The 115,343-nt window shown below is 54.1% G+C and carries 85 protein-coding genes (2 of these 85 running past the window's edge); 76 read left to right on the top strand and 9 right to left on the bottom strand.

The features are described 5' to 3' along the window. From KJZ99_03240 to KJZ99_03200, 9 genes are all read right to left on the bottom strand, one after another. Positions 1–5: the 5' end (the start) of an adenylosuccinate synthase gene (locus tag KJZ99_03240; protein MCL4304903.1), read on the bottom strand. 1,273 nt of this gene lie to the left of the window's left edge; 5 of the gene's 1,278 nt are visible here — the first part of the coding sequence; the start codon lies at positions 3–5; the stop codon falls past the left edge of the window. Positions 6–69: 64 nt separating this feature from the next. Continuing rightward, positions 70–978, bottom strand: coding sequence for a protein translocase subunit SecF (secF, locus tag KJZ99_03235; GenBank protein MCL4304902.1), 909 nt, complete (start codon positions 976–978; stop codon positions 70–72). Continuing rightward, a complete protein-coding gene (secD, locus tag KJZ99_03230; GenBank protein ID MCL4304901.1) occupies positions 978–3,029 on the bottom strand; it encodes a protein translocase subunit SecD in 2,052 nt (683 codons plus the stop codon). Before secD ends, secF begins: the two co-directional genes overlap by 1 nt. Before the next feature lie 66 nt (positions 3,030–3,095). Continuing rightward, positions 3,096–4,091: an RluA family pseudouridine synthase gene (locus KJZ99_03225; protein ID MCL4304900.1), complete on the bottom strand. Its 996-nt coding sequence runs from the start codon at positions 4,089–4,091 to the stop codon at positions 3,096–3,098. Then, on the bottom strand, positions 3,982–4,605 hold the full coding sequence (gene lspA / locus KJZ99_03220; protein MCL4304899.1) for a signal peptidase II: 624 nt from the start codon (positions 4,603–4,605) through the stop codon (positions 3,982–3,984). The genes KJZ99_03225 and lspA overlap by 110 nt, the downstream gene beginning before the upstream one ends. Continuing rightward, a complete protein-coding gene (locus KJZ99_03215) occupies positions 4,602–5,078 on the bottom strand; it encodes a TraR/DksA family transcriptional regulator (GenBank protein MCL4304898.1) in 477 nt (158 codons plus the stop codon). The genes lspA and KJZ99_03215 overlap by 4 nt, the downstream gene beginning before the upstream one ends. A 12-nt stretch (positions 5,079–5,090) precedes the next feature. Beyond that, positions 5,091–8,372: an isoleucine--tRNA ligase gene (locus tag KJZ99_03210; protein ID MCL4304897.1), complete on the bottom strand. Its 3,282-nt coding sequence runs from the start codon at positions 8,370–8,372 to the stop codon at positions 5,091–5,093. Positions 8,373–8,377: 5 nt separating this feature from the next. Then, positions 8,378–9,199 (bottom strand): purine-nucleoside phosphorylase, encoded by an 822-nt coding sequence (locus tag KJZ99_03205; GenBank protein MCL4304896.1) that lies wholly within the window; start codon positions 9,197–9,199, stop codon positions 8,378–8,380. 141 nt (positions 9,200–9,340) lie between these two features. After that, a complete protein-coding gene (locus KJZ99_03200) occupies positions 9,341–10,045 on the bottom strand; it encodes a YggS family pyridoxal phosphate-dependent enzyme (protein ID MCL4304895.1) in 705 nt (234 codons plus the stop codon). A gap of 340 nt (positions 10,046–10,385) precedes the next feature. On the opposite strand from KJZ99_03200, the gene KJZ99_03195 reads away from it, so the two are divergent. From KJZ99_03195 to KJZ99_02820, 76 genes are all read left to right on the top strand, one after another. After that, entirely contained in the window at positions 10,386–12,284 is a 1,899-nt protein-coding gene (locus KJZ99_03195) for a LysM peptidoglycan-binding domain-containing protein (protein ID MCL4304894.1), read from the top strand. 51 nt (positions 12,285–12,335) lie between these two features. Then, on the top strand, positions 12,336–12,626 hold the full coding sequence (locus tag KJZ99_03190) for an HU family DNA-binding protein (protein ID MCL4304893.1): 291 nt from the start codon (positions 12,336–12,338) through the stop codon (positions 12,624–12,626). A 309-nt stretch (positions 12,627–12,935) separates the two neighbouring features. Beyond that, positions 12,936–14,186: an exodeoxyribonuclease VII large subunit gene (gene xseA, locus KJZ99_03185; GenBank protein MCL4304892.1), complete on the top strand. Its 1,251-nt coding sequence runs from the start codon at positions 12,936–12,938 to the stop codon at positions 14,184–14,186. Then, positions 14,176–14,436 (top strand): exodeoxyribonuclease VII small subunit, encoded by a 261-nt coding sequence (xseB, locus tag KJZ99_03180; GenBank protein ID MCL4304891.1) that lies wholly within the window; start codon positions 14,176–14,178, stop codon positions 14,434–14,436. The genes xseA and xseB overlap by 11 nt, the downstream gene beginning before the upstream one ends. After that, a complete protein-coding gene (locus KJZ99_03175) occupies positions 14,390–15,322 on the top strand; it encodes an NAD(+)/NADH kinase (GenBank protein MCL4304890.1) in 933 nt (310 codons plus the stop codon). The genes xseB and KJZ99_03175 overlap by 47 nt, the downstream gene beginning before the upstream one ends. Before the next feature lie 9 nt (positions 15,323–15,331). Next, on the top strand, positions 15,332–16,261 hold the full coding sequence (gene ftsY / locus KJZ99_03170) for a signal recognition particle-docking protein FtsY (GenBank protein ID MCL4304889.1): 930 nt from the start codon (positions 15,332–15,334) through the stop codon (positions 16,259–16,261). Continuing rightward, positions 16,258–16,734: a 6,7-dimethyl-8-ribityllumazine synthase gene (ribH, locus tag KJZ99_03165; GenBank protein MCL4304888.1), complete on the top strand. Its 477-nt coding sequence runs from the start codon at positions 16,258–16,260 to the stop codon at positions 16,732–16,734. The genes ftsY and ribH overlap by 4 nt, the downstream gene beginning before the upstream one ends. 37 nt (positions 16,735–16,771) lie before the next feature. After that, positions 16,772–19,114, top strand: coding sequence for a hypothetical protein (locus KJZ99_03160; protein MCL4304887.1), 2,343 nt, complete (start codon positions 16,772–16,774; stop codon positions 19,112–19,114). 2 nt (positions 19,115–19,116) lie between these two features. Beyond that, positions 19,117–20,817 (top strand): DNA repair protein RecN, encoded by a 1,701-nt coding sequence (gene recN, locus KJZ99_03155; protein MCL4304886.1) that lies wholly within the window; start codon positions 19,117–19,119, stop codon positions 20,815–20,817. 1 nt (position 20,818) lies between these two features. Next, entirely contained in the window at positions 20,819–22,081 is a 1,263-nt protein-coding gene (murA, locus tag KJZ99_03150; protein ID MCL4304885.1) for a UDP-N-acetylglucosamine 1-carboxyvinyltransferase, read from the top strand. Then, complete coding sequence (locus KJZ99_03145; protein MCL4304884.1) at positions 22,078–25,515, top strand: DNA polymerase III subunit alpha; 3,438 nt, start codon at positions 22,078–22,080, stop codon at positions 25,513–25,515. The genes murA and KJZ99_03145 overlap by 4 nt, the downstream gene beginning before the upstream one ends. A 71-nt stretch (positions 25,516–25,586) precedes the next feature. After that, complete coding sequence (rimO, locus tag KJZ99_03140; GenBank protein ID MCL4304883.1) at positions 25,587–26,891, top strand: 30S ribosomal protein S12 methylthiotransferase RimO; 1,305 nt, start codon at positions 25,587–25,589, stop codon at positions 26,889–26,891. After that, on the top strand, positions 26,855–28,096 hold the full coding sequence (locus KJZ99_03135) for a GWxTD domain-containing protein (protein ID MCL4304882.1): 1,242 nt from the start codon (positions 26,855–26,857) through the stop codon (positions 28,094–28,096). Before rimO ends, KJZ99_03135 begins: the two co-directional genes overlap by 37 nt. 6 nt (positions 28,097–28,102) lie before the next feature. Next, the gene (locus KJZ99_03130) at positions 28,103–29,041 is read left to right on the top strand and encodes an LD-carboxypeptidase (protein MCL4304881.1); all 939 of its coding nucleotides are present in this window, start codon (positions 28,103–28,105) and stop codon (positions 29,039–29,041) included. Between the two features lie 3 nt (positions 29,042–29,044). Then, positions 29,045–29,662 carry a phosphoribosylglycinamide formyltransferase gene (locus KJZ99_03125; GenBank protein MCL4304880.1) on the top strand — a complete coding sequence of 206 codons (618 nt, stop codon included), beginning with the start codon at positions 29,045–29,047 and terminating at the stop codon, positions 29,660–29,662. Between the two features lie 6 nt (positions 29,663–29,668). Next, positions 29,669–31,207, top strand: a complete 1,539-nt coding sequence (purH, locus tag KJZ99_03120; protein MCL4304879.1) for a bifunctional phosphoribosylaminoimidazolecarboxamide formyltransferase/IMP cyclohydrolase — start codon at positions 29,669–29,671, stop codon at positions 31,205–31,207. 11 nt (positions 31,208–31,218) lie between these two features. Next, on the top strand, positions 31,219–31,560 hold the full coding sequence (locus KJZ99_03115) for a hypothetical protein (GenBank protein MCL4304878.1): 342 nt from the start codon (positions 31,219–31,221) through the stop codon (positions 31,558–31,560). 29 nt (positions 31,561–31,589) lie between these two features. Continuing rightward, positions 31,590–32,612: a rod shape-determining protein gene (locus tag KJZ99_03110; GenBank protein MCL4304877.1), complete on the top strand. Its 1,023-nt coding sequence runs from the start codon at positions 31,590–31,592 to the stop codon at positions 32,610–32,612. A gap of 6 nt (positions 32,613–32,618) precedes the next feature. Beyond that, the gene (mreC, locus tag KJZ99_03105) at positions 32,619–33,458 is read left to right on the top strand and encodes a rod shape-determining protein MreC (protein MCL4304876.1); all 840 of its coding nucleotides are present in this window, start codon (positions 32,619–32,621) and stop codon (positions 33,456–33,458) included. Beyond that, positions 33,455–33,934: a rod shape-determining protein MreD gene (mreD, locus tag KJZ99_03100; GenBank protein MCL4304875.1), complete on the top strand. Its 480-nt coding sequence runs from the start codon at positions 33,455–33,457 to the stop codon at positions 33,932–33,934. The genes mreC and mreD overlap by 4 nt, the downstream gene beginning before the upstream one ends. Then, positions 33,931–35,760 carry a penicillin-binding protein 2 gene (gene mrdA, locus KJZ99_03095; GenBank protein MCL4304874.1) on the top strand — a complete coding sequence of 610 codons (1,830 nt, stop codon included), beginning with the start codon at positions 33,931–33,933 and terminating at the stop codon, positions 35,758–35,760. The genes mreD and mrdA overlap by 4 nt, the downstream gene beginning before the upstream one ends. Then, entirely contained in the window at positions 35,757–36,971 is a 1,215-nt protein-coding gene (gene rodA, locus KJZ99_03090) for a rod shape-determining protein RodA (protein ID MCL4304873.1), read from the top strand. The genes mrdA and rodA overlap by 4 nt, the downstream gene beginning before the upstream one ends. After that, positions 36,956–38,488 carry a M23 family metallopeptidase gene (locus KJZ99_03085; protein MCL4304872.1) on the top strand — a complete coding sequence of 511 codons (1,533 nt, stop codon included), beginning with the start codon at positions 36,956–36,958 and terminating at the stop codon, positions 38,486–38,488. Before rodA ends, KJZ99_03085 begins: the two co-directional genes overlap by 16 nt. Beyond that, on the top strand, positions 38,485–39,183 hold the full coding sequence (locus tag KJZ99_03080) for a rhomboid family intramembrane serine protease (protein MCL4304871.1): 699 nt from the start codon (positions 38,485–38,487) through the stop codon (positions 39,181–39,183). The genes KJZ99_03085 and KJZ99_03080 overlap by 4 nt, the downstream gene beginning before the upstream one ends. Positions 39,184–39,234: 51 nt before the next feature. Then, positions 39,235–41,928, top strand: a complete 2,694-nt coding sequence (locus KJZ99_03075) for a valine--tRNA ligase (protein MCL4304870.1) — start codon at positions 39,235–39,237, stop codon at positions 41,926–41,928. Positions 41,929–41,997: 69 nt separating this feature from the next. Continuing rightward, positions 41,998–43,332, top strand: a complete 1,335-nt coding sequence (locus tag KJZ99_03070; GenBank protein MCL4304869.1) for a DUF4139 domain-containing protein — start codon at positions 41,998–42,000, stop codon at positions 43,330–43,332. Positions 43,333–43,340: 8 nt separating this feature from the next. Next, positions 43,341–45,437, top strand: coding sequence for an ATP-dependent DNA helicase RecG (recG, locus tag KJZ99_03065; GenBank protein MCL4304868.1), 2,097 nt, complete (start codon positions 43,341–43,343; stop codon positions 45,435–45,437). A 47-nt stretch (positions 45,438–45,484) separates the two neighbouring features. Then, positions 45,485–46,276 (top strand): ParA family protein, encoded by a 792-nt coding sequence (locus tag KJZ99_03060; protein MCL4304867.1) that lies wholly within the window; start codon positions 45,485–45,487, stop codon positions 46,274–46,276. Then, positions 46,273–47,145 (top strand): ParB/RepB/Spo0J family partition protein, encoded by an 873-nt coding sequence (locus KJZ99_03055; protein MCL4304866.1) that lies wholly within the window; start codon positions 46,273–46,275, stop codon positions 47,143–47,145. Before KJZ99_03060 ends, KJZ99_03055 begins: the two co-directional genes overlap by 4 nt. 68 nt (positions 47,146–47,213) lie before the next feature. Then, positions 47,214–48,029 carry a 23S rRNA (guanosine(2251)-2'-O)-methyltransferase RlmB gene (gene rlmB / locus KJZ99_03050; GenBank protein MCL4304865.1) on the top strand — a complete coding sequence of 272 codons (816 nt, stop codon included), beginning with the start codon at positions 47,214–47,216 and terminating at the stop codon, positions 48,027–48,029. Between the two features lie 104 nt (positions 48,030–48,133). Further along, entirely contained in the window at positions 48,134–48,970 is an 837-nt protein-coding gene (locus tag KJZ99_03045; protein MCL4304864.1) for a M23 family metallopeptidase, read from the top strand. A gap of 56 nt (positions 48,971–49,026) precedes the next feature. Beyond that, complete coding sequence (locus KJZ99_03040) at positions 49,027–49,488, top strand: polymer-forming cytoskeletal protein (GenBank protein ID MCL4304863.1); 462 nt, start codon at positions 49,027–49,029, stop codon at positions 49,486–49,488. Further along, positions 49,481–49,705 carry an AtpZ/AtpI family protein gene (locus tag KJZ99_03035; GenBank protein MCL4304862.1) on the top strand — a complete coding sequence of 75 codons (225 nt, stop codon included), beginning with the start codon at positions 49,481–49,483 and terminating at the stop codon, positions 49,703–49,705. Before KJZ99_03040 ends, KJZ99_03035 begins: the two co-directional genes overlap by 8 nt. A 51-nt stretch (positions 49,706–49,756) precedes the next feature. Continuing rightward, positions 49,757–50,029 (top strand): hypothetical protein, encoded by a 273-nt coding sequence (locus KJZ99_03030; GenBank protein ID MCL4304861.1) that lies wholly within the window; start codon positions 49,757–49,759, stop codon positions 50,027–50,029. After that, positions 50,026–50,949: a F0F1 ATP synthase subunit A gene (gene atpB, locus KJZ99_03025; GenBank protein ID MCL4304860.1), complete on the top strand. Its 924-nt coding sequence runs from the start codon at positions 50,026–50,028 to the stop codon at positions 50,947–50,949. Before KJZ99_03030 ends, atpB begins: the two co-directional genes overlap by 4 nt. A 103-nt stretch (positions 50,950–51,052) precedes the next feature. Beyond that, complete coding sequence (locus tag KJZ99_03020) at positions 51,053–51,283, top strand: ATP synthase F0 subunit C (protein MCL4304859.1); 231 nt, start codon at positions 51,053–51,055, stop codon at positions 51,281–51,283. A gap of 150 nt (positions 51,284–51,433) precedes the next feature. Then, a complete protein-coding gene (gene atpF / locus KJZ99_03015) occupies positions 51,434–51,928 on the top strand; it encodes a F0F1 ATP synthase subunit B (GenBank protein MCL4304858.1) in 495 nt (164 codons plus the stop codon). Continuing rightward, positions 51,925–52,476, top strand: a complete 552-nt coding sequence (gene atpH / locus KJZ99_03010; GenBank protein ID MCL4304857.1) for an ATP synthase F1 subunit delta — start codon at positions 51,925–51,927, stop codon at positions 52,474–52,476. Before atpF ends, atpH begins: the two co-directional genes overlap by 4 nt. 129 nt (positions 52,477–52,605) lie before the next feature. Then, positions 52,606–54,132: a F0F1 ATP synthase subunit alpha gene (gene atpA / locus KJZ99_03005; protein ID MCL4304856.1), complete on the top strand. Its 1,527-nt coding sequence runs from the start codon at positions 52,606–52,608 to the stop codon at positions 54,130–54,132. A gap of 13 nt (positions 54,133–54,145) precedes the next feature. Further along, positions 54,146–55,393, top strand: a complete 1,248-nt coding sequence (locus tag KJZ99_03000) for a DUF2029 domain-containing protein (GenBank protein ID MCL4304855.1) — start codon at positions 54,146–54,148, stop codon at positions 55,391–55,393. Between the two features lie 33 nt (positions 55,394–55,426). After that, positions 55,427–56,281 (top strand): ATP synthase F1 subunit gamma, encoded by an 855-nt coding sequence (gene atpG, locus KJZ99_02995; protein ID MCL4304854.1) that lies wholly within the window; start codon positions 55,427–55,429, stop codon positions 56,279–56,281. A 40-nt stretch (positions 56,282–56,321) separates the two neighbouring features. Further along, positions 56,322–56,969, top strand: a complete 648-nt coding sequence (locus KJZ99_02990) for a hypothetical protein (GenBank protein ID MCL4304853.1) — start codon at positions 56,322–56,324, stop codon at positions 56,967–56,969. 8 nt (positions 56,970–56,977) lie between these two features. Beyond that, positions 56,978–57,559 (top strand): NYN domain-containing protein, encoded by a 582-nt coding sequence (locus tag KJZ99_02985; GenBank protein MCL4304852.1) that lies wholly within the window; start codon positions 56,978–56,980, stop codon positions 57,557–57,559. A gap of 3 nt (positions 57,560–57,562) precedes the next feature. Continuing rightward, positions 57,563–58,333 (top strand): HEAT repeat domain-containing protein, encoded by a 771-nt coding sequence (locus tag KJZ99_02980; GenBank protein ID MCL4304851.1) that lies wholly within the window; start codon positions 57,563–57,565, stop codon positions 58,331–58,333. Between the two features lie 60 nt (positions 58,334–58,393). Then, positions 58,394–59,854 carry a F0F1 ATP synthase subunit beta gene (gene atpD / locus KJZ99_02975; protein ID MCL4304850.1) on the top strand — a complete coding sequence of 487 codons (1,461 nt, stop codon included), beginning with the start codon at positions 58,394–58,396 and terminating at the stop codon, positions 59,852–59,854. 3 nt (positions 59,855–59,857) lie between these two features. Further along, positions 59,858–60,271 (top strand): F0F1 ATP synthase subunit epsilon, encoded by a 414-nt coding sequence (locus KJZ99_02970; protein MCL4304849.1) that lies wholly within the window; start codon positions 59,858–59,860, stop codon positions 60,269–60,271. 172 nt (positions 60,272–60,443) lie between these two features. After that, positions 60,444–62,447: a hypothetical protein gene (locus KJZ99_02965; GenBank protein MCL4304848.1), complete on the top strand. Its 2,004-nt coding sequence runs from the start codon at positions 60,444–60,446 to the stop codon at positions 62,445–62,447. A gap of 282 nt (positions 62,448–62,729) precedes the next feature. After that, on the top strand, positions 62,730–64,514 hold the full coding sequence (gene aspS, locus KJZ99_02960) for an aspartate--tRNA ligase (GenBank protein ID MCL4304847.1): 1,785 nt from the start codon (positions 62,730–62,732) through the stop codon (positions 64,512–64,514). 387 nt (positions 64,515–64,901) lie between these two features. After that, positions 64,902–65,918 (top strand): PhoH family protein, encoded by a 1,017-nt coding sequence (locus KJZ99_02955; GenBank protein MCL4304846.1) that lies wholly within the window; start codon positions 64,902–64,904, stop codon positions 65,916–65,918. Continuing rightward, positions 65,911–66,369 carry an rRNA maturation RNase YbeY gene (ybeY, locus tag KJZ99_02950; protein MCL4304845.1) on the top strand — a complete coding sequence of 153 codons (459 nt, stop codon included), beginning with the start codon at positions 65,911–65,913 and terminating at the stop codon, positions 66,367–66,369. Before KJZ99_02955 ends, ybeY begins: the two co-directional genes overlap by 8 nt. Continuing rightward, on the top strand, positions 66,366–67,664 hold the full coding sequence (locus tag KJZ99_02945) for a hemolysin family protein (GenBank protein MCL4304844.1): 1,299 nt from the start codon (positions 66,366–66,368) through the stop codon (positions 67,662–67,664). Before ybeY ends, KJZ99_02945 begins: the two co-directional genes overlap by 4 nt. Continuing rightward, on the top strand, positions 67,661–68,182 hold the full coding sequence (locus KJZ99_02940; protein MCL4304843.1) for a hypothetical protein: 522 nt from the start codon (positions 67,661–67,663) through the stop codon (positions 68,180–68,182). Before KJZ99_02945 ends, KJZ99_02940 begins: the two co-directional genes overlap by 4 nt. Before the next feature lie 84 nt (positions 68,183–68,266). After that, positions 68,267–69,013 (top strand): nucleoside triphosphate pyrophosphohydrolase, encoded by a 747-nt coding sequence (gene mazG / locus KJZ99_02935; GenBank protein MCL4304842.1) that lies wholly within the window; start codon positions 68,267–68,269, stop codon positions 69,011–69,013. Next, positions 69,010–70,395 carry a GTPase HflX gene (gene hflX, locus KJZ99_02930; protein MCL4304841.1) on the top strand — a complete coding sequence of 462 codons (1,386 nt, stop codon included), beginning with the start codon at positions 69,010–69,012 and terminating at the stop codon, positions 70,393–70,395. Before mazG ends, hflX begins: the two co-directional genes overlap by 4 nt. A 275-nt stretch (positions 70,396–70,670) precedes the next feature. Then, positions 70,671–71,222: a helix-turn-helix domain-containing protein gene (locus KJZ99_02925; protein ID MCL4304840.1), complete on the top strand. Its 552-nt coding sequence runs from the start codon at positions 70,671–70,673 to the stop codon at positions 71,220–71,222. Positions 71,223–71,272: 50 nt separating this feature from the next. Continuing rightward, complete coding sequence (gene speD, locus KJZ99_02920) at positions 71,273–71,683, top strand: adenosylmethionine decarboxylase (GenBank protein ID MCL4304839.1); 411 nt, start codon at positions 71,273–71,275, stop codon at positions 71,681–71,683. Beyond that, complete coding sequence (locus tag KJZ99_02915) at positions 71,684–72,151, top strand: arginine decarboxylase, pyruvoyl-dependent (protein MCL4304838.1); 468 nt, start codon at positions 71,684–71,686, stop codon at positions 72,149–72,151. Positions 72,152–72,302: 151 nt separating this feature from the next. Beyond that, positions 72,303–73,145, top strand: a complete 843-nt coding sequence (gene speE, locus KJZ99_02910; GenBank protein MCL4304837.1) for a polyamine aminopropyltransferase — start codon at positions 72,303–72,305, stop codon at positions 73,143–73,145. Positions 73,146–73,210: 65 nt separating this feature from the next. Then, positions 73,211–74,035, top strand: coding sequence for an agmatinase (speB, locus tag KJZ99_02905; protein MCL4304836.1), 825 nt, complete (start codon positions 73,211–73,213; stop codon positions 74,033–74,035). A gap of 579 nt (positions 74,036–74,614) precedes the next feature. Then, positions 74,615–96,904: a proprotein convertase P-domain-containing protein gene (locus KJZ99_02900; GenBank protein ID MCL4304835.1), complete on the top strand. Its 22,290-nt coding sequence runs from the start codon at positions 74,615–74,617 to the stop codon at positions 96,902–96,904. A gap of 109 nt (positions 96,905–97,013) precedes the next feature. After that, positions 97,014–98,459: an OmpA family protein gene (locus KJZ99_02895; protein MCL4304834.1), complete on the top strand. Its 1,446-nt coding sequence runs from the start codon at positions 97,014–97,016 to the stop codon at positions 98,457–98,459. A 97-nt stretch (positions 98,460–98,556) separates the two neighbouring features. After that, positions 98,557–99,909: an integrin alpha gene (locus KJZ99_02890; protein MCL4304833.1), complete on the top strand. Its 1,353-nt coding sequence runs from the start codon at positions 98,557–98,559 to the stop codon at positions 99,907–99,909. Positions 99,910–100,071: 162 nt separating this feature from the next. After that, the gene (locus KJZ99_02885; protein MCL4304832.1) at positions 100,072–101,379 is read left to right on the top strand and encodes a nucleotide sugar dehydrogenase; all 1,308 of its coding nucleotides are present in this window, start codon (positions 100,072–100,074) and stop codon (positions 101,377–101,379) included. After that, a complete protein-coding gene (locus tag KJZ99_02880) occupies positions 101,324–102,295 on the top strand; it encodes a decaprenyl-phosphate phosphoribosyltransferase (protein ID MCL4304831.1) in 972 nt (323 codons plus the stop codon). Before KJZ99_02885 ends, KJZ99_02880 begins: the two co-directional genes overlap by 56 nt. A gap of 1 nt (position 102,296) precedes the next feature. After that, positions 102,297–103,796, top strand: coding sequence for a hypothetical protein (locus tag KJZ99_02875; GenBank protein MCL4304830.1), 1,500 nt, complete (start codon positions 102,297–102,299; stop codon positions 103,794–103,796). 3 nt (positions 103,797–103,799) lie between these two features. Beyond that, the gene (locus KJZ99_02870; GenBank protein MCL4304829.1) at positions 103,800–105,206 is read left to right on the top strand and encodes a hypothetical protein; all 1,407 of its coding nucleotides are present in this window, start codon (positions 103,800–103,802) and stop codon (positions 105,204–105,206) included. 1 nt (position 105,207) lies between these two features. Further along, positions 105,208–106,155 (top strand): SDR family oxidoreductase, encoded by a 948-nt coding sequence (locus tag KJZ99_02865; GenBank protein MCL4304828.1) that lies wholly within the window; start codon positions 105,208–105,210, stop codon positions 106,153–106,155. Then, positions 106,152–107,264 carry a DegT/DnrJ/EryC1/StrS family aminotransferase gene (locus KJZ99_02860; protein MCL4304827.1) on the top strand — a complete coding sequence of 371 codons (1,113 nt, stop codon included), beginning with the start codon at positions 106,152–106,154 and terminating at the stop codon, positions 107,262–107,264. Before KJZ99_02865 ends, KJZ99_02860 begins: the two co-directional genes overlap by 4 nt. Positions 107,265–107,305: 41 nt before the next feature. Further along, positions 107,306–108,736 carry a sugar transferase gene (locus KJZ99_02855; protein MCL4304826.1) on the top strand — a complete coding sequence of 477 codons (1,431 nt, stop codon included), beginning with the start codon at positions 107,306–107,308 and terminating at the stop codon, positions 108,734–108,736. 15 nt (positions 108,737–108,751) lie between these two features. Continuing rightward, positions 108,752–109,882 (top strand): SDR family NAD(P)-dependent oxidoreductase, encoded by a 1,131-nt coding sequence (locus tag KJZ99_02850; protein MCL4304825.1) that lies wholly within the window; start codon positions 108,752–108,754, stop codon positions 109,880–109,882. Beyond that, positions 109,879–110,823: an NAD-dependent epimerase/dehydratase family protein gene (locus KJZ99_02845; GenBank protein ID MCL4304824.1), complete on the top strand. Its 945-nt coding sequence runs from the start codon at positions 109,879–109,881 to the stop codon at positions 110,821–110,823. The genes KJZ99_02850 and KJZ99_02845 overlap by 4 nt, the downstream gene beginning before the upstream one ends. Then, on the top strand, positions 110,820–111,518 hold the full coding sequence (locus KJZ99_02840; GenBank protein MCL4304823.1) for a nucleotidyltransferase family protein: 699 nt from the start codon (positions 110,820–110,822) through the stop codon (positions 111,516–111,518). The genes KJZ99_02845 and KJZ99_02840 overlap by 4 nt, the downstream gene beginning before the upstream one ends. A 1-nt stretch (position 111,519) precedes the next feature. After that, the gene (locus KJZ99_02835; GenBank protein MCL4304822.1) at positions 111,520–112,509 is read left to right on the top strand and encodes a GHMP kinase; all 990 of its coding nucleotides are present in this window, start codon (positions 111,520–111,522) and stop codon (positions 112,507–112,509) included. Further along, positions 112,509–113,090 (top strand): SIS domain-containing protein, encoded by a 582-nt coding sequence (locus KJZ99_02830; protein ID MCL4304821.1) that lies wholly within the window; start codon positions 112,509–112,511, stop codon positions 113,088–113,090. Before KJZ99_02835 ends, KJZ99_02830 begins: the two co-directional genes overlap by 1 nt. Before the next feature lie 32 nt (positions 113,091–113,122). Beyond that, the gene (locus KJZ99_02825) at positions 113,123–114,430 is read left to right on the top strand and encodes a UDP-glucose/GDP-mannose dehydrogenase family protein (protein MCL4304820.1); all 1,308 of its coding nucleotides are present in this window, start codon (positions 113,123–113,125) and stop codon (positions 114,428–114,430) included. Further along, positions 114,366–115,343: the 5' portion of an Ig-like domain-containing protein gene (locus tag KJZ99_02820; protein ID MCL4304819.1), read on the top strand. The gene runs 699 nt beyond the window's last position; the window shows 978 of its 1,677 coding nt (coding positions 1–978); it begins with the start codon at positions 114,366–114,368; its stop codon lies beyond the right edge, outside the window. Before KJZ99_02825 ends, KJZ99_02820 begins: the two co-directional genes overlap by 65 nt.

Raw genomic sequence — 115,343 nt, 5'->3', positions numbered from 1 at the left:
ACCACGACTCGTTCCCTTCACAAAAACAAAGCCCCGCTCTCGCGGGGCTCGCGAGATATGTCGAGCAGGTTACTTTTTCTTGCCCTGAAGTGCTTTGCGCTCTGCCCACTCCAACACCGCAGGCGCCGCAACGTATATTGATGAGTATGTTCCTGTCACGACTCCGACCAGCATAGCAAAGCTGAATCCTCTCAATACCGGTCCGCCGAAAATGAACAGCACGAGGATAGTCAAGAACACTGTGAGCGAGGTAATAATTGTGCGCGACAGCGTCTCGTTGATGCTCTGATCCATGATTTCCGACAGTTTTGTTTGCCGGAGCTTCTTCAAGTTTTCGCGAATCCGGTCAAAGATTACGACCGTGTCATTCAGGGAGAATCCGATCAAAGTCAGAAATGCTGCAAGGACCGAGAGGCTGATTTCATAGCCGAAAAACATGAAGAATGCCCATGTGACCAGCACGTCGTGCAGCGTCGCGATGATCGCTCCTACTGCATAGGCGAACTCGAAGCGCCAGCTAATATAGATGAGCAAAAGCACAAGCGCAACTGCCGCGGACAACATGGCCTGCTGACGCAATTCCTTGCCAACTTTAGGGCCGACGACCTCTATGCCGCGCACTTCCCAGGCATTGCCCGGAAACGCCGAAGTCAAACGCTTGCCAATGGTATCTTGAAGCGCCTGTACAGACTCGGTGTCCTTCATGCGAATCAAGATGTCGTCCCGCTCGCCAAGACTGGATACGGTCTTCACTTCTCCCACGTCGAGCCCTGACAAGGCCGAACGCACTTGACCGTCGGTCACGGCCTGCGCAAATCGAACCTGAACGTCCAAACCGCCACGGAAGTCAATTGACCAGTTTGGACCCTTCACCACCGTCATGACCAAACCCGCCACTATTATCGCGATGGATACCGATATCGCTTTCCAGCGGTGCTTGACGAATTTGTAATTGCTGTCCTTGAAAAACTGGATCATTAGATGCTTAAGGTTTGAACTTGACGGCGGCCAATCCACAGGTCATAGACCAAACGGGTAAAGAAGATCGCCGCAAAGAGATTGATGAGAATACCAATGGTCAATGTCAACGCAAAGCCCTTAATCGGACCCGTGCCGTAAATCAACAGCACGACACCCGCGATAGCCGTCGTTACGTTGGCGTCAATGATCGTGACAATCGCGCGCTCGAAACCGGCGTCAACTGCCGCCCGCACCGTCTTGCCCAGCCTGAGTTCTTCTCGAATGCGCTCGAAGATCAACACGTTTGCATCCACCGCCATACCAATCGTGAGGATAATACCCGCTATCCCCGGCATGGTCAAAGTGAACTGGAATAGCGCGAGCGCGGCCAGCAGCAAGAAGATGTTCAGAATCATAGCAATGTCGGCAATTCCGCCGGACATCCGGTAGTAGAACAACATGAACAATGTTACCGCGAGGAACGAGAGCATCAAGCTGAGCTTGCCCGCCTGAACCGAGTCCGAACCTAATGACGGGCCTACTGTGCGCTCTTCCACCACGTTGACCGATGCGGGAAGCGCACCGGCACGAAGAACAATAGCGATATCGCGAGCTTCCTCCACATCATCCAAACCGGTGATGACTGCCGAACCTCCCGAAATCTTCTCTCGAAGGTTTGGTGCCATGTAAATCTTGTCGTCGAGCACAATGGCCAAACGGCGACCCACATTGGCACCGGTTACGCGCGAAAAGACTCTGCCGCCTTCGCGGGTGAATTCAATCTGCACAATCGGCTTGCCCGCTTGATCCGGATCATAGCCGCTGCCCATCGTAGAGCGCGAGTCTGCAAGCTTGTCGCCCGTCATTTCGGCGCGCGACTTGACCAGATACAAACGCCAGTAGTCCTTGGCGTCCGTGCCGACTTTTTCCGGCCGCGCAGACCACACGAACTTCAAGTCGCGGGGAATGTATCGTTGATTTTCAATCGCGTTGATGTATCGCGTGACCTGTCCGCGATTCTCTGCTGGAACCAGAATGTCCCCGGTTCCGCCGACGAGTAACGACAGGAATGGGTTCTCTTTGTTCAGGGCCGTGTCGCCCGTTTGAGCCTCGGTCTCTGCGAACAAATCTTCAGCGGAACGCGACGTGTCGGAGGAAGCAGTATCCTTCGCCAAGGTGTCGGTCGATGCAACATCAGCAAGGCTGGTGTCCACGGATGTCGTATCCACAAAACTCGTGTCGCCGCGCATCCGACGGGCGATCGCATCGTCCAGCGCCGTTAAAACTTGTTGCGTGCGATCCGTCTCGGCAAGCAGATTGAACTCCAACAACGCAGTACGGCCGACAAGCTGCCGTGCACGCAGGGGGTCCTTGACGCCCGGCAATTCCAGCGCGATACGCTGTGAGCCGAGTTTGCTGATGGACGGCTCGGACACGCCAAACTGGTCCACACGATTTCGCAGAATCTCGAGAGAGCGGTCAATGGCATCGCTGGCAGTGGAGCGAATCTGCGACAACACGTCGTTGTCTGACTGCCCCGGCTCACCCCAATAGCGGCTGAGCGAAATGTTCATGCTGCGCGCCGTCTTCTCGAGCGCATCGAACACTTCAACATCCGGGTCTTTGGATGATGCCCGAACTTGTCGCATTAGCGCCTCGTATTGGTCGTCCTTGCCTTTGGCGCTGTTGTCCAAGAGCTCAGCGAGGTCCACCTCGAGAACGAGATACATACCCCCCTGCAAGTCCAAGCCACGCTTGATGGCAAGACTGCGGTTGGCTTGCAAAGCACTGGCAAAATCGCCGCGCAAGTAATTCACTTGCTCGATGGCCGACGCTTTGTCTGCTTCCGGAAGGTCAGATTGCTGAATCTCTCCAATGAGGTCCACCTCATCACGATAGATGTCCAGCGCAAGTCGTGACACAGGGATGCCAGACGTTGATGCGAGCTGCATCAGCAACTCGTCTTCTTGCTCGCTCAACTGCTCATATCGCATTGTCGGATACAACATGTATCCGGCCAACACAATGAGAGCAAGTATAACGATGATTCTAAACCGATACTGCTTCATAACTTATAAGGGGCAAACCGAAAGGGGGTTAAGTTTGCAAAGAACATTAATATACAACGTTCTGTCCTATTTGTCAAGCTCCAGCATTGCATCTTTTCTTAATAAATCCAATATCTTAGAAAACAATTCCGGCGGTTCCACGGCAAAAGTAAGAGCAGTGCCAGTGATAGGGTGGACGAATCCAAGTGTCCGCGCATGCAGCATAAAGTGTTCTGAACCCTCCAGAATGTCCATGTAATACTTCTTCCGAGTCCCCCCAAAGTTCCCCATTCTCTTCAATCGTCCCCCATAGGACGAATCACCGAACACAGGATGGCCCGCGTGCTCAAGATGGACACGGATTTGATGCGTTCGGCCTGTTCCCAGTCTGAGACTGAGATATGAGGTATCCGCAAACGATTCGAGCACCCGGAAGGTCGTTATAGCCTCTTTGCCGCCGCGCTTGACCACAGCAAATCGTTTGCGGTCGCCCGGATGTCTGGCAAGTTGAGTTTCAATCCTGCCCTCGTTCTCACGAAATCTTCCCCAGACGATGGAGCGATACTCGCGTTCTACGGTCCGTTTGCTGAACTGCTCGGTCAGCTTGCGGTGCACGCGTTCCTCCTTTGCGACCACCAGTAGCCCTGATGTCCCCTTATCCAACCGGTGCACAATCCCGGGCCGCAGATTCTCGGCTTCAGACGCGATGCCGAGATGGTGCATCAGTGCATTCACCAGTGTGCCGCTGAAGTTGCCGTGCGCAGGGTGCGTGACCATTCCCGCCGGTTTATTCACAACGAGCAGATGCTCGTCTTCAAAGTGAATGTCGAGCTGAATCGCCTCCGGCAGGATGTCGCTCGGCTCCTGAGGCCGAAATAGCACCTCCACCGTGTCTCCTCCCACTACACGCCATGACTTGCGAACTTGTTGTCCGTTGACAAAGACCAGCCCGGAGTCGATCAGGTTGTGAACCTTATTTCGGGAGATTGACGGAAGAGCCTGCGTCAGAAAGCGGTCCAGCCGGAGGGGCTTCTGACCCGCTGCTGCTTGCAGCCGAAAGGGAGGATGAGTCGAGTCGGTCACCAATAGGGAGGGGGGGAAGGGGTGTTGAATGTCTGACAAACAGAGACTGCCAGAGGAGAATGGCAATGCCGATCGTCACGCAGGAGTCCGCGACGTTAAACACCGGCCAGCGATGCATAATTAAATCGGGAAAATCCGAATCAACAAAATCAGTCACCGAACCCAGCAGGGCGCGATCGATGGAGTTGCCAATGGCGCCACAGAGAAACAGGAAGACCGGCCAGCGCAGCGAATCATGTTCGCGGATCAATCGGATCAAGTAATAGATAAGAGCGAGAGTGGCCAGAGTTCCGAAAAGTAAGAGCACTTTGGGAGGCATAAGCTCCAAACCGAAAGCCACCCCGGGATTCTGCACGTAAGTCAGCCGCAGAAGGTCCCCGATCAGAGAAATCGATTCTCCTAATTCAAAATTGGCACGGACCAGAATCTTCGTGACCTGATCCAACCCGACAACCAACGCAACCGCAAGAAACCACGGCCATAGACGCGGGCGCGCCTGCATAGATTCGGTCATTCGACGTTGTTCTTTGCTTCTTCCAATCTGCGCTTCGCTTCAATGCACAGCTTAGCGTGGGGGATCGCCTCGAGCCTGCGGAATTCGATCGGTTGACCCGTGTCCATGCAGTAGCCGTAGGTTCCTTCCTCAATGCGATCCATGGCTTGCTCAAGCAACGTCAACATCTTGCCTTCACGGCTCGCGAACAAGAACGCCTTCTCACGCTCCTGGGCGTCTGTGCCTTGATCGGCCATGTGATAGCTGTATGTTGAAGAATCACCGGAATAGGTTTCCGTCGTATGCTCAAGCGAACTCTCGCGAAGGTAGCCCAGCTCGCGCAGAATCTCCTTCCGCTGCTCAATAATCAGGTGCCGGAAATACTCCTTCCACTCGGGCGAATAATGCGTCGGTTTCGGGCCGTCCGGCCACGGATTCTGTGGCGCTGCGGGAGATGTGTTATTCGTGGACTTCTTGTTCTTTTCGTTTGCCATGTCGGGTGATCCTCAAGCCTGTGTCTCAACTGCTGTATGGGCCGCCTTGCGGCTAACCGCCACTCCAAATTCGTACTCGCCAGCCCGCTGGTCGCCGTGACCGGCAATGATCGTCAGCTCCAATGCAAGGGTCTCGCGACAGATGTACTCAGCAAACTGGTTAACGGCATCTTCAAGCTCTACTGAAAGTGTAGCCAGTTCAATGGAAATTCTATCGGTTATCTCAAAGCCTGCGTCTTTGCGTGCTGTCTGAATAGAATGTACAATCTCGCGCGCCAAGCCTTCGGCTGTTAGTTCCTGCGTCAGGTGCGTATCGAGAGCGATCGTCATGTGTCCATTAGACTTCACGGCAAAACCCTCCAGTTCGTCCCGTCGCACCAGCACGTCCTCCGGCGTCAAGAGAACGTCGGAAAGGGTGATGTTGTTCCCGCTCTCAAGTTTGGCAATCTCCTCGGCAGGAAGCTGCTCAATCAACGCAGCGATTTCCTTCATGCGCGGTCCGACCTTCTTCCCCAAGACTTTGAAGTTCGCCTTGGCTGACAGCGTCACCAGCCCCTCATCACTGGAGTGAATCTCAATCTGCTTGACGTTAATCTCTTCTGCGACCAGAGCAAGATAAGGTTGCAACTCACGGTCCGCGTTCGCGTCCGGCACGACCCATGTCATGCGTGCCAGCGGCTGCCGCACCTTAATCTTGCGTTCTTCGCGAAGTGCACGTGCCAGCGAAACTGCCTCCTGCACCCGCGACATCTGCCGCTCGAGAGTTCTATCCCGCATGGATTCATCCGCAATCGGATAGTTCGTCAAATGCACGCTTTCAACGGCATTGTGACTTAATCCACGCACGAGATTCTGGTAAATGTGTTCAGTAATGAATGGCAAGAAAGGTGCCAAGAGTCTAACTAACCCTTCCAAAACATCATAAAGCGTTGCATATGCAGACTGTTTGTCCGCGTCACTCTCTGACTTCCAGAATCTCCGACGCGACCGGCGAATGTACCAATTGGTCAGTTCATCGAGAAAAGACAGCACCGCCTGCGAAGCACGTCCGACATCGTATTGCTCAAGGTTAGTGGTTACGTCTCCAATCAAGCGATTGTATTCTGAAAGTATCCAGCGGTCGAGCTCTGTCCGTTCGACAGGTTCGCCGCCCGGCTTCCAGCCGTCAATCACGGCATAAGTCACAAAGAAGCTGTAACTGTTCCACAAGGGCAGGATCACGGCACGTACCGCTTCACGAATTTCCTCTTCGCCAAAGCGCTTGGCCAGCCACGGATTTGTCGCAAAGAAAATCCAACGCACCGGGTCCGCGCCAAACTTGTCAAACAACTGCATCGGATCAACCACATTTCCCAGAGATTTCGACATCTTCTGGCCCTTCGGATCGAGCACGAGTTCCGTACAAATGACGTTCTTATAGCTCGACCAATTTACCGGATTGTTCCAGAATTTCTGCTCCGGCTCATTGCCACTCTGCTTTGCACTCTCCTGCTTGGCTTTCGCAACCAGACAAGAGCAGGCCAATAGCGTGTAGAACCAACCCCGCGTCTGATCCTGACCTTCACTGATGAAGTCGGCCGGATACTGCGACATGAAGAGCTTCTCAGAATCTGGTTCGGCGGGATAGCCCCACTGTCCCCAAGGCATCAGCCCCGCATTAAACCAACTGTCCAGCACAAAATTTTCGCGCCGCATTTCACGTCCATCCTTGGCGCGCAGAACGATTTTATCAATCGCCGGCTTGTGCGGATCAAAGTCGGCAGGCAAATCGCTGCCTGACTCCAATACCAGCTCGCGCAACTCGGCAAGACTTTCCACGCATACCGCCTCGCTGCCGTCCTCCGTCATCCATACGGGCAGGGGAGACCCCCAATAACGTTCGCGTGTGACATTCCAGTCCTGCACGTTCTCCAGCCAATTGCCAAAGCGTCCGTCGCGCACGTGATCGGGCTTCCAGCCGATGTGCCGGTTTGCTTCGAGCATCATCTCTTTGAGTTCAGTCGTCCGGATGAACCACGCCGGACGCGGGAAATACATCAACGGCGTCTTTGTCCGGTAGTCGAACGGATACGCGTGTGTGTATTTCTCTTTCCCAAGCAACAACCCTTTCGCCTGCAAATACTTCAAGATGTCGACGTCGAGGCCCTCTTCGCGAAACTCACGCCCGGCAAAGGGCTTGGCATGTTCACCGACAATTCCGTTGGAATCCACTGTCAACACGACCGGAATCTCCATCTTACGCAGAATACGGAAATCGTCCTCGCCATAGTTTGCCAAATGCACGAGTCCCGTGCCGTCCGAAGTCGTGACATAGTCGTCGCATACGACAGAGCACGCGCGCGTTCCTTCAATATTCAGCCAATCGAAGAGAGGCTCGTATTGCATGCCCTCAAGCTCCCGCCCGCGCCTTGTGCCCAAAACCTTATATTCGCCGATGACCGGTTTCAAAGCTTCAAGTCGTTCCGAAGCGATGATCAGGTGCTTGCCGCTGTATTCCCGTTCGATGACGGAATACTCGATGTCTGGACCTACCGCCACCGCCAAGTTGGACAGCAGCGTCCACGGAGTGGTTGTCCATGCCGTCAGGTAAAGGTTTGCTTCGCCGAGAACTTTGAACTTGATGTACAGCGTCAAGTCCGTGACTTCTTCATAGCCCTGCGCAACCTCGAAGTTTGAAAGGGTTGTCCCCGTGCGCGGGCTGTAAGCCATGACGCGATAGTCTTTGTAGAGGTAACGCGGCATTTGACCAAGCCTGAGCGCGCGCTCGCGTGACTCGCCCGTCAGCTCAAGATTCCACGCCTGCTTAAGTGTCCACCAATCGGACTGAATGTAATACGGCTCATAGGTCGCATAAGCGTTTTCCAAGTCGAGGAATCGCCCGATGCGCTTGATGGCGAGTTCCCACTCTCGCTTGAAGCGAAACACGGTATTCCGGCAGTAATCAACGTATTCTGCCTCGCCATATTTCGCCACATCGAGTTTTGATGTGAACCCGAGTTCCTTGTCGGCCGTCAGCTCGATTGGCAGGCCGTGCGTGTCCCAGCCCGCCTTGCGCAGCACGCGATGACCTTGCATCGTCTTGAAGCGTGGCCACAGGTCCTTCAATGCAGACTGCATCATGTGGCCAATGTGCGGCAGACCGTTGGTTCCGGGAGGCCCGTCGAAAAACACATAGTCCGGCTTGCCCTCGCGTTCCGAAATGGTGCGCTCGAAGACCTTCCGTTCTTCCCAGAACTTCATGATCTCATGGTCAACGGCCGGCAGGTGCAGTTTCTCGGATACAGGTTTCAGCATATGAATCAGAGGCGCTCAATAAGCCCTGTCATGATCTTGGTCATTTTCGGTTCAGCTTCGGCGGCATTTCTCAAAATGTGCTCGATGACCGCAGGTTTCAGGCAGTCGGCGAAGCCTTCGTCGGTGATAATGGACATGCCGAATACCTCCATGCCGCAGTGATTGGCAACGATAACTTCAGGTACCGTGCTCATGCCTACCACATCCGCTCCCATTGTACGCAGCATTCGATACTCGGCGCGTGTTTCCAGATTCGGGCCTGCCACCGCGACATACGTACCGCGCTGCACCTTAATTCCAAGGTCCATCGCGACCGCTTCCGCGATCCCAATCAAACGCCGAGAGTACGGCTCACTCATATCCGGAAAGCGCGGCCCAAGCTTGTCCTCGTTCGGTCCAATTAGCGGATTATCGCCGAGCAGATTGATGTGATCATCCATAATCATCAGATCGCCCGCCTTGTAAAGCGGATTTACGCATCCACAGGCATTTGAGACCAGCATGGCACGACAGCCGAGTGCTTTCATCACGCGCACAGGGTAGGTTATCTCCTGCATTGTATAGCCTTCATAGTAATGAAAGCGCCCCTGCATGGCTATCACCTGTTTACCGCCCAACGTGCCAAAGTGCAACTTGCCGTGGTGAGTCTCCACTGTGGACTGAACAAAGTGCGGCACGTCTTGATAATCCACAGTCACGGCAATTTCGATCTCTTTGGCCAAGCCGCCAAGCCCGGTTCCCAGGATGATGCCGACTTCCGGGATGTGATCCAGTTTCGACTTCAAAGCCGACAAAGTATCATCAAGTTGCTGGAGAATTTCACTCATGTAAGTGTGCACACAGTTCGGTTTCTTGTGTTCCTTGCGTGGCCAGGATTAGTTGAAAACTGAAAGACTCATTGCGACGTACTTCCCCGTTTTCTGCTCCCGGAAAAGAGGCTGGCAACTAGGACCGGAATCTGCACTTTGCTATGACAAGCGGGGACCCCAGAGGACAGTACCAAGCCGGATTTCCGTCGCGCCCTCCTCGATGGCCCATTCAAAGTCACCACTCATGCCCATGGACAGTTCGGTAGCCTCTTTCAGTTCGGGTTCCAACAAGGCCAAGTCCCTGATTTGTCTCAGTCTGCGAAAACTTGCACGGATAGCCTGTTCATCTCCCTCCAGAGGCCCAATCGTCATAAATCCACGTAAATTTATATTTGACAATTGTTTAATAGCATGCGCAAGAGGTATCGCTTGATCCGGCGTGCAGCCTGACTTCTGAGCTTCGCCCGAAGTGTTGACCTGTATGAGGATTCGCAATCGTTTGCTAATTTCGGATGCACACTGATTCAGGTGCTCTGCCGTGGCGATCGAATCCACAGTGTCTATGCTGTCGAATAACTGCACGGCTTTGCGCACCTTATTCGTCTGCAGATGGCCTATGAGATGCAGCGTAGGTCGTGATGGACTACAAAGAAACTCCGTATTTCCATATTTTTCAATAGCTTCCTGTACGCGATTTTCGCCAAGATGTTCGAGGCCGAGGGCACGCGCTTTGCTGACAATTTCTGCCGAGTGGCCCTTTGTAACTCCCACAATAATAACTTCGGCAGGGTCGCGGCCCACTCGGAGGCTTGCCTCCTTAATCCTGTCAAATATTGTAATTAGGGACTTTGTCGCAGCGCTCATCCGTCATCCCCGCAGGGGTGAAAGTAGAGCCCTAAATATAGCGAGTCACTCTTGAACCTGCAAGTAAATGTGGCTCACTAATCCGAATTCTGCCACGAGTGCAAAGTTGGCCTTCGAGAGCGCGAAAAAGCGTAAAATAAGAATTGTCGAATATTTGAGGGTGAGAGAGTTGATTTTCCGAGCGAGAATACATAAATTCTTAAGCTCAAAATGGGTCACTGTCGCACGGCGAGCGACGTTAGCCCCTTGGAAAACGCGCGGAGTGGGAGAACTGCGGCTTCCCTCCAACTGGCGAAACCCTAAAACACTGGATTTGCGCATGACGAGTGGACGACGTTTCTTGCTGATAGCACTTCTTCTGACCCTTGGGTCCCTGATTGGCTGCACCGCCAGCACCCAATCCGGTGTTCGACCACGCAGCGCCGAGTTCCGCGAAAAGCTGGACAAAATTTCGCAGCCCACAAACCGCGAAAAGTGGAGCCTTGCTCGTAAGGCTTACACCTATGCGTTGCAGGCGCAGAAGCAGAATCAAAGCGAAGAGGCTGCATATTTCTACGAAGCATCGCTCGCTCTGCTTGGTGAAATTGACCTCGCTTCGATAGACGTCGAGATGCATCGTGTTGCAAGCTTCAATCGGACCGTGCTTGAGAGCTACGATCTGTTCATCGCCGACTTGAAGAGCCTGCCCGCAGCGAGCGGCTTGGTTGCGGTGATCGAGGCCGGACGCGTTCAACATTCCGGCGAAGAAGATGAAGATGATGCTCCCGATGAAATCGAAGTCTATCGTCCATCCGAAGTCACAATTGCCCGACCTGAACTTGACATAAAGCCCTCCAAGCCGATGCTCCCGCCTGTGCCGGTCGAGATCAACGGACAGGTGCGGAATCAGATTCACTTCTTCCAAACCAAGGGCAACAAGGTCATGCAGCGCTGGATGGAGCGGTCTGCGACGCTCTTTCCGCGAATGCGACCGATCCTCAGGGAAGAAGGCATTCCAGACGAATTGCTCTATCTTTCGATGATAGAGTCCGGTTTGAATCTGAATGCCTATTCATACGCGCATGCCGCCGGACTTTGGCAGTTCATTCCCGGAACGGGAAGAATCTACGGACTGCACATCGATCGTTCCTATGACGAGCGCCGTCATGTCGAGCTCGCGACCCGTGCCGCTTGCGCATATCTGCGCAAGCTTTACGAAGAATTTGGTGACTGGTATCTTGCAATGGCCGCCTACAATTGCGGCGAAGGTCGGGTAGCGCGTGACATCAAGCGTTGCAATACGCGAGACTACTGGAAGATGCATCGGTTGCCCGCTCAGACTCGAGGCTACGTTCCGACATATCTGGCTGCGCGCTTGATCTGTGAAAACCCCGGTAAGTACGGATTCCCGCCTTTGCCGCCCGAACGTCAGTTCGAATGTGAACAGATTTTCGTCAGCGGTGGCTATAAGCTGGAAGATGTGGCACGAGCGGCCGGACATGATCCACAAACTGTAAGAGATTTGAATCCCGAATACCTTAAAGGAATCGTCCCGGATCGCGGACAACCCATGATGGTGCGATTGCCGGGCGCGGCGCAGGAGTCGTTTGATCAAGATTTGGCATCGATGCCGAAGACGATTATCGCGCCGACATCGTCGCACCGCGTACGCAAGGGGGATACGCTTGGCAAAATCGCGTCCAAATATGGCACCTCCGTTAAGGCAATCATGGCCATGCCGGAGAACAAACGACTCAAGCCGCACTCGCTTCGAGTCGGACAAGAGATTGTGATTCCGGTCGCAGAAGTGCGCTACGCCGAAGCGAAGGCCCCGTCAGTCAAAGAGGCTGCCAAAGCCAAGGAAACAAAGTCCACTGAAGTTACGCAGACTACTGACCGCATTACGTATACCGTTCACAAGGGCGAATCGCTCGGAGCAATTTCACGCAGGCTTGGGGTTTCTGTTGATCAGATTTGCCGCGAGAATGGTATCAGCAACCCCAACAAGATTCAGCCCGGACAGAAACTGAAGATCACAGTCAAAGGCGAAGCGCCTCGCTATGCGGATTCTCCGAAGTCATCCAGTCAATCCGCTCAGGCGTCCAAACAAGTGAAACGCTATTACACTGTGCAAAGTGGAGACACAGTTTGGAGCATTGCTCAAGCTCATGGCGTCGACACTCAAACTATCATCAATCTTAATCGCTTGTCCCGCAAAGCAGCAATCTACCCGGGTCAAAGGCTAATCGTCAGTAACTGATGTTGCGCATGAAAGAAAGTGTGGTTCATTAATGTCAAGGGAGGTAGGTTCGTGGGCCGCACTGTAACCAAACAAGAACTGGTGGACCGCCTCGCCGATGGCGTCGGTCTTACCAGAGTCGAAACTCAAGCCGTCGTCGACGGCTTTTTGGCCCTTGTTATGGAGGCCGTTTCGGAGGGCGATCGAGTCGAGTTGCGCCGCTTTGGGATTTGGAAACCAGTTAAGCGAAAGGGCCGCAGCGTTCGGACGCCTGATGGAAAGCACGAAGTCAAGATACCCGATCGTGTTGCCGCCGTCTTCACTCCTGCAGATGAGTTCCGTGAACGGATGCGCCAAGCGTAACGGCGCCCAGACGTTCAATCGTTTTCAATATCTTTCTTTTTTCGTTCATATATTCATTCAACACCCTCCGGTATCACATGTGCCGGAAGAAACGGAGATTCACCCTTGCCCTGTGGAAAGAAGCGCAAACGCCATAAGATGGCCACGCATAAGCGCAAGAAAAGACTGCGTAAGAATCGACATAAAAAGAAACTGCGCTAAGCTGTGCGGAGTGTCCCTCCGCACGGCTCTGCCGTCTTTCGTCTTCGAGTGCGGGCCTTCTCTAAGAGGCCCCGCCGTATTTTGTAGCTTGCCCTTCCCCTGACCGTCTTGCGAAAAAAACCTGATTCTCAAAGTTCTGATTCCACGCGTAGCCTGTCAGTCAGCGAAGTAACGCGTGAAATCAAACGCATGTTTCGGGACGCCTTTGAGCCGCTCTGGATCGAAGGGGAGCTCTCGGGCTACAAGCAGCACGGCTCCGGACATCACTACTTTACGCTGAAGGATTCAGGCGCGCAGCTCTCGTGTGCCATGTGGCGCATGTATACGCCAGGACTGCGCTTCGTTCCGCGCGACGGGATGCTTGTGCAGGCGTACGGACAACTTGAGGTCTACGAACCTCAAGGCAAGTACCAGCTCATCGTCCGTGAACTTCGCGTGTCCGGTGAAGGAGATTTGCAGAAGGCGTTTGACGAACTCAAACGCAAGCTTGAACGTGAAGGGTTGTTTGACTCTGCCCTGAAGCGGCCGCTTCCTGTCTTCCCGGAACGCGTAGGGATTGTCACGTCTCCAACCGGTGCTGCGCTGCAGGATATGCTTACGGTCGCGGCGCGTCGCTGGCCTTTGACAAAGTTTACTCTCAAGCCTGCGCGCGTTCAAGGACAAGGTGCCGCTGAAGAGATTGCGAGAGCCGTGCGCGAGTTTTCCAGTGAAGGATCGGTCGAGATCGTTATCGTGGGTCGCGGAGGCGGATCGCTTGAAGATCTGTGGTGTTTCAACGAAGAAGTCGTTGCTCGCGCAATTTTCGAATGTAAGGTTCCAGTCGTATCTGCGGTCGGTCATGAAATCGATTTCACGATTGCTGACTTCGTGGCCGATCTGCGAGCTCCTACTCCGTCGGCAGCGATCGAGATCATCCTCCCCGACGGCCGCCAAATCGCTCAAAATCTGATCTCACTCGAACGCAGACTGGCACGATTGACACTTGACAGAATTGCCCTGCTCAAGCAGCAGGTGAGAGCGCTGGGTTCGCACTGGGCACTGCGGCAGCCGCTCGATCTGGTTAACGCGGCGAGTCAAAGGCTTGATGACTTAGTCGAACGTCTGCAGGATGGAGCAACAGCGATTCAGCAAAGCGCTGCGGAGCGGCTTCAGCACGCATCAGAACTGTTGAGCGCGGTGAGCCCACATCGAATCCTGAATCGCGGTTATGCTATCGTCCGTGCGCAGGATGGAAGAGTGCTGCGTTCACCGCTTCAGACCAAAACAGGCGACTTGCTCGCAATTCAACTTGCCGAAGGAAGTCTTAAAGCACGAACGACTACTACGGAACCTTTACCTGATCCTTCTGATGACCGCTAAAGCCAAGAAGACCGAATCATCCGTTTTTGTCGAGCCAAAGAACTTTGAAGAAGCATTAGAGCGTCTGCAAAGTTTGGTCGAGGAGCTCGAAGCTGGTGACGTGTCACTCGAACAATCCGTGCAGGCCTTTGAAGAGGGTCAGAAACTGGTTGTTTACTGCCAGAATAAGCTTAAGGCCGCCGAGACGTCACTGAAAGAGCTGGTTGAGCAGTCCACATCTGATTCCGAATCTCCAGACGATGAAGAGTAGTTATTCACGTCCGACGAGTTCGCCGCTGGTGCTCGGGCTGATGGGCAATCCGGCAAAACCGAAATTCCGGCCAGTCGTCTCGGAGTTCGTGGCGTTGTTGCGCGAGCGAAAGATCAAGTTTCTCTTTGATGCAGACAACAAGGCGTGGGTGAACGTCGGACCTGAAGAACTTGCGTCGCACGACATGCTCGCGCAGAATACTGACATTGTCCTCAGTTTCGGCGGTGACGGAACCCTCCTGCACACGGCGACGGCCGTGGCACCGCACGCCAAACCGATTCTCGGAGTGAACCTCGGACCGGGCTTGGGATATTTGACTGATCTCACGCACGACCTGTTGCATGAAAAGCTCGATGATATTCTGAATCACAAATTCGAAGTCGAAGAGCGCATGATGCTTAAAGCAAACGTGGACGGCGATGCCCGGGTTTTTCGAGCTCTGAATGATTTTGTTATCGGACAGCCCGAAGTTTCACGCACACAAGCCTTCGAACTCTTCATTGATAACCTGCCCGCTTCCACGTATCGTGCCGACGGGATGATTGTTGCTTCGCCAACCGGGTCCACGGCGTATTCGCTTTCCGCAGGCGGACCGATAATTGAGCCGACGCTGCATGCGATGATTGTGACACCTGTCTGCCCACACGCTTTGACGATGCGGCCGATGGTGATATCGGAACGACGTACAGTTACGATGCGGTCATTGGGGCCTGCAAGGATGACTGCCGATGGCGAGCAGGTGTATTCACTGGAGTACGGACAGGCCGTGCATGTCAGCAGAGCTCCGATCACCGCACTGTTAGTTAATATCACTGGCCGCGACTTCTATCATGTTCTGCGGGATAAGCTCGATTGGGGCGCTGTTTCCGGAACTCCGAATCACTGATAAGGCGACATGGGACTGTTCAATAAACTCAAGCAAGCGCTAACAAAAACTCGCGAAGCGATTTCCGACAAGTTGGCGGCCGTTTTCAAGCCGGGCCGCAAGCTCGACAAGTCGCTGCTGCAAGAGCTTGAGGATGTCCTGCTCTCGGCGGATGTCGGACTTGAGACTACCGAGCATCTCATTGCGCGATTGCAGGAAGCCGGTCGCAAAGCCGGTCCGGATGCGGATGCGGATACGCTCCTGAGACAGGAAGTGGTCGCTCTACTGAGAGAGGCTGAGGGCCGTGAGCCTGCAGCAGGATGCCCGCATGTTGTGCTGGTCGTCGGAGTTAACGGTACGGGGAAGACAACGAGTGTCGGAAAACTGGGGAAACACGCGGCAAATCAGGGTAAATCGGTGATGTTTGCAGCGGCAGATACTTTTCGTGCAGCGGCAATCGAGCAGTTGAAAATTTGGGGTGAACGAAGCGGGATTCATGTCATTGCCGGACCGCAGAATGGCGACAGCGCCGCCGTCGCGGTGGATGCTTTGCAAGCTGCGGTAAGTCGCGGCACTGAGGTGCTGATTGTGGATACCGCGGGACGTTTGCACAATAAAGTCAACCTGATGCAGGAACTGGAAAAGGTTTCGCGCGTGCTTAACAAAAGGCACGATGGTGCGCCGCATGAAGTGTTGCTTGTGCTCGATGCGACGACTGGGCAGAACGGATTGAACCAAGCCCGCGAGTTTACCCGAACAGCAGGGGTTACAGGTTTGATTCTGACGAAAATCGACGGCACTGCAAAAGGTGGAGTCGCATTGGCCATCGCTCACACCATGAAAATTCCGATTCGCTATGTGGGATATGGGGAATCACTGGACGATTTTGACTTGTTTGACGCCGAGAAGTTTGCGGAGAGTTTGTTGGGTGAACGGACTGAAGCCGCCGCGAACCGATGAACACTGATATCTCAATACTGCCCACTGGGCGAGTGGTAGTTCTATGCTCCCAGTATCATCAGAACATCACGAGGGAATTGCTCGTTGGTGCAAAGCAGGAGCTTGCAAAGGCTGGCGTACCTGAATCCCGCATCGACGTGATTTCCGTTCCCGGCGCCTACGAGCTTCCTGCAGCTGCGTCCATCGTAGCAAAACGTATGAACGTTGAAGTAGTTATCTGTCTCGGTTGCGTTGTTCGCGGTGAAACACCGCATTTTGACTTCATCTGTCAAACCTGCGCTCAAGGAATATCTCGTGTTGCAGAAGCAACGTGTAAGCCCGTCACGTTTGGGGTGATCACGGCCAATTCAGTCGAGCAGGCGTTCGAACGGGCTGGTGGGCGAGTGGGAAACAAAGGACAGGAAGCGACGCGTGCGGCACTGGAACTTTACTCAGCGCTCAAACATTGGGAGAGACAGCAGGCAGCTGGTTGAGACGACTTTCTTGCTTCTATTCATGATGAGAGCCCCCATGTCGTTTTTTCTTGCGCTGCTCGTGCTGACCACCACCCTTTTCGCGAATCCCTTTCGCTGGACAACCTTTACATCGGGAACGAACGTTCGGGATCTGCTCATCATGGATTCCAGACTCTGGCTGGGGACCACAGGTGGACTCGTGTCCTTCGATCTTGAGACCGGAGGTTTCGATGTCTATACTAACACCAGTGGCTTGTCCATGAATGCGACTGTGGGTTTAGGGGTCGATGCGCGCGGCTGGATATGGGTCGTTGCTCCTGATGGCAGAATTACGAGACTGAACCCGGAAACGGGTCAAACAAAAGTCATCTCCGATCTGCGCGAAGAAATCTTCGAAGTTTCCGCTATCGTCGCAAACGGCGACGAAATGTTCCTTGCTGCTAATAACGGCATCTATCGTTTTGCATTTTTTCAAGTCGTAGATAACTACCGCGTTAGTGAACGGGTTCGAGTGCTTGGGAGTTTTCCAACGAGCATCGCAGTGAGCGATATGGCTGTCGTCGGGGACTATCTGTATGCGTCGACGATCGCGGGACTCGCTCGTGCTCCCCTCGCGACGCAACAGTTTTCAGCACCGGCAGCTTGGGAGAATTTTACGATTGCGCAGGGATTGCCAAGAAATAACATTTCTGCATTGGGTGTCGATCGGCTGCAAAACCTTTGGATTGCCTCAGGCAACCTGACGACAATTTTTGACGGCGCCGTGTTCTCATCCCCGGATACGTGCAGTGAGAACTTGCAGGTCCTTCAGCCCTTTGAAGACACAATGTATGCGGCGGGAACAGGTTCTCTTTTCTATTTTGACGGAAGCACCTGGATCTCGACTGGCACCGGACAGCCGGGAATGGCGTCCATGGTTGAAGCTGAAGTTATGGGCGATAACGTTCTGATTGTCGGCGTTGCCGATCGGCACAATCGTGAAGGTGGGGTGCGCTTCTTCGATGGAGAGACGTTAACTCCTGCTATTGCACCTCGTGGCCTGGGCGGGAACTACGTTGCGGCGGTTGAGTATGACGCCCTCGGGAATTTGTGGGCTGCTTCAGGTGACATTCGGCCCGGCGTCTCTAAGTTCGCAAACGAAAGCTGGACCGCTTATACGCGAAGCGACTCGATAGACGGGCATTTTTGGGCGCAGGGCGGTGGAGTATCCGCGGTTGCGGACAATCTTGGTGGAATCTGGTTTGCCGGGAATGGTGGCGGGGTTCTCTATCACAGAGATGGGACATTCTATCGTTACAACCCGGTGGAAACATCAGGTTACGATGAAAACGGGCGGCGCTTGGCAGGCATCGCGAGCGATCCCAGTTATTGCGAGTGCCGAGTTGGCCGAATGCCGTCTGGCGAGATCTTGATCACCAACTTGGGAAGCGCCGCAGGTCGCCCGATTGCGCTGGTGACGAATGATTGGCTGGCGCGCGGCGATAGTCCTGATCCGTGGCTGTATTTTCTTCCCCGGAACATCCCGGGTTTCGCCAATCCTGAACAGGTCGACGAAATTTTTGGAGATCCGTTTGGTCGATTCTTCGTCGGGGCGAGTCGCAACGGCAGCTACACGTTTGCTTGCAATACGCGCGGTACAGTCGCGGACACGTCGGATGACGTGTGGAATGCATACCGACCGGTTGATCTGCAAGATGCCACTACCTGTTTCAATGACATTGCGGCGGAAGTTCTCACTTTCGCCGTAGACCAGCAGAATTATCTCTGGGTCGGTGCGCCGTCTGGAGCATACTATTCACAGGGAGGTTTGAGTGGAAACCTCTCAACTTTGAGATTCATTTGTCTATATGACCTTCCGATTGGTCGGCGCGTCAATGATATTCACGTCGATGCGCAGGACAACAAATGGTTTGCGACTGATCAGGGTGTCGCTGTCCTTGATCCCTCATTCACTTGGGTACATGTCTTCCAGACATCAAGCAGTATTGATTTTGCTTCTGATTTAGCGTCGAACAATGTCCTTTCGATAACGTCAAGCGCAAAGACGGGAGAAGTCTGGATCGGCACGGCGGATGGCCTGTCCAGACTTCAGACTCCCTACCTGTCGCGTGCGCCAAAACTTGACAAGGTCTTTCCGTATCCCAATCCCTTTCGTGCCGACGGAACACAGCGGCTCTTTCTCGATGCAAACGAGCTGGGAGGCAGATTTGACGAACTTCGCGTATTTACGTTGAACGGGCGGCTGGTGCGCGAACTTGCATGGAGTCAAGCTATCAGCGCAGGCTGGGATGGCCGCAATCAGGACGGCGAGCTGATTGCAGGTGGAGTATACCTGATTGTGGCGACGACAAAAGATGGGCATTCGGCAACCGGCAAAGTTGCGGTGATCGGGAAATAGTCATGCTCACGCGACTCCAGATTCGCGATTTCCTGCTGGTTAAGGACATCAGCCTTGACTTTCAGCGTGGCTTCACCGCAATCACTGGCGAGACTGGAGCAGGGAAGAGTATGATACTCGGAGCCTTGCGGGTGCTGTTTGGTGCGACATTGACCGAGCAAATGATCCGTGACGGAGCAGAGCGTGCTATCATTGAAGCGGATTTTCAGCTCGCGGCCGCCACAGATGTACGGGAATTGCTGGGCGACGATTACTGCGACGACGAAACAACGATGATTTCTGTGCGTCGGGAATTGATGCGGGGCGGTCGGGCCCGCGGGTTCCTGCAGGACAGGCCCGCAACCATAGACTTCTTGCGGGCAGTGGGAGAGAGAGTCATGGATTTTCATGGTCAGCGCGACAGTCTTTCACTCTTTAGAGCCTCGAGGCAGCTCGACTTTCTGGATGCATTTGCCGGGACGTCAGAGCTCTGCGAAAGAGTTTCACGCCAGCATCGTATGCGAGCTGATATGCTGCTCAAGCGAAATGAATTGCAAAGTGAAGTGCAAACTCGGCGCAAAGAGCAGGCGCTTCTTGCCTATCAACTCGAGGAGATCGAACGGCTTGGCTTGAAGGAGGGGGAGGAAGAGGACATAGCCTCGCGACTTAAGAAACTTGAGCACGCTGAGAGACTCTCTCTGCTTGCTGGTCAAATCGCCGGATTGCTGGAGCAGGATGATACGTGCGCCATTTCACTGGTAGGTCAAGCCAGACAGCTTGCTGATGATGCCAAAAGGTTTGATGAACACTTCGCACCAATCGCTTCAGAACTTGAGGATCTCGCCATTCGGCTTCGCGACTTAAGCTCAGAAGTCGCACACTTTGCGGAGCAAATAGTCGCCGATCCTGAGGAACTTGAGTTGCTGCGTCAACGAGCCGGAACACTCTCGGATTTGCGCAGAAAGCATGGGATTGATATCGCGCAGATTCTCCAGCAAGCGCGGCGGATGAAGGAAACTCTGGCGGCCCTCGTCGACATGGAACTGCAGTTGGCGAAGACTGATAAGGAACTTGTTAAAGCAGAGTCACTTCTGACAAGCCTCGCGTCTGATCTTTCTGCAAGACGTCACCGCGCGGCCGCACAGTTCTCGCGAACCGTGACAGAGTCTCTCCGACCGCTTGGCTTTGCAAACCCTAAGTTTGAGGTCAAGCTCGATTCGCCGTCTCCGCTGGAAGTAGAACAGATTCGTCGAAACGGCGCGGACCAAATTCAATTCCTCTTTTCCGGTGCATCTGGGCAACCGCTTCTGCCGCTTTCTGACGTCGCATCAGGTGGAGAGTCATCTCGGGTAACACTTGCAATCAAGAGCGTTGTTGCCGAGCGCATGAGCTACCCCTTGTTGGTCTACGATGAAGTAGATCTCGGAATTTCTGGCAGAATCGCAACCGCAGTTGCAAACCTATTGTGCGAACTCGGCCGTGCACAGCAGGTTATTGTGGTAACGCACCTTCCGCAAATCGCTGCTCGTGCAGAGCATCATTTGCAGGTCTCTAAACTGGTAAGTGATTCGTCTACTGTAACGACTGCCTTGATGCTTAAACCCGATGAACGCGCGCAGGCAGTCGCTTCGTTACTGGCGGGTTCGGAAGTCTCAAGTAGTGCGCTCGCAGCAGCTGACGAACTGCTTCATTCACGTCATCCATCTCAAGAACAGGCAGAGTAAATTGGATAGTTTGCTTCTCCGCGGCGGTAATCCGCTCGAAGGGGAAATCCCGATTTCCGGTTCGAAGAACGCAACGTTGCCTCTGCTCGCTGCAACCTTGCTGGCACCAGGATTCTATCGTTTTACCAACGTCCCCAAGCTAAAAGATGTGCGCACGATGTCGAATCTGTTGCGCATTCTTGGAGCAAAGATTGACGAGCTCGATCATGAACTTCTTATAGATACAAGTCATGCCTCGCACATTGAAGCTCCTTATGAGCTGGTGAAGACGATGCGGGCCAGTTTCTATGTGCTTGGCGCTTTGCTTGGTCGCCACGGGGAAGCCAGAGTGTCTTTGCCGGGCGGATGTGCTTGGGGACCGCGCCCCGTCGATCTGCACATGAAAGGCATGGAAGCACTTGGTGCCAAGCTCGAAATCGATGCGGGGTATGTCGTCGCTTCAGCTTATCCTCTCCGCGGATCAACGTTCGAATTCTCGATATCAAGTGTTGGCGCTTCTGCAAATGTCTTGATGGCTGCGGTGCGGGCTGAAGGCACTACCGTGCTAAGAAATGTAGCGCTTGAGCCAGAAGTCACTCAGCTCGCGCTCTTCTTGAATCGAATGGGTGCGAAGATCTCCGGAATCGGGACGCGAGAACTTACAATAAAAGGCGTTGCAGACCTACAACCGGCTGACGCAGTGATGATTCCCGATCGCATTGAAACCGGTTCATTCATTTGTGCGGTTGGAATGACGACCGGCAAAGTTACGCTGACACGTACGGATCCCGCCCAACTTCCAACTGTGCTTGACAAGGCGCGCGAGGCAGGCTTGAGCATCATCGCAGGGTCGGACACCATTACGGTTTCGCGTGCCTCGGGAAAGTTGAAGCCTCTCTTCATCACTACTGATGTCTATCCAGGCTTCCCGACAGACCTCCAGGCACCTTTCATGGCTATGGCGACCATTGCTGGTGGAATGTCTCGCATTAGCGAAACGATCTATTCAGACCGTTTCACGCATGTCGCAGAACTTGCCAGATTGGGTGCACAGATTCACATGGATGGGGGGACAGCGACAATTACAGGGGTTGAGAAACTCATTGGCGCCCCGGTCATGTCAACGGACCTGCGGGCTTCCGTGTGCCTTGTGCTCGCGGGCCTTGTTGCAAAGGGCGAGACCGAGGTGAAGCGAGTGTACCACTTGGATCGCGGTTATGAAAACCTCGAGTCAAAACTGTCCGGCGTTGGTGCGGATATCAAACGCATTGAAGGTGAACTGTGAGCGCAGACTTCGTTCATCTGCATAACCATTCCGAGTATAGCTTGCTCGATGGCGCGTGCAAAGTGACGGAGCTTGTACGCCGCACGGCCGAACTTGGAATGCCTGCAATTGCGCTGACGGATCACGGCGCATTGCATGGTGTTGTCGACTTCTATTCGCTTGCGAAGTCCGCCGGCATTCAGCCCATCATAGGGTGCGAAGTGTACATCTGCAGGGACCGCTTTGATAAGTCTCCCGCTCAGAAGAGTCGCAATGGAGATTATTCAAATCACCTTTTGCTGCTTGCTAAAGACGAAGTTGGGTATAAGAACTTAGTTAAGCTTTCTTCTTTTGGTTACACGGAAGGTTTCTACTACCGGCCGCGAATTGATCATTCGCTGCTTGAGAAGCATTGTGAAGGTCTGATCGCGACATCTGGGTGCATGGCTTCCGAGGTTCCCACGTTACTTATGGCCGGTGATGAGACCGGGGCGTGGGAGCGTGCAATGTGGTACAAAGAGTTGTTTGGTAACGACTACTATGTGGAAGTGCAGCGACACAGTCTTCCTGAAGAAGCACAGTTGAACCGCCAGCTGGTCAAACTTGCTCAAAGGTTGGGGAATAAGCTTGTCGCAACGAATGACACCCACTACCTTGAGCGAGGACATCACGAAGCGCACGATTGCCTCCTCTGCATCGGAACCGGCAAGAATGTCAATGACAGCGGGCGCTTGAAGTTTGATGTCGCTGAATTCTATCTGAAGAGTCCGGAGGAGATGAGCACACTCTTCAGCGACTTGCCGGAAGCACTCCTTAATACGAGAGAAGTTGCCGAGAAGTGTACGATCAAGCTCGACTTTAGCGCAAAACATTTGCCTCGTTTTCCTCTTCCGGACGGCGAGTCGAGCGAGACTGCCTTCTTGACCAAACTGGCGCGCGCCGGCCTCGCGCGGCGGTATTCTGTCATTACTCCAGAACTCGAAGAGCGCCTTGACTATGAATTGAGAGTAATCGACCAAATGGGATTCTCAGGATACTTCTTGATTGTATCCGACTTTGTACGTTACGCAAGATCAATCGGAGTCCCTGTCGGACCCGGGCGCGGATCAGCCGCGGGATCGCTTGTGTGTTATGCGACAGGGGTAACCAGTCTCGATCCGATTAAGTTTGACCTTTACTTTGAGCGTTTCCTGAATCCGGAACGCATATCGATGCCTGATATTGACATAGATTTTCATGATGAAGGCCGCGCACGGGTGATCGAGTATGTCCGCGAAAAGTATGGTTCTGAGTGTGTTGCGCAAATCATCACTTTTGGTCGACTGAAGGCAAAGGCCGTAGTGCGAGATGTCGGGCGTGTGATTGGAATGAGCTATGCGGATGTGGACAAGCTTGCGAAGAAGATTCCTGACGGACCCTCCGCCAATCTCGCCAACGCTACCGAAGGGAACAATGAACTCAATCAACTGTTGAGTGAGCGCGAAGAGTATCGAAAAGTGTGGAACATCGGGCAAACGCTTGAAGGACTCTGCCGTCATGCATCCACCCACGCCGCGGGTGTAGTGATTACGCCGGGTCCGCTCACCGACTATGTCCCTTTGTACCGCCAGTCAGATGGATCAATTACCACCCAGTTTGACATGAATGTGGTGGATAAGATCGGTCTACTCAAAATGGATTTTCTGGGATTGCGCACACTTAATGTCATTGAGCATTGCCTAAAGCTGTTGGCAGCGAAGGGCATCGACATTGAGCTTGACTCTCTTCACGAACATCTTGACGAGAAGACATATGAACTGCTGGGCCGGGGCGATACGACCGGCGTCTTTCAGCTTGAATCCAGTGGCATGCGGGAGTGGTTGACAAAGCTGAAGCCGAATTGCATTGACGACATCGTTGCGATGGTCGCGCTCTACAGGCCCGGCCCAATGAACATGATTGGTGATTACATCGATCGCAAACACGGCCGTGCGCCGATTTCCTACCTGCATTCTGCACTGGAGCCGATCCTTAAACAAACGTATGGCGTCATTGTCTATCAAGAGCAGGTGCTGCGAATCGCGCGCGATATTGCCGGTTTCACGTTGGGAAGAGCAGACATTCTTCGCAAGGCGATGGGCAAGAAGAAGAAAGAGGAGATGGAAAAAGTCCATGCGGAATTCATCTCCGGTTGCCTCTCGCACAGCGGATTGAATAGGAAGACCGCCGAAGACATTTATGAACTGGTGCGCAAATTCTCCGAATACGGCTTTGTCAAAGCGCACGCCGCGTGCTACGCGGTGCTGGCATATCAGACAGCCTACCTGAAGGCTAACTACCCGGCCGAGTTCATGGCTTCAGAAATCGCTTCCTATCATGGCGAGACGAAGCAAATGCCAAAACTTATCAACGACGCGCGTCGAGCCGGCATTCACGTGTTACCGCCGGATGTGAATCTGTCCGGTCGAAACTTTTCGGTGCATGGAGGCGCCGTTCGTTGCGGTCTTGAGAATATCAAGAATATTGGCCAAGGGCCGGTTGAATGTATTCTTGCGGCACGGGAGCAGGGCGGGCCATTCAAGTCCTTTTTTGACATGGCGGCCCGCGTCGATGCACGTGTCGTAAATCGCAAAGTGTTGGAAAGCCTTGTCGGCTCCGGCGCTCTTGATAGTCTACCTGGGCATCGTGGTGCCTTTTTCGCAGCGATAGAGTCATTCCTGTCATATTCTGCTGAAAAGGAGCGTGAGAGGGAATTTGGACAGTCATCCCTGTTTGGCGACATCGCCGCATCTGGCTCGTCGCTCGAACCTGCGTTGCCGGAGGTGCCGGATCAGTCGTTTCAGGAGAAAATCGGCAAAGAGAAGGAGTTGCTTGGATTCTATGCCTCTGGTCATCCGCTTGATCAAGAGCGAGAAGTCATTGACCGCATCATTACTGCAAGTCTTGGCGACACGAGTGAGCTGTCTGACTCTGACAGCGTGCGACTCGGCGGAGTAATAACGGATGTCCGGCGCCTTGTGACCCGCAAAGGCAAGCCAATGGCTACACTTGGATTTGAGGACTTCACGGGGAGTGCGGAAATACTCGTCTTCACGGATGTGCTGGAGAATTACATGCACATTTTGCAGAAGGATGCAAAGTTAATCGTTGTTGCGCGTGTTTCCAAGCGGGATGAAGAGGATGAACCAAAGTTCATTGCTGAGGAATTCTATTCCATTGAAGAAGCAAAGGCTCGCTTCGCCAAGCGGCTGGTTCTTCATCTTGCTCCTCAATCTAATCTCGAAGTGACGTTGAATGCCCTTGAAGATCTATTTTCGCAGCATAACGGAGATGTTGAGATTTTTTTCAGGATTGAACAGGATGGAGAGGACCGATACATCCGGTCACGTCGCTATCGATTGAAAACGTCGCTTGATGTGCTCACGCGCGTTCGTAGCGTGATCGGTGAAAACAATGTGGAGTGCTTGTGGAATTAAAGCGCCATTGCGCCTCTGAATTGCGTCCTCCACGGGTATTCATCCATACTTTAGGATGCGCCAAGAATGCTGTGGACAGCGAGACGCTTGCCGGTTTGCTGAAGCAGGATGGGTTTGAGTTGGTGACTAAGGAAAGTCAGGCCGACAGCGTTGTTGTGAATACGTGTGGGTTTATTGATGATGCGAAAGTTGAGTCGCTTCAAGTCCTCCTTGAGGCCGTGCGGTGGAAACATGCCAAGTACGGGCGAAGAGTCTTTGCAATGGGCTGTCTGACACAACGCGACGGATCAGAGATTCGCGATGAGCTACCTGATCTGGATGGCGTTTTTGGGATAGGCGAGTGGAGCGGCATTCTCTCTGCACTCGGTGCAAATCCCCTGAGCGTAGGTGATTCGGTTAGTACTACGATGTTCAGCGGAAGCGCCGGGCCGGGATCTGCATATCTTCGTGTTTCGGACGGCTGCTCGCATGCCTGCGCGTTCTGTGCAATCCCACAAATGCGCGGACTCTACCGGAGCGAACCAGTCGAGAAGCTTGTTGCTGAAGCAAAGTTGCTTGCCCGCACTGGGATTAGAGAACTTATTCTGATTGGTCAGGAAACCACGAGTTACGGCGTTGACCTTTACCGTAAACGTTCATTGGTCGAACTTTGTAAGTGGCTATCTGATATTGACGGTATCGAGTGGATTCGAATCTTGTATGCTCATCCACCATCGGCCCCTCCGCACTTCATGGCTGAACTTGCGCGCGTTTCCAAAGTGGTCCCCTATATTGATTTCCCAATTGAGCATGCGTCAGACAGGATGCTGAAGTTGATGAACCGCAAGACGTCCGCCGCAAAGATGAGGGATTCCATTGCAGCGTTCAGGGACGGACGTGCAGATGCCTGTGTGCGCACCACCGTCCTTGTCGGGTTTCCCGGAGAGACGGACGAGGATTTTGAAGTTCTTCATCAATTCATGCAGGACGTCCGGTTCGAGCGCGCAGGAGTCTTCACTTACTCGCCTCAATCAGAGACAAAGGGCGCGATCCTGCCGGACAGGGTTGAAGATGGCGTTGCGCTTGATCGGTTAGATCGATTGATGAGGCTTCAGAAGCAGATTTGCGCTGAGCGGCATAAAACTCTGATCGGTATGTCACAGCGTGTGTTGATTGACCGGAATAGTCGCGATGTCTCTTGGGGGCGGAGCACCTGGGACGCACCGGACATTGATGCTCGAGTTCGGGTGCGCGGCACACTTACTCCTGGTGTTATTCATGAAGTGATAGTGACAACTGCAGCGGCATACCAACTCGATGCGGTACCTGCTCAAGCAGACACCTTGAAACGTGGTGAATCATGTGGAACCTTCGCACTGCCTGTCTTGTCACGTTGATCTTGCTTGCTGCGAATGTTGACGCACAGCCTGTAAGAGGCGAATCGCCAGAGGCGCGCGGCTTCCGTTGTCAATCTGGTCAACGTTTGTCGGTCAAGCAGGATAGTGCACTGATATATATTGCGTTGTCAGTTCCGTACGACAACTTGACGTTTGTTCGCGCTGAGCCGGAGGGTTTTCAGGCGAATTTTGAAGCCACCTTCCTGATCTTCGACAAAGAGGGGGGACTTGCGTCTGAGCGTACTGTTGTTATGGATGTAAAGACGCAGTCTTTCAAGGAGACCAACAGCCGTACAATCAGTGCAGTCCGAACTGAAGAATTCTATGTCACTCCCGGTGACTATGATGTTTCTGTCGTTTTGACGGACAGAGAGACCAAAAAGAAGCGCCGTTGGACCGGGGAAATCTCAGCGTCTATCATGGATGCGTTGCTCTCGGTATCGGATCTTTATTGGATGAGCAACGATTCCCTGCAGAAGGAGTTCGGAACTCCGCGCGTGATAGAGACTTTCTCAACTCGCGATGATTCCGCGCGCGCGGGCATCGACCTGGTCTCATCCGCGCACGTTCCTCTCGATATCATGTGGGCGGTTGTTGGCGAAGACGGAAACTCAGTTCATAGTCTCAGTCAACTCGTTGCCCCGACTGGTGACATTCAACACCTGGAGTTTGTTGTGAAAATGACAGATCTTCCGGTGCAGAAATACAAACTGACCTTTGAAGTCGTCGGAAGCGGTCGCCGCGAGTATCGCGAATTGTCATTCTCCGTCAACATACCGGGCGTGCCATCGACGATCAGTGATCTCGGTCTTGCAATTCGTCAAGTGAAGTACATTGCCAGCGCTGAGGAGAATCGACGACTGCGAAGTGCAAGCGTGCAAGATCGCGAGAGACTTTTTCGGGAGTTTTGGAAGCGACGTGATCCGACTCCGGAGACACCCCAGAATGAATTGATGGAAGAGTACTATTACCGCGTTGAGTACTCTAATGAACGCTTTTCCACCCATCGGTCAGGTTGGGAGACTGATCGTGGCCGAATATTCATATTGTTCGGTGAGCCCACGGATATTGAACGACATCCCTTTGAATCCGGATCCCGACCATATGAGATCTGGTACTATCATAATTTGAATCGACGATTCATTTTTGTGGATCATACTGGTTTTGGCGACTATACGCTTGCCGGTCCACAGTGGGGATATTGACCATTGATGCTTCGCCCTCTTCAGCAGGGAGATACTATTGGAATCTGTGCTCCTGCCGGACCCGTCAAGGCAGAGAAACTTCAGAAGGCTGTCTCTCGTCTTGTGCAGAGAGGGTATCAAGTCAAACTGAGTCCGCAGGCGCAGGCCAAACATGGTTTCCTCTCTGCAGAGGATGATGTTCGATTGAGCGAGATCGAGGCACAGTTCGCTGATGCCGAAATCTCAGCAATAATATCCGCGCGAGGCGGAGTTGGCACGTCACGTTTGCTTCCTGCTCTGGATGGTGAATTGATAGCGTCGAGTGGAAAACCGTTCCTAGCCTTCTCTGACGTGACCGCAATGCAATGGGCGCTTTGGGCGAACTTCGGTACCGTGACATTTACCGGTCCCCTTGCCGTTGAGTTTGATGGTTCCTTGACGGAGGCAACCGAAGCATTCTGCTTCGAGATGCTGTCTGGGATTGCACCCGATGACTGGATCGAGCGTTTTCCGGGGGTTGTGTGGGAAGTCGTCCGTACCGGCGCCCGCGAAATCACAGCGCCTCTTTTGCCTGGGAATCTTACGATGATTACCACGTTGCTGGGTACGCCGTTCATGCCAAACTTACGGGGATGTATTCTCGCCATTGAAGACATTGCAGAGCAGGCTTACAGGGTTGATAGATTGCTTTTTCACCTTCGGAATGCGGGCGTCTTGCAGCATCTTGCCGGACTACTTGTTGGTGACTTTGGATGGGGGTCCGAAGATACAGATAGTGCGGCAAGCTTGCGAAAGTCTGTACTTGACGCAACGAGCGGGACAACTTATCCGATAGTATTCGGACTTCCCTACGGTCATGGACCGGAGCGACTTACGCTTCCGGTGGGTTCTCCTGTGCGGTTATCGTTTCTGGAAAGCTCGGTCCGGTTAGGTTTTGCATTATCACCTTTCGCGACTACTACATAGCCTATGCGTCTCGCGTTCTTCGCTTCGGGCAACGGGTCCACATTTCAATATTTGGTGGAAGTTATCCGTAATGAGTCGCTCCCTGCGGACCCTGCGCTTCTGATTTGTTCACGACAGAAAGTGCTCGCAGCGGAGCGTGCGCGCGAGCTGAATGTGCCGGTGGAAGTCATTTCGCGGAAGAGCTACGCGACAATTGACGAACATTCGGCAGCACTTTCAGCGGCTCTCGAAAGGCATCGCTGCGATTACATTCTCCTTGCGGGCTATCTTGAACTTGTTCCCCCACGAATTGTTGCTAAATTTCGCAATCGAATCGTAAACATTCATCCCGCCTTGCTTCCAGCTTTCGGCGGAAAAGGGATGTATGGGCGACGTGTTCACGAGGCTGTCATTGATTATGGAGCACGCATCAGCGGAGCAACTGTACATTTCGTTGACGAGGAATACGATCACGGACCTATACTTGCACAGCAGGCCGTGGTAGTGCTTCCAAACGATACTCCGGATTCTCTCGCTGAACGTGTTCAAATCGTTGAGAAGAACTTGTATGCCGGTGCCCTGCGCCTGCTCGTAAGTAAGCGCCTTGTTGTCACCGGTCGAAAAGTAAAGATTATACCTTAAGAAGTTATGATTCCTATTCGTCGTGCGTTGTTATCGGTAAGTGATAAGACTGGATTGATTGAACTTGCGAGAGTGCTTAACCAGCATTCGATTGAACTCGTTGCCTCAGGCGGAACGGCCCGTGCGCTGACAGAAGCAGGCTTGCCCGTTACGTCAGTTGAGCAGTTCACAGGTCATCCGGAAGCAATGGAAGGTCGGATCAAGACACTTCATCCGCGAATTCATGGTGGCCTGCTGGCGCGACGCCAACATGCAGGTGATCAGAGCGATATGAAGCGATTGAATCTTCTGCCCATTGATCTATTGGTTGTTAACTTTTATCCGTTCGCTGAGGCGCTTGCTCATGGAGAGTCGGATGATGCCATTAATGAGCAGATTGACGTCGGGGGGCCGTCAATGGTCCGCGCCGCTGTAAAGAACCGGAATCACGTGGTCGTTTTGACATCCCCAACACAGTACCCGGAGTTCCTGTCTCAACTGCAGGAGCATGACGGAAGCGTGCCGGAAGAACTTGCGGATCGCTTCGGACGTCACGCCTTCGCTGAGCTGGTGTCGTATGACTCGACGATTGCGAATTGGCTGAATGATGGGGAGTTTCACTCAATTTCTTTGCGGAAAGTTCGTCCATTGCGATATGGCGAGAATCCACATCAGACGGCCGCCTTGTTCGGAAGCTTCGGACAGGCCGCCGAAGGACTCGTTGCCGCTGACAAAGTATCCGGCAAACAACTTTCCTACAATAACCTCCTGGACGCTGATGGCGCATTGTCCCTCTTGGGTGAATTTGAAGAATGTGCCTGTGTTATCATCAAGCACGTTACACCTTGCGGCGTTGGGATTGGAACGAGTCCGGCTGACGCCGTTGAGACAGCCTTGCTCACTGATCCTGTGTCTGCGTTCGGTGGAATCGTAGCCGTCAACCGGACTCTCGATGAGCTTGCGGCGTCTCGTCTATCCGACATCTTTCTCGAGATAGTACTCGCGCCTGAATTCACGGAGGGCGCACGTGAGGTTTTTGCGAAAAAGAAGGCGTTGCGTCTACTTACCTATGACTTCGACGCATTGTCTGCTCGTAAACCGGCAAGTGAACTGCGGGCCATTTGGGGCGGCTACTTGCTGCAGGACAGAGATCACGGGTTTCCGGAGTGGTCGGGTTTTCGCGTAGTCACGAAACGCGAACCGAATGATGATGAACTTGCTGCCATGCTCCTGGGTTGGAAAGTTGCAAAGCACGTGCGTTCAAACGCAATCGTCTTTGCCAATCGCCGTGGCACTCTTGGCATCGGCGCGGGTCAAATGTCACGCGTGGACTCAACCCGTTTCGCAACTCTGAAGGCGGAGGCTGCGGGCATCTCATTGCTCGGATCAACCTGTGCATCTGACGCATTTTTCCCGTTTCGTGACGGACTTGATCTGGTTGCGCGAGCTGGTGCCACCGCCGTTGTTCAGCCAGGAGGATCCGTCCGTGATGAGGAAGTGATCGCGGCTGCAAATGAGCATAATCTTGCCATGATTTTTACAGGTCGTCGGCATTTCAAACACTGAGATCTATCCTAATGAGTAACTGGCCCAAGAACCTCAAACAACCACTCTATGTTCGCCCATCTTCGCGCGTGCGTTACATGGGGAAGAACTACATTGTAAAACGAGACGTGACCGGTGCGATCTATACAATTGTGGGGCGCATGACTCGCAAACTCCCGTCCTTGAAAGAGGCGATTGTGGCCGCCACCAATCAGAAGTTGATTTGCCAGTGGGGGGCGTATTACTCCATCTACGTGCAAGTGGACGTAGAAGAACAGCCGCTGATGCTCGAATACCTCTGGACTGAGGAAAGAAAGCGCGGCATCCAGCCACCAGATGTCACACAAAAAATCGTATTATCCGACGAAGGTTAGATTTCGTCTTTGTATAAACTGAGTAGCACATGAGCCTTTCCTTATCCGGCCTGTTTTCCAATGAGATCGCGATCGATCTCGGCACCCGAAACACACTAGTCTTTGTCAAAGGCAAAGGCATCCTTGTCCGCGAACCGTCCATGGTCGCCATTCGCAAGAGTGATCGCAAAGTCATTGCGATCGGAAGCGAAGCACGCGAAATGGTCGGGAAGACGCATCGCGATCTTGAAGTCATTCGACCCATGCGTGATGGCGTGATTGATGATGATGAAGTCGCCGAAATCATGATTCGTGCTCTGATACGCAAAGCCCAGACAAACCGCCTCTTGCGTCCGCGCGTCATAGTCTGTGTGCCGTCGGGAGTGACGAAGTCTGAGAAACGAATCATCCGTGACTCGGCGGAACACGCGGGCGCGCGTGAAGTGTTTCTTATTGCAGAGCCAATGGCCGCTGCGTTAGGTGTTGGACTTCCTGTTCTCGATCCAATCGGCAGCATGGTCATCGATATTGGCGGCGGAACGACGGAAATAGCCGTGATTGCCTTGGCCGGCATCATAACGGATACGTCCATTCGCGTGGGCGGTGACGAATTGGATGAAGCAATCATTCAATTCATGCGCCGTAACTATAACTTGCTTATCGGCGAGCGCACCGCAGAAGAAATAAAGACTCGCATTGGCTCCGCTGCGAAGCTCGAACAAGAGCTCTCGATCGTTGCAAAAGGCAGAGACCTGGTGGAAGGCGTGCCCAAAGCAGTAGAAATAAATTCGATCGAAATTCGTGATGCAATTGAAGAACCGATATCGCAAATTGTGGATGCCGTGAAGAACGCGCTCGAGAAGACTCCCCCAGAACTTGCCGCGGATATTCGTGATCGCGGGATAATTATGACTGGAGGAGGCGCGCTGATTCGCGGATTGGACGTGCGGTTGCGCGAGGAGACCTCGCTGCCCGTTTTTCTGGCTGAAGATCCTCTCACATGCGTCGTACGCGGTACCGGAAAGGTACTCGACGATATGGAAACGTACCACAAAGTCCTGCTTCCTAACTAAACTCGCATGCCTGAGCACAACCGCAAGGTCAGCGGAAGCATCGAATGGACCGTTTACCTGCTGTGTTTGATCGTCTCGCTGGTGCTTTTGTTGACTAGTCCAAAACCCGGCGTACGTGAATTGAAAGACTCGGCTGCTGAAATTGTGGGAGTTGCTGCCGCGCCCTTGCAGTTCGTCCGCAAGCTGTTCACAGTTTGGTTTGAATATGATCTACTGCAGCGACATGCACTTGAGCTAAGTAAGGAGAACGTACAGCTTCGGGATGCGTTTATCGAAAACCAGCGCTTGCGCGGGATGCTCGGTGTACAGGAACGGCTGTCCTTCCAAACAGTTCCGGCATCTGTTATTAGTGCGGTCGGTCCAGCCCTTGGAGGACAATATCGCATTAACGCGGGTCGCAAAGCAGGGATAATGGTGAATGCCGCTGTCATAACCCCGCTTGGACTGGTTGGAAAAACTGTTGAAGTCACTGACTACACGGCGCTTGTTCAAACCATGATTGGTAACAGTTACGGTGTTGCAGTGATGCTCGAACGAACTCGTATGCGCGGAATCTTGCGCTGGACCGATACTGACCATTGGACTCTCTCTGGACTGCCAACAGGTGTCGACGTCAAATCTGGAGATCTTGTTGTTACTTCCGGTGCCGGGGCAGTCTTCCCGAAAGGGCTGCGCGTCGGGGTTGTGACAGATTCTCCCTCAGCAATTTCGACTTTTGGAGAAGCCTGGACGGTTCAACCGTTTGTGGATTTCCGTAGTGTTGAAGACATGTTTGTCATTATTGATACAGGTTGGTTGGAACCTTCAGCAGGAGCGCGAGACCCTCAGATTGAGGAGAATCCGTGAACGGGCGGCTTTTGCTCACGGGGTTCGTTCTGCTGATTCTGCAGGCAGGACTTGGCCCTATCATGACAATAGGAGAGGCAAGGCCTTCGTTTCTGATACCCTTTGTTGTGTATGTTGGCTTGCGCAGCGGCCCAATCTGGGGAACGCTTGCAGGATTCATTCTTGGGCTGACGATCGACTCATTAGGGCAACTTCCGCTGGGAATTTCAGCAGTCGCGTATTCCACAGCGGGTTTCTTCTCAGGGCGCCTTGGCGCAAACGCACCCTTTCGGCTTTGGTGGCCGTGGAGCGTTCTTGTTCTGGGTTCTGCAGTGTTGCTTGAAGTTTTGCGACTGCTCTTGGTTGCGCGTGCGAATTCGTTGCCATTCTTTCCTGTAGTGCTTTCCAGCGGGCTACCGTCGGCGCTCGGTACGACTGTGCTGGCAATTCTCTGGTTTCTTTCGCCATTGCATAGCCGAGAAGATAGTTCGAGATGACCAAGAGAAGCGAAAACATCCGATTCTTTTCGTTCATCGCGTTTGGAGTATTAACGTTCAGTCTGCTCATATACCGCCTTGTTCAGCTGCAAGTGGTGCAGGGTCCTGAGTTTCGCGAAAAGTCCGAAAGTAATCGCATCCGCTTCGTCGAACTACTTGCGCCGCGCGGCGTGATGCGGGATAGGAATGGCAATCTGCTGGTCAGTAATCGCCCTTCCTACACTTGTTACGGCATTCCTCGTGATTTATATCATGACTCTCTTGCCACGGGCCTCCTTGGTGTGGCCTTGGCCGAAAATCCTGCGGATATCCGTGATAAGATTCTCAAACCGGTCAAGTCTACGTATCGTCCGCAACGAATCCGCAGGGATATGCCTTATACGTTGCTGGCACGCTTTGAAGAGCTTCGTGATCAAATCCCCGGAGCGTATTTGGAGATTGAGCCAAAACGCTTCTTTCCATATGGCGTTGCCCCGCACTTAATCGGATATGTTGCCGAAGTAGCCGAGAGCGAGTTGGCTACTTTCCCGGGTTTGCAGTCTGGAGATTTAGTAGGCAAACGCGGACTCGAACGGCTATACGACAAAGATCTGCGCGGAATAAAAGGCAGTAAACTCTCTGTGGTTGATGTCTACGGGCAGGAGGTTGAAACCGGCGGCGAAATCGGAAGAATTGAACCTGTGCCCGGCAACGAACTTTGGACTACGCTGGATATAGGGGCTCAGCTTCTTGCCGAATCACTGCTCGTAGGCAATATTGGGTCGGTCGTAGCCATGGACGTGAGAACTGGTGGCGTTGTGGTCATGGCCAGTTCGCCGTCCTATGACCCCGATATCTTCGCAGGTTCGATCAGCGCCTTTCACTGGAATGCATTGTTGACGGATCCTGAAAAGCCGATGCTGAATCGAGCAGTGCAGACAATGTATCCGCCGGGATCCACGATCAAACCCGCATTGCTTGTGGAAGGACTTGCCAGCGGAGCAATCTCTCCGTCATGGAGTGTGTCCTGCCCGGGCAGTTTCACGTTCGGCAACCGCACCTTCAAGTGCTGGAAGAAGGGCGGGCATGGCCACATCGATTGTATTCAATCAGTCGCGCAAAGTTGCGACGTGTTCTATTACAAATTGGGACTTCAGCTCGGCGCTGACGGAATTCACCGCGCCATGTCGCGCTTCCACTTCGGTTCGCCAACCGGTGTGGATCAAACCAGCGAAGCCGCAGGGCTGATACCGTCCGAAGAATACTACAACAAGCGCTATGGTCCGCGCGGCTGGACAAAGGGATTCATCGTTTCGGTGGCCATCGGTCAAGGAGAGATGCTGACGACTCCCATCCAGCTTGCCGCGTTCGCAGGTGCTATTGCAACCGGCGTGTGGAGACAACCTCATGTCGTGGACGGTATTTACGACCCGAACAACCGGACGCTAACCAAGCGGGCGGATTATGTTATCGATACGCTCGATCTGACTCCAGAGATACTTCGCTATGGCCAGTTTGGTATGGAACAGGTTGTCTGGGGTCCGTCCGGTACGGCGCGAAGGCAGCAGAACGACAGTCTGAAGATTGCGGGCAAGACGGGCACTGCACAGAATGCTCATGGTGACGATCATGGGTGGTTTATCTGCTATGGGCCGATTGACAATCCTATGTACTCCTGCTGTGCTCTGATTGAGTTTGGCAAGAGCGGTTCTGGAGCCGGTGCACCTGTAGCGGGAGAAGTGCTGCGCGACCTGATCCGTAGGGAGATCTATCCCGATCTCTACAAGAAGAGAGTGAAGGAAGACGAGGAATCCGAGGACGTCGCTCACGCTGGAGACCTGCCGTGAAACAGCCGGGGAGATTCTCTGACCTCTGGTTGCTATTGTCCATTCTGGTATTGCTGGGCATCGGACTGCTTTCGAATTTCTCGACAAGCTATGCCGATGGAACGGGCCTGTATTACTTTCAGCGGCAGTTCTTCTGGATCGGTATTGGCACTGCACTGGCACTCGGCATTCTGTCGATTCCCTTGCGAATCATTGAGATGCTGGCTTACATCATTTATGGATTGTCCGTCGCAAGTCTTATTCTCGTCTTGGCAATTGGAGTGACGCACAAGGGTGCGACCAGTTGGTTTCAATTTGGGACTGTGCAGCTTCAGCCGGCAGAGTTCGCCAAAGTGGCGACATTGCTTGCCTTGGCGCGATTTCTTGCGGAGAACCCGAGAAGTCTGGACCGCATGTGGGTCTTTCTCGCTGCCTGTCTCATGGTCATTGTGCCAATGGGATTGATTCTGGTTCAGCCAGATCTCGGTACCGCGTTGATCTTCCCTGTGATGCTGTTCGTCATGCTGATTTGGGCGGGCGTCGCTCCTCAGTATCTGTTGCTCTTAGTGATGCCCCCCGCTGCTGTTTTGACGTCTTGGTTTGTGCCGCTGCACATCACTGTGCTCGTAGCTTTTATCGTTCTGGCGGTCTTTACGATTCGGCGGATTCCGTGGATTGCATTGTTGACTGGCCTCTATTTGGGATTTGGGGCACTGACTCCCAAACTTTGGAATAAACTGGAGCCGCATCAGCAACGACGCATCACAACATTTCTCGATCCGGAGGCCGATCCGCTCGGTGCGGCCTATCAACTGATTCAATCCAAAATTGCAGTCGGCTCTGGTGGAGTATCAGGTAAAGGTTTCCTGAACGGAACGCAGACTCAGCTTAGGTTTCTCCCGGAGGGCCACAACGATTTCATCTTCTCTGCGTTTGCAGAAGAGTGGGGCTTCATTGGTGCGCTTGTTGTCATATTCGCCTTCTTTCTCTTTTTCTACCGTGGAGTGGTGATTGCTACGAAATGCCACTCTCCGTTTTACTCTTTGATTGCCATTGGAGTCACAGGAACGATCATCTTTCAAGCGCTCACCAATCTGCTGATGACGGTAGGCTTCTTACCGGTCACAGGTTTGCCGCTGCCGCTTGTCAGTTACGGCGGAAGTTCAATGCTGGTCTCACTGGCGATGATAGGATTGCTCTTTAGCACGGCATTGCGGTGGCGCGAGTACTGATCTTTCTGGTTCTCGCACAATTGGCGTTCGCGGCCGATTATCTTTGGCCGCTGCCTGACTCGCGCACGTTGACCGGTGGCCACGCCGATAGTCGGACTGACCACTTTCATGGCGGCATTGATCTTCGTGCACGAACTCCGTTGCCAGTCATTGCGCCAACGGATGGATGGGTTGAAAGAATCGGAATCAGTCCTTCGGGATATGGGCTTACCCTCTACTTCCGCTTGAGCGATGGCAATACTGCCGTGTTCGGGCATTTAAGTCGCTTTGAACCGAAGTTACAGCAAACGGTTAGGGATAGCCAGTTAGTCAGAGGAACCTATCGTGTTGACTTCAGTTTCACAGATAGCATCGTTGCGCCGAGGTACAAAGCCGGCGAAATTCTCTGCTATACCGGTGCGACTGGCCGCGGCCCTGCGCATTTGCACTTTGAGATTCGCAAGGGCGCCGTTCAACTGGATCCGCTACAGTTCTACAAGCCTCCTGACCGTGACAGACCGGTAATCGTGGCGGTGAGTTGGATCAAGTATTCAGATTTTACGCCGACAACAGCAGGCCGGGAACTCGCTCTAAATTCTTCACCTCGAGTGCAGTCCGACGAGCCGGTGGCGTTCTTTATTCGAGCATATGATCCCGGTCCTTGGGGCCGTAATGCTGTGCCTTATGCCGTGCGCGTTTATGAGGGCGATCAGCTCGTGTTCGAGGATTTCTGCGCCGAAATCGATCTCCTCGGCCCGCAGAATATCTATGAAAAACTGGTGTATCGTGAAGTCAAACTGCGCGACCGCGATCTCCGGCGACTCTTTAGCTGGCTCCCGCGCAACCACGAGGCTGATGACCCGCTTGCCTCGGGATGGATTGAGGACTACACCGGTGATATTCGGATTGAAGTTGAAGATCGCAACCGAAACTTGTCCTCGGTGACAATTCAGGCTGTCATTGGGAGTGAACGTCGCAGCCTCCAGCAAAGTTCTTATGTTTCACTCTATGATTATGTGCTGACTGGAGAAGAAGTATCAATGAGTTGGGCTGATTTGAGTGAGCGCTATGGTGAAATTACGATTAACGATGCTGACTTTGCTTTTGCGTCCAAACTCAAACTCACCGCGCATGAATCCTTTGAACCCGGGAAGTACTGGTATAAGCGCAGTGGCGCTGCGGGAAAGTCTCCGCTTTGGCGAATCCCCGCGAGTAGTCCCAGTGAGATGTCTTGCTACATATTGCGCGGCGAAACGTATGGTATCGCGTTGGACGACTCTCCTCCAAAGTTGGTTATTAACGGTAGTAGTGGAAAGCTCAAGTTCACATTGACAGACGACGAGTCATCAATCGATGACAGTAGCGTGCGCTGTACGGTGAATGGTGCCGTTGCCATCCCTGAATTCGAGTACGAAGAAAGCGGTGGTACGATCTGGACCGCTGACAGGCTGAAGTCAGGACAACATCGCGTGATCTTTGAAGCGGCCAATCGCGCAGGTCTTGCTAGAACTTGGGATGTCATGGTCACTATCCCGTGATTCCTATACGTGATGAAAACCCTGCAAGCGGGACACCTTATGTAACGGTTGGCTTGATCACCGCTAATGTACTGGTATTCGTGTTGCAGTTCTTGCAGCCAATTGAAGAGCAGGAAGCGATAGTCTTCGCTTGGGGTGCAGTCCCACGCGACATTACGAGCGGTTTCGAACTGCTGCCCGCTGTTCCGGCAGCGTGGGTAACGCTGCTTACCTCGATGTTCATGCATGGAGGGTTGATGCACCTGGGCGGCAATATGCTCTATCTCTGGATCTTCGGAAACAACATCGAGGATATTCTCGGACACGCAAGGTTCCTGCTGTTCTACCTTGTCGGAGGATTGGTTGCAGCTCTGAGTCACGTTGTTTTTGAGCCGCACTCCACAATCCCTATGGTTGGGGCTTCGGGTGCCATCAGCGCTGTGTTGGGAGCGTATTTGTTAGCTTTTCCCCGTGCGAATGTAGTAGTACTCTTGTTCATCGTTTTCATCATTCGGTTCATTCGCGTTCCTGCCCTGCTCATGCTCGGGTTTTGGTTCTTCATGCAGCTGACAGGATTTGCAGGCGATATGGGTCGCCAAGGTGGCGGAGTGGCTTGGCTCGCCCACATAGGTGGTTTTGTTGCGGGAGTCGTGATGATTCTTCTCGCTGGTGTTCGCCCCAATCGCCCGATTCGACGTTCGAACTCGTTTAGATAGACTTGTGCGGAATATTGCTTTTATACTAACCTCTTCATTCTTGCTTTCCTGATGCCCAAGATAGAACTCGACAAGACTTATTCGCCGTCCTCCACCGAATCCCGACTCTATGCGATGTGGGAGTCGCTCGGTTGCTTCCGGGCGCCAATTCGCAAAGGCCATAAGCCGTACGTTATTATGATGCCGCCGCCCAACGTGACCGGCATGTTGACGCTCGGCCATGTGTTGAATAACTCATTACAGGACCTGCTTGCGCGTTGGCGACGCATGTGCGGAGATGACGTACTGTGGTTGCCGGGTACCGATCATGCTGGCATTGCCACGCAGATTAAAGTCGAGGATCAGCTTGCAAAGGAAGGATTATCCCGTCACGACTTGGGACGCGAGAAACTCGTTGAACGGATTTGGGAGTGGAGAGAAAATTACGGCGGCATAATTCTGCAGCAACTCCGGAAAATCGGAGCATCGTGCGATTGGTCACGCACGCGTTTCACCCTTGATCCTGAACTTTCACGTGCTGTTTCCGAGATATTCGTTCGCCTGTATAATAAAGGACTAATTTATAGAGGCAAGCGCATCGTCAACTGGGATCCGGAAAAACAGACGGCGCTTTCCGAAGAGCAGGTAGAGTACAAGAATATTCATTCGAATCTGTGGCACTTCAAGTATCCGTTAAGTGATGGCAGCGGACACCTTGTCGTGGCGACGACCCGCCCAGAAACCATGCTTGGAGATACTGCCGTTGCTGTTCATCCCGAGGATGAACGTTATCGACACTTGCATGGAAAGAGCGTGAAACTCCCCCTTGTCGGAAGATTGATTCCCATTGTTGCCGATGAGTACGTTGATCGCGAGTTTGGAACCGGCTGTGTCAAGGTCACACCTGCGCACGATCCGAACGATTTTGAGATTGCTTTGCGTCACAATTTGGACTTTGTTGTGGTCATCGCACCGGACGGGACAATGACTGATGCTGTTCCCGTTGAGTTTCGCGGCCTTGACCGCAATGAAGCTCGAAAACGCGTCGTCGCAACGCTCGATGCACAGGGACTTCTGGCGCAAGTACTGCCTTACACACATTCTGTTGGTCACAATGAGCGGACTGGCACCGTGATCGAACCTCTTCTCTCTGAGCAGTGGTTTGTCCGGATGAAGGAACTTGCCGAACCTGCGCTTGCGGCGGTTCGCGAAGGGAAAGTTCAATTTCACCCACCGCATTGGGAAAAGACTTACAATCACTGGCTTGAGAATGTTCGCGATTGGTGCATCTCCCGACAGATATGGTGGGGGCATCGGATTCCCCTGTGGACGGTCAAAGAAACCGGTGAGATCATCTGCTCGCTTGACGACCCGTCACAGGACGTAAAGTATTCAGGCCTGACACTTGAGCAGGACCCCGATGTTGTTGATACTTGGTTTTCGTCTTGGCTGTGGCCTTTTTCCACGCTCGGTTGGCCGGAACAAACCGACGACCTCGCACATTTCTTCCCTACAAGTACGCTCATTACTGCGCCTGACATTATCTTCCTTTGGGTGGCGCGAATGATCATCGCATCGGAGGAAGTGTTCGGAGTGGAGCCATTTAAGGATGTCTACTTCACCGGCTTGGTGCGTGACATGCAGGGACGCAAGATGTCGAAGTCTCTTGGGAACTCACCGGATCCTCTTGAAGTTGTAGAAAGCTATGGTGCTGATGCGCTGCGTTTCACGATTATCTCGCAGACCCCTCGCGGCGGGGACATTCGTTTTGGCGTTGAACTTTGCGAGCATGGGCGCAATTTCGCCAACAAGCTTTGGAATGCGACACGTTTTCTCCTCATGAATATTCCGGAAGAAGGTGAGACGTTCGCCTTTGATCCGATCGAAAGCCTGCCCAGCGCGCCGGACGATGTCATCGACCGTTGGATTACTTCAGCGTTTCTCTCCTGTGCACACGACGTGAATCGTGCGCTCGCAGAGTTTAGATTTTCTGATGCGGCCAAACGTGCCTATGGCTTTGTATGGAATGACTACTGCGACTGGTATCTTGAATTAATCAAGGTCCGCTTACAAAACACTAACAGCGGCCGTCAAGACGCACTGGCGCATGCTCTTGGCGTGCTGCATGGCATCGTTCGAATGCTGCATCCCTTCATGCCGTTTGTTACCGAAGAAATCTATCAAACGTTGTGCAGATTGTCCGCATCCACTTGGCCCGTTTACAGTCGTCACGCAAGCATCATGCAAGCAGCGTATCCGGCTTACGTTGAGGCCCTCGTGGACTCGTCCGTTGAATCTCAGTTTAGCAGGCTGCAGGATGTCGTCACCGCGATTCGCAACATTCGCGGTGAATTGCGTATCGCACCCGCTCTACGCATTCCGGCGGGCTTGCGCTCCGACCACCGACTGACTGCAAAAGAGTGGGAACCGTTGACAGACTTCGTGAATCGCCTCGCCGGTTTATCCGATTTGTCGCTGGATAAGCCGCGCCCGAAAGGCAGCGCCTCTGCCATTGTTCAGGGACTCGAAGTCTATGTTCCGCTCCAAGGACTCATTGATGTTGTCGCCGAGCGCGCGCGGCTCGGCAAGGAAGACGAACGACTGTTGAAGCTTGTTGAATCCACAAAAGCCAAACTCGCGAATTCAAATTTCATTGAACGTGCGAAACCGGAAGTCGTTGAGTCAGAGCGTGAAAAGCTCGCCGAACTTGAGCATGCACATGATCGTATTCGTCACTTCCTCGATGAACTTGATGCTGCGGAGTAGTGTCCGCAAGCCTGCCGATTCGTCTTTTTATTGCGGCATTGTGTTTATGAAACTTTTTGTGAGGGGAAAATGAAGAGTCTTTTTTTTAGCATTCTCGCATTGTCGCTTTTCGTATCTGCAATTGCAAAGCCCGGAGTTTCTGTCACGGTCTACAATCAGGATCTTGCGCTTATTCGCGACGTCCGCGAAATGGACTTTGCCAAAGGCACTGGTGAACTCCTCTTTCGTGATGTTGCCGCGCTAATTGACGCCTCCTCTGTACATTTCAATGCACAGGGCGTTACTCTGCTCGAGCAGAATTTCGATTACGACCTTGTGTCACCTGACAAATTGCTGGAGAAGTACGTAGATCAGAATGTCGAGGTCATTACTGAGAACGGGGATCTGGCTTCGGGCAAACTCATGTCAAACGCAGGGCAATCCATCATTCTTCAGATGAATGACGGGTCCTTGCGCTCTTTGCTTGCCGAGTCGATTCAAGAGGTGCGCTTTCCCAAGCTTCCTGCAGGTCTTATCACGCGTCCCACGCTGCGCTGGCTCGTGAACAGTCCCGCCGGAGGGGCCAGGGAAGCTGAAGTCTCCTACCTTACCGGGGGCATGAGCTGGAACGCCGACTACGTAGCAGTTATTGACGAGAGTAACCGGGCCGATTTCTCAGCGTGGGTAACACTTAACAACAACTCTGGCGCTTCGTACAGGAATGCAATGTTGAAGCTTATCGCGGGGGAAGTGCACCGCGCACAGGCGCCACGACCAAAGTTTGACCGCGCGTACGCTGCGATGGAGATGGCAATGGATGGCGGAGCGCAGTTCTCGGAGAAGTCCTTTTTCGAGTATCATCTTTATACCCTCGAGCGTCCAACGGACCTGCTCGATCGACAGACTAAGCAAGTTAGTCTTTTCCCTGATGCTTCAGTGCAGAGTCGACGCATATACGAGTACGACTATTCCAGGAGCACAGATCGCGTTTCTGTCTCGCTCGAATTCCTGAACTCCAAGGACAACCAGCTCGGAATCCCGCTGCCTGCCGGACGTGTTCGGGTCTTCCAGCGTGACAATGATGGTTCACAAGAATTCATTGGTGAAGACAACATTGAACACACTCCGCGCGATGAGAAAGTCAGGCTCACGATCGGCAATGCATTTGATATCGCTGTCGAGCGTGTACAAAAAGAGTATCGACGTATCAGCGACCGCGTCTCGGAGCAGGATATTGAAGTGAAACTTCGAAACCGCAAGAAAGAGACTGTGACGATTGTCGTAGTAGATCAGGCGTGGGGCGATTGGGAGATTACGAAGTCGAGCCTGCCTGTTCGAAAGGTTTCGGCCAGTAAGTTCGAATTTGATGTGGAAGCGAGACCGGATCAGGAAGTAGTCTTGACCTATACGATTCGCAATCGCTAACCTCTGTAGTGCCCGATCTACTTCATGAACCCGTTACGAGGCTTCGTCAGGTTGGCGAGCATCGTGCCAAGGCTCTCGAGAAGATTGGTATCCGCGAGCTTGGTCAACTGCTTCGCTACTTCCCACGCCGCTACCTCGATCGTTCCCGGCAACTGTTGATTCGCGATCTTGTTCCAACTGAGTACGAAGTCACAGTCGTCGGTAAAGTCATTTCCGCTGATGTGCGCCGTACCCGTACGGGGAAGACGCTGCTGACAGCGCTTATCAACGATCTGTCTGGCACATTGAAGTGCGTCTGGTTTCAAGGTGCGCAATACTGGCAGAAACAGCTCGTCGTGGGTGAGCTTGTGGCAGTTAGCGGGAAACTGACCGATAGTGATGCTCGAGAGTTCTATCATCCCGCGGTGGATCGTCTCGGCGAGGATGGCGATGAGTCCAGAATGTTCAATACAGGGCAAATCGTCGCACTCTACCCCGTAACCCTTGACCTCCGAAAAGTCGGACTGGAGTCGCGGACTTTACGTCGTGTCCAGCAGGAAGCACTTGCTCTCGTGCAGCACGAGTTGGTGGAGTTTCTACCCGCTGAAGACTTAAGAATCATGAGTGCGCTGCCACTCGGACAAGCACTTTTTCAAGTGCATTTCCCTGACAATAGCGAACTTCTCGCTCAGGCCTGGAGGCGCGTGCGGTTTGAGGAGTTGTTTTTTCATCAGCTGCTATTTGCGCTGCGCAAGCATTACAATCGTGTCTTGCCCGGAGTTGGACCTTTCGAGAACATCGGTCCACTCACACGGAAAGTTCTGGACGCCCTTCCTTTTCCGCTTACGGAAGGTCAAAAGGAAGTTCTTACCGAAATTCGGCAGGATCTTACGAGTCCGATTCCGATGCAGCGGCTGCTTCATGGGGAGGTAGGGTCGGGGAAAACCACTGTTGCCTTGCTCGCCGCTGCGATGGCTGCTGATGCGGGATTTCAAACTGCTTTCATGGCGCCGACGGAAATCCTCGCACAGCAACATGCCCGTACAATCGCGCCACCCGCACAGGCCGCTGGATTACATGTCCGCATTCTGCGCGGCAAGCAGACTCTATCGCAAAAGCGTGACGTCTTTTCTGCGGTTGCGGCGGGAGTTGTCGATATCCTCGTCGGAACCCACGCTCTCCTAAGTGAAAAGCTCAGCTTTCCTCGACTTGGATTACTTGTAATTGACGAACAGCACCGGTTTGGCGTTGAGCAGCGCTCGCAACTCGCAGGCAAAGGGAAACGCCCCAATTTGCTCGTGATGACTGCGACTCCCATCCCCCGCACCTTGCGTCTCTCGGAGTTGGGGGATTTAGATGTATCGGCACTTCGCGAACTTCCCGGCGGACCGCGCAATGTCACGACCGTAGTAAGATTTGCGCCGGATCGTGAGCGCGTCTATAAATTCATAGTTGAGCAGGCACAACAGAATCAGCGAGTTTTCATCGTCTGTCCGCTGGTCGAAGAGTCCGACAAGGTGCAGGCCGAAGCAGCAGTCGAGTATCATAAGCGTGTCTCAAGTGGAGCATTACGAGACACGAAAGTCGGGCTTGTGCATGGCCGCATGGACTCCGATTCAAAGGAAGCTGCGATCAAAGCTTTCCGAGATGGTGTAACCCCGGTCCTTGTTGCAACACCAGTAGTTGAAGTCGGTGTTGACGTACCTGACGCGACGGTCATGGTCATCGAAAATCCCGAACGGCTCGGACTTGCCGCTCTGCACCAACTGCGAGGCAGAATTGGACGACAAGGGCAGAAGGCCCTCTTCATCCTCCTACCCGGCCCCAAATTGACCGAAGAGGCAAAGGCGCGATTAAATGCCATCCAATCTACCAGTGATGGCTTTGAAATTGCCGAGTTGGACTTCCAATTGCGCGGCGCTGGTGAACTCTTTGGGACGCGGCAATCAGGTGAATCAGAATACCGCCACTACATTCCGGAACGGGACGAACCGCTCCTCAATTACGCTCGAGAAAGAGCTTTCGACTTGGTCGCACAGGACCCCGAATTGTCTCAATATCCTGCACTTAGAGAAAAATTCCGCGAAACTCACCTCGCAAAGCTCGGCCTTCTGGCAGGCGGATAAGGCCAAAAAGTCTTGCATCTCTCCTCTTGGGGGTCTATCTTACTATTATGCAAACTAAAACCATCGCTATTGCCAACCAGAAGGGCGGAGTGGGTAAGACCACGACCGCTGTACATCTCGCAGCAGGAATGGCCCTTGAAGGCTATCCGACATTGCTGGTTGACCTCGATCCGCAGGCCAACGCAACGGCCGGTCTGGGGGTTACACCTGCAGAATCGCAAAGCGGTGTCTATGATGTTCTGATCAACGAGTTGCCCGCCAAGGAAGCACTTCGCCCGACCAATATTTCCGGTCTCAGCATTCTGCCGGCCGACACCCGCCTGCACGGTGCCGAAATTGAGTTGGTTTCCAAGCTCGCGCGCGAACGTATCCTTGCTGAGGCGCTTGATGATCTTGATGGCGATTTCCAGTTTGTCATTCTGGACACCCCACCGTCGCTCGGACTGCTGACCTTGAACGGCATGGCATCCGCTGATACTTTGATTGTTCCGATGCAATGCGAGTACTACGCGCTTGAGGGTCTTGCACAGCTCATGAAGTCCGTCAATCTCGTCAAACGTCATTTGAATCCCAAACTCGAAATCGAAGGCATTCTGCTTACGATGTACGACGGTCGATTGAATCTGACCAAGCAGGTGGCCGATGAGATTACGGGTGTTTTCGAAAAGCGTGTTTATCGAACAATGATTCTGCGCAATGTCAGGTTGTCTGAGGCACCCAGCTTTGGTCAAACTGTTTATACTTATGACCCGACGAGCCGTGGCGCACAGAACTACCGCGAATTTACCGTCGAGTTCCTGAGCCACCAGCACCTTCCGCCCCGCGAGGCAGTAGCATGAAATCTCACAAGGCTCTCGGCAAAGGTCTGCGCGCGCTGATTACGGACGAAGAAGTTTCCACGTCCACTTCGCCTGCGCCGGAAGTCACGCACCTTGCGATCGATATGATCGATCCCAACCCCTTCCAGCCGCGCCGGATCTTCCGCGATGAAGCGATTGAGGAGTTGAAGAACTCAATCCTCAAACAGGGCATCTTGCAGCCCGTCGTCGTGCGTCCTGCAGGGGCACGATATCAATTGATTCTCGGTGAACGTCGGCTGCGAGCCTCAAAAGCCGCAGGTCTCACAAGCATTCCCGCCCAGATTCGTATGGTCGAGTCCGCCGAAGAGATGCTTGAACTTGCGATTCTCGAAAATGTTCATCGTGAAGATCTCACGCCTATCGAGCTGGCGAATGCCATTGTTAATCTCCAGCAGCAATACTCGCTGACTCAGGAGATTATTGCCGAAAAAATGGGAATGAGCCGTGCACACGTTGCAAATCTGACTCGATTGCTCAAACTCCCGGTGCGAATACAGCAGGCACTGAATGAAGGCAAGCTCACGATGGGTCACGCGCGTGCCCTTTTGTCTGTTGTCGATGAGGGAGAGCAACTGGATCTGTTCGAGCGTTTTCTGGTGGACGGCAAAGTCACTGTGCGTGCCGCTGAAGCAATGACGCGGAAGAAGCCCGTCAAACATAAACCTCAATCTGCGCAGGCCGTCATTGAAGCCCGCGATGCCAAGGCCATTGCCCATGTAGAGTCGGTGCTCAGCCGTCAACTTTCCACGCGCGTCAAGATCAAGCCTAAAGGGCGAGGCGGTACCATCGAAATTACCTACTACACCGTAGACGACCTGAACCGCCTCCTTGAAATCGTTGACCGCTGATTCGCGACGCGTGAGATTCGGGTCCCAGCACCATTCACTTACCACGTCATTCTTCGGATCTCCTACACTTGCCTCGCTCGCACCACCCCTCACGCTCAAAGCCTGATCGCCCGCTCGCCTCGCGAGCTGAACGCCAAATCTCGGAGTCGTTCGTCACTATATTCGGCCGCAATCCTGTGCTCGAAGCGTTGCGTCGGGGACTCGCACAGGAAATTGTGATCGCGCCGGGTGCTCACGGTGCGACAATCGATTCTATTCGCGATCTCGCGCAGCTCTCGCGTATTCCACTGATCGAACGGGAAATTCATGCCGAGGAGAGCGAAGCTCCTACTCAGGGGGTGCGCGCTCGTATCCACGCCCCGCACGTTTCACAGGACTTTGAGGTCTTGGACGAAATCGTGGACCGTAAGCCGGCGCCGCTGGTATTGATGTTGGACGGTGTCGAGGATCCGCGTAATTTCGGCGCGATTCTGCGCACTGCGTACGCTGCGGCGGTGGATGCTGTTATCTTTCGAAAGCATAGACAGTCCCCTTTGACCGATGTGGTGTTCAAGGCGTCAGCGGGCTGTGCGGCCCTGATTGACCTTTATCAGGTCACGAATCTTGATCAAACGATTCGTGCTCTCAAAGAGAGCGGCTGGTGGATTGTTGTTGCCATGGCAGACCCCCAGTCCGTGAAGTACTCTGATTTCGATTGGGATCGCCCGACTGTTCTCGTCTTAGGTGCAGAAGGATCAGGAGTTTCGCCCGTCCTGCAGAAACGGGCAGATGTCTCAATTAAGATCCCATTGTTTAGGGATCTCGATAGCCTGAACGTATCCGCAGCCGCAGCGGTGCTCCTCTTTGAAGCTGCCCAATCTCGTCAGCTTATTCCCGAAGTGTAGTAAAATTAATACGATTCGAGATAAATTGCGAGATTTTTCACTTGACTCCCCACGTCGAAATTCTTATATTCCGGAATTGTTGAAATTGCCGCTTCTTGAGAATCATGCCTGAGCGCAAGTCTGAATGGACTGTGGTTGTCCTCTCCGAAACTCAGGCCCGAATGAGGCAGTTTCGTGTCAAGAAGAGCTGGCTGATTGTCGCTGTGGCGGCGGCCGTCGCTTGTGTGACACTTTTGCTGGTTCTGAGCATTATGACTTGGTCGTTATCTTCGCAAATCGAAGATAACACCGCCATGAAAGCCCGCCTCGTGGAGCTTGAGCAGACCAATGATAGAATTCGCGATCTTGCTCAGAGACTGGCTGAACTAAAACAATTTGAACAGCAGCTGCGCCGAGGCCTGCTTCTGCCCGAAGGGATAGTTCCTCCGGCTGATGCCTTGCTCTCCGATGATAGCGCTGCAACCCTTGAGACTTTGCCCGAAGATGCCACTGTGCTTGGTGTCTATGCCGAGCGCGCCCCCGATGTGGTCGTGGAAAGTGTGCTTCCGTCTGATGTTCCAACGCTCCCTCCCGTGCGCGGTTATGTGACTAGACAATTCGAGCACAAGACGTCGCTTGATGTTGCCGACCACCATGGGCTCGATGTCGCTGCGCGTGAAGGGACGCCCGTCCTCGCCAGCGCTCATGGCCTGGTGCTCTTTGCCGGATGGAGTTATCCCTACGGCAATCTGGTCATTATCGCGCACAAGTCCGGTTATCAGTCTTTCTATGGCCACAATCAGATTCTGTTAGTTCAGCCCGGTGACCGAGTGCTGCAAGGGCAGCCCATTGCCCTTCTAGGGAATTCCGGGCGCAGTTCTGCTCCACATTTACACTTTGAAATTTGGAAAGACGGAGTACGGGTCAACCCCGAATCCGTTCTCGCTCGTGAGGCAGGATAGCATTCTGTACAACCGCATTACGTCCCGCCACATCCCAACACAGGGAGGTCGGATTCATGGCTAAATGGACACGTTTGACATCACCCGACGACAGCGCCGGGGAGATGTCTACTTTGGTCGCCAAAGATGCTGAAATTCAGGGTACGATCCGTACGCAAGGGTCGCTACGTGTGGATGGCAGAATCGTCGGTGACATCATTTGCACCAAAAGCATCACGGTCGGCTCGTCAGGCTACGTGGAAGGCAATATCCTCGCCGAAAATGTCTATCTGTCGGGCCGTGTGAAGGGGTCGCTGGTCGCTAAGCAAAAGATTCATCTTGAGTCAACCGCTGATCTCGAAGGTGATTTGAAAGCAGGCAAGCTCTCGATTCAGGAAGGTGCCCGCATCAGAGGTCACGCAGCGACGGAAACTGATCGCGTCCCGTCTGCAAAGCCTGTTATGAGTGAAGTTGCCTTGACCGATCCTAATGGCTTGGTTCCCCGCAACCGCCCGGTGACTGTTCCTGACGGTGCTTGAAGGTTTTCAGCCCCCGCGGCGGCAGGATCCTCTGCAGATTGGGCTGACCATTGTTGCATCTACCGCGGTGTTTGGATTACTGGGTTGGTGGGTAGACAAGAAGATCGGTAGCTTTCCAATACTGATGAGTCTCGGCGCTATGCTCGGACTCGCACTTGCAATCTACCGCACTGTCCTTGTCCTCCGCCGCGAAGACTCCACAAATGATTCGAAGTGAATTGCTCTCTTGCGCCGCTCAGATCGGAAGGATCTGGAGCCGCAAACAGATATGATGAATTCCTTCCTCTCCGGATTGCTGATTGGCACAGTTGCCTCGCTTCCTCCGCTTGCTTTGGCTTGGATTCGACCCAAGAGTGGAATGTCCGGCTATGTCAAGCTGCGTGCCGCTGGTATGGTTGTTCGGTTTGCGTTGATCGGGATTGGGTTGATTGGGCAGCTGAAGCAGCCTGAAACTGCCAAGGTTCCCCTGTTGCTTGGCGTTGTCGTCGCCTATTTTGTTAGCCTCGGACTTGAATACTTAATTCACCGCAGAACTGCATGAAACTCGTTCGCCTGCTCATCATCTTTTCTTTGACTGTCCTTGTGGGACTGGCTTTTGCGCGTGTGGACAATAAGGTTGCGAAAACCGACCCACACGCGAATACTGCTCCGGCTGATGCTGCGCACGGCGACGGTCACAAAGATGATTTAGGCACGACACTGATTCACATTCTTGAACATCACCTTGTGGACTCCGATCACTTCGAGTTCCTGGGCCTGAGTTTTCATTTGCCGACTTTTAAGATCGGCGGTTTCGAGTTCCTGCTCAGTAAACATCGCTTGTGGTGGCTGATCGCTCTCCTGCTCATGGGGCTGGTGGTCTGGAGTGCGGCACGTCAGAAAACCCCTGTTCCTTCGGGACTTCGCAACGCACTGGAAGCTCTCGTGCTCTTCGTGCGGAATGATGTCGTGAAGCCTAATCTGCATGAAAAGACCGACGCGTTCATGCCCTACTTCATGTGCTTGTTCACCGGCATACTCTTCTCCAACTTGCTCGGACTTCTGCCGTGGGGAAGTTCCGCAACAGGCAACGTGAATGTGACCGCAGGGCTTGCATTGTGCACACTCGGACTCATGGTCGGAATGGGAATCAAAGCAAACGGTGTCGGCGGCTTTCTGCACATCTTCGCGCCTCCCGGAGTCCCGGGCTGGCTAATGCCCCTCATGATTATCATTGAAATCGTGAGCTTCCTCATTCGTCCCTTTGCACTTACCATTCGTCTTTTTGCGAATATGTTGGCTGGACATGCAGTCCTTGCAGTCTTGCTCGGATTGATAGTCAGTCTGTTGTTTGCCGCTCCTGCGATCGCGGTGGCTACCGCTGTGTTCCTGCTCGAAATCATTGTCGCGCTGATTCAGTCCTATATCTTTATCATGCTGACCGCAGTGTTTGTAGGATTGACCATGCATCCTTCGCACTAATCTCGAGTGTTTCTGCCGTCGCGAGTTCACCCGCACTGCAGATCTTGATCAGAATTCACTCAATTCATTCATACACAAGCTAACTTCTCGGAGAACTTCTCTCATGGAACTCGGAAACGGTCTCGCTCTGCTTGGCGCTGGTTTGGGCGCCGGTTTGTTCGCCCTCGGTGCTGGTTTTGGTATCGGTGCGATTGGTAAGAGCGCTATGGAAGGTATTGCCCGTCAGCCCGAAGCCGCCGGTAAAATTCAAGGTGCCGCCCTTGTGATGGCCGGTCTGGTTGAAGGAGCTGCGCTCTTCGCCTTCCTCGTTGAAATTCTGATCTGGACGAAGTAACGATCGGTTCTCGTCAGCGTTCTGACGCTGCCGGACACTCAGTTGTGTCACGCTCACTGCTGGCACGTCTTTCAATCGGTGCTGTTTTGTGTTTTCAAACCTCCACGCAAATCAGCCGGAACCTGTAAATTGGAGCTTGTCTAAGACCTCATGGGCCTGCAAAATATCCTGAATATCGAACCCGGATCGGTCATCTGGACGATCATCACCTTCTTAATTGTCGTCTGGTTGTTCGGCAAGTATGCCTGGAAGCCTATCATCAAAGGACTTCAGGATCGCGAATCATCCATCCGCAATGACCTCGAGACAGCTAAGGCTGAACGCGAGAAGGCGGGCGCCCTGCTTGACGATTACAAAAAGGCCATGGCCAATGCGAAGAAGGAAGCCGCGGAGATTATTCAGCATGCACAAGACCACGCGGCAAAGCTCCGCAGCGAAGCCGAAGTTGAAGCCAAGGAACAGTCGCACAAGCTCATTGAGCGCGCGCGTGCGGACATTGCCCGTGAATCTGAAGGCGCCAAAGCCGAACTCTCGCGCCATGTCGCCGAGTTAACCGCGAGAGCCACCTCCCGTCTCTTGGGTCGCGTCATCGACGACAAAGAACACGAGAAGTTGATTATGGATGCCTTGAAGGAGGATCGTTGAAAGGCTTCCACGGTCCGTTGCCGACGCGCTATGCGCGCTCGCTCTTTTTTGCTGCTCAGAAGGGCAACTGTGTCGTCGAAGTTGAACGGGACTTGCAGGCGCTCGAAGCTGTGTTCACGGAGAATCGTGAACTACCTCATCTGCTGTCCAATCCATCGCTGGGCAGCGCTAAGCTCCGTGGCATTCTTGTCAGTCTCGGGGCCAAACTCGGCTTCTGTTCAATGACCAATCGGTTCATCGATCTCTTGATTGAAAAGTCAAGGCTGGATTTGCTCCCGCTTATCCCTGGCCGCTACCACGAGTATTGGCGGCACTATGAAGGACAGGTCGAAGTCACTGTGCAGACTGCCGTTCCGGTCTCCGAAACTCTAAGAGAACAGATCAAGCAGAGCGTTGCAGCCCGGAGCGGAAAGAAACCTGTCATCACATATCAGGTAAATCCTGCGCTGCTCGGCGGGATCGTGGTGATCTATCCCGATCATCAGCTCGATGGTTCACTTGCCCGCAAGGTTTCTGAACTGCAAAAACATCTCGTCGGCCAGGCATAGTCCGGCAATGTCCTTTGTGCCGCTCATTCTTCGCAGACTTGCTGCCATCTAATTTGTTCAATTGCTGTTGCAGACGTTCGTTTCTGTAACTGCTTCCAGAAGTAACATTTTCAAGTTTTCACCTTCACCATGTCCACCAAACTTAAGCCCGAAGAAATTACCTCCATACTCAAAGAGCAGATCGCGGACTACCAAGCCCTGTCTGCTGTGGATGAAGTCGGCCGCGTCGTCTACGTCGGTGACGGTATCGCCCGTGTCTATGGCCTCGACAAGGTCATGTACGGCGAACTCGTCGAATTCCCCGGCAACGTGCAAGGCATGGCCTTGAATCTCGAAGAGGACAATGTTGGCTGCGTGCTCTTCGGTTCCGACCAGTCGGTGAAGGAAGGCGACATCGTCAAGCGCACCGGCAAAGTCGTACAGGTTCCTGTCGGGGAGGAACTCGTGGGTCGTGTGGTCAACCCTCTTGGGCAGCCGCTGGATGGCAAGGGACCCATTAACGCGAAAATCTTCAACCCGGTCGAAAGGCTTGCAACCGGCGTGGTCACGCGTCAGCCCGTGAAGGAGCCGCTGCAAACCGGAATCAAGGCGATCGATGCGATGATTCCCATTGGCCGTGGTCAGAGAGAGCTCATCATCGGCGATCGCCAGACCGGTAAGACTGCCATTGCCATTGATGCGATCATCAATCAAAAGGGTCAGGGTGTCGTTTGTATCTATGTCGCCATCGGACAGAAAGGTTCCACGATCGCTCAAGTCGTCAAGACTCTTGAGGATCATGGTGCGATGGAGCATACGATCGTGGTGTCTTCTACCGCGGTTGAGCCCGCTCCGATTCAGTTCATCGCTCCGTACGCAGGATGCGCAATGGGCGAGTTCTTCCGGGACAATGGCAAGCATGCTGTGTGCATCTATGATGACTTGACAAAGCATGCCTGGGCCTATCGTCAGATGTCCTTGCTTCTGCGCCGCCCGCCGGGCCGCGAAGCCTATCCCGGTGACGTGTTCTATTTGCATTCGCGACTGCTTGAACGTGCTGCCAAGCTCAATGATTCGCTCGGCGGTGGTTCGCTGACCGCACTACCGATCATTGAGACACAGGCTGGTGACGTCTCCGCCTACATTCCAACGAACGTCATTTCGATCACCGACGGACAGATCTTCCTCGAATCTGAACTCTTCTATTCCGGTATTCGTCCCGCTATCAACGTTGGTATTTCTGTTTCGCGTGTCGGTGGAAATGCTCAAATCAAAGCCATGCGCCAAGTGGCTGGTAAGCTTCGACTCGACCTTGCTCAGTATCGCGCTCTCGCAGCATTTGCGCAGTTTGCGTCGGACCTCGACAAAGCGACACAGGCGCAGCTAACGCGCGGTGCCAAGCTGACAGAAGTCCTGAAGCAAGGTCAGTATGCCCCTTGGCCCGTCGAAGAGCAAGTCGTTATTCTATGGACCGCCGGTCAGGGCTATCTGGATGATATTCCGAACGGAGAGATTGCCGCTTTTCAAGTTGAGTATATGAAGTATCTGCGCTCCGTGGGAACAGCGGTGCTTGAGGGGATTAGGACCAAGAAGGCACTTGACGATGATCTGACGGGCAGGATGAAGTCTCATATTGAGGAATTCAAGATCTCTTACAACAAGGTTCGCGCTGCGTAAAGCGTGACAGTCGGTGAAACACCCACCCGACTGGATTCTTGCTCTTTTGCTGGTCGCCGGAGTCTACCTCTGGCAGCGCACGGCATTCCCGCCCTGGATGGTGGATCTGTTGCCGATTCAATTGGCTGCGCATCAATGGGGTCAGGGAGATATCGAAAATATGTACGCGCCAGTTGACAGGTTCGACGAGTGGTACAAGACTTATGAACCTGTCGCAAGAAGTCTTGGAGGTGAAGGATTTGGCAATCCTTACTTCTATCCTCCGTTCGTGGCTGCAACGCTCGCACCTGCCAGTTCTGTCCACGCAAGGGTTTGGCGCAATGTGCTTTTCGCGGCAAACGTCTGCCTGATCTTTCTTAATGCTTGGTTTGTTCTGCTGCTTACCGGAGCGAACCGTACACTCCGCAATGCATTGTGGTGTGTCTCGCTTGTTCTGCTCTGTTATCCGATGAGCCGTGCGGCGAAACTTGGTCAGATCGTGCCCGCACTCGCCGCTTTGACTTGGGCAGGTCTGCTGTGGCTTCGTGCGGAGAAAGATACCCTTGCTGGTGTGCTCCTCGGTTTCGTGGGTGCAGTCAAATTGTTTCCCATCGGATTTGTGGCGTTGCCGGTCGTGATGAAGCGCTGGAAGACCGTGAAGTCGGCGGCATTGATCTTCATTGCGATTTTCGGAGTTTCGCTGCTTGTGCTGGGTTTGCGTGTACATGAACTCTTTTGGGCGGCAGTTAATGAGTTCCGGACCCTGACCTATCCCTATCAGGGGAATCAGTCGCTCCTTGGCTGGTTCGTGCGACTGGTCTACGACAAATCGCTGGTCGATATCGTTCCATTTAGCGATGCACGCATGGAAACAGCCAAGCTTGCGATTATCGCATTGATTGCCTTGCCCACGATCGCGTGGCTTGTGTTCTTTCGAAGGGGATATGACAAAGAGAGTTTTCCCGCTTTCGCCGGCTTGCTGCTATCAGGAACACTCCTTGCGCTGCCTACGGCATGGGAGCACTATTGGCTTTGGATGTTACCTGTGCTGGGCTGGGCGCTTCATGAAGAATGGACGCACAACGAGTCTCGCTTCCGCTTGACTTGGATCCTCATCGCAAGCATCTTCTTCTTGACAAAGCTCACGCGTTTCTACGACGAGACCGATGTGGGACGCGTTTTCAGCGGCAGTCAATGCGTAGGCATGATTATGCTCTGGTTCTGGCTCCTCCATCGCATCCGCCGAACTGTGCGATGCACCCCGCTTAACATGAATTCTTAGTTCTTCTGATTCCATTTCAACTTCTCGTGAATTGTGGCTGGTCTTAAAATAATCAAACGACGCATTGCCAGCGTCAAAGCAACACAGCAAGTCACTCGCGTCATGAAGATGGTCGCTGCCGCACGCTTGCGTCGTGCGCAGGATGCCATGATGAATGCGCGGCCATACTCGCTCACTCTGCGTGACGCTGTTCGGGACCTCTCCGAACGTGTGGATCGCTCCGCGCATCCGCTGCTGGAAATCCGAGATGTCCAGAATGTAGGGATTATCGTGGTAACCGGTGACCGCGGGCTGGCGGGTAGCTTCAACGTGAACATCATGAAGCGCGCGCAACAATTGATGCAGGCGAATGCGCAGCACGACGTGCATCTGATGACTGTTGGTAAGAAGGGTGCGGAGTTTTTTGCGCGTAGAAATGCCAATGTCGCGCATCGCATGCAGGGATTCTTCAATTCTCTGAGCTTCGATCACGCCATCGAACTCGGCGAATCCGTCACTGCGCAGTTTACGAATCGAACGATGGATCGCGTCTACGTCGTTTACAACGAGTTCAAATCGGTCATTCAACAGCAAGTTGTGGTCGAGCAGTTACTTCCAATTGAATCTGATGGCGAGATTGCCCATCCCGGCACGCAGATTATCTTTGAGCCGAGCGAAGTTGAGGTGCTAAAGGCTATACTGCCGAAGCACATAAACGTTCAGATGTGGCGGGTTCTGCTCGAGTCCTTTGCTTCTGAAATGGCTGCTCGTATGACTGCAATGGAAAATGCCACGAAGAATGCTGGCGAGTTGATTGACAGGCTGACCCTGAATTACAACAAGGCACGTCAGTCTGCGATTACGGGAGAAATTCTTGAAATCGTCGCCGGCGCCGAGGGTCTGAAGTAGATACTTTCGGCCAGCGCAGGTATATTCAGCCTGCATAATCTTGCCGCAATTGCTGCCGTTCTTTGATCTTGAGTCCAGTGCAAGTTACCTTGCCGACCTCCTCGATGGTGTCGAACCGCCCTTCGATTCCGTCGCTGTCTCCGGTCATCACTCCGAAACGCTTGCAAACAAACTGAGAGCGCGTTCCTTCAGAGTCGTGACTGGCGTGAGTCCTGCAGACGTAATCGTTTCGTGGGACGAAATTCATCTGCTGAAGGCTTCTGAGCGTTCCGCACATGTGTCGCGACTTGCAGACTTGGTGCGACGTGAATTAATCATCGCGTGTCCGTTGGGAACAGATCTTCAGCTCACCATCTACAGAAGCCTGGCAAAGTTGGCGCAAGATCTGCGTGAAGAGGTTCCGTCTGAAATCGCGCTCGCCCTTCAATATGGTCTTCCGGATCCTGTCAATGCCGCCTCGTGGGCACACGGGTTTCTTGATATAGATTTGTTCTACGCGGGTGACGTGCTCTACTATCACGAGCAAGCAACTCGCCACTTATATATGGCGCAGATGTCCATACTGCGCAAAGTAATGATGAAATTTTCGGATCCGCATGCTCATTCTGTCCCAGAAGAGCCGCTTCCGCCGGAAACGGTTCCCATGAGACGGCATCGCCGCCTGTTCTTATTAATACGTAAAAGGTAATTTGATATATGCCGCAGTATTGGAAGCGCCGCATCTCGATATTCGTGGATGGCGCTAATATGTTCTATACGCAGAAGAAGGGCCTCGGTTGGTTCTTTGATCCTGCAAAGTTATTGAAAGTCTTACGTGCCGATGATGAGCTGACGGATGCTTACTGGTATATGGGCCTCAAGCAGCCGCCTGATCCCCGTGACGAGAACTTTGTGCGCTTTCTGTCCTACGCGGGTTATGTTGTGCGGACAAAGGGTTTGAAAACGATCTATGACAGCGAAACAGGCGAGACGACACAAAAAGCTAACCTCGATGTCGAGATCGTGATGGACATGTTTAATACCATCGAGAATTACGACAAGGCTATTCTGTTGTCGGGTGACGGCGACTTCGAACGCGCTCTCGAATTGCTACGCTCGCGCGGCAAGAATATCTGTGTCGTGTCAACGCAAAACTGGATCGCTGCGGAACTCCGTCAGGCTATCGGCTCGCACTTCATTGATCTGCAAGACCTGCGCGCTCAAATCGAGCGCACGGCACCTGAGCCGCGTGAACACAGGTTTGGCGGACCGATGCTGGATCACGATCACGAGCATTAACAGGTGACGGAGTCGGCCTCCCACCGCGACGCGCTGACGTCCGCCGTAATTGCCTCTCTTGAACGTTGGCGCGATAAACCAGAAGATGCTGAACTGCATCTTTCCGATTGTGAACAACTGCTCTCTGAGTATTCGGCTGAAGAGTCGTATCGTATTATCGAGCTTGGAAGCTCTGCTGCTGATAAGATCGAACGATCGCCGGAAGTAGCCGTAGATATCACGATGCGCTTGAGCTGTTCTTCGGTCGAAGCGGCACGTGCGCTTGGGTGTGTCTTGATTGCTCGTATCGGACGTTTCAATCCGCGCACTTGGTCATCGCTGATTAAGCAGCTTGCCGATGATGAGAACTCCGGAGTGCGCGACATGGCAGCGATGATCATGGACGACCGGCCGAATTTGTCCGGTTGGGTCGCATTTCATGAGGATTATGTTCTCTCGCTTTGTGAAGAGTGGCGCTCTGATCCAAACTACCGGATTCGTCGTCTGGTGACACGGACGCTGTCGGGCTTTGCTTCGCAGTCGTCCGAAAAGGCGGCGCGCACGCTGAAGCTGCTTGCACCGCTCTACGAAGATTCGGCTGAGTACGTAAGACGCAATGTCGTTTCCGCTCTGCGGGAAATCGGCAGAACAGAATTTGAAAGCGTATTCGAATTTCTGGACGCGCGCATCGCCGAAGGGTCTTCCTACAATTCCGAACTGATTCCGCTCGTTCTCGAAGGCGCGTTCGCCCGCAAGCATCCTGATCTTCGGGACGAGCTGCTGTCCAGGCTCTAAGTCAGCGGTATTCAGGTCAGCATCGAAAAACCGAATTTCTTCTCATAACCAATACATCTGATGAACAACGGTACCATCAAGCAGATTATCGGCGTCGTGATTGACGTCGAGTTTCCAGACGGCGAGTTGCCGCCGCTTTATTCCGCTTTGCACGTCAATCAAGACGGGCGTCAGCTCACGCTCGAAGTGCAGCAGCACTTGGGTGACAACACTGTCCGCGCCGTATCCATGAATCCGACCGAAGGTCTAACGCGTGGCACGCCGGTCATTAATACCGGTCAGCCGATCAGTGTGCCCGTCGGAAATGCCGTGCTTGGGCGTATTTTGAACGTCACCGGCGATCCTGTGGACGATCTGGGTCCGGTTGCGGCCAAAACTCGTTTTCCCATTCACCGTCCCGCTCCGAAAATGACCGAGCTGAATACGAGTGCCGAAATGCTGGAAACCGGCATTAAGGTGATAGATTTGATCCAGCCCTTTTCCAAGGGTGGGAAGATCGGTCTGTTCGGAGGTGCCGGTGTGGGCAAAACCGTCATTGTGCAGGAACTCATCAACAACATCGCCAAGGCGCATTCGGGAATCTCCGTCTTTGCCGGTGTCGGCGAACGCACGCGTGAAGGCAATGACCTGTTGCGTGAATTCGTTGAGTCCGGCGTGGTCTCGTATGGGAAGAGTTTTGACGTGCATTCATTCGACATGACCAAGGTCGAAAAAAGCGCGCTGACTGACTCCAAAGTTGCGATGGTCTTTGGTCAGATGAATGAGCCGCCCGGCTCACGTTCGCGCGTGGCCCTGACGGGTTTGACAATGGCCGAGTATTTCCGCGATGAAGAAGGCAAGGATGTGCTGCTCTTCATCGATAACATCTTCCGTTTCACGCAGGCCGGCTCCGAAGTCTCTGCTCTCTTGGGTCGTATGCCATCTGCCGTAGGCTACCAGCCGACGTTGGCCACTGAGATGGGCGCATTGCAAGAGCGCATTACGTCGACAAACAAGGGATCGATCACGTCTGTGCAAGCCGTCTATGTGCCTGCCGACGACTTGACCGACCCGGCTCCCGCGACAACCTTCTTGCATCTTGACGCGACGACTGTGCTTTCACGGCAGATAGCCGAATTGGGTATTTATCCCGCCGTCGATCCGCTCGATTCTACGTCCCGCATTCTTGATCCGCTTGTCGTCGGTCAAGAACATTACGACGTTGCTCGTGGCGTGCAGTCTACGTTGCAACGCTACAAAGATTTGCAGGACATCATTGCCATTCTCGGTATGGATGAGCTTTCCGATGACGATAAGCGCGTTGTCGAGCGTGCGCGCAAGATTCAACGCTTTCTGTCGCAGCCCTTCCATGTTGCGGAAGCCTTCACCGGCCGTCCCGGCGTCTATGTCAAGACTGCCGATACGATTAAAGGCTTCAAGGGAATCCTTGAAGGCGATTACGACCACATCGGCGAGCAGAGTTTTTACATGTGCGGCGGCATTGAGGACGTGCTCCGCAATCATGAAGCCGCACAGAAGTAACACATGGCCGCGACCTTTCACGTTGAACTGATTACCCCGCAACGGCATCTGCTCTCCGCTGAAGTTGTGCACGTGCGTGCGCCCGGATCAAATGGGGATTTTGGTGTGCTCGCCAATCACTCTCCCATGGTGGCCGGATTAGGTCCGGGTAGGTTGCAAATTGACTTCCCGGACAATAAGAAGGAGGAGTTTGCGGTCAGCGGAGGTTACTTCACTGTAGACAGTAACAAGGTGATTATTCTGGCTGAAACCTGTTACCGTAAGTCCGAAATTGACCTCGAACGCGCACGCAGTGACAAGCAGAAGGCCCAGCAGCGCATTGAGGCCGCCACGCGACCCGTTGAACGGGACGAAGCCCGCGCCGCACTGAGTCGTGCCAATGCGCTGATTCTTGTCGCGGAACACAAGGGAGATTAGCTGCCGATAGGCGCCCAGCCAGTCGCACTTAAAGTCCGAATATCGCAAGGTCGAGCCGCAAGCTCGACCTTCTTTGCTGTGTTCCTTGCCTGACACACGTCACATATACTTGGCTCGCCTAACAGGCACGCGAGTTGCCCCTTACGCAGTAGCTAAAACCGGAGTGTTTACCGTGCGCTACTTTTTGTTGCGATATCTCGCCTGTCTCTGCCTTGTTTCGACGACTTCTATTTCCTGGGCTGCATCAGACTTGCAGCAGCAATTGCAGAATGCACGACTCCTGCTCGATCAGCCGGCGCCGGACTCGACCACTCTCGTGCATATGTTGAGCGGGTTTAAGTCGCTGGTTCTGAGCGGAGACGCAGGACGTTGGACGGACTCAACTTGTGTCACTATTGCAGAAATCTCGCGCGCAACTTCTGGTGACCCGCCGGGCTTCCGCTGGGCACTGAATCTCTGCCTGGCCGATCCGGAGGCGCCGTGGATGAAGCACGTCCTCAAATACGCTTGGCCCCGAAATGATTCACCTGAAGACAAACTTCTGGCGGCAGACGTTCTTCTGGACCGAGCTGATCTGAATCCGCAACAGCCGTGGGCCAATGAGTTCAAAGCCGCACTCTTCCGTGCTTATTCTCAAGATGAACTCTGGTATTCTGCTGCGTTTCTCGGCGCGCAGCTTTTGAAGAAGAACTACCCTCTTCAGCCCGAAGATCAACTCGTGTTGGGCAATACGCTGCTGCGCAGCAATCGTGTCGAGGAAGCGCGTGATCTGCTCTATAAACTCTCGAGCAATGCCGCACCGAATACTCCGCAAGCGCTGCGTGCGGCGGTCGAATTGGGTTTGATTGAACAGGTTTTGCATCGGGATATTCAGGCAAAACAACAGTTCGAACTCGCGTGGGGAGTCTGGCAGAAACAGCGCAGACGCGAGGGCTTTGACTCGCCTGCGGTGGCTAATGCGGCGTCGCGCGCACGCTGGGAACTGCTGCAATTCGAGTTTGCGGCTCTCGAAAAAACACTGCAAGTTTCGCTCGAATGGAGCGCAAAGGAAGCGAAGCGTCGTTGCAGGGAATTGCAGCGCAACAGTCAGGAGCTGCTGGTGCTCGCGCCTGATTATGACGCCGCGGTGGCCGTACTGATTGGCCGTGTGCATCGACTTGAAGGCGATGCACTATTTAAGCTCGGAATGTACTCAAGCCGTCCCGAGGACTTGTCGAAACGCGATCTCCTGCTGTCAGACGCGCTTTCGGCCTACACGCTGGCCGCAGACTTGTTTACGATGACTGCGCAGCGCCCGCAAGCGTCTATTCCTCCGCTTGCCGAAGGTCACTGGTCCACTCTCTCTAACGACTTTAAGGCCGAAGCGGCTCAGCATGCCTATGATGTTTATGTGCACGCTGCAAATCAGCTGGTCATGTGGTCTTCGGCACAGTGGGAAAAGACGCCGCTGAAGAGCTTCGGCCAGAACGGCTATTCTCCTCGCTTTGACGGCATCGTGCACGACGCCTTTCCCATTCTCACGCAGGCTGCCACCTACCGCAAACTGGCACGGCGGTTCGCGTTGCAGCATCGTGAGCTGCAGAATGCTGATGTCTCTATCACCGGTCTCTACGGAGATTTTGTCAGGCCCGTTGAAGAACTACGCAAGCTCTGTGGCAGCCAATGGCATTCGACGGCAGCCACCGCCACACAGATATCTCGGACGCTGGCCGCAACCGCGAACCCCGATGCGGTGGCATCACTAAGCGAAGCCCTAACCGTTCAGATTGGGGAGGCGAAGAAGCTTGCTGCGGAATCCTCGATCGCCCTCGGCGACATGTTCACTCTCCTATTCGCTGCAGTGCCTGAACGGGATTCGCTGGCCTTGTTGGCCGAGCATAAACTCGCATTGCACCGTGACTATGCTGTCATGAACCGGACGTTGCACGAGTCGCTCGAACTCGCAACACATACTCTCGACCGCCGGGATCCGAAGGCAGCAGGCCTTCGCTCGAAGTTCTACAAATTCAGCTCACAGGCTGCGGATGCGGAAATGCAGACGCTCGAGAGCGGACATCAGTGGGCGGAAGTTAACGGCTACTTGCTGCAGGGGGGGAGAGAACTCTACGCGCGGCTCTCTGAACGAGATCCCCAAAGATACCCGCTTAGAGGCGGGGTGTTGCAGGCAGGGAGATAGTTAGCCGTTGCATTGTGCGCGGCCAAGGAACGGCGGCTCAGAAGGGGCCGCCGGCTGTTTATGACGGTGAATGGACCGGTCTAGTCAGCACAAGGTTACGAATGGTCTGACTTGTCTTTAATTCACTGGCTTGCAGATGTTCCTGTTGCCGGGTTGATTTTCCCCCAAATTTGCTCCATATTGTGCTGGAACGCATGACCTGCGCCGCCTGCTTGGCGGCGCTGTTATTTCTAATAATCTTATGCCTTTGCAGGTCTCAGATCTACAAAAGCGGAATTTAAGATGACGACAAGAACTCATACCTGTGGGGAGCCTCGAAAGGGCGACAACGGAAAACGAATTGTGCTGCAAGGCTGGGTGGCGCGCGCGCGTGACCTCGGCGGATTGGTCTTTATTGACCTGCGGGACCGCTACGGAAAAACCCAGGTCGTCGTGCAGCCGGAGGACTCGGCCGAGGTTGCGAAGATTGCCCACGAGCTGAAGAATGAATGGGTGATCGAGATTCACGGGACCGTGCGGTTGCGGCCCGAAGGGATGATCAACTCCGATTTGCCAACTGGTGAAGTGGAAGTTGTGGCGTCCTCCATCGAAGTGCTGAACCGCTGCCCGGAGTTACCCTTCCAGATCGAAGGTGCGGAGAAGGCGTCCGACGAGCTCCGCTTGAAATATCGCTATCTCGACTTGCGCAGACACGAATTACAGGACGTGCTGATTCTGCGGCACAAGGTCGCGAACATAGCGCGCAATCACTTCACAGAGCAGGGCTTCATCGAAGTTGAAACACCGTGTCTGGTCAAGAGCACACCCGAAGGTGCACGCGACTATCTCGTGCCGTCTCGCGTGTTTCCTCATCAGTTCTACGCGCTTCCGCAATCGCCACAGATCTATAAACAGATTCTCATGGTTGCGGGCTTTGACAAGTACTTTCAGATCTGTAAGTGTTTCCGTGACGAGGACCTGCGCAGCGACCGCCAGCCGGAGTTCACGCAGATTGACGTCGAGATGTCATTTGCCACGCGCGATGGCGTATTTGCAGTTGTCGAGTCGCTGTGGGTGAAAATCCTCCGAGAAGTGTGGGGAGTCGAGCTGCCCGTGCCGCTCAAGAGACTGACCTACACAGAGTGCATTGAGCATTACGGCTCGGATAAGCCGGATCTGCGGTATGACTTGCGCTTTGAGAATGTTACCGAGCTTGTGAAAGACACCGAATTCCGGGTGATTCGCGGCGCTGTGGAAGAAGGAGGAGTGGTCATTGGGCTACGAGTGCCCGGGCATGCCGAGATTTCCCGCAAACAGTTTAGCGAAGTCGAAGAACTCGCCAAGCATGCCGGACTCGGTGGTATTCTGCCTCTGAAACTGTCTGCAGAAGGCTTTGGGGGCATGCTTTCTGGTAAGGTTGATGATAGCGCGTTGAAAAAGATTTCTGACCAACTGCGCGGGGAGACGGGAGATTTGCTTCTGTTGGCCGTTGGACAAAAGAGTAAGGTTTTAAAGTCTCTCGGTGTGTTCCGAATCAAACTCGCCGAGTACTTTAAACTGTTTGATCCGGCGGATCACCGCAAAGTCTCGATGTTCTGGGTTGTGGATTTTCCGCTGTTCGAGAGAGATGAAGATACCGGCGAAGTCGCACCTGCCCACCATCCTTTCACTGGATTCGATCCGGCGGATGAGCACTTGCTCGAAACCGAGCCGTGGAATGTGCGAAGCACCTCCTACGACCTTGTCATGAACGGCAACGAGCTGCTGTCCGGCTCCATCCGTATCCATGATCCAGTCCAGCAAGCGAGGATCTTCCAGCTCCTCGGGATTTCGGACGAAGAGGCTAAACTTCGCTTCGGGTTCCTTGTGGATGCCTTGAAATATGGTGCTCCTCCGATGGGAGGCTTTGCGCTTGGCTTCGACCGGATGATCATGGTGTTGACAAATCGTCCGATTCGCGACGTCATTGCATTCCCCAAGACGACACTGGCGCAGTCACTGATGGACGGCAGTCCCTCCCCGATTGAGCGTAAGCTTTTGACTGACTTGAAGATAGACCTTCTTCCGTTGGACACTGGAAAGTCCTAGCAATTCTGGATTTCCGATAAGTCTGGATAAGTCAAGTCCTGAAATCACAATTTCCTAACGGGGTTATCCACAACCTGTTTTTTTGGTGACTGCCCTTGGCTTTGTTGACTTGCGGCCCGTTTTTTGTTAATTTATGTCTGTGGTCAGCCCGAAGAAGTATAGGTAACCGCGACGACCCACGCTTAGTGGATAAGTACCGAAGTCAAACCTCATTTCGCACGTACAAGCTGTACCTCCTGCGGTCCCAGTTGACCGTTGTGAGGTATTTTTTGTTGGATGAACCCAAGGAGGCATGACCTGAATCATAGATCTGCCGCAATGCAACAAGCCCCTCAAGACTTTATTGAAATCGTCGAACTGCCTGTCGAGGACGGGGTTCTGCGCCCGATGCTCGGACCCAACGACGAGAATCTGCGCTACTTACAGCGCATGATTAGCTCCAAAGTCACGGCGCGTCGCGAAAAAGTTCTGATTCGCGGAACACAACAGGACAATCTCGAGGCTGTGGAAGTTATCATGGAACTCGTCGGTATCACGCGCAAGCAGGGGCATTTGACGCGAGGAGATATTGACAGAGTGCTGCGAATTTCCGGTGCTCCGGCGACCGGCGCGCAACGCGAACTCCACGCCGACCCCAGCGCTCCCTTTGCCGCTATGTTCCGCTCCGGAGATCGGACCTACAATCCTCGCACGTCCGGACAGAATGAGTATTGGGAAGCTATCCAGCGCAATGACTTGACGTTCGCGCTCGGTCCCGCGGGAACCGGCAAGACGTTCATTGCTGTTGCCTGTGCCGTGCAGATGTTCCAGGCGGGAAAGTTCGATAGGATCATTCTCGTGCGACCGGTCGTTGAAGCAGGGGAGAGCCTCGGTTTTCTGCCGGGTGATGTGCGCGAAAAAGTGGACCCGTATTTCCGGCCAATATATGATGCATTGATGAAGATGATTCCCGCCGATAGATTGCGCAAATTGCTCGACCGGCAAATCATCGAAATCGCCCCGCTCGCCTATATGCGTGGCCGTACACTCGATAACGCATTCCTAATTCTTGACGAAGCGCAGAATACGACCTACGGTCAAATGAAGATGTTTCTGACGCGTCTTGGAGAAAACTCGAAAGCCGTAATTACCGGCGACATGACTCAGATTGACTTGCCGCGTAAGGGAGATAGCGGTCTACTGGGCCTTGAGCAGATCCTTGAGACTATCCCGGGCATTCAGTTTATCAAATTGAAATCCTCGGACGTTGTGCGCCATCCGCTCGTGGGGCACATCGTGCGAGCCTACGACAGGTATACTAAATCACACCCGGACGAGAGCGAGTCCGCGGCATCAGAAACAGGCGAAGCGCTCGGCAAGCTGCCTTCTAAACCCGGTGAGCCGCACTCCACCTCAGATGAATGACAAACCTCCCCCGCGCAGGCGCGCTCGCGGCTCGATAGAGTTCTACTCCGAGATTCCCCGAGCGCGCGTGCGCAAAAGCTACACCTTGGCATGTGCGGCCGCGGCGATGCGCCGCGTCCCAAACTCCGTCGGATCGATTCGGCTGGTTCTAATCGGCGACCGCAAGATGGCCGCCCTCCACCGTGAATTCCTGAACGTGCCCGGCACGACCGACGTTTTGACATTTGATCTCTCCGAACCCGGCGAAGCGCTCGAGGGTGAGATCTACATTTGTCTCGATCAAGCGCGCAGACAAGCGCGTGACTATCGTGTGCCGCTCTACGAAGAAGTGGCGCGACTTGCCGCACATGGCGTGCTGCATCTTGCAGGCTATGACGATCACACGGACTCCGGCAAAACCGAAATGCGCCGCTTGGAAGACGCTGCGCTGCGCAGAGGGAGGGCGGAATGATTGACGCCTATTCCCTCTGGAGCCTGCTTGCGTTCTGCTTGCTGCTGGTCTTTTCAGCGTTCTTCTCGTCCTCCGAGACGGCTCTATTCTCCCTGACTCGTTCGCAGATTCGCGAACTGATGGAAGAGTCGTCTGACGATCCGGCCTCCAGGGTGCTGGCAAAGCTCCTGAAAGATCCGCGCCGTCTGCTGATCAATCTGCTGATCGGTAATACGATTGTCAACATCATGGCAGCTACCGTTGCTGCGATTGCCACCGCCCGCGTAGTCAGTCATTTCAACGCGAGTCCGTGGATCGTGTTCGTCGTGCAGGGTCTTGCTGTAACGATTGCCTTGCTGGTCTGCGGCGAGATCATCCCCAAATTCGCTGCCGTCCGCAACCCGTTGAAGTGGTCGCGTGCGATTGCTGGTCCCATGACTTTGTTTGATAAGCTGCTCTATCCCTTTGCGTTGGTGATTACCCCGATTGCCGACGGAGTCGCCAAGACCTTCGGTGTCGAAAAACGGAAGCTTTGGATCTCGGAGGAAGAGATTAAGACTCTCCTTGAAGTCGGCGAAGAGCATGGGGCGCTGGAAAAGACGGAACGCGAAATGATTCACTCAATCTTTGAATTGGGTGAAATCTCGGTGCGCGAAATCATGGTGCCGCGGACAGATATGGTCGCCATAGAAGTCCGAACCCCATTGACCAGAGTTCTTGAGATCCTCCGTGAATGCGGACACTCGCGGTTGCCGGTCTATGACGAGCGTGTGGATAATGTCATCGGTATCTTGCATGCGAAAGACCTGATGACATTCTATCCTTTTGACCAAGAAGTGGATTTGAAGAAAGTTCTCCGTCAGGCACACTTCGTCCCTGAGGCCAAGACTATCGATGAGTTGCTCAAGCAGTTTCAGGAGCAGCGCATTCACATGTCCATTGCCGTGGACGAATACGGCGGTACGGCCGGGCTGGTGACACTTGAAGACATCATCGAAGAGATCGTCGGCGAGATTCAGGACGAGCATGATGCCGAACGCCCGCTGTGGACGCGTATCGACGAATATACTATCCTGTTTGATGCTAAAGTCGACGTGGAAACCGTGAACGAAGTTTTAGGCGACGATGTTATTCCAATCGACGACGACTTCGATACACTCGGCGGATTCTTGCTGTCCGAAATTGGCGATTTCCCAGAAGCCCATGCACGAGTTGAATACCACAATTATGAGTTCATTATTGAAGAAGTGCGCAGACACAGGCTGGGCCGCGTGAGAATCATTCGCCGCGAGGCTATTGAGGACTCTTCGAAATGAGTCTGCGTGAACGCATCGGATGGAAGCTGCTCACGTGGCGCACACATGCCAACGAGGATGGACAGGTCGAGTTGCCGGGCCTCGTCCGGAAGACGCAGCGCGCGTGTATTCTACTTCCTGCGAATTTTGACGATTTCGATCTTGTGAGGACCTTTCTGCCCGAACTGCTTGACCGGTTGGATGGGCGGCTGATTACTATCTGGGTGAGGGACAACTTCCGCAGCTGGCTGGTCATCAACGAATATTGCACGGTCATGAGTTATGATCCTGCGGCGGCCACACGTTTTGGCTTGCCCAATACTCAAACGCTGCGCGCTTTAAAGTCGGTGGAGCACGACCTGCTCATTGATCTGTCTCTTAATCCCGAACTATATGTAACTGCTTTGGCCTGCGAACTGCGCGCACGAACGAAGATTGCGCTTGCCCATCCCTGTCGGCAGACTCTCTATCATCTATTAGTGGACAGCAGATCCGGCGATCACGCGCGTCGTATCAACGCGTTGCTGCAATACTTGTAAAGAAAAGCACTTGTGACCAGAGTCTTTCAGCCTACTCCGTTTACTGACCAAGCCGCCGCAGAGTTCGCGCGGCTTGCGCATATTATGGCAGCTCTCCGCGCACCGGACGGTTGTCCGTGGGACCGCGAGCAGACGCATGAATCGCTGCGCCCCTATCTCATCGAAGAGACTTACGAAGTCCTCGACTCGATCGACCGCAAGGCCTACGTCGAATTGAAGTCGGAGCTTGGGGACTTGCTCCTGCATATCGTCTTTCATGCGCGGCTCGCCGAAGAAGAACAACTATTCACGCTCGTGGACGTGCTGCAAAAAATCAACGAGAAGCTGATACGCCGCCATCCGCACGTGTTCGGCGATGCGGTTGTGAACTCGACCGATGACGTGAACAAGCAGTGGGAGCAGATTAAACTTGCCGAGACCCATCGCCCGCAACTCCTGTCCGGTGTCCCCAAGCATCAACCGGCCCTGAATCGGGCTTACCGAGTGCAGGAAAAGGCGGCGGCGGTCGGCTTCGACTGGCCCTCCGATGAACCGGTCTGGCAAAAGCTTTCCGAAGAGATCGACGAGCTGAAACTTGAGCTGTCTGCGGGCCGCCGCGAGCGCATTGAAGCGGAATTTGGTGACCTGCTGTTTACCTTGGTGAATTTGGGACGCAAGTTAAACATTCATCCTGAAGAAGCCCTGCGGACGTCCATCGAGAAATTCACAAACCGCTTTGGCCAAATTGAACTGGACTTGCGCGAAGCTGGAATTCCTCTCCATGAGGCCGGACTTGAGAAAATGGACGAGCTGTGGAATCTTGCAAAATCGCGCGAAGAGGTGAACTCTTGAGTCCCGGTCGCAGGAAGGAAGATCGGGCACGATCGCTCGGATACGACCGGCTGCGAATCGAAGATGCGTCGCAAGGCGATGCCGAAAATGCCCTCGTTCCCAAGAAAGAACGGGCCTTCCTGATCGGAGTTTGCAAGCCGGGGGAACTTATGTCCACCGCGCAGGATCATCTCGATGAACTGGCCATGCTGGTCGAGACTGCCGGAGCGGAAATCGTGGATCGCGAGCTGGTGAAGCTGCGGCAGATTGACTCCGCCCTCTACTTAGGCAAAGGAAAGACCGCAGAGATCGCCTCGTATGTCGCGGAAACCGGGGCGGACTTGGTCGTGATCGACGAAGACCCCGCACCCGCGCAAACACGGAATCTCGAGCGCGAGCTAAAGTCTCGCGTTATTGACCGTTCTGGTTTGATCCTCGACATTTTTGCGCGGCGGGCGCAGACCCGTGAAGCCCGTACTCAGGTCGAGCTTGCACAGCTCAAATATATGTTGCCGCGACTGACGGGCGCGTGGACGCACCTTGAACGTCAGCGCGGCGGTATCGGGATGCGGGGTCCCGGCGAAACCCAGATCGAAACTGACCGCCGGATAGTTCGCACACGCATCCGCAAACTCGAAGAAGAGCTTGCCGATATCGAGCGCCAGCATCGTACTCAGCGGGCCAAGCGGCAGGAAGTATTCCGCTTCTCTTTGGCTGGCTACACAAACGTGGGCAAGTCCACTCTAATGAATGTCCTGACCTCGGCTGGTGTTTATGAGGAAAACCTGCTCTTTGCCACCCTCGACTCAACGACGCGGATGTTGCCTCTTGGACAGGGAATAAAGGCCGTGTTGTCAGATACTGTCGGCTTCATCAGAAAATTACCACCCGGACTCGTGGCGAGCTTCCGCTCCACATTAGAGGAGATTCGAGAAGCCGATTGCATCGTGCATGTTGTGGATCTTGCCTCCGTTACCTTTCTGGAGCAGAAAGAAACAGTAGAAAAGATTCTGACGGACATGGGACTTTCTGACATACCGGTGATTGAAGTCTTCAACAAGATCGATGCTTTGGAAGACCCATCCCCGTTGCGCTGGGTGAAAGAACATCGGCCTGAAGGCGTGCTGGTCAGCGCGCGGAGCGGGGAAGGGATTGACAGCTTGCGGGAACGGATGCGAATGGTCCTCGAGCAGGGCAAAATCACCCTGGACATTGAGCTCGATGTTGCCGATGGCAAGCTCTGGCAAGAGCTGTATAAAGTCGGAGAAGTCCTCGCTACTGAGACTGTTGGGGATAAAGTCACTTTGCAGGTCAGGATGGATAAGGTGGATGCAGGAAGACTGGGATTCCTGGAAAAAGCAAAGCCTGACCCTTGGCGGCGTGGTGGAGCGACTGACTCTTAGCGACTTCGTCTTCCACAGACAGAGGCGTAAGTCACGAAGTATTTTTCGGGGTAGTTTGCGGGGTTTTCCCATTTTTGGCCTTTTGAGGGATTGGACGGGCACGCTTAAGTGTGATAAAGGACGATATATATTAAACTTTCGGCTCCACAGTAGTCCTCAATAGGCACTTGTAATCTTAGTGACTTACAGCCGAATGTCCCTTGAGGGGGTCTTGACAAGACCCCCTTTTCTCTGTATATTTGCATTCACTTTATTGAACAGAAAGTTTAATATACTTGGAACACAGACCGGTGGATATCGGAGCACGCTTACGAAATCTCCGACTCGCCCGGGACCTGACCCAAGAAGAGTTAGCCGAACGGGCGGATTTGACCAAAGGGTTCATCTCGCTGCTCGAACGCGACCAGACCAGTATTTCAGTCGACAGCCTCTTGCAAATCCTGAAAGTACTGGATGTTAAGGTCACGGACTTCTTCAAAGAGTCGCAACCTGATCAGGTGGTTTTTACCAAGTCAGAGCGAATCTCTCTAATGGAGACCGGTGCTGAACGGTTTGAACTCTTGATTCCGGGCGGGGCGGACCGCGAAATGGAAGCCGCCTTGGTCACTCTCGAGGCTGGACAGCAGACCTATCCGACCAAGCCCTATCAGGGTGAAGCTTTTGGGTTTGTGTTGTCGGGCGCTATCCAATTAGTGTTCGGCAGCGACAGTTTCTCCGCGTCGGCCGGGTCGAGCTTCTACTATTCCGGCGAACGGGAACATTTCATTCGAAACTCCGGCAAGCGAAGCGCCGAGTTTATTTGGGTAACAACGCCGCCCACTTTCTAAGTTGCGTTGGGTTTTTCACCTTTTCACCCTTTTGGGTAGGAGAACCTGAATTGAAGTCTTTGGGACAGCAAATTGTGGTCGATTATCACAAGTGTAATCCTGAACTCCTCAACGACGTCGCCGCCGTCAAGCGTGCGATGCGCGAAGCAGCTCTGAAGGCGGGCGCAACAATCGTCACGGAAGCCTTCCACCTGTTCAATCCCTACGGAGTTTCAGGGGCAATCATCATTGCCGAATCGCATCTGGCCATTCACACATGGCCCGAGTTCGGCTATGCCGCCGTGGACCTCTTCACCTGTGGTGATGAGGTTGATCCCGCTGTTGCGTTCGAACACCTGAAACAGGCGCTCGAAGCCGAAGAGTTCACCGCCATGGAAATGAAGCGCGGTATCATGAACTCGCACGGTCTGCGGTTTGACTCTCACAAGGCAGCGCCGGCACTGACCGCGGCGGTTGCCTAAATGATCATTAAGACACCTGACAAGTACTTTCTTGTCGCAGGTTTCGCCGAAGGTGAAACCGAACTGAACGCCTTCGATAACGCGTTATTGGCTGCTGGAGTGGGGAATACAAATCTGGTCCGCATGAGTTCAATTCTGCCGCCTGCCGCCTCGAAGATTGATCCGATACAACTTCCGTATGGAGCCCTTGTGCCGATAGCCTATGCGGATGAATGCAGTGATGTGCCGGGAACGGTTGTTTGTGCCGGAGTCGCACTGGGTGTGACACCGGATCCGAATCTCCCCGGTGTCATCATGGAACATCATATGACGGGTTCGGAAGATGAGTGCCGTCAGATTGTCATTAAGAAGGTTGAAGCCGCATTCAAAGCCCGCGGCTGGACACTGGCCGATCTCCAAGTGGCGGTCACCTCTGGAAAGGTGGTCAAAATTGGAGCTGCCTTCGCAGGTGTCGTCCTTTGGGCATAGTCTATAGCCTCTTCTGCAAAGCCTCCCGTAACGGGGAGGCTTTTTTCTTCCTCACACTCTCTTAAGTCCATAATTTAGGAAGAGAGAGTAAGTTGAGATATGTTGATTCTCTGAGTGCCGTTCAGTATTTTCTGGCTTCCCTTTGTGAACTATGGAACTTTGGCTAACTGAAACATACGGACCCATCCGCGGTGGCTGGAAAGCTGGCCGATTGCTGTACTCCAAGCAGTCCCAGTATCAGTTGGTCGAGGTGGTTGAGACGGAGCGGTGGGGGAGGACACTCGTGCTTGACGGCTGCATGATGACCACCGAGCGTGATGAGTTTGTCTATCACGAAATGCTCTCCCATCCCGCGCTCGTCACGCATCCTGCGCCCAAAAGTGTCTGTGTTGTCGGCGGTGGGGATGGCGGCACGGTGCGCGAAGTCCTCCGGCATCCGGGCATTGAGAGGGTGGTGCTCGCGGAAATTGACGGCGACGTAATTGATGTTTGCCGTGAGTTCTTCCCTGAGCATACCTCTATGTTGGATGATCCTCGAGTGGATATTCAGGTTGGCGACGGGTTCGCCTATCTGCAGGCACACCAGGGAGAGTTCGACATTATCCTCTCCGACTCGACCGACCCGATCGGCCCTGGAGAAGTCCTCTTCACGCAAAAGTATTTCGACTTGGCTAAGCGTGCGTTGCGCGAACACGGCGTGTTTGTCACTCAGTCGCACAGCCCCTGGGATCAGGAATCGAGACTTCGTCACATTCGGGATGTCATGCGCGAGTTCTTTTCACAGGTTCATTGGTACGGCGCGCCGATCCCAACCTACCCTTACGGATGGTGGAGCTTCTTTTTTGCCTCCGACCGGGTGCATCCGATGGAAGCCGCGCAGCTTGAGCGGCAACAGTTGATTACACAGTCGTCAAAATATTACACGCCGGCGATCCACGATGCGGCGTTTGCTGTGCCGGCGTTTCTGGCACGTGAACTCGGTCTGTCGCTGTAAGCGATTCATCGGTCATATCGAGGCTGCCGCTCTTCAATACTCCGACGATTAGAACTCAAGTCTTTATGGGTGCCCGGCCGGCCTTCGAAGCGGGTGCCCGTTTGGTGCTCTTAGGGCTTCCGTATGACGGCACCTGCTCGTTCAGACCGGGCACGCGGTTCGGTCCTGCGGCCATCCGGAATGTCTCGGAAGGCATCGAAACGTACTGTCCGGTGTGCAACGCGGATCTGGAAGACGTGCATTTTGCCGACCTCGGAGATCTAATTCTGCCGCCCGGTGACAAGCTTGAGACCTTGGGATTGATTGAACAGGCCGCTGGCGAACTCTATAGCGCAGGGGTCCTGCCCGCTGGGTTGGGGGGTGAGCATCTGGTCACGCTCCCGCTGGTCAAGGCGGCGTTTAAGTCTAATCCGGATATGGTTTTGGTGCAATTTGATGCACATTTGGACTTGCGTGATGATTTCTTGGGTACAAAGTTGAGCCATGCAACGGTTATCCGAAGAATCAGCGAATTTGTGGATCCGTCACGAATCTTGCAGGTTGGGCCGAGGTCCGGCACTCGGGAGGAGTTCGAAACTGCCAAGAAATTTGGAACTTACCACCCCGACTACCCGACACCCGAAGCACTTCGCGCTTGGGTTGGCGACCGACCGCTCTATGTAACTGTTGACTTGGATGTGCTTGACCCATCTATACTTCCGGGAACCGGAACCCCTGAGCCGGGTGGGGTGACCTACCAAACTTTACAGGCCTGGATCTGTGCACTTAAGGGGTGCAATTGGGTGGGTTGGGATGTTGTTGAACTGTCCCCGGACTACGATCCAAGTCAAGTTTCCACAGTTGTTTCCTCCAAAATCGTGCGGACGCTCGTGCTAACGAGCCTCGCATAGCCATGTTAAGTGGCGTGCATTTTGCCACGACTTAGGCCATAGACTTGCCTAGTCATTTGCCATAAAATTCATAAGAAACATTGAGATAGCATCAAAGTTCGAGTTCTGGGTCTCTGATAATTGCGAACCTCCTGAGGATTAAAGACTTTCGTTTTGCCGGAGTTTGTGATTGTTAAAAATAGGCAAAACATTTTCCTTGACAAGTTGATTCCGATTGACTATATTTGGGGAACTTTGACCAGTATAGAACTTTTTTGAACTTAGGTCTCAGCCCTTTTAGTAAGTACTTGATTTCCAGCACAACACTATTGCAACCTGAAGCAATCTGCGGCAAGCTCGAATTGCTGCGGCTCGGGTGGCTTGTGTTTTTTTCCTCAAGCTGGGTTGACAAAAAAAGCGGACGCGTTCATGCCAGACTCTAGCCTTTCTTCCGACTTGAACATGCAGTTCATGACATCGCAAGTTATCCACAGTTTCCACAGGGCGACGAGTGCCCCATGTGGGTCTACGGCGTGTGCGACCGCCGCAAATATTTCCCCTCGGACAAAGAAGATTTCCCATATTCAGGAGAACCACAGAATGAGGTCCAAGACTCTTTTTGTGTGGCTGACGACCGCGTTGTCGGCGCTGATTCTTACGCTCGTGCCGCAGTCGGCCGAAGCGCAAATCAATGCGACCGAACCGGTTGTCGCAGTATGCATTGAAGATTCTAACGGGCTCGTGGCGCCGAACGGCGTCATTGATGAGCTCGGCGACATGCTGCGTCTTACAGCACGAGCCGCCTACGTGAATCGCTATTGCGATTCGGCCGCGGTTGGTTTGGATCCGACACCGGACCTCGGTGTGCTGATCCCGGCCCTTTATCCCACCATGGTCGTTAATTGTCCGGCGGGTCCGTCCGACGTTATGTACCGGATGGACTGGGTGGTTACGCCTCACATGGGTCTGGCCGGACCTATCAATCCGGCTAACTGGAACACGAATCTTGACAGCTGCTTAGTGGTTGCCACGATTGAATTCCATCCCGAAGGCGTGTCCGTGTCGGCAGGCGAACTGCTGAGTTTTGGTATCACGTGGCTGGGCTGGGACGATACCCCCGCCCCGAACGGCACAACGGTCTGTGCGGATAACCCGTACACGATCGCAGCCCCGTGTGATATCCAATCCGGCTGTTCATTCATCCAGTATCGTGAAGGCGGCGGTATCGCGTTTGACGGTATCGTAGCCATCAACGACACTGTGTGGCTGGATTCTGCGCTGGCCTCGACCATAGACACGATGCCTGTTGGTGATACGTTGCTTTGGAACGGTTCAGGATTGACGTGTGATCCGGCTGACGCAAATCTCTTCGCCGGGGACACGATTATCGTCCAGCCGTGCCGCTATGAAAATGGCTTGGTCAACGCCTGCACGAATGATACCATCTGGCTTTATTACTACCAGTGGGATCCGCAGGGCGAAGAAGGTTGGCCGTTTGATGCTGTGCTCGTGGATTCGATTCCCTGCGTGCGGCCGGTCGATAACTCGCCGCCGACGCTCGATCAGGTTTGCATCGACTCCTGCGGTATTGTTCAGCTGAACTATCTGGATAACGACACTATCGCCGGCTGCGGCGACTTTTTCCGTATCTACCTGTCGACGGTTCAGAATGGCTTCCCGACGCAGAACAATCCGGCGCACAACTGCGACGGCGACAGTGTTCTGCTGGATATTTATAACCCGATGTTCAACGGCTGGGGGCAGGACTGCGACACGGTTTCGCAGAATTTTGACGTTTCATGGATGGCCGTAGACTTCCATGATATCGTCCCGCCGGGTTACAAGTTCCCGATGAACGAGGACTCGATCAATCTGCTGTCGCTGGACAGCGTTTGGGTTTCTGTTCGTTTTGGCAACGGTCCTAATCCGGGCGCGGCCAACGACCTGATGTGGGTTGATATTCCCATTTCGTGCGACTCCACCCACTGGGATTCTGTCGAGTTCTGTATTCTGGAAGGTCTCCTGAACGGCGACACGATTTACGTCTATTCGCTTGACGATGCGGGTAATCCGTCCAACCCGGTTCACTTCGGCGATACGACGGGTACGCTGACCGGCTGTGATGTCTGTTTGGATAATCAGCCGCCGCAGCTGCCGGGCGCTGACACCTACTGGACGTTTGACGGTGTTGACAACTATTGCAACCAGCGCTTCTCTCCTTATGATAGCGCGCTGGCGACTGCCTTTACGAACCTTTCTCCCGATTCCATTCGCTGGTACTTGGACGGCGTGGACTCGGTCTATGACGTGGCGAACTATATTCACGTTCTGCAGAAAGTCTACCTGATTGGGTTTGACGTTCGCGTGATTCCGGATGATAACCCGGATACCCCGACTGGTGCGATTATCACGGCTCTGGACTACTACCACCCGATGGCCGCGCCCGACTCGGTTAACTGGGATTGGCGCTCGCCGTACGTTGGGATAGATTCCAGTGCCTGCTTTACATGGTATGGCAAGAACGGGCCGGATTCTCTGGATCCGAACCTGAACATGCTGGCTCAGTACTGCCCGTGGGGTATGCTGGTCGGTATCACCGAGGCCCGTTATATGGATGCCGGCGGCTGTAACGCCGTGCTTGGCTCCGATCATGACGGCAGCACCGACATTCTGGACGGCTATACGCAGTTGAACAACCTCTATGCGGTGGTTGATTCGTGCTTCCCGACGACAACTATTCCGCTGGATCTGGTTGCGCCCACGTTCTATCCGCAGTATCCGATTGGCCCGGACTATCCGCCCGCGTCCATTGTTGATCCTTATCTGTGGACAAATGGTGATCCGCTGCCTTTCGTTCAGTTCAAGGCGCGCCGCTACTACACGCAGGGTCTGCTGGACACCTGCTTAGCGGAAGACCTGTGCTACACGGTTCGTCTCGATTCGATCTATACGCAGGGTGTCTGGCCGTTCATAACTGACTCGATCTATTATACTCAGGGCGACCCCAGCAACGGAAGCCACACGCGCTACTGTGAGCCGATTTCCTTCTTCTTTAATGACATCAATTCGGACACGATCCGCTTCCAGTGGGGAATGCGCGGTCCGAATAATCAGCTGTTGCCGGACGGTCTCTATTGCCTGACGCTCGAGCTTCAGGACAATGCCGGAAACGTCTACCGCGGCGATCAGGTTTGCATGTGGATCAACGGTCTTGGACCGGCGATTGACTCTGTGAACATCGTCAATGAATCGAACGTCTGCAACATGAACTTCTTCGCGGGTGAGTCGCTGTGCGTCTACATGCGCACCGACACCAGCGCGCAGTTCGCATTGTTCGATTTCTCGTGCATCCTTAATATAGACAGCGTTGCGGCCGCCTATGACTCGATTTGGGTCAATGCGCCGGTGGCAACGGACAACGCGACCTATAAGATCTGGCGCGCCTGTCTGATGGTTGATCTGGGTATGATTGATACGGCTGACGTGTCGAACAACGATTACCAGATTGACGACTTTGAAGCCGACTGCGAGAATTCCGGAACCTACGGCATTATCCGCGCGATCGCCTTCGACTCCGACAGCAACTTCACGCAGGCGACGAACATCACCCCGACGTGCAATAACATCGCGTTGCTTGGTGAAAGCCGTTGTCCGCGTATCGTCGGACCGATTGAGTTCTACTTCCTGGATCCGGACACGCTGGACGCGGTTGCCGGCTCCGAAGATGGTCCGTTTGCTGACTTCAATCTGTTCGGTGAAATGCCGCTTTGGAATGCGTTCTCGCCCGGTTCGGTTGACTCGAACGGCGCCTACGACGCTATCCTGAATCCGGCTCACGATCAGGTTCATGACTCAATCTTCGTTCGTATCCTGATTGATACCCTGTCGATTACGCAGGCTGACAACTTCGGCGCGCCGTTCAACGATGATGTCTATCACGACACGCTCGTGGTCGAGTTCCGTAATACGAATACGGTTCCGACCCGCAGCCGCATCGTCCGCAAGCCGTTGTTTGTCACGCAGTGTGTTGATCTCGACGGTTCCTTAGGCTGCGAAGACCCGCCACAAAACAGCGTCTACTTTGGCCGTCTCGAAAATAACGAGACGAACAATGGCCTGATGGAATTCCGCTATATGTGGAATGGCACGTGGTTCATCAATGCCGGAACCGACAGTCAGATGCTGGTGCCGATTACCGGTCAGGACACAATCCTTGTGCTGGCTTGGACGATCAACGGCGACTCCGCCCAGATCATCGGCATGGATACGATCTACATGGTGTGCGATACGACCGTTGCTCAGTTGGATGTGGACAACGAGAATCCCGAGTTCCTTGAATGGACCGGTATCCCCGCTGGCACCCGTGATCCGGCGACGCACAGCACGGCCACTGTTAATAATGATGGCTGGGACGGTGACTGCGGCTTCCGCTATGCTGAAGGCGACACCTTCCAGTTGACGGTTCGTGCCAGTGAGCAAGTACACTATGATCCGGCGGCCTATCCCAATGTGGATGGTTCAAGCTATGCTGGTGCAGTAGTTGGACAATGGAACATCACTGGTAACTGGCAAATTTCGCTTGTTGATAGTACCGCCGGTCTGCTGATCAATAATGGTCCGGCGCCGGGTACGTACATTCAGGTTGAGTTGATTTCGGTGGCACCGGAGAGTCTCGCCGGCAATGAGTGGGAATACACCCTCACTGGCCGCATCTTTAATATGCCGCCGGATACGTTCATCTATAATGCTTGCTTCGTAATCCGCGGAGCGTGGGACCAGGGTGGCAACCCGGGCCGCTATAATAGCCCGGCGTTCAGCGATGCCTACGAAGCGGACAGCTTCGAAGACACGACGTTCTGCCTGCACCTCATCCCGTGCGACCCGTGGGCGGCCGGTTGTCCGGACGTCTTCGGACCGGATAGCATTATGGGCTGGATTGCACCGGAAGATACCAACATCACCGTTTGCGCGACCATCATTGAGACCTGCGAGTTGACCGAGTGTCTGCCGGGTGTCAAGGCTGACTCGCTGCGCGTTGTGGAAGGTGACTTCCAGCGCATCACAGACGACCCGAATCCTTGGGTTGTGCCGGACTCTGTGGGTGACTGGTTCATCTATATAGATGGTCTGGGCAACGAGATTGGTTGGGCCCGCATGTACTACTGGTTCATCCGAGCCGACTCTTCTGACCTTGCCACCATCTGGTGCGACGGCGACTATCTCGACTTCGAAATTCGTTTCGTCAGTTGGGAAGGTGTCCGCGATTCGATGACCTTCGACGACTGTGTGCAAGTTGACGTCAACGAGCCGCTGTGGACGCAATGGTCCTTGTTGGACAGCAACGGTATCGAGATGGACGACTTCGCACTCTGTATCGAACCCGAGCAGGCGTTTACGCTGGTCGGTTGCGTGTGGGATAGCGAGGTAGATTGTCCGGACGGTGAAGGTGTGGGTGTGGATCCCACCAAGCTGTGGGCGGACCTCTCCCAGCTGTTGCAGGATGCCACGATGGACAGCGTGCCGCCGGACTCCTACGTGGTGTTCGGAACATTCACGGGTGTCTATCCGTATGTCGGCGGACCTGTGCCCATCCAAGACAATACCACCTCGAACGCGTTCATTAATGATCCCGATGCCGGTGCAATCCTCGACGTGAACATCACGCTGGATGTCATCGAGCATACGTGGATCGGCGACCTCAATATCTCGCTTGAATCGCCGAACGGGACGATAGTTCTCTTGAAGCCTTCGAATATCGCCTATTCGGGTGATAACCTTATCGACGTGACGTTCGATGATGAGGCAGCGTTGCCATTCCCCGCACCGCCGGGCACTGCCCCGTTCACGGGCACATGGCAGCCTGCTGGTAATCTCTCTGACTTCGACGGCGAGAATCCGAACGGTACTTGGACGCTGATCGTCTCCGACGTGTTTGGTGCTGACGAAGGCTTTATCCGTGACTGGACGCTTGAGGTGACCTACCGCACGGGTCCGGATCTGAAGGTTGTCGCGTACTGGAACTTCACACCGGATTCGACATTCTTCTGCCTGAATTCAGTTGCGCCATGGTTCCGCTTCCATGCAGCCCACGACCTCATCGGTCACCACGACCGTGAGCTCTATATGCAGGACACGCTGAACTTCTGCAGTGACTGTCTGCCGCCGGAAATCTTCACCTCGGATGCCTATTGCGAGTGCGATACCGCCCTTGCAGATCTATTGATGAATAATCCGGTCTGGGATCTGCCGGCTAACTTGCCGTACCTGAGCTTTGGCTCTGAGGTTACGCTCAAGATCGCCGTCTTTGATGCGAATCATGACTCGAGCCTCGGTTTGCCGGAAGGTGCAAATGTCGCGTGGGCCGACCTGTCGGTCATCGATACAAACTACGCGTGGGAAGGTAACAACCTCTATGCAGAGGTTGACCTTGCGCCACCCGTCCTTGACACGGCATGCTACATCTGGGGTCTGGAGTGTTATGACCTCAATCCCGGTCCGCTGTACATCCTGAATAACCCGACGTATCACAACGGCGACACGATCTTTGTCAACTTTGCGATCGTCGACAATGCAGGCAATGCAGACACGATTCTCTGGCCGATCGCGATTTACGATTCGCTGCCGCCGATCGTGGACTTCATCTATACTATCGGTGACGACTCGGTGCGCGCCTATGTGACGCCGGGTGACGAACATGTTCACATCTATGCCGACATCAACGGCTACGCTGCCGACTTGGTCAGCGCGCCGGAACATGTTTGGGCCAACTTCAGCCGCTTCTGGTGCGATCCGATCATGCAGGCTGCCTATGACACCGTGCATGCTCATGAGATCGTTGATCTGGGTGGCGGAAACTACCGTGCCTACTGGGGTTGGACGCCGAGCGGTGTCTACCTGACTCCGGGCGACACGCTTTCGCAAATTACCGACACCCTGCGGATTGATCCGGACTATTCGTGCCACCTGATTGGTGCAGAAGGAACGTTCGATTCGCTGTGGATCTATGTGACTGACGTCGCCTGTAATATGGGCTCGCACTTCAATATCTTCGAGTTCTCCGGCGCGGATACTACGGTTCCGGATGTTGACTCGGTTTGGGTGATGGGTTCAGATTCCTGCGCGCCGGGCTGGTTCGATGGAAACAGCGGGGAGTGGATCTACGTCTGGGCTTGGATGGACAGCCTGTTTAACGGCTTTGAAGATACACTGCGTATCGACTCGTTGATGGCCGACCTGTCCGGCTTTGGCCCGGCCTACGCTTGGACCGCCTTCACGCCGAACTTCGGCGGTGGTGCGCCTGCTTACGGTGTTGCCCCCAATATGAACGACGACGTGCCGGGTTGGTGGGAAATTGAAACCGACTGCAATGGAATGACCCGCCTGGTTGCCAAGTGGATCGTCCGTGATCCGCAGTTCATCGATTGCGGCCAGACTGTCATCGTGCCGGTCAAGGGCCAGCGTCAAACCGGCTTGGGTGGTTCACACGGCTACTACCTTGATGTCGAATACGGTACCGGTACCTCCTTCACTGCCGAGTATCTCTCGTCAGTAGCTTGGGGTGACTTCACAGTCGAAACCGGCTTCCCGGGCAATCCGGACATCAACGGTGTGGATAGTGTTCTTGTTCTGCAAAACTCCGTCTACGGCTTGGATTGGGACAGTGTCCTGACCGTCGCCGTGCTGATGGATAATAACTGCGTGGTCAGCCCGGGCGACACCGTCTACGATTGGTCGGGAGTCTGGATTGACTTCACTGGTTTCTTAACTGACTGGCAGCAGTATCCGGATGTTGTGTACTACAACGTCTATGGAAACAATATTGACTCGCTCGTGTTCATTATCCCGCTCTATGACGACATGGGTGGTGGACCGCTGTTCAACGTCAATATCCCGTCGAACCGTTACTGGTGGTCGCTCCACCTGTCGGATACGCTCTGCAATATGCCTGAAGAGTTCTGCAATGCCGCCGATCTCGACAGCGTGATCTCGTTCACGATCCAGAATTGGAATGAGCCGAACCCCGGCATGATCCTGCTCTGCGATTCGAACACGGTCGCCTGCTCCGATACGGACTATGTTGATGCTTACAACATGGCACTGTGGAATGACGAGAAGGTCTCGCCGGATACGGAACGCGAGAACCTCTATAAGATCTACACCGCGCCCGGCGAGTGGTACTGGTACTCACACGAAGAGAATAACACGACTCGTTTCTTCATCTTCGTGCAGGATAGCGTTCTGCAGTGCGACGGTATTGACAACGATAACGACGGCACGATCGACGAAATCGGCGAAGGTGTGGACTTCTACACCGCCGACCTCCGCATCAATACGATGCCGCAGGTCGCGCACGTCGACTCGATGAACGTGAACGGTGTCTGGATCGACTACCTCTGGTATGCCGATAACTTTAGCGAGCGTCGTTACGATGTGAAGCTGTTCATCAGCGATATCTACGGACATCGTGATTCGTTGACTTGCGACGGTGACTTTGCTCTGACCTTCTTCGAAGATGAATCCTGCCCGTTTGGTGACGAGATGTTCTTCTGGAAGGACGGCGAACCGGTTCAAGTGCGGAAGAATCTGAACTTCGAATCTTCCTTCGTGCTTGACGAACTGACCGCCGACGACAGCCTGTTCATCTTTTCGAACTTTGACTCGCTGGTCGTCTGGGCCCGTGATCCCGCTCTGTTTGATGCCAATGGACACCCCGGATCCGGTTTGGACTTGAGTCCGGACAACTCGGTGGACAGCACGACCTGGAACGGCACGTCTTCCTCGACTATCGAGTTGCTCGATCCGTTCAATAACGTCGTGGCGAGCTTTACCCAGACGTTCTACGATGATACGCTGTTCTTTGATGTAGGTCCGTTGACGTTGAGTGATGCGACCGACAATCTCGAGAATCTCTCCGACGGTCGCTATACTGTTCGGGTTACGATTCTCGACCGTCTCGGCAACAGCTGCGACTATCAGTGGAGCTTCATTCTTGACCGGACCTGTCCGGCCATCAATGACGCCTATGTCTCGCGTCCTGGTCTGAATACGCCGGTGACCGACCTCTATACGTCATGGGACTATGTCGAGATCTACACGCACATTGACGACTCGCTCGACGGTGTGGACAGCGTGATCTTTGAATACGCCTTCGATGCAAACCGTGACGGCAACGTTGACGCCTATACCTACTGGCAGAATGTCAACCTGCTGACTGACGAAGGTCAGGCTTGGGATACCGAGTATCCGTTCAACGCATACTGGAATATCCGCAATCTGCCGTGGTCGTCTGAAGACACGCTCGGTCTGCCGCCGGTCAATCCGGATGGATCCTGCACCAACCGTTACTTCGTCCGCGTCCGCGCGTTCGATATCTACGGTCATGAGTGTATCGATACCTTCGCGGTGGACATCACCGACGATATCGCGCCGCTGGCCTACATCTCTACTTTGACAGCGGCCATTCCTGGCCCTGGCGGAGGCCCGCAGGGATCACTGGTTGCCTGTTTCAATCCGAACACGATGACGGACTCGACCATCTTCATCATCGCTGAGGACTATATAGCACCAGACCTCTTCTATGATCCGATTCCGGGTGATACGTTCACGGTAGCCAATCGCTGGTTCGATCTCTACGAAGGTGTCTTCCAGTACAAGTTCTTCAACGCGCCCAATGCTATTATTCCGGGCAACACTGATCCGAGCTTGGGCTGGGTGAACATTCTGAGTGGTCTCCACGGCGATGCACAGGATACGATTACGGCTCGCCATAACTACTTCCAGGACTTCTCGATCAACTGGAATATCGCGAACCTCGGCAGCGGCCAGTATAATCTGCGTATGGTTGCCTTCGACGTCTGCGGAAATTATGATTACCTGAATACTCCGGTGATCACATTCCGCGTCGAGTGCGATACCACTGCGCCGATGGCGTTGGTCTGCTTCCCCGAGCCGGATATGTGCGTGACGAATATCCGTTGTGACGAACCGCAGTGGGTGCCTGTACAGGCCGTCGCGCCGCTGTTCGCCGACGTGGATTCAATCGCCTTCTTCTTCGTTGACTCTCTGTCGATTCCGGGTCTGGGTATCCATACCTTCATCGGCGGCTCGACGAATCCTGACTCAATTTCTGCTGGTCTGGCTTACTACAGTTCGACCGGTTGGAATACGAATAATCTGTTGTCCGGCTACTACTGGCTGTATGCGGTAGCCTACGATACCAGCGCGCTGTTCGACTCCGATCCGATCTGGTCACGTGTCTTTGTGGACAACACGATGCCGCAGGTGACCGAATGCTGGGTTGGCGAACCGTGGTGGGATGAGTTTGTTGTCGTTGGAACTAAAAACGAAGGCGAAACCTTCGCGCTGCGTGCCAACGTACAGGACAACATCGGTCTTGACATGGCTTGTGGTATCTCCGGTGTGCAGTTCCAGATTCTGGATCGCTTCGGCAACTGGCGCAATCTCGAAAATGACCTGAACGAGGAGACCGAAATCTGGGGTGCCGAACTCTATCTCAGTGATGGAGATGGTTTCATCGAAACTCCGGATGCTGCTGGTTACTACGAAATTCACGTGGCATTTTATGACTTCGGCAACAGCCCGCTGGATTCCGTACGCTTCCGCGCTTACGCCATCGATGACGTCGATTGGGGTGACAACAATATGCAGGGCGACTATAACCGCGACTGCAATTTGGATCGTGACCTCGAGTGCGGCTCTGAGATCTGCTGCATGGCCATTGAAATCCGCGACCGTATCCCCGACGGCACCAACCTGTGGTGCTACAACCACGGCTGGTATTCATGGGGCGTCCCGCAGTTCACGGCTCCCAGCACGCCGATCTATGATGGCGACAAGTTCTCAACCTGTAACTACCAGAATCCGCTGGATACTCTGATGTTCATCGCCAACGTTGCCGACTATGTCGAAGACGAATGGCTGATGTACTTCAAGTTCTGGCGCGCCGACGGTACGACTGATACCTTCGATATTCCGAACGACTACACGCTGAACCCGGCGCTGCCGCGCAACGCCGACAGTGCGATCGTGCTGCAGAGCACATACGACACGGTGGGTGTGATCTGGTCGAATGCTCGTGCTTGGCTTGACTCGGCAGACGCTGCGGACGGCCTCGTGTATTCGCGCTGGGACTTCGCCGCTTATGTCGTTGACGTCACCGGCAATATCGAGTGGATTGGTGATCAGAATTCCTGTTACATCTACACGTTCTGCCCGCCGAACACGCCGATTACGGATGTTAGCTATGTCACCAATGACGTAAACAATCCGGAGAATCGTGTCCGCGTGACTGAGCCTGTGGAATGGCAGGATGCAATTACCGACACAATCGAAGTCCTCTATAACCGCACCACGGACCCGGGTTCAAACGATCCGGAAGCACTGGTCCTGTTCTACGTGGATGCCGATGCAATTCGTAACTGTCATGGTGACTCAGTTCAGGTGTTCAATATCGAACTCTGGATGATGAGTGATGATACCACGCTGCAGGCTGTCTGTGACGGCGGTCCGATTGAAGTCTTTGACTTCTTCAACGACTTCCGTGCATGGGATCAGTTCCCACCGGATGCTGGCACGCGTCAGTATGAGTTCGGTGTCTACTTCGACAATAGCTACCCGCCGGGCACCTACAACTTCTCGGCCGTAGTGAATTACATCGTCTACGCTCCGTTCGCCAATGACACTCTGAATGAGGGCGACACGGATTGCGACGGCTTCATCGAAGGTTCAGACAGCACGCGCCTCGACCTCGTCGTGCGCATCGTGAATGTCAATGAACCGCAAGTCGTGTTCTGCTACCCGCCGTATGGCGACGCCTGTGGCGCGCACAATACTATCCCGCTGTCGGCAAATGATGTCAGCGATCCGAGCTACTTCTCGGGTGAAATTGACACCGTTTGGTTCCAGCGCTGGAATGGTTCGGCGTGGGTACCTGTCTTCGACGCGATCACGGGCCTGACTTACGACGCCTATCCTGGCGAAGCCTACGTGCGCTTCCAGTTTGACGAACGTGAGCTGCCCGGTATGGCCGGCTGGTACTACGAGCGTCATAGCAACCCGATCTATTCGTGGTATGCAGAGCGTGATCTGTTCCCGGATGTGGCAATCTACATCTGGAATACCGGTCAGTTCTATCCGATGAGCGAGGTTGCTGACGGGTTCTGGCAGACGGATATCTATCTCGACCACGGTGACAATTCGTGCTACGATTACTCGATCGTCATCGATGCTAACGACAACAACGTCTGGGATGAGCCCGGTATTGACCGCTGGATTGATGATCCGCGCAATATCGATTGGAACGATCAAGAGCCTATTGCTTACGACCGTTGCAGCGATGACCAGGAGCAGCAGTATGGTGAAAGCTCATCGGCCTACTCGACGATTTGCCTCTGCGAATATGTGATCAACTTCAACAGCCTGTCGGTTGGTGACGGCCATCACGAGTTCCGGACTGTCGTCGGCTGGCACGACGAACTTGCCTATCACGTGATTGAGAATCCGGCGCCCGGCGATTCGCTCCACGTATTCTTCGTGGATAACGACGCCCCGGTGGCGACGCACGATATCGAGTTTGATAACTTCTGGGTAAATGGTGGCCGTTGTGATGAGTCGGGTAACGTGCATTTCGTTACCGACATTCAGCCGATCGACGGTAACTACAACCTCGTGGTTGAAGATATCTGCGCGGTCATCTATCAAGTGTCGTTGACTTCGAATCCGGAACTGGATTCGAGCTGGGTGAACGTGGATACGGTCTACGCTTCGGGTGGTCAGGGCTGGATTGAAGCTTGGGCTTCCTTCTGGACCGCCTATGACCCGACGGCTGACAATATCGACAATGACGGTGACGGTTTGGTTGACGAGACTTATGATGTTCAGGGTGGCGATGGCCGCGGCGAAGAGAACACGCTGTTCTACAGCCGTTCGATCGTCGTCGACCACTGCGGTAATACCTATATCGCCGCCGCAGAGAGCATCTGGGTTGACGTCAGCGAAGCACGCGCTTGCATCTCGCTCGTCGGCGACGTCGAGCCGGGTGTCAACGGCAACGATGTGGTGGTGATCCCGGACAATCGTGACCTCGTGATTGTGGCCACGAACCAGGATTACGCGGGCTTTGACCCATCCATCCTCGGTGTCTTCCAATATCGTACGCTGAACCCGATCGGACCTTGGACCAACATCCAGGCCGATACGCTTAGCAACGACACAGTTCGTCACGTTGGCAATACGCTGACCGCAACGTGGGATCTCTTGAGCTTCTTCCAGGAAACCGGAAATGATCCGGAAGGCTGGTACCAGCTGCGAGTCATCGCCATTGACACGGTGGGCAACACCGACCTCTGTGACAACGATGTATGCTACATCACGATCCGCCTGAATGATATTCAGCCGGCGGCCCGCATTGAACTCTATCAGGTTATCAATGCAAACGAGGAGATCGCTTCCTCGTGCACGTCCGACTCGATCCTGTATATCCATGCGGCTGATCCGTATTGTCTGCAGGCCATTTTCGCCCCGACCAATATTGATACGGGCTTGGCCTCGCTGACCTTCCAGTATGCGGCTGTCAATAACGGCGTGCCGTCCAACTGGCGGAACATTGAAACGATCTGGGATCAAATCAATCACGGCCTCGACGGCGATACCACGCGTTGCGTGTACTTCCAGCCGCAGCCGCAGGATGTTGGCGATCAGGAAATCTTCTGGCTGCGCGTCATCGTTGAAGATTACAACGGTAACGATACGTCTGACGTGAAGGTCCTGTATGTTGACGCTCTGCCGCCGACTGGTACCAGCACGGCACAGGGTACGGCTGAAGTTGCGACCGCTTGCGGTGACCGTTGCTGGTTCGAAATCCAGCCCGGTCAGGCCATCGTTTGGGTCGACTTCGATCCGGATCAGCTGTCCAACGAGATCAATGTTGATCAAGTGTGGATGACTGCGGTTCGTGAAGACGGCAACTACGCTTACAACTTTGGTTACCTTACCCGCAGTGACGACGACGAATGGTACTTCGACTTCGGTGGTGACCTGTGTAACTACTGGCTCGAGCACCGTTACGAATCCGGTGAAGGCGGTCAGTACCCTGTCCTTGACTATGGCTGCTATACCTTCACGATCCACTTCACGGATTGTCAGGGCAATGAAGACAGCGTCGTGGTCACGACGACGTGTGGTGAAGAAGCCACCGACCTGATCTGTATCGACTGCTACCCGACCGTTCCGGAGCACACCGATATCCTCTATATGGATTACTCGGGCTACGACTGTGTGGACGGAGAGTACAATAGTCTGCGTGATGACATCCTTGACGGCACGACGGAGATCGGTGGCGATCAGTCTGTCGAGATCTGTGGTGTCATTGCAAGCTACGAGCAGGATGTTCACTACGTCGTCCTGTACGTCGAGAGCCAAGCCGCCGGCGTCGCCGAGACTGCTGTAGACACATTCTGGTGGGATCCGACCTTTGCGTCGCATCTGAACCCGAACTGGTGCTTGGACTGGTGGCTGGCCGATACGACAGATGAAGGTGCTGCTAAGTACCCGAGCGGTTACTACCGCGTCTGGGTGCGCGCACACGACGCCATCTGCCAGATTGAACCGACTGAAATGCTTGACGAATTCTGGGTGTATGTTGACCACGCTGAACCCGTGGGAGATATCACCGAGGTTAACGGCGTACCCGCAACGGAAGGCAACTTCACGTACGAAGTCAACGCCGGTGACGAAGATCCTGTGACCCTTTGGGTGCAGTGGACGGACGGCCTCGTGCCGAATGACTCGACGCAGACCAACAACATCGTCCAAGTCTGGTGCAAGAATATCTGGCATCCGAACCAGGCCGATGCGTGGACGTCCTGTGGATACATTCCGAGTCCGTGCAACCCGCACTACGTCGAACTTGACTTGTCCGGCATCTCCTGTGGCGATTCCATCCACGTGGTGGCCATCGTTCAGGATCGCTGGGGCAATGGTGACCTTGACGTGTCACGCGTTATGGAAGCCTTCGACGGTGGTCACTTCGTCAATATCTATATCTATGACACCACGCCGCCGTCCAGCATGCTGTGGTCGGTCGGTACGAGCGAAGAGCCTTGGTGTGATGATGGTAGTCGCGAGCAGGGAGTTGACGGTCTGTGGATCGTCGATCAGCAGACCCGTACGGTCAGCCTCGGCGCCCTTGGCGATATCCACGACATCTGGCTGCACAGCTTTGCCGCAACGGGTGACGAATCCATCAGCCGCGTGTACTTTGAGTACAGCGTGGACGGCGGTAACACCTGGTTCGAAATCGGCATGGATGAAGATGGTAATGAGCCGTGCGAATGGGGTGGCAATGAACCTGCCCCGTGGTGGGATGGATTGGATCACGATGTCTTCTGGACAGTGGTTTGGGATGTCTCTGGCTTGGCCGGTGACGTTCTGGTCCGCACGTGGGCGGAAGACGAGTGCGGCAACCTCGAAGAGACGGAAATCTACACCGTGTCGTTCGATGTCCAAGCTCCGATGGCCCGTGTGTATGTCTGGGAGAATGGTGTAAACATTAACAACCTCGAAACCTGTGACCACTGGACTGAGCCGCAAATCGGCGACGAAGTCGAGCGCTTCTCACTTCTCACTATCGGTGCTTGCGCTGATGAAGAAGAAGCTGATGCGTACGGTGCGCACTGGTTCATCAAGCGTGCCGAAGATCATCCGCTCGAAATGTGGAGCTGGTGCTTCATCGGTGATGACTCGACCGGTCCGTTCTCGGTCAATGACGTCGACCTGTGGCACAACGACTGCCCGGCACCGCAGCCTGGTCTGTGGTACGATATCGCGGTGCTCACGACTGACCAAGCCGGCAACGAACTCACTTGGACGCAGTTCCTGAACTACGGTCAGGGAACCACCGTCGAAGAGAAGTGGGCGTGGTTGATGGCAAACGGTTACGTCAAGCGCTTCTACGTGTCCGACACGGTGGCGCCGATGGCCTTTGACCTGATTACCGCACCGGATTGCACGCCCGATTCGTCCGTCATCTTCCTCCACGGCGATATCACGCTACAGGCACAGGTGAACGATGAAGACGTGGTGGCTGTAACCTTCGCTTTCCTCGAAGTCGGTTCGAACGGCCCGTGGACGGTGATCGAACGCGTAACCGGCAACCCGGGTCTGTTTGGTCCGGTCGAAGGTTACTGGAATACCGAATTGCTGAACGGCACCTACTGGGTTGGTGCGTTCGCAGAAGATAATTTCGGCAACATGAACGGTAACCTTACGATAGGTGCCGACGGTGCCCCGAATGCTCTGTTGCAGGTGAACGTTGACAATCAGGCTCCGGTCGCGACGATTCTGTCGGTCTGGCGCACGGATGACCCGACGCAAACACCGGTGACGCAGCTTGAGCGCGGTGCTGAGGTTACGTTCCATATCGAAGCTGAAGACAATTTCAGCATCCGCAAGGTGCGCTTCTACTACCGCCACACCAACGGCGATCCGAACAACTGGATCCAGGTTGGTGGAGACCGTACATGGCCGTTCAGCTTCAACTGGGTTGTGCCGACGGACTTGGTGGTTGGTTGGAACTACGACTTCGCGGCTGTTGCGGTTGACTACTGTGAACAGACTGATCAGTACGATGCGCAGGGCAACTACATCATTGACTGGACTGCTCCAATCGTTGATGAAGAAGCCAATATTTCAATCGTCGCGATTAACGATTTCCTTGACGTGGAAGGCACTCCGCATGTCCACGGCACTGAAATCTGTATCTACGCCAACTCTGAGCCCACTCTGGACTACGTGCGCTTCCTGTTTGTCACTGCACAAGGTGACACCCATGAAATCCGCACGGTCTCCGGATATGTTGGTCAGACTGAATGGTCCAACTGTCAGGGTTCAGGTTCCTACTGGGATGTGACTACTCTGCCGGAAGGCCCGGGCCAGCTGTGCGCGATCGGTTCTGCCGATATCGCCGGTCAGCTTGTGACAGTCGCTACTGACTGCCGTAACATCGTGATCGACCACAGCCTCCCATGGGTGCTGCAAGGCAACCTGCCGAGTTCACGTGGCCTGATTGGTGGATACTGTGAGTTCAATAGCAACAACGAGAATGGTCCTGAAGATCTGTGGGTACGGTTCAATAACGAACTCACCGACAACGGTATCGACACCGTCTGGTTCGAGTGGAAGTGGGCGGCCGATCCGAACGATCCGAACTTCTGGTCGTCCATCGGTTATGCCTATCAGGACCTTGGTGTCACTGGTAATTGGGTCTATTCATGGAATGTCTATAACGCGTTCCAAGGCACGTGCGGTACGATTAGCCTGCGTGCAGTGATGAGCGATAACGCCATTCCGGAATCGAACCTTGCCTACGTACTGTTCGCTGATTCCGTCCGTGTGGACAACTGCCCGCCGACCGTCATGTTCACCAATGTGAACGGAGACTTGACGCCGGATCAGACGGTCATCCCATGGGGCGAAGTCATCAACATGGTTGCCACCGCTGAAGATGTCTTTGGCAACGGCGGCAACAGCAATATCAGCCGCGTGTGCTTCTACGGTGAAGAAGATACCAGCCCCGACCTGATTTCTTGTGATGAACAAGGTCCTCTGTGGTCGGCACAGCTGGCGACAACTGCCCTTACGCCCAACTCGTGGTACACACTGGTTGTGGTCGCGTGGGATCAGGCCGGCAACTGCAGTGAGCACATGATAACGGTCTATATTGAAGACTCGCAGTTCCAGCGCGCTTGCATCGTCGGCTTTGATGATGACAACGAGTTCGGCTGCAGTGACTACCTGTACGCAGTAACCGATGATTGCGATCCGAATTGGACAGATCAAGTTCAGTTCCAGGTCTCGATCAACCAAGGTCAGACGTGGATTCCGCTGAGTGACGCCGTCAACACGCGTCAGGATCAGTGCAACGACTGGCTCGGTTGGCACCTGTGGCAGGTGACGCTTGAATTCGACCTGTATCCTGCGAACGCCTGGTTCCGTGCGGTGGCATGGGATGAAAGTGGTAACATCGATCCGAACCCGCCGATCTGGCGCCGTCAGGATGTGTCCGTTACCACCCAAACGCAAATCTGGGCGCCTGACTGGGTACGCGTCCCGAGCAACGGTGAAATGCAGCCGTGGGTCCTGACCACGTTGGAAGACTATACGGAAAACTGCCTCATCGAAGCTGGAGTTGTGTGTATCGAACCGGAAGCTGGTTCAAGCTTCTATGCCGGCGAACTGCCGCTGAATACCAGACCGTGCGAACTTGAAGATGAAGACGGACGTATCAAGGTCTTCAGCTCCAACAAGATCCAGCAGGGTGATAATGTCTTCATCCAGATGGTCACGTACGCGATGGACATCCACAAGGCCAACTACCAGGGTGGATCGAACGGAACGCTCGTCAGCGAAGACGGTGTTCTCGAAGTCACGATCCCTGCCTGGGGTACCGGCTGGCGCGGATCCCTCTGGTTCCAGCCGTATCTGCCGTCGCAGACGCACAGCATGGTTCCGGCCTATCAGTACTACTACACCTTGATCTCCGCGGTTGAAGAAATTCAGAGCGATGATCTTGGCGATATCGATATCGAACAGGCGCCGTCTTCCTTCCGTATGCGCTTCGACAATAGCCTGCTTCCGGAAAACGCGGAAGAATGGCAAGTCGTTGTAGCCTACTGGAACTGGGATGCGGATGATGAATCTGGTCAATACAACGGTATGTGGCAGGAGTGGGGTATCACCTACAACGACCGCGACCTCGAAAACGGAATAGTGGACTTCCAGATGATTCCGGATTGGGATGTATCTGACCTTACTAATATCTGTCCGGACCGCATCCGCTTTGGTGTGTTCCTGACTACGATTCGCCCGATCGACGAGTTCGTTCGTATGAACAGCGGCGACAACTGCCACCCGTGGTTTGATAACCCGTATTACAACGGTCTGCCGGTGGTTGATTGTACCCCGATGTGGTGGGTGGTTCTGGGTGAAGGCGAAACTCCGCCGACGCCGGACCGCGTGGACGTCTGGCTGGACGGTATCCGCATCGTCAATGACGGTGAGCCTGTCGAGCTTGATGGTTACAACTACGACAACTGCTACTACGACGAACTGTTCGACATCGAATATGATAACGTCAGCGGTATCTTCTCGGTTGAGTTCAATCCCAACTATGGAAGCTGCCCGCCGTGGTTCGGCTGCCTGACGCAGGGTGTCCATACGATTCAGTTCTACGTGGATAACCGTCCGACTCGCGTGACCGAATTCTACGTGGATAACACGCTGCCGACGGCATACACTGAACCAACCTACATCGGCGACGTCAACGTCACCCTGTGGGCGGACCTCATTGACCGCGAATCCGGAATTGATACACAGTACGTGTACCTCGATCTCCGCAATTGCGAATATGACGGCGGCGACTACGTGCATGAAATCACGTCGGAAGCCCTGACGTTCCAACCGATTCTTGAGAACGGTGTTCAGATTGGTGTGCGTGCCTCCATCACTGTGCAGTGGGATGGCTTGATTGACGGATTGTTCTCCTATTGGTACGATGAGGAGAGCGGTTCCTATAGCATCGAGAATTGCCCGCTGACACTGTGTGCACACTGGCACGTCTACAACAACGTCTGCCTCGAGAATGAAAGCACGCATGACTATCGCTACACGGTGGATATCGTTCCGCCGGTCATCACACCTGTGTCGCCGGTCGGTGCGCCGATTGACGATGACGGTGACGGTGTTGCGAATGAAGACGTTGCTGATTGCACCAACAACGACGGTGACGTCTACTGGTCGAATGGCTGGGTTGCCCGCTACGACGAAGACCCGATCAACTTCGAAGAGGCCGTGTTCAACTGCGGCGAGCGTCCTGTCATTCAGGCCTCGATCAGTGACTGGGCACGCTGCTGCTTCGGCGCTTCCGGTGTCGACCTTAGTGCGGTCCGCTTCTGGATCGACGACCTCGAATTCAGCGCGGCTGATACGTCGGTGGCAGGTCTGAACTTCCGGATCGTACAGCCCGGTCAGAATGACTTCGTGTTTACCATCGGTGGTCCGAACTCCGGTGAAGCTGCTGACTTGTTCTACACGCCTGGTGATCACCGGATTACCATCGCTGTGCCGGACAATGCTGGCAACATCGGTACGATGGATCATCAGAATATCAGCTGGACATGGCATGTTGACTGTCCGGGACCGTCTGTCGAATTTGATGACACGGAATGCGGTGCATGGTTCAATCCTGAATCACAGCCCGGCAACCCGCAGGACTTCGGATTTACGGTGCGTACGGTCGGCGGAGCAGCCATTGCCCCGAACGGTATCAGCTACACCGTCGTGACGATTCCGGATCGCATCCGTATCAGTGGTCCTACGACCATTGACCCGGCTGGCCGTGACGAAGTCGAAGTGACGTTCACGATGGACGGTTCGTTCCCTGATGGCCAGACTGGTCTGTCCATCGAAGTTGAGACCCGTAACATCTTCTTCGTGTCCGGCAGCGATAACGGTTACAACATGTCGGCTCGCACCTACTGGGCTGACAACTGCGCCCCGACGGACGTGGCACACTTCCCGGCAACGGGTGACAGTGTCATGAACGAAGGCAACGTGGTGGTTGAACTGCGTTACAGTGACGATTGCGGCGGAGCGCTGGCTTCGATCGGCGGCGACGCTACCCTGGCAAAGGGTGCGACCCGCATGCTGAACGTATCCGGCAAGGATGCCGCATCCAATAAGAGCGAAACGCGCATCGATCGCGATGGCGACGGCACGCTGGACGACAACGGTTCTGGTATTGTTCCAAGCCGTGTCTGGTTCGTCGTTGTCCCGCCGCGTGGTCCGGTGCAGCGCTATGAAAATGCTGAAGACTTCATCGAGCGTACGACCTCCAGTGCCAAGATCGTTCTGGTGGATCCGATCGCGGGTCTGTGGACGGTCAACGGTTACGCTGAAGACTGTGTCGGCAACCTGCTGACCACGACGTGGACATTCCGCGTCCTGAGCACTGGCCCGATCGTCGTGTTCGGTGATGTTGAAGAAGGCAGCTGTCAGTACAACGGTTTCTGGAATCCGGATTATCCGTTGGACTTCACGGCTACCGTAACTGAGAATGACGGCGCCAACGTGCGCAACGGTGACATCAGTGTCCGCTTCATCGGCTTGTATGACTGCAATGGCAGCATCTGCGAGCGCGACCTGACGGCCAATGTCAACCTGAACGTAACGCCGGCTTATAGCAACCAGATCACTGATCAGGTCTTCACGGTGATGGGTTCCGCGACGTTCGGTAACTTCGGCGGCAACGGCACGCCGACCGATGTGCGCATCATCCTCACCGCACGTGACCAGTACGGCACCGTCCGTGAGGTCCAGCAGACCTGGGTGGTTGATGACGCCAAGCCGATCGTCGAAGCCATCAGCCCGCTGCCTGGCAGCGTGGTGAATGGTGACCTGCCGGTAACCATCAGCGGCCGCTTCTTCGATGACGAAGACTACGGTTCGGCTGCCGGTATGCCTGGTGGCGATGCAACGCTCCTCGATAAGAACGTCGCTCCGGCGTCGGGCTTCATCGGTGGCGTCAGTCTGAAGGGTTCAGATGACAAGGGCGCAACCACCTTCTCGACCACCAAGCTTGATCTTGGAGCATGGCGTGAAGCGTTGACCCGTGGTGTCACGAGCCTCGATGGCAACAGCGGTATCGACCTTGCATGTATCGAGTTCCGCCTGCACAATCACCGTACGGGTCAGTACACTGATCTGATGGAAGGTGCGACGATCGGCGGTGGTGTGATTACCTGGTCAGGCAACCTCTCCGAAGGTCCGTATACGGTGGTTCTGACGGTCTGTGACCGCGTCTGCAACACCGAAAGCCGGGTCTGGGACTTCGTGGTGATCAACGGTGGTCAGGGCGGCTCGCGCATCGTATGGCAGCCTCCGTTCCACGTGTCGGCCATGCCGCATTGCTTCAAGGCATTGTTGGTGGGTGACGCGTTCGATCGCACTACGGTTCGTATGACGCTCGAAGGCGCGATGATGGTCGAAGGCCAGCTCATCTACGCCCCGATCGTGGTGGATGCGCCTGTTAACTTCAGTGGCGACACGGCAATCTACTGTGCGAACTTTGACCTGACCGGCCTGCTGAACATCCGCGCGACGCTGGGTGGTCAGTACTACGGTGGTATCGCATTCCCGAGCAGTTCGCAGGTCTACACGGTGGATACGGGTCGTCCGGTCTTCACGGCCGTCCAGCCTGATCCGTCGGTTATCCTGCCGATCCTGAGTTCGCCTGAGTTCCGCGTGGACTTCGCTGAAGTCGGTACGACGGGTCTGGATCCGGCTTCTGTTCGCCTGTGGCTGACCACAGCCGGCGGTGAGAACGTGGCCAACAACCCGACCGTCTCGATTGCCCCGAACGGCCTGACCGGCTTCGCAACGTTGCGTCCGGCTGCGCTGGCGGTGGGTAACTACGTCCTGCATGCGGAAGTCAGTGACCTCGCCGGTAATAGTGCTTCGGCGACGTGGAACTACCGTGTCGGTCAAGAGTCGCCGATCGTTGACGGCGAGACATACAACTATCCGAATCCGTTCACCAAGGCCGATGGCTACACGACGTTCCATCTGCCGCTGGGTGATGGTTCCTCGGGTGGAGCGATGGTCTCGATCAAGATCTACGACTTCTCCGGCCGCTATGTCACAACGGTGTGGGATGGTGTCTTGAACGATCCGAATACTCCGATCACGTGGAACGGTACCAACGCCAATGGCGAAGAAGTCGCTAACGGTGTCTACCTCGCCAATGTCGAAGTGTCCGGTGGCGGCAAGTCTGTCAAGAACATCGTGAAGGTTGCCTACAAGAAGGCTGACAACTAAACCCAACCGGTGCTGGGAAGCCGCACAACGCGGCTTCCCAGCCCGTGTTTTGTAATCACTCGGAATTATGAGTTACTTGAGAATAGCCGATAGGACAGGAGGAAGGGATATGTCATCCCGAATTCGCAATACGGCGCTGGGACTGTGCATGCTGATGCTGTTCGGTGCCTCTGCCGCCTTCGCGCAGAATTATACTGATCCGTATCTACGGATGGGTGTGGGCGCGAGAGGAATGGCGATGGGTACGGCCCAAACCGCCGTCGCCAACGACGCGACCGCGGCTTACTGGAACCCCGCAGCGCTACATTGGCTCCACAAATTTGAAGTGGCGTTAATGTACACCGGTGGGCTGGAGGCCGATCGTAATCACAACTATATCGGTGCATCACTATGCGCCGAGCGCATTGGAACCTTCGGCCTCTCTTGGCTTAATTCCGGCATCACCGGCATCGGCCAGTATGATGGTACGGGCGCCAAGACCGGAGATTTCGATGTGTCCAACAACGCCTTCCAGCTGAGCTACGCGCGCGGTCTCGGAAACGGGTTCTCGCTTGGTTTGAGCGCGAAGTATCTGCAGGAAGACCTCGCGGACAACACGGGCTGGGGTCTGGACGCAGGCTTACTGTTCCGTCCGTACGATGAGATCCTCGTGGGTCTGATGGTGCGCGACTTGGCCGGTGAGCATGGCAAAGACGACATCCCGTTTGAGACGCGACTGGGCATGGGCTTCATGCCGTGGAAAGGTGTCACGTTCTCGGGTGATATCCAAGTCATCGAAGATGAAGACGCCACGCTCGACGTGGGCGCCGCGTATGACTTTGACGTCAGCGATAACGTGAGCTTCTACCTTGCCGCAGGTATGAATGACCTCGTGGAAACCGATCAGGCTAACAGCGGTTTGACCGCAGGCTTCGGTTTTGGTTTCAAGAGTTTTGGCATTCAGTACGCTTACGTCGAAGAGCCGCAGGCATTCCTGAACGAGAATCACCGTCTCTCGGTGAACTTCTTCTTCAGAGAGTGCAATTCGCTGAAAAGCGCAATGGGCAGCTTGAAGCGTGATCGTCAGGCAGGTGCCGCAGTTGCCAAGAGCGATGGTCCGAAGGAATTCATCCATCGTTATATCTTCGAAGGCAATCCGTCTCTGAAGCTTAGCTTGGAGTTGCTGCGTCCTGAACACAAGGATTCGATCGAAGCCGTGTGGATGGAGACTGGTGGCGTGGTCAGCTTCCCGGGTATCAACTTCGCCACGGGTTCCGCTGAAATCACGGACGAGTTTGCTCGCGTGCTGGACGGTGCTGCCAAGCTGATCAACGAGCATCCTGAGATTCAGCTGCTCGAAGTTCAGGGCCACACGGACAACACCGGTTCGGACGCCATCAACAACCCGCTGTCACAGGCGCGTGCTGATGCTGTTCGCAACTACCTGATCTCGCGTGGTGTGGATCCGAGTCGCCTGGTGGCCAAGGGCTATGGTTCGACCAAGCCTGTTGCCAGCAATGCGTCTGAGCAGGGTCGCTACCAGAATCGTCGCATCGACCTCGTGCGCGTCCGCTAAGCACGAACTGACTGTAATCTGCGTCGAGGAGTGAGCGGTCTGTTGGCCGCCACTCCTCGACTCACTCCATGACCTCTCGAAAAGAATGGATGAAGCCATGAAGAGAGTTGGATTAATACTGTTCTCGTCTGTGCTGGTATTGGCAGTCTACGCCTTGTCGCTGGCACAGCTCGAGTCGCGCAACGCCGCGGCCAAGTATCTTCTGCGTGTTATGGATGGTGAATCACCGCGGGCCTATTATGGGTCGGCTGTCGAAGGTGCCTATGCGTGGACGGGCGGCAAGCTGCTCTACGCGGTCTCCGCCACTGGCGAAAATGCTGGTCCTGTTGCCCGCGGCACCGTGACAATTTATGACGGACTGCTGGCAACGTCACCTGTGCTTACGATTCGTGGGCACGAGGATGGCGACCTGTTTGGCAGCTCCCTTTCCACCGGTGACTTCAACGGCGATGGCACTCCGGACCTCGCAGTAGCTGCGGAAGGCGGGCAGGGCACTGGGAACCGTCCGCCCGGCAAAGTATATCTTTACCTTGGTGGTGGTTCCTTCGGTTCGAGTAGCCAGATGATTACCGCAGGCGAAAACGGTGACTCGTTTGGTCGGTCCATCAACATGCAGAACGATGTGAATGGTGATAGCTTCGCCGATCTTGTGATCGGTGCGCCGCATTCAGCCAAAGCTGGCGCGACTTCCGGCCGCGCCTACATCTGGTATGGTAACGCCGAGGGCAAGCTGAGTAAGTCACCTGACGTCGAGATAAAACTTGGCACACTGAACGACCTGTTTGGAATGTCTGTCGCAACTGGGGACATTACCGGAGACGGGCAGGCCGATGTTGTTGTGGGATCACCGCATTATGGCACTGAGGCCGTTTACAGCGGCGCAGTGTTCGTTTTTGAGGGCGGTAAGGGTCTGAACGTCTCCAAGCCGACAAAGCTTTACAAGGGCGAATTAACCAGCTTCCAGGACCAGTTTGGCTGGGCAACTGCGATTGGACAAGACATGACCGGAGACGGAGTGGCTGAACTCATTGTAGGGGCGCCGCAATACACCTCCGGTGGCCGGCAACTCGGCAGAGTTTATCTATATCACGGCGGATCTTCATTGCCGGACAGCCCGTCCAACACGTTCTCAGGCTCGCAGGAAGCTGGAAGATTTGGAGACCGTGTCTTTTCTCTCGGCGACCTGAATGGCGACGGAAAAGGCGACTGGGCAGTTCAGGCGGCCAACGCTGCACAAAGTCGGGGCGTTGTCTACTTCTATTACGGAGGTTGGGAGACCGATTTCTACCAGTTTACGGGGGAATCAATTGCTGACGTAGCTGGAAACGGTGTGGCGGCCCTTGGTGATTTGGACGGAAATGGCGCAAAGGACATCGCTCTGGGTGCTCGTTGGTGGGACCGCGACATCGAGGAGAATGTCGGCCGGGTCTATCTGCTGAGTATTCAGTAGTTTTCTCCCACGCGTCCACGTTCCACACTAATCGTAAATAACGGTATAACAATTGCAAAGCATCTTGAAGGGGCTGTTGGTCAGCCCCTTTTTCATTGCTTTTTAGCCGCATAGTGCGTATATTTTGTGTCACCGATTTTCCTGAAGGACAAATCGAATCATATGATTCTGAACAACTTAAAAAATAAGGCACAAGACGGGTCGCTACGGGTTGGCGTCATCGGCTTGGGCTACGTTGGGCTACCCTTAGCGGTCCAGTTTGCCGCCAAGGGAATCCGTGTCACTGGGATTGATGTTTCTGAGCGGAAGGTCGAGAAACTGCAGCGTGGTGAAAACTACGTGCTCGACGTGGACGACAAGCAGCTCGCGGAACTCGTAAAATCCGGTATGCTGGAGGCAACGACCGATTACTCAGTCATTAGAGACTTGGATGCCATCTCGATTTGCGTACCAACGCCCTTGCGCAAAACCGGCGATCCAGATATCTCCTACATTCTGGCTGCACGCGACGAGGTCCTCAAGTATGCTCATCCGGGTCTGCTGATTGTCCTGGAGAGCACCACGTATCCCGGCACGACCGATGAGCTGATGGTCCCCGCCTTTCACGAAAAGGGATTGTCAGTCGGGGAAGATGTTTTCATATGCTTCTCGCCGGAACGTGTGGATCCGGGTAACGAGAAGTTCGGTACGCACAACACGCCGAAAGTTATGGGCGGCACGACGCCTGCCTGTCTGGAAGCTGCGCAAGCAGTCTACTCACTGGTTATTGACACGATTGTTCCTGTTTCCAGCACGCAAGCAGCGGAGCTTGTGAAACTGCTCGAGAACACGTTTCGTTCAATCAATATCGGTTTGGTGAATGAACTTGCGATTATGTGCGAGATCCTTGGTGTGGACGTCTGGGAAGTCATCCGTGCCGCTTCCACCAAACCGTTCGGGTTCATGCCTTTCTATCCAGGACCGGGCTTGGGTGGACACTGTATTCCGATTGATCCGATCTATCTTTCTTGGAAGCTTAAGACGCTGAAATATCGCGCGCGCTTCATCGAGCTTGCCGATGATATCAACACAAGCATGCCGGAATACGTCGTGCAGCGTGTGGCAGACGCCTTGAACGAACGAGGTAAAGCGGTCAAAGGCTGCAGAGTGCTGGTGATGGGTGTGGCTTATAAGCGTGACATTGACGACTCGCGTGAGTCGCCATCTCTTGATATTATCGAACTGCTCATGAAGCGGGGTGCGACAGTGGACTATCACGATCCTTATATCGCCGAAGTCGCGACCGCGCACCATGATATGAAGTCCGTGCCATTTAACTCGTCCACGTTACCAAAGTATGATGTGGCGGTGATTTGTACTGACCATCGCTCTGTGGATTACGCAATGCTTTGCGATAGCGTGCCGCTGGTTTTTGATGCGCGTAACGCAACTGCGCCGCTCGGTACGCGAAATAACGTGGTCAAGCTCTAACCCGCTCGATCACGTGAAGCACTTGGGAGCGATTCTGGAACTGCTTCGGCCGGCTCAATGGTCGAAGAACCTGATCATCTTCGCGGCGGTGCTGTTTTCGCCAGCACGAGTGGTCATCGAATCACCTGAAGTTCTGTTGCGCGCGTTGCAAGGCTTTGCAGCATTCTGTCTGCTTTCCTCGGCGGTGTATGCGCTGAATGACGTCCTCGATCTTGCCGCAGACCGCACTCATCCGAAAAAGAAGTCGCGGCCATTGCCCTCCGGGCGAGTGTCTGTGTCAACCGCGCTGGCATTCTCGCTCCTGCTTGCGATTGTGGGCGTGGTATGGGCGTTCTGGCTGGATCCCTACTTCGGCTGGGTGGGTGTGGCCTATTTGGCCGCGAATCTGGCTTACTCGCTGGGTTTGAAGCGAGCGGTGATTCTTGACGTGTTGCTGCTCTCCATGGGTTTTGTGCTTCGCGCTGTTGGAGGCGTGGCAGTAATCCGCGCGATGCTCCCGGAAGTGTATCTTTCCTATTGGCTGATTCTGTGTGCGTTCCTGCTGTCGCTGTTTCTGGCTCTGGCAAAACGCCGTCACGAGATCGCCATTCTTGGTGAAGCCGCTGCAAGTCATCGCGCCAGCTTGGCCGCCTACAGCATTACGTTCATCGATCAAATGCTCGCCGCACTCTGCGCGGCCACGATGGTAGCCTATAGTCTGTATACGATCTCGGACGACACATTCAGGCATTATGGCACTCGAAGTTTATTCTGGACGTTGCCGTTTGTGGTCTATGGACTTTTCCGCTATTTGTATCTGATTTACAACCGCGGTGAAGGGGGAGACCCCACAAAGCTGCTCGTTAAAGATCGAGGAACGTTGATCAACGTGGCGCTCTGGGCACTCACGACGGCCACAATTGTGTATCTTACCTGACATGATCTTCTCTCGTTTTCGCTTATTCCTAATCGGCTCGCTCGGCCTCGCGCTTGCTCTGGCCATTTCAGCCTGCAAGAAAGGGGAAGAGAGTCAGAGCGGGGTGACCGGGCGTGTTACAGCGGCGGAGGGAAACGGTGGCGGAGCAATCGTCAGGCTATATCCAGCACCAAGTCCGTTCAACGACGTATCCGTCTGGTCGGTACCGAATCAGGTAAGTTCCGTTGGCTTTGGGTACGACCTGCATTTCGGGTATGACCATCGAACCGCGAGTTCCGCGTACGTGGACACCGCCGACGGTGACGGCAACTTTCGATTCGAAAACGTTACGGTTGGCGACTATGTTGTGGTCGCAGAGAAGCCGAATCAAGGGTGGACCCCATACCGCCTCCTGCGCGTCTCGGGCGACGTTTCGGTCGGCGATCTGCAGTTGCCGCGTGTTGTAACTTTGACAACAGTGAACGGGGCCAATATCGCCAGCGATCAAACGTGGCGTAGCGGTACTCATTACATTCTGGCTGATAACACTTTTGTTCGTGAAGGCGCAACTCTTACCATTGAACCCGGGGCCATTGTTCGCATCGCGGGCAATAAGGCGCTGAATATTCTGGATGGAACGCTCGTATGTCGTGGGACTCCGGACCGCTTTATCATCTTCACGGCGGCGGATGTCGTAAGCCGCGATCCTGACGAATGGCTGCGCGTGCGGCTGTCCGCAAGTGCCTCGCCGCCCGACTTTGCCTATACGGCATTCAAATTCGGTGCGACCGCTATCAGCAGCGACGTGAACGGCGGCATCGTTGAATACTGCTCGTTCGAACGTTTCGTGAACGAAGGAGTGCTCGCCCTGAGACAGCCTCCGACCGTGAGAAACTGTGTGTTTAATCGCGTCGCGACCGGTGTGCGCGCGGCTTACACCAGTGGATTTCTCTGTGAACGTAACGTCTTTCAAACGTGCGATCCCTTTGCGATCGTGCTGGACACGGTAGATGACGGCGAGGTCTTTTGCAATTGGTTCCGTGACTGCGGCGGATCGGACACCAGCGGCTCTGTGGATCGAGGTGTCATCAGCATGGATTGGGTCACGAATTTCGAGATCCGTAATAATCACTTTGAGACGTCTTGGTATGCACTGGCAATAGGATCGCGGGTGGATTCTACGGTTCGCGTCCATCATAATATCTTCGAGCGAATCAATCGCGTCGCTGATATCGGCGTAACCGAAGAGCGGCGCAGCGCATCCTATCCGAAGTTCAATTATAATTGCTTCCGCAATATCAGCCTGCGCGTTATTTTTGTGCATTGCAACGCTCACAATAACCGCGATGTTGATGCCACGCGCAACTTCTGGGGAACCACCAGCATCAGTACTATCCACCAGTCTTTTGTCAACGACCGGAATGACGATCCGATTTGTCCGTCCGTTTACGTCGAACCTGTGCTGCCATCTTGTGAAGCGGTTCAATCTGAGACCGGGACTCCGGCGGGGATTTGTCCATAACTCGTGCAATACGTCGGCAAGGACATCGTAACGCAAGGCGCACTCCTGCATCTCAATCGCGAGACTGCCTGGAACCACCTGCGTTCACGCGCGAAACAGGGCATTCGGAAGGCGCAGAATGCCGGTATCCGTGTTGTGGAGAGTCGCGATTTGAGTCTCATGGCGAAGCTTTGGTATGACCCGGAGACGCTGACGGACTCGTTGTCGCCCGAACAGAAGCTCTTTCTCGCCTACGTCGGGGAAGAGTTGGTTGGCGGCATTATAGTCACACCCGTGACGCCCAATACGCTTTTCTATCACTACGGTGGAACCAATGAATTCGGTCGCCAAATAGAAGCGAATGCGTATCTCTTCTGGCATGTCGTCTGTGAGTATGAGAAGAGCGAGTTTTCCTATCTTGATGTTGGCGTGAGTTTCCGGCAGGAGTTGCAGCACTATTTTCAAAAGTATTGCACGAAGCCCTATCCCATTCTCTTTCGCCCTCCACCAGAAGAATCCAAACCCCGTATTCGCATCGAACCCTTCGAAAGCGCGGATCTGGATGCACCTGAAGAGCAGGTCATCGCCATCAATACCGCACTCTCCGAGTATTTTGAGGCCGAGTTCACGTACATGCCGTCGTGGCCGTTTGCCTTGCAATCCGCGCTTCGGGCCGCAAACGTTGAGAAGGGGAGTGTCATTGGAGTGTGGTCGTCAGTCGGTGAGCAATCGTATGTAGAGATGCTGAATCGATTGCTCGGCGATCAGTGGACTTTTGCGCCGCGTGCAGAACACAGTTCTGCTCGAATCGCCTGCCATCGCTGGGGTTACTGGTGTGCAGAAACCGAGTCACTCAGTATGCAAGACGCTCCGCTCATCGAGGATTGTCGTGACGCCTTGCTGCATGGTGAGCATAAGGTCCGACCAGGCAGTTACGGCCGTTTTGCGGTATTCGACTTCTCCCGCTTCCTGCCGCTTCCGTTTGGTGCGGCCCTTGTTGGTGAGCACTTTGCGGACAAAATAGTTTGGGATCGTTTTCACTGTCTGGACGTGACGAAGCGCAATCGAGTTCGTGAAGGCCTGCAAATCCACTGGCGTCGCAGAGATCAGGAGTTCCTGTCGAGAACAGAGAATCTTCAAGTAATGGAAGAATTGTTCGGTCTAACGGGCATGCACGAGAGACGTAGTGGCCAGTTCGCTCCGGCTTGCTATGTATTCGAGTCTCGTGATCCATACTCTGTTCGCGCAATTCATGAGCGACTCGCAACGTTTGGTGTGGCAACCGAATTGGATGAGCACGAAGCTCTATTGGCCTTGCCCTGTCATTCGCGATTAGGGCGCGGTCAGCTTGAGTATGTCTTTGCGGCGATTCGGGGAATGATCAACCCCTGTTACACTTACGTCCGACCCGACCCTTCACAGCGCGACTAAAATGCCTGCAAAGTATCTGGTCACCGGCGGTGCCGGTTTTATCGGTTCAAACCTCGTTGAAGCGCTCCTGAGGCGGGGCGACAGCGTGCGTATCCTGGATAATTTCTCCACCGGAAAACGCGAGAATATCCAGCCATTCCTTCACGATGTCGAACTAATTGAGGGGGATCTGCGTGATGAAGCTGCAGTCGCGCGCGCGGTAAGAGGATGTGATTATGTATTGCATCAGGGCGCGTTAGGCTCCGTGCCGCGATCTGTTCACGACCCCGTGACGAGCAATGAGGCGAACATCCGCGGAACATTGAACCTCCTGATTGCTGCCCGCGATGCAGGGGTCAAACGAGTCGTCGCGGCTTCGAGTTCCTCCGTCTATGGAAACACCCCGACGCTTCCAAAGGTGGAAACAATGCCGGTGCTCCCGCTATCCCCTTATGCGGTTACAAAGCTCGCGACTGAAAAGTACTGCGCCGCGTTCCATTCGGTTTATGGGTTGGAAACTGTCGCTCTGCGTTACTTTAACATCTTTGGACCACGACAGGATCCAGCCTCGCAGTATGCCGCTGTGATTCCGCTGTTCATAACCCGAATATTGAAGGGTGAATCGCCCATCGTGCATGGAGATGGCAGGCAGTCGAGAGACTTCACCTATGTGGAGAACGCTGTCAGCGCGAATCTGCTCGCCTGCGAAGCTCCTGCTGAAAAAGTTGCCGGCGAGTTCTTCAACGTGGCTTGCGGTGAACGGTACTCATTGCTGGACGTCTTGCACGGAATTGGCAGCGCATTGGGACGAGACGTGCAACCAGTGCACGAACCAAGCCGCGCAGGAGACGTGCGCGATTCGCTTGCGTCAATCTCGAAATTCGTAGAAGCTGCAGGATATCGGGTGCTTGTCTCGATGCCTGCGGGCCTCAAACGTACAGTTGAATATTTTGTAAAGGCACATTCATGAGCGTAGGAATGCTGAATCTGCAAGCTCAATTTCGTCAGATACGTGACGAAGTAATGGCGGAAGTGTCGCAGATTTTTGAAACACAAAGTTTTATTTTGGGAAGCCGTGTCAAGGGGCTGGAAGAGAAGATGGCAGCCTTATCCGGAATGCCGTTTGGAATTGGAGTCTCTTCCGGCACTGATGCGTTGCTCCTGTCGGTCATGGCTCTCAAGCCGCAACCCGGCGATGAAGTAATTACCACACCTTATACGTTTTTTGCGACCGCAAGCTCAATCGTGCGCGCGGGTGCAAAACCCGTATTCATTGACGTGGACGAGGCGACGTTTAATGCTCGAGCGGATATGATTGATTCGGTAGTCACTTCGAAAACTCGCGCACTCTTGCCGGTTCACCTGTTCGGGCAAATGGTCAATCCTGACTTGTGGCTCCGTGCGGCAAAGAAACACAATCTCACCATCATTGAAGACGCGGCTCAAGCCGTTGGCGCCAAATTCAACGGTGTTGTGTCAGGTGGATTCGGCGAGCTTAGCTGCTTCTCTTTTTATCCGACAAAGAATCTCGGCGGTGCGGGAGACGGCGGGATGGTGCTTGCCCGCGATGAGGCATTGGCGCACGATGTGCGTATCAATCGCGTGCACGGAGGAAAAGATCGTTACTTTCACGATCAGATTGGTATCTGCGGCAGACTGGATGAGCTGCAGGCGGCAGTGCTTCTTGTGAAGTTCCGCCATCTCGAGCAGTGGAACGAGCGCAGGCGTGCCATCGCAGAACTCTACAAGAGCGGACTCAAAGGGCTGCCGGTGACGTGCCCGGTCGAAGAGACCGGCGCGTATCATACGTATCATCAATACGTCGTTCGAGTCCCCCGGCGCGATGAATTGATGGAGTCGCTCAAGTCGCGAGGAATCGGAAGCATGATCTACTATCCAGTTCCGCTGCATCTTCAAAAGTGCTTCAGTTTCCTCGGCTACAAAGAGGGTGACTTCCCTGTTTCGGAACGGCTCTCGAAAGAAACCGTCGCGCTGCCGATGTCGGCCGAGTTGACCGATGCAGAGGTCGCGGAAGTGTGTGATGGCGTGCGTGCGTTTTACGGCGGCGGCGGAGCATAGCTGTTCAGGGACTAAAGATAAGAGCAAGCCACTCATAAACAATGGCAAGAATTGTTGAACGGACTATCTGGCTTAGGGTCTTTCATCTGTTGGGAGACTTGCTGCTAACTGTTGTCTCGTTTGTGCTTGCCTTTGCCGCGCGAACAGAAATTCGGGCGATATACTTCTTCGGAAGCGCTCAGTCAATCCACAGTTACTATGATGTGCTGGTGCTGCTGATTCCAATCTGGTGGCTGCTGCTGGACTTGCAGCACTCCTACAGGGACATCGGCCGGTCGACGGTCTGGCATGATTTCAAACTTGCGACGCGCACAGCCGTATTGGGAACAGTTTGTTTGTTTGCCGCCGCGTACGTACTTCGCATAGAGCTCCCGCCGCGCTCGACTATTTTCCTGTTTATGCTGTTGAACGCTTCACTGCTTACGGTCAACAGAGTCTTCTTCCGCTCCTTCCGGGAACTCGTTCGTTCTGAAGGTGGTCTAAACAAACGTGTCCTGATTGTCGGAACTGCGGAGAAAGCGAATAGATTTGTCAAGACGGTGGCCGAGAGCCCCGCGCTGTTCGTCCAATTGGTCGGTTTCGTGGACACAGAGCGAAGTGAGACGCCGCCCGTAGTCAAAGGTGCGAAGTATCTCGGAACACCGGAAAACCTTCCCGATGTCCTGCATGACCATACGATCGATGAGGTGGTCTATGCCGTTCCGACCAGGCACATCGCGGAATGCACGGATATGCTCGCGCTATGTGAACAGGAAGGCGTCAAGTCGGTCATTTTGTCGAATTGGTTTTCAAACCTCGTTGCTCATGTGTCCACGGAGATTCAGTATGACCAACCGGTCCTTGTCTACAGCTCCATGCGGCACAAAGAGTGGCAGATTCTCGTTAAGCGATTGTTTGACATCGCGTTTTCCAGCTTGTTGCTTGTGATGCTCTCTCCGTTGCTGTTGCTGATTGCGGTTGCGATTAAACTTCAGGACGGCGGGCCAATACTTTACAAGTGGAAAGTTGTCGGGTTCAACAAAGAGAAGTTCACGGGCTACAAGTTTCGCACAATGGTGGTGAATGCGGACGAAATCAAAGCGAAGCTTGAAGCACAGAATGAGATGAAGGGTGCTGTGTTCAAGATCAAGAACGATCCGCGAGTCACGACCATCGGGCGCTATCTGCGGAAATTCAGTCTTGACGAGCTGCCGCAATTATGGAGTGTTCTGAAAGGGGACATGTCCATTGTCGGGCCACGCCCGCCGCTGGAAACGGAGCTGCCGCGTTTTGATAGCTGGCACCGCAGAAAGTTGTCCGTAAAGCCCGGCCTCACGTGCCTGTGGCAGATCTCCGGCCGCAGTTCCATCACAGATTTTGATGAGTGGGTCAAGCTGGATTTGGCGTATATCGACAACTGGACGTTATGGCTCGATTTCAAAATCCTTCTAAAAACCATACCTGCCGTCTTGCTCGGTCGCGGCGCACATTAAGCATAAAGGTCACACTTGCGAGTTCTCGTTACCGGCGGAGCCGGGTTCATTGGATCACACACAACAGATGAGCTGCTCCGACGCGGCTATGACGTAACGATTCTGGATAGTCTGGAAAAGCCCGTTCACATGAAGGGGAAGCCGGACTACATTCCTGCGAAGGTGCGTTTTATTGAAGGAGATGTCCGCGATCGCGGGAAGATGCTCGAAGCGCTGCAAGGCGTGGAAGCGGTCTATCATTTCGCGGCGTATCAGGATTACCTGCCGGACTTCTCGAAGTTCTTTTGGGTGAATAGCGTTGGCACCGCGCTCATCTATGAGTTGATTGTTGAGCACAAGCTTCCTGTCAAGAAGGTCGTTGTCGCATCGTCTCAAGCCGTGGCGGGCGAGGGCCGTTATGCGGCGAGTGACGGAACTCTCTATCATCCTGAACTGCGCCCTCTATCGCAGTTGGACTCCGGCGAATGGGAGTTTCGCGATCCCCGTAACAACGAAGTCCTAAGATGGCAGCCGACTCCGGAAACAGATGCGAAACCACTGAATCAATATGCTCTTTCCAAGTACTCGCAGGAACTGATGACGTTGGCGTTCGGCAAGCGGTACGACATCCCATCAGTGGCTATGCGCTTTTCCATCGTTCAAGGTCCGCGCCAAAGTTTCTACAATAACTATTCGGGCGCGTGTCGCATCTTCTCATTGAGTTACTTCTTTAATCGAGCGCCACTCATCTACGAGGATGGAGAACAGGTTCGGGATTTTGTGAATATCCACGATGTTGTCCAGGCGAATCTGAAAGTGCTCGAAGATGACCGCGCAAATTATGAGATGTTCAATGTAGGCGGCGGACGTGCGTACACTGTTACGGAGTTTTGTTCGATCGTCGCTCGTGTTTTCGGCAAGGAAGATCTCAAACCGCGAATCCCCGGTCTTTACCGTTTCGGCGATACGCGGCACATTATCTCCGATGTCAGCAAGCTGAAAAACTTGGGCTGGCAGCCGACTCGCACGGCTGAAGACTCGGTCCGCGAATACCGCGATTATCTCGAACGTCAAACAGACATCGATGACATCATGGATTTCGCCGAGCAGAAGATGCAATCCTTGAATGTAGTCAGGCCGGCAAAAGGAGCGAAAGCGCAAGCATGAAAATTCTGGTGACAGGTGGAGCAGGATTCATCGCGTCGCATGTTGCGGATGGAATGATTGCCGCAGGGCATGAGGTCGCGGTTCTGGATAATTTGAGCACAGGATTCCGCGAAAATGTGCCTGCGAAGGCCGCCTTCTTTGAGGTGGATATTCGTGATGCCGTCTCGGTGGATCGCGTGATCAGCGCGTTCCGCCCTGATGTGATCAATCACCATGCCGCCCAGATGGACGTGCGGAAGTCCCTGGTCGACCCTGTGTTCGATGCAGAGTGTAACATCGTTGGTTCGCTGAATGTCATCCTTTCGGGACAAAAGCACGGAGTAAAGAAATACATCTATATTTCGACTGGAGGAGCGGTTTACGGCGAGCCCTCTGCCCTGCCGGTGACGGAATTGCATCAGGTTCATCCCGAATGTGCTTATGGGATTTCCAAGCACACGGTGGAGCACTACCTCGAGTTGTACAAGCTTCTCTTTAATCTAAGATACACGGTGCTGCGCTATCCGAACGTCTACGGCCCGCGGCAGAATCCGCACGGTGAAGCCGGAGTCATTGCGATTTTTGCCGGACTATTACTCGAGGGCAAGACACCAACCATCTACGGAGACGGTGAGCAGTTGAGAGATTATGTTTACGTCTCCGATATCGTGCGTGCGAATTTACTTGCGCTTGAGTCCGGCGATGGTGAGATATTAAACATCGGTTCCGGAGTGGGAACTTCCGTGAACAGGCTCTTTGAAGAGCTTGCTCGACTTGCCGAGTTTCACGAAAGGCCGAACTACGCGCCACCGCGAACAGGCGAGATTCGCGCCACGTACCTGGATGCGACACGCGCGGCCAAAATACTCGGGTGGAAAACTGAAGTCAGTCTCTCTGATGGCATGCGCAAAACGTGGGATTGGAATCGCGCCGTGCGCGAGAAGGCTGCAGACAACGCGTGAAAGCCGTTGTCTTGGCGGCGGGTGTCGGAAGCCGCCTCGGTGCGCTGACGAAGGATCGTCCCAAATGCCTTTTGCCGATTGCCGGGCGACCGCTGCTTGACTATTGGTGTGAATCGCTTGCCAGTGTCGGAGTGAAAGAGATATTCATTAATACGCATCACCTGGCAGCCCAAGTTCGAGAGTTCATTGGAAAGGCCCCGCACGGACTGACGTTCGTGGAGGGGTACGAGGAAACACTGCTCGGGAGTGCCGGCACGCTGCGCAATGCGTCTGAGTTTGTGAGAGCCGAAAAGAAATTCTTCATCATATACGCGGACAACTACTCAGAGATTGACCTTTCACGATTGATGAGATTTCACGAGCAGAGTGGAAGACCGGTGCTGGTGGTTGCGGCTTATCAGACTGAAACTCCTTCGAATTGCGGCATCTTTGAACTGGATGACGATGGACGAGTCATAAGCTTTGAAGAGAAACCTGCACAACCGAAGTCCAAAATCGCGAACTCCGGAATTCATGTTGCGACTCCGGAATTGTTTGACTTCGTTCCCTCTGACACTCCCGCTGATATCGGTTATCACGTCCTGCCCAAGCTCGTGGGCAGGATGTTCGCATACGTGACGGATGAATATATCATAGATATTGGAACTCCTGAGAGCTACGCTAAAGTTCGAACGCGGAAAGAATTGACTTTTTAGCATGGTTATTACACAAACGCCACTTCGGTTGAGTTTTGCAGGCGGCGGCAGTGACTTGCCGGACTTCTACTTGCGTGGCGCAGGCCAAGTTATCTCGACTGCGATTGACAAGTACATCTTCGTCATCATCAAGGAACGATTCGATGACAAGATTGTCCTCAACTATTCACGAAACGAGACCGTCGACGAAATTCCGGAAATCAAGCACGAGCTGATTCGTTCCGCGATGGAGATGACCGGTTTGGGGCGAGGCGTCGAGATTTCTACTCTGGCGGATATTCCGTCGGAAGGCAGCGGGCTGGGCTCGTCCTCGTCATTGGTGGTTGGATTGCTGAACGCGATGTACACGTACCTTGGAAAGCAGGTCACTGCTGAAACTCTGGCGCAACAGGCGTGCGAGATTGAAATCAAGCGCTGTGGACGGCCAATCGGCAAGCAGGATCAGTACATTGCGGCGTACGGTGGATTGCGGAGATTCATCTTTGAGACGGATGACTCGGTCACGGTGAGGGAAGTCGAGCTCCCTGCGCAGGCACTGCGGTTGTTCGGAAGTAATCTGATGCTCTTCTATACAAACCGCACTCGCAAGTCAGCCGAGATTCTCACCGAGCAAAAGTCAAAGACGTCGTCACGTCGTGATGTGCTCGAAGCCATGCTTCCGCTGGTCGAAAAGATCGAAAAGTCGCTGGCTGCGCTTGATTTCGAGGCCGTTGGTCGTTTGCTGCATGAAGGTTGGACATTGAAGAAGCAGATGGCGAGCAACATCTCAGACTCAGGTATCGACGAAATGTACGAACGCGCGCTGAAAGCCGGAGCGCTGGGTGGCAAGATCGCAGGAGCGGGGGGCGGTGGTTTCCTGCTGCTCTATGTTCCACCTTCCAGACAGGAAGGCGTGCGCGCGGCCCTGAGTGATTACTTCGAGTTGCCGTTCATGCCGGAACGCGACGGCAGTAAGATTATTTTCAATATAAAACGATATCCCTTCAAGTGATGGCTGACAAAGCAGTTCATGTGCGCTCTTACTTTGAGCGTCTGAAGCACGTATTGGATAGTGTTCGCATCGATGACGTCGTTACGTGCATCGATGTGCTGGAGCGGGCGTATGAGCAGGATGCCACGGTGTTTATATGCGGAAACGGCGGGTCGTGGACCACGGCAACGCATTGGGTGTGCGACTTCACTAAAGGCACGAGCGTATCCGGCAAGCGCCGTTTTCGCATGCTTGCACCCGGCGACAACGTCGCTATGTTGACGGCCTATGCGAATGACGTGAGCTACACGTCGGTCTTCAGCGAACCGTTGCGCGCGTACGCTCGCAAGAACGATGTGGTTATTCTGATAACCGCGTCCGGAAACTCCCCGAACATCCTTGAAGCAGCTTCTGCCGCCCGCGACCTTGGGTTGATTTCCGTCGGCCTAATCGGCTTCGGCGGGGGCAAACTTGCGGAAATGGTAGATCACAAAATTGTGGTTGAGTCGCGCGAATACGGCCCAGTCGAGGATCTGCATTTGATTTTGGATCACATCATAAGCACTTACCTTAAAGAGCACGTTGCCCAACGGGCAGTGTAGCCTATTTTTCTAACACAAAATTAGTCCTCAAAATGAAAGTTGTCGTAATTGGCACCGGATACGTCGGACTTGTGACCGGAACCTGTCTGGCCGAATCCGGCAATCAGATCTACTGCGTAGATACGGATGTACGTAAGATTGAAATGCTTGAGAAGGGCATTGTCCCCATTTATGAACCCGGCTTGAAAGAGTATATGGATCGCAACGTCGCTCAAGGGAGACTCTCGTTTACAACGGATCTCTACTCCGTGATGGACGATGCGGAAGTACTAATGATTGCCGTGGGGACGCCGCCGGGCGAAGACGGTTCCGCAGATTTAAGTCACGTGCTCGCAGTCGCCGAGAGTATCGGCAAGCGAATCAAAGATTACAAGATCGTCGTCAACAAATCCACGGTGCCCGTCGGTTCAGCAGATCGTGTGAGGGAGATGATTCGCAAGCATACGAACGTTGAATTCGACGTGGTTTCAAATCCTGAGTTTTTGAAGGAAGGCGACGCGGTCAATGATTTCATGAAGCCCGACCGCATCGTCATCGGAGCGGACAGCGATCGTGCGGCGGATGTGATGAAGCGGCTTTACGCGCCTTTTCACCGGCTGGGACATCGCGTGATTACGATGGATGTCCGCTCGGCGGAAATGACCAAGTACGCCGCCAATGCAATGCTCGCAACGAAGATAACGTTTATGAACGAGATCGCCAATCTCTGCGAAGCGTGCGGCGCGGACATCAATCAGGTGCGTTACGGCATCGGCTCCGACAAACGAATTGGTCAGCACTTCCTCTATGCGGGCATTGGCTACGGAGGGTCGTGTTTCCCGAAGGATGTTTCCGCGTTAATCAGAATCGGACGTCAATACGGTCACGATTTGAAAATCCTTGATGCCGTTGACGAGGTGAACACAAAGCAGCGGCTCAGACTCGTTGAGAAGACTGTGAAGCGATTTGGAGAAGATTTATCCGGTCTGAAGCTGGCAGTATGGGGATTGTCATTTAAGCCGAAGACGGACGATATGCGCGAGGCTCCGTCAATCTACACGATCGAAGCCTTGCATGAACGAGGTGCAAAACTCTGTGTCTATGATCCGCAGGCAATGGAAAACGCGCGACCGATTCTGGGCAACAAGGCACACTTTCATGACGACTATTACTCTCCTCTGAAGGATGCCGATGCACTGTTGATTTGCACGGAGTGGCAGGAGTTTCGTGAACCGGACTTCGACAGGATGAAGTCGCTGATGAAGCGCCCCGTTATTTTTGACGGAAGAAACCTCTTTGAACCGGATCAAATGCACGCACTCGGATTTGAGTATTTCGGGATTGGCCGCAAAACCGTTTAGTCTTGCCGCGCTCTTCGCGCTGCTGTTGATGTCCTGTGCCCGGATGGGCGTTCCGCCCGGCGGACCGGAAGACGACGTCGCACCGACGGTCGTCTCAACGACACCCAATAGGAATGATGTCAACGTCGCGCGGGATACATATGTGATCCTCGAATTCTCAGAGCCGGTAAACCGTGCCAGTGTTGAGTCGTCGCTCTATCTTTCTCCGGAGCCGGGCAGACGATTGCGATATCGATGGTCGGGACGAACGCTGACTCTGGACTATCTGGATCCGTTGCCGGAGAATCGCACGATTGTCGTGACCGTCGGCGCGCAGGCAAAGGACCAACGCGGCATCCCGGCTGACAGCAGCTTCACTCTTGCGTTCAGCACCGGCGACAAAATTGATCGCGGTGTTGTGCGAGGCAGAGTGGCGGTTCCGGCAGACGTGCGAACGATGACAGTGACGGCTTATCTGCTGCGCGATTCTCTCCCTGATCCGATGAGGGATGCACCCGATTATCGGATTCAGACGACGTCGCAAGGTGAGTTTGAGCTGGGCTATCTTGCGGAGGGACGTTACAGGCTCTTCGCCTTGGATGACCGGAACATGGACGGGTTGTGGTCGCCCGCGAGCGAGTGGATTGGCACCGCGAATGCCGACGTAAATGTGCTGGAAGGGGAACGACCTTACGTGACGTTCCTGCCTTCATGGCAGGACACGACTTCGCTTGCCTTGCTGCGTGTTCGCCATGCTGATTCGTTGTCACTGGATATACGCGTAAATAGACCTGACGTCTTGTCTGGGCTGCGTGTGTCGGATGCTGCGGGCGAGCTTGAACTTTCCGACTGGATCGTGGACAGCAGTGCGAGCGGAAGTTGGAAGGCATTTCTCACACGCGGACTACAGGGCGACAGCGCGACCTGCGTGGTT

The organism is bacterium (assembly GCA_023382385.1).
Lineage (GTDB): Bacteria > Electryoneota > RPQS01 > RPQS01 > RPQS01 > JABWCQ01.
This window is presented reverse-complemented; position numbering and strand designations above follow the sequence as displayed.

Bases quoted from the DNA above. Each gene is read 5' to 3' on its own strand.
- secF (MCL4304902.1), bottom strand. From the start codon at position 978: ATGATCCAGTTTTTCAAGGACAGCAATTACAAATTCGTCAAGCACCGC.
- secD (MCL4304901.1), bottom strand. From the start codon at position 3,029: ATGAAGCAGTATCGGTTTAGAATCATCGTTATACTTGCTCTCATTGTG.
- lspA (MCL4304899.1), bottom strand. From the start codon at position 4,605: ATGACCGAATCTATGCAGGCGCGCCCGCGTCTATGGCCGTGGTTTCTT.
- KJZ99_03215 (MCL4304898.1), bottom strand. From the start codon at position 5,078: ATGGCAAACGAAAAGAACAAGAAGTCCACGAATAACACATCTCCCGCA.
- KJZ99_03210 (MCL4304897.1), bottom strand. From the start codon at position 8,372: ATGCTGAAACCTGTATCCGAGAAACTGCACCTGCCGGCCGTTGACCAT.
- KJZ99_03205 (MCL4304896.1), bottom strand. From the start codon at position 9,199: ATGAGTGAAATTCTCCAGCAACTTGATGATACTTTGTCGGCTTTGAAG.
- KJZ99_03200 (MCL4304895.1), bottom strand. From the start codon at position 10,045: ATGAGCGCTGCGACAAAGTCCCTAATTACAATATTTGACAGGATTAAG.
- xseB (MCL4304891.1), top strand. From the start codon at position 14,176: ATGACCGCTAAAGCCAAGAAGACCGAATCATCCGTTTTTGTCGAGCCA.
- ftsY (MCL4304889.1), top strand. From the start codon at position 15,332: ATGGGACTGTTCAATAAACTCAAGCAAGCGCTAACAAAAACTCGCGAA.
- ribH (MCL4304888.1), top strand. From the start codon at position 16,258: ATGAACACTGATATCTCAATACTGCCCACTGGGCGAGTGGTAGTTCTA.
- KJZ99_03160 (MCL4304887.1), top strand. From the start codon at position 16,772: ATGTCGTTTTTTCTTGCGCTGCTCGTGCTGACCACCACCCTTTTCGCG.
- recN (MCL4304886.1), top strand. From the start codon at position 19,117: ATGCTCACGCGACTCCAGATTCGCGATTTCCTGCTGGTTAAGGACATC.
- KJZ99_03135 (MCL4304882.1), top strand. From the start codon at position 26,855: ATGTGGAACCTTCGCACTGCCTGTCTTGTCACGTTGATCTTGCTTGCT.
- KJZ99_03130 (MCL4304881.1), top strand. From the start codon at position 28,103: ATGCTTCGCCCTCTTCAGCAGGGAGATACTATTGGAATCTGTGCTCCT.
- KJZ99_03125 (MCL4304880.1), top strand. From the start codon at position 29,045: ATGCGTCTCGCGTTCTTCGCTTCGGGCAACGGGTCCACATTTCAATAT.
- purH (MCL4304879.1), top strand. From the start codon at position 29,669: ATGATTCCTATTCGTCGTGCGTTGTTATCGGTAAGTGATAAGACTGGA.
- KJZ99_03115 (MCL4304878.1), top strand. From the start codon at position 31,219: ATGAGTAACTGGCCCAAGAACCTCAAACAACCACTCTATGTTCGCCCA.
- KJZ99_03110 (MCL4304877.1), top strand. From the start codon at position 31,590: ATGAGCCTTTCCTTATCCGGCCTGTTTTCCAATGAGATCGCGATCGAT.
- mreC (MCL4304876.1), top strand. From the start codon at position 32,619: ATGCCTGAGCACAACCGCAAGGTCAGCGGAAGCATCGAATGGACCGTT.
- mrdA (MCL4304874.1), top strand. From the start codon at position 33,931: ATGACCAAGAGAAGCGAAAACATCCGATTCTTTTCGTTCATCGCGTTT.
- KJZ99_03075 (MCL4304870.1), top strand. From the start codon at position 39,235: ATGCCCAAGATAGAACTCGACAAGACTTATTCGCCGTCCTCCACCGAA.
- KJZ99_03070 (MCL4304869.1), top strand. From the start codon at position 41,998: ATGAAGAGTCTTTTTTTTAGCATTCTCGCATTGTCGCTTTTCGTATCT.
- KJZ99_03060 (MCL4304867.1), top strand. From the start codon at position 45,485: ATGCAAACTAAAACCATCGCTATTGCCAACCAGAAGGGCGGAGTGGGT.
- KJZ99_03055 (MCL4304866.1), top strand. From the start codon at position 46,273: ATGAAATCTCACAAGGCTCTCGGCAAAGGTCTGCGCGCGCTGATTACG.
- KJZ99_03045 (MCL4304864.1), top strand. From the start codon at position 48,134: ATGCCTGAGCGCAAGTCTGAATGGACTGTGGTTGTCCTCTCCGAAACT.
- KJZ99_03040 (MCL4304863.1), top strand. From the start codon at position 49,027: ATGGCTAAATGGACACGTTTGACATCACCCGACGACAGCGCCGGGGAG.
- KJZ99_03030 (MCL4304861.1), top strand. From the start codon at position 49,757: ATGATGAATTCCTTCCTCTCCGGATTGCTGATTGGCACAGTTGCCTCG.
- atpB (MCL4304860.1), top strand. From the start codon at position 50,026: ATGAAACTCGTTCGCCTGCTCATCATCTTTTCTTTGACTGTCCTTGTG.
- KJZ99_03020 (MCL4304859.1), top strand. From the start codon at position 51,053: ATGGAACTCGGAAACGGTCTCGCTCTGCTTGGCGCTGGTTTGGGCGCC.
- atpF (MCL4304858.1), top strand. From the start codon at position 51,434: ATGGGCCTGCAAAATATCCTGAATATCGAACCCGGATCGGTCATCTGG.
- atpA (MCL4304856.1), top strand. From the start codon at position 52,606: ATGTCCACCAAACTTAAGCCCGAAGAAATTACCTCCATACTCAAAGAG.
- KJZ99_02985 (MCL4304852.1), top strand. From the start codon at position 56,978: ATGCCGCAGTATTGGAAGCGCCGCATCTCGATATTCGTGGATGGCGCT.
- atpD (MCL4304850.1), top strand. From the start codon at position 58,394: ATGAACAACGGTACCATCAAGCAGATTATCGGCGTCGTGATTGACGTC.
- KJZ99_02970 (MCL4304849.1), top strand. From the start codon at position 59,858: ATGGCCGCGACCTTTCACGTTGAACTGATTACCCCGCAACGGCATCTG.
- aspS (MCL4304847.1), top strand. From the start codon at position 62,730: ATGACGACAAGAACTCATACCTGTGGGGAGCCTCGAAAGGGCGACAAC.
- KJZ99_02955 (MCL4304846.1), top strand. From the start codon at position 64,902: ATGCTCGGACCCAACGACGAGAATCTGCGCTACTTACAGCGCATGATT.
- ybeY (MCL4304845.1), top strand. From the start codon at position 65,911: ATGAATGACAAACCTCCCCCGCGCAGGCGCGCTCGCGGCTCGATAGAG.
- KJZ99_02945 (MCL4304844.1), top strand. From the start codon at position 66,366: ATGATTGACGCCTATTCCCTCTGGAGCCTGCTTGCGTTCTGCTTGCTG.
- KJZ99_02940 (MCL4304843.1), top strand. From the start codon at position 67,661: ATGAGTCTGCGTGAACGCATCGGATGGAAGCTGCTCACGTGGCGCACA.
- mazG (MCL4304842.1), top strand. From the start codon at position 68,267: ATGGCAGCTCTCCGCGCACCGGACGGTTGTCCGTGGGACCGCGAGCAG.
- KJZ99_02915 (MCL4304838.1), top strand. From the start codon at position 71,684: ATGATCATTAAGACACCTGACAAGTACTTTCTTGTCGCAGGTTTCGCC.
- speE (MCL4304837.1), top strand. From the start codon at position 72,303: ATGGAACTTTGGCTAACTGAAACATACGGACCCATCCGCGGTGGCTGG.
- speB (MCL4304836.1), top strand. From the start codon at position 73,211: ATGGGTGCCCGGCCGGCCTTCGAAGCGGGTGCCCGTTTGGTGCTCTTA.
- KJZ99_02900 (MCL4304835.1), top strand. From the start codon at position 74,615: ATGAGGTCCAAGACTCTTTTTGTGTGGCTGACGACCGCGTTGTCGGCG.
- KJZ99_02895 (MCL4304834.1), top strand. From the start codon at position 97,014: ATGTCATCCCGAATTCGCAATACGGCGCTGGGACTGTGCATGCTGATG.
- KJZ99_02890 (MCL4304833.1), top strand. From the start codon at position 98,557: ATGAAGAGAGTTGGATTAATACTGTTCTCGTCTGTGCTGGTATTGGCA.
- KJZ99_02885 (MCL4304832.1), top strand. From the start codon at position 100,072: ATGATTCTGAACAACTTAAAAAATAAGGCACAAGACGGGTCGCTACGG.
- KJZ99_02880 (MCL4304831.1), top strand. From the start codon at position 101,324: ATGCGCGTAACGCAACTGCGCCGCTCGGTACGCGAAATAACGTGGTCA.
- KJZ99_02875 (MCL4304830.1), top strand. From the start codon at position 102,297: ATGATCTTCTCTCGTTTTCGCTTATTCCTAATCGGCTCGCTCGGCCTC.
- KJZ99_02865 (MCL4304828.1), top strand. From the start codon at position 105,208: ATGCCTGCAAAGTATCTGGTCACCGGCGGTGCCGGTTTTATCGGTTCA.
- KJZ99_02860 (MCL4304827.1), top strand. From the start codon at position 106,152: ATGAGCGTAGGAATGCTGAATCTGCAAGCTCAATTTCGTCAGATACGT.
- KJZ99_02855 (MCL4304826.1), top strand. From the start codon at position 107,306: ATGGCAAGAATTGTTGAACGGACTATCTGGCTTAGGGTCTTTCATCTG.
- KJZ99_02845 (MCL4304824.1), top strand. From the start codon at position 109,879: ATGAAAATTCTGGTGACAGGTGGAGCAGGATTCATCGCGTCGCATGTT.
- KJZ99_02835 (MCL4304822.1), top strand. From the start codon at position 111,520: ATGGTTATTACACAAACGCCACTTCGGTTGAGTTTTGCAGGCGGCGGC.
- KJZ99_02830 (MCL4304821.1), top strand. From the start codon at position 112,509: ATGGCTGACAAAGCAGTTCATGTGCGCTCTTACTTTGAGCGTCTGAAG.
- KJZ99_02825 (MCL4304820.1), top strand. From the start codon at position 113,123: ATGAAAGTTGTCGTAATTGGCACCGGATACGTCGGACTTGTGACCGGA.